This window comes from Saprospiraceae bacterium (genome assembly GCA_016713025.1).
GTDB lineage: Bacteria > Bacteroidota > Bacteroidia > Chitinophagales > Saprospiraceae > OLB9.
The window spans coordinates 1,038,087-1,153,429 of the sequence record JADJPZ010000004.1; the positions used below are offsets into that span (position 1 = coordinate 1,038,087).

Consider the following 115,343-nt stretch of genomic DNA (forward strand, 5'->3'; position numbering starts at 1 on the left):
AAAACTAATGACCTTACATATTATGGTCAAGATCTTTTTCATCCTTCGGAAAAAGGAAGTCAAGTAGCTTCAGAAGTGATTTATAATAGTCTTTTTCCTTAGTTCAAACGATAAAAATGATGGAATCAAAAAAATTCTTAAAATTTACAGCTATATGTGGTTTTCTTAGCGTGATCACTACATCAGGTATACATCTGGTCTTTCCGGACGTACCGACAGATTTTGAAGAAAGAGCGGCAGTGTTTCAAAATGGTACGTATATTATTAACCGTTGGTGGATTATCATTCATTGCCTATTGGTTTTAGTTGCAATGTGGGGATTTTTCTTAACTCAATTCCGAAAGTCGTTAGGTTTTTCGGGAATGGGCTTCTTATTTTTTGTAGTATTTGCAGTAGTAGAAATTATAAGACAAATGTTCGTTTTATTTTACCTAAATGGATTAAGGGCAAAATATCTGGCTGAACCGGATATGGCTGTTAAAGCTTTATACAAATACGATCTGACTACTTTTCTATGTTCAGCAATTCGTTTTTTGGCATGTTTATTTTAGCATTTGGGTTGGCCAATCTGTTTTACGGACTCAGTCTGTATAAGGACAAAGGTTTTGGAAAAATATTAAGCTGGATGTTGATCATTTGGGCATTGTTTAATTTCATGGCATTGGCTAATGAATTTATGGCATATGAACCTATTTCAAATTTCCTAGGCTTATATAATTATACTTATCAACCATTTATACGTGGGCTGATGGCTTGGTGGGTTTGGAAAAAAGCAATTAGTTAAAATTTTTATACCATGATAAACAAGACCATTTTCTTTTCTCATTTTGATCCTTTTGTTTTCTTGCGGTAGCCCAAAGGTTGAACAAAAAGATGATACCGAAGCCAATGAAGCAATAGTCAGACAAAATTTTGATTACTTTAACCAACATGATTGGGTGAAAATGGCGGAGATGTATGCGGACAGTGCTACCTTTAAAGACCCAACTTTTGGGAATGCCACCGTGATACAAACCAAAGGTGAAATAATCAAAAAAATACAGTGAATTAGCACAAATGATTCCTGACGTTAAGGATGAAGTTAAAGCTATTTATCACGCGGGTGACCATGTGATTGTGGAGTTTATTTCTTCAGGAACCGCTCCTGACAAAAAATCTTTTGAGCTTCCTATTTGTACAATATTTAAAATTGAAAATGGAAAAATTACACAAGACTTCACCTATTATGACAATACAAATGACTAAGATATTTCTAAAAATATTCATTTTGCTATTTGTTTCCTTCTCTACTTTTGCACAGACTGATAAGCAAATGGTAGAAGAAGCTATGATGAATTATTTGGACGCTCTTTATGATGCCAAACCAGAATTAATTCGGGAAAGCGTTCATCCTAAACTCAATAAATTTGGATTTTATCGACCTGCAAAAGATAAACCGTTTGGCCAAATGGGTCAAATGTCATTTGAACGTTTGGAAAAATTGGCTGGCGAATGGAATGCTCAAAAAAAGCCTATTGATATACCTCGAAAAGCCGAAGTAATAGCTGTTCACGAACAAATTGCCATAGGCAAGGTATCTGCCGAATGGGGTTTTGATTTTATGCAATTGGTGAAAGAAAATGGTAAGTGGTTGATAATAAATATAGTATGGCAAAGTCCAGAATAGATAGTAATTTTTTTTTTAAATTTTAAATTTTAATAATATGGTAGGTAAATTAACATGGTATGAAATAGCCGTGACAGATTTAGAGAGAGCTAAAACATTTTATGAAAAGTGTTAGGAATGGATTTCGAATACATCGAGATGCCGGGCACAAAAATGTATATGCAAAATGTAGATCATGCAAAAGGTGAAATAGGCGGTGCATTAGTACTGGCCGATGATAACACACCTGCTTCAAATGGCACCATTATTTATTTTAACAGCGATGATTGTGATAATGAAGTTCCGCTTATTGAGCCGGCAGGTGGCAAACTTCTTTTTCCAAAAACATCTATTGGAGAATTTGGAAATATTATTCAATTCATTGATACCGAAGGTAATAGAATCGGTATTCATTCGACGAAGTAAGTAAGTAGTTTATGTCCGGACTTTTCTAAACAGAGAGTCCGGGCAAAATATAAACTCGCAAGGACAGGCTTCAGTTTCAATTCCAAGATGGTGCGATTATAAGTTGAACTGTGTAGTAAACTCATCCCTATCCACATCATCGTTTCAATTCCAAGATGGTGCGATTATAAGCTAATTTTGGTTATGCTTTTGCAAGTTTGGTACAATATTTCAATTCCAAGATGGTGCGATTATAAGTATTGTTGGATTTGTTAAACTTGTTGGTGTCACTATTATTTCAATTCCAAGATGGTGCGATTATAAGCAGCATGTCGATCCTTCTTGAAGTTCGTTTTTTAACATTTCAATTCCAAGATGGTGCGATTATAAGCACAAATGAGATGAGTGCACTATACCTGTTGTCACATTTCAATTCCAAGATGGTGCGATTATAAGACACGTGTTCACGGGGATGCATTGTACCTGAATCGTTTCAATTCCAATATGGTGCGATTATAAGCTTCCTGTACTTTGACTGGCTGCTCTCCTATGAAGTTTCAATTCCAATATGGTGCGATTATAAGGTTTATTGGAAACAAGTACATAAAGAGCATAATTCCGTTTCAATTCCAATATGGTGCGATTATAAGCGTGAGTTTTTGTTAGGTGCGGCCACATTAGTAGGGTTTCAATTCCAATATGGTGCGATTATAAGATGTTCAGAAGGCCCAATCCATATATGACTGCCTAGTTTCAATTCCAATATGGTGCGATTATAAGTACCAGGATGTATGAGATCGCCAGACAGGTAAAAAAGTTTCAATTCCAATATGGTGCGATTATAAGATACATCTTGAACGCCTTTGTCTGTTCCGTACTGTTGTTTCAATTCCAATATGGTGCGATTATAAGCATGTATGGCAACTCCATATCTGTGTACATCAGACTGGTTTCAATTCCAATATGGTGCGATTATAAGACTTCGCTCACACGCATACCAGTAGAGTAGGCCAGGTTTCAATTCCAATATGGTGCGATTATAAGCAAACAGCTATGGAGATGTAGTCACACTATCTCTGTTTCAATTCCAATATGGTGCGATTATAAGCCACGTGCATAGGCATCCGGTGTACTGTCCAATATCGTTTCAATTCCAATATGGTGCGATTATAAGTACCATAAGGCAAATCGCAAATAATGGCATCAATGTTTCAATTCCAATATGGTGCGATTATAAGACAGTATATATAAGGTGTCGCATGGCATCCTTTGCCAGTTTCAATTCCAATATGGTGCGATTATAAGTATAAAGGCGAAGTAGGAAACGAATTTATTTGCTAGTTTCAATTCCAATATGGTGCGATTATAAGATAGATGCTGTGCCTTTGATGTCTGTGCCTGCATGTTTCAATTCCAATATGGTGCGATTATAAGCCAATCTATAAGCTTTTGTTCTGTAAATACAATTCCGTTTCAATTCCAATATGGTGCGATTATAAGCAAACGTCGTAGACAAAATAGAAATAAGAAGGAAGTTTCAATTCCAATATGGTGCGATTATAAGCAGACAGGCACAACTCAAAATGCACGAAGATAAGAGTTTCAATTCCAATATGGTGCGATTATAAGAGTTAATCCCCATCCTGCACGCATACGCACAACACCGTTTCAATTCCAATATGGTGCGATTATAAGTTAATGTGCCTGTAAGTCCATTGATTGTATCATCTGGTTTCAATTCCAATATGGTGCGATTATAAGTGGCCTTATTGTACTCGTTCCATATCTTTTCGTCTGGTTTCAATTCCAATATGGTGCGATTATAAGCCCACTGTCCTACCATAAGCCTGCTGAAATCTCCCAGTTTCAATTCCAATATGGTGCGATTATAAGGACCAATCTCTCTCAGGCAGATCACATCAGTATGAGTTTCAATTCCAATATGGTGCGATTATAAGAGTACCATCTGCAAATGAACCTATCACTATTTCATTGTTTCAATTCCAATATGGTGCGATTATAAGCGTTTTCATGATATTTGTTTTTTATTGTTATTTAAGTTTCAATTCCAATATGGTGCGATTATAAGTTTTCATTGTGAAAGAAAACTATGAACAAGGAGTTAAGTTTCAATTCCAATATGGTGCGATTATAAGGCTGTTTACCCAATACCAGACCGCGCTAAAGTCGAGTTTCAATTCCAATATGGTGCGATTATAAGAGATAGCGACAGTGATAGTGATGACAATACTATTTCGTTTCAATTCCAATATGGTGCGATTATAAGCCGAATGCCATTTATAATGTAGCTGCCTATCCTTGTTTCAATTCCAATATGGTGCGATTATAAGTGATGGAAAAGACTTTAACGAATTAGTGGAAAATCGTTTCAATTCCAATATGGTGCGATTATAAGTTGGTGGTTGGTTAGAACGTGCTGAAGGTGTAATATTGTTTCAATTCCAATATGGTGCGATTATAAGTGAGGACACAACTAAAAGACAAATGTTCTTAATAATGTTTCAATTCCAATATGGTGCGATTATAAGTCACGAGTTCATTGGCATTGTACCTGTCATAGTATAGTTTCAATTCCAATATGGTGCGATTATAAGAGTGCAACTCGTCTCCTTCGCACTCATACTCTACACGTTTCAATTCCAATATGGTGCGATTATAAGCCTGTTTATGTACCACTTGTACATCTACAAAAGAGTGTTTCAATTCCAATATGGTGCGATTATAAGCTACAAACGTCGTAGACAGAATAGAAACAAGAAGGAAGTTTCAATTCCAATATGGTGCGATTATAAGCACTGCACCTAACAAAGTATTGCCGACAATAGCGGCGTTTCAATTCCAATATGGTGCGATTATAAGATATGGGGCGTATATATCGACAATAATAGATATCAGTTTCAATTCCAATATGGTGCGATTATAAGGCTCCGTCCATGTGGACGATGCTTTGGTCAGTAACGTTTCAATTCCAATATGGTGCGATTATAAGAGCCGTTCGACGACAGCACAAAGGTATCTCATTTTCCATTACTTATATATACATATTTATCTTATTTGGCAAAAAAAAATCGTCTGTTATCAATAATACGTTTTACACTTTGTTTCGACGATTTTCAAAACTCATTGATATCCAATGCGTTAATTATTTTTTAATATCGCATAACGGTCCAAGTCAAAGCAATGTCACTATTATCTCAAGTGGATCGACAACATATACCTTTTGACGTTTTATACTTTCCAATGATGTCAAAGAACGGTAACAGTCTCAAATTTATAAAAAATTATCCAGATTGTTTTTCTCTTTACCAATCACTTGCTTATCCATCCACTTTTGCTCCCGACTGCTGAATATGATAAAACTATCTTCTTCGGCCTTCATGATTTCCTTGGCCTTATATTTTAATTCCTTCAGCTGTACTTCGGTCAGTTCACCTTCGAATACTGAGTTTTGTATCCAATTGAGATATTGCCTGCAGAGTTTCAGCATTTTTACTACTCTCTTTTCACCTACATCATATACTGCGATTACATACATATTTACTACATTTTAAACCTTTTAGGTTTCCAAAACCTATAAGGTTTATTACCACCAAATTTTAAATGGTTTATACTCAGGCTCATCCTTCAGGATATATTTTGCCAATTTATAACATTCCAGTTTCACCAAGTGTTTGTAACTCACATTTTTATTGAGTGATCGGTGTTTTATAGTCTCCGATAGACGTTCCTCCCATGCGCGCATATATGTTTTTTTGCCGGTTTCGTTGAGGAAGCAACCATTCAATTTTCGGTCAAAATGTTTTTCTTGTATCTCTTTCTTGTTCAATACTCTGAATATCGTCCTATCGACCAGTATGGGTTTGAAAACTTCAGAAATGTCCAAAGCCAATGAATATCTCCGATAACCTGGTTCGTGCAGGAAGCTAATTGTAGGATTGAGTTGGGTGTGATATATCATATCCAATGTCAAAGTATAACACACCATATTCCCAAAAGAGATCAACGCATTGATCTCATTGTCAGGTGGTTGTTTTGTCCTATTGCTCATTGTGAATTCCGGAATGATGGCTTCAAAAGCACTATAATATACCTGCCGGGAGTTGCCTTCTATGCCCATCAATGTGGGAATATCTGTAGCGGCGGAGATACTATCTCGCAATGTCTCTAATTGCAATATTTTTTCTGATGTATCTTTCCCACGATTATCGTAGTACTTCATATTTTTGAGCATATTGTACGTAGCACCATCTATCAGCTTTGTAGCAATGTGCATCCTGCGATCTTTTTTGATATACGCCTTGGTTTGTTCTATTTGCATTTTGCCTGCAAGGAGATAATCCTTCGCCATAAATGATCCTGTGTAATGTTCGTAATAATCAAAAAAATGCATACTGATATGCCGCTGACCCAAATAATTGAGCAGCGCAGCATTGACATCCAATGCGCCAAAAACGTACATCGTATCGATTGTTTCGATAGGGATGTACTTGGCAGGTTGTTCACGTCCATCTTTGTCTCGTGCTATGAAACACAAGGTATTGTCTTTACGGCTCATCCGACCGTCGTTGAATAAGTAGTAAGTACGCTTCATCATTAAAACCTTATAGGTTTCCAAAACCTATAAGGTTTGATGCTAGATAAATTCGAGTTCATCTCCTGATATGTTTGGTTTCCCGTTATGAAATTTTATAAATTGCTGTTTCCTTCAAAATTTTCAAGTACTACTTCTCTATTTAGTTTGCTTGGTTTGATTTTTATATGAGCATGATAGGACGTCCAGTACCAGTCGTCTATACTTTGACACAATCCATGATGGACTGCATTATAATGTATGTAATGGATACAATGCTTTAAGTAATCAGTGGTATCAATAGGACTTCTCTTTAGATAATCCAAAAATAGCGCTCCGCGACGCTCAAATCTTTTGTTGTAAGCTTTAGCGTAGGCATTGAAAAAATTACTAAATTGTTGCATTTCATATTTTGGCCAATCCATATCGGGTTCTGCTACTTTATCTTTTTGAAATTTGAAGTGATCAGCAAGTGCGTGTTCAGGTTTGATTCTGATTAAAAAATGAAAGTGATTGGGAAGCAAATTATAGGTATAAAAATCAGCTATAGGCACGACATGTTTTATGGCCAATTCCAGAAAATAGGAATAGTTATCTGCTTCTCTAAATAGGTTTTCGGCGCCTACAGCATGATTAAATACATGGTAGATATGATCAGGAAGAAGCGGGCAATGGTATTTCATATCTTCATTTATTTTAAACCTTATAGGTTTTCGAAACCTATAAGGTTTGAATTAACAATAACAAAACTCAAAATAACTACATCTCTTACACACCGGCTTATCGATCACACCAGGCATCTCTTCTCTAGAGATAATTTCAGAAATATCTGCTTCCCATCGTTGTATAACTATCACATCTTCATCCGTCAGAATTATCTGTGATGTATGCCTTAGGGTAGGGTACTCCAGTATGCCGGTAGCACCTTCTACGCCATGTTGCTTGAGTTTATACAGGTAATATTTGACTTGTGCTTCGTGGGCAGCCTCCATTTTATCACTCTTTTTGATCTCATGTACTACCTTATTTCGTGCGTCATAATAATCTATTTTGATACCATCGAGTTGCAGCTCTGTATATTTAGCAGCACGATCAGTATAGGTGTTTTCGCCTATGAGTTTGCCTTCGGTGACGGTGTCGGAGGTGTGTTCCATCCGGATTTCATTGGCATGGAGCCAGAGTTCACGTTTGCAAACGTGGTAGAGATTAATTAATGTGGCGGTAATATGTTTCATAAAATTACTTTAGATTCAAGTAATACTATTCTGTACATTATAATGAATGTAATGTTTATTATGATGTTTTAAATGGTATTTTTAGTTAGAGAAATTGGGTTTCGTTGCTTTTAAATCTTTTATCGTCCATACCTGATGATTCTTCAAAAAATTCAAACCATCTATCTACATATTTGTATCCATATTCACTTTTTACTTCATCAGAATAATGTATAATCTGCAATTTAATTTTTTCTGTTGCAAACAGTGAAAAAATGAATTTTGACATAACTCCTTGAAGTGTTTTTTCTCCAATTTTTTGAGTGGTATATTCTCTTTTATTTTGAATGAAATCCAGGTAAATATCAAATACCTGACTACCTGCTATTTTGTTATCTTGAGTTGGAAAAACATTGTTTTGAGCTAAAAATGCCAATTCATTTTTATTGAATATCTCATCATAAGAGCCACTTTTGATTCCATCAACTCTTACGGGTATCTCCATTGGAATAAAACAAGATAGATTTTCTTTTTCAATCAATTTAAATTCTGTGTGAGTTGATTGAAATTTCAACTTTTCAATATTTATTTGATAATGTTTTAAAAGACCTTTGTTGTTTTGCCTGTCAAACTGACTATTTTCGTTCCAGTATTGAAGATTTGCTAATACCTTATTATATAAAAAATCAAAATCCTTATTATTCAAAATACGTGCATACTCTTCAGGGGATAGTTTTTTAGTTTCTTCATGCCGTTTATCTTGCCCGTAAATGATCGCATCTTTATTAAAATTGAAAAGATATAGAGTACATTCTTGTTTATTGACATTTCTATTGATCCTACCCGCCAACTGCTCTTCACTGTCTATAAGAGACCTATCTTTAAAACCTAAATCCATATCAATATCGACACCAGCTTCCACGACTTGGGTGGTAATAAGTAAAATTCGTTTTTTTCTGTTGTCAGGATTTTTTAGGAAATTGATAATGTATTTTCTCCTGTGTTCTAATATGGTTCCGGAAAGTATAAATATTTCATCAAAAAAACCATCATTGATTTTATCTATTTCGATATAAAACTCTGTTGCAGTTTTCTTGAAAATGAACTCAATGATTGTGTAAATACTGTTTTTAGGTTTAGCAGTGCCAAAATCTTTAATGCTGTAGTCTATTGATTTTGAAAGAAGCAATGTTGCAATTTCATCTAATTGTAAATCTTTTCGTTCAAAATAGTCAAAATTGAAGTTGACTCTATGTTTAAAATTAGGATTAAGAAAATAATCTTGTTTGGCATTTGGCAATAAATAAACAATGTCTTTTGCTTCTTCTTTGATGATTTCTAAGTCACCTAACTTGGGCAAAGTGGCAGACATCAGGATTAACTTTATGTTGAAATGTTTTGAAAAGTGACGAATCAAATACATCATTTTATCCCAATGACTGGGATTGTAAGATTGGAGCTCGTCAATTACTACAATAGAATTTGCCAATCTGTGCAACATATAATTGGCTTCTTTTTCATTGCTTTTAAGTAAGTCAAAGAACTTGACATGAGAAAGCAGACAAAATGGATAATTCACAAATAAATTTTCAATAAAATTTTGTTTCTCGTCACTATACAATCCATCGTGTTCCTCTTCTTTATTCTTATATCCTGCCTTTGAGTGCAATTGGGTTATTTCATTTTCTTCCAATCCCAGCGTGTCAATGATGGCACTGTATGTCTGCGTGATCAATGTTGTAAATGGAAACACATAAAACACCTTGTTTAGCGTCCCATCCGCTGCTTTCAATAATTCTATTGTGGCCAACATAGACAAATTGGTCTTACCTCCACCTGTTGGAGCTTCTATGTAAAACAAATTTTTATCGCTGTGTATTCGTATATTCTGGATTACCTCCAAAGCCATTTCCTGACGTAATAAATTAAGATTATCACCACTTTGTTGTTTCGGATTCAGTAATTTGAAATCTGAATGCAATTTTTGGTAAGTGCTTTTGTTGTAATTGGGCTTTCCATTTTTCAGTTTATCAGTCTCACTGACAAATTCAAATAACTTAAGAATACGTTCTTTATTTAAAATCCCAAAATCTTTTAATGGCTCTTTATTCCCACTCATATATTGGCTTGAAGCCAAATAATCAGATGCTGTCAGCATGGAGAAACTCAAGCGAATAAGCACATAAAATTCAAAGGAAAAGGAATGTTTTTGATATTCTTCAAATTGTTCAAAAGCCTTTTTAGTATTTTCTTGGAGTACAAATCGTTCTGAAAATATAGAATTAATATCATATTGATAATTCGTTATGTACTCTTTCATACAGTTGACTTGTGCTTCAGTAAATCCTATGGTATTTTGGTATTCATCCTTCAATCTACTTGCGTGATGTTTAAAAATTGGATACGAAAATACCAAAACACAATGTGATAACAGTCCTCTTTTGTTGGGATCAAAAGAAGATACATCTTGTAAATGTTTCACAATAAATAAGTAAGCTCCCAGCGCTGAATGATGTGTGGAAATTACTGATTGGAATCGCTCTTTTCCTTTGAAATTTGGATTGTTCATTTTTTCAGAACTGGCTTGAAAGTTTTCATTTATTTTGCCAAAATCATGAAAAACAATAGTGTTGACAAACAATGTTTTAACATAATTTGCAGTTTTTAAATCGCTTTCAAAACTATACTTATTGAGAAAATGAAAAATTAAACTATCAAGAACATTGTCAATACAATGTACTTTAGAGAGTAATTCAAACTTTTCTTGCACCAATTCTATGTGTTGTTCTAATGTTTCAGGCTCTAAATGAACAGTGCTATGTCTTGGCGAAATGTGAGCATAATAAGTTTCTGAGTTGATCAAAAACTTATTCAGTGGTTGGGTTGCTATTAAAATTTCAGAAACTGAGCTATAAGAGTTGAACATAGCAATTCTCATTTTTTAAGTAATGCAGCCCTTTTAAGCCGATACTATTTTTTAATCGAAATGTTGTAAAAACGCAGTCTGAAATATTATATTGATACAATGTTTCATCAAAATCTTTAGGTAAACGCTCAAAATACATAAATGGTAACTCTTCATCCATAAATGAAAACATATCAAACATATTATCTGCTTTATGTTCTTTCACAATGTTTTCTTTGATAAAGAGCGTTTTCAAAAAAATGCTATCGTTTATTTTATCCCTTTGCTCATACTCATATTCCTTAAAACTCTCTTTCTCCCACCAGGCATAGTGCTCATTTTTGCCAAAATAGGGTATGTATTCTGAATAACCGTTCTGTAGATATTCATAAAGTTTTTGTTCGGACTCATTGTTTATATCAAGTAAAGCATAAACTCGATATGACGGCTTGATCAATGTGGCTTCTTCAGTCAGGTAATTTGAACCTTTATTGGCGTATCCGATTGTATTAGAATACTTAATGACTGTTTTCTGGAAATTTCCTTTCTCATGACCTAAAGGAGCAATACCAATGCCAATATAACTAAGTTTGTCATAATATTCTGGCATTTTACCTTTTTCTTGATAACCTTCCATTCCTATGATAGCCCCAAATATACCTAGGATAGCAGGTTTGTGTACAATATTGTAGGAAAGATTTACCGTATTATTGGCATCAGGCTTACGGAAAAAACCAAAATCAGCTTTTAAATCTATAGATATTAACTTTTGCATAGTCTATCCTTGTTTTTGACCTTCTAAATCATATTTCTCGATCGAGTTTGGCAAATTGATTACATCAGTTATACCTTGATTGTAAAATACTTCTATTTTTTCTATTTCGTTTTTGATATGTTCTTTTCCTAAAATTGCAGTCAATTTTGAGAAATCAATCTTTCTGTCCAATGATATATCAATTAACTCCACGAATGAAGGTAACACAATCTTTGAGTCAGCTTTGAGTTGTACCCAAAAGAGAACTTCATTCTCAGTACCTGCTTTGGCAGAAGAATCATAATAGGAGACTCCTTTACGTAATCCTTCTTTTAGTTTTGATATATCATCATCTGTCAGATCTACAGAATCTACACGATTTGCATCTGCTTCAATATTCTTAGGGTTTACAGAAAAATGGTGAACATAGTGACCTTCTTTCAATTTTGATTGGGTTCCCAACGTTGTCATGGTACTATCAGCATTTTTTTCGCTTGGATTCCTAAATGGCGACATAATTTGCTCTGAATAAATGATGTTTTCTGGAAATCTGTTGACACCATGCGTTATTTGACATGTTCCATGAATGGAGATATTTGTTTTTCCAGCATAGGTGCCGCCAAACACTCGAACATCTATACAGTTCAAAATACTTTTTAGTACTTTAAGTCTTAAATTATTTTTGTTGGCATCTTCAATTTTGCCAAAGAGTTTTTCTAAAGTCTCATCTAAAGTTCTTGGAGACATTTCTTCGGTTAAACTTTTAAAATAAAAAACTTTTTCGTTTGATACTTTATCCCAATAGTTTCTGATACTGTATTTTAATGCTTTATCAGTGGCATATACAGTGCCGTCAGGTAAAGTTCTAGGTTGGTGTGAAAAGTCCGCATTATAATTGGAATTAATAGATTTGATGATCGCACATCCAAATACTCTGTTTTTAAATTTGTTTGACATGGTATAAAATTTTATGATTTATTAATTTAATTTTCTTTTTTCTCGTACTGACTTGTAAAAAATTCATTTTTGGCAAAAACACCCGCCAATATCTCAGGCAGAAGTTCTTTAAGGTTACGACCAGTTTCATAGGTTTGTACAAAAGCACACACATTTTTGAAGCGTGTTTCGTTATCATTAATTGCATGTTTGTATCGAGCTATGTCATTGGCCAATGCTCTTTTAAATTCAGTGCACTTTGCTTGTTGCAGATAAGGCTCGAGCAATTGATAACTCTTATTATCTGTTTTACTTTTTTGAATGACGTATTCGATTACCTGCCCTGCTGTAAATGCAAAATGGGTGTCTTCTGCTTTGTCTAAATCAGCCTGTCCGACTGCCAATTTAGATACAAAGTCTTGATAATCTTTTAATTTACTTGCCATGGTTACATTATTATTTTTATTGTGATCAAAATATTCATACAAACTAAACCATATATTCAATTTGTCTTTTATACTATACTCATTATTATTTTTTATATCATCTTTGATGTGGCTGAATACCATATCTGTAAAAATGCGGGCGTCTATGCCTTGCCTTTTGGATTTATAAACAAAATCATAAACCGCTTTTCGGTATTTGGCATAGGCTTGGAAAGTATTACTTAAACTTTCATAATCGTCTGTTTTAAGATCTGAAAAGTAATCTAATTTCAAATATTTACTTTGTAAAAGAGATTTAAACACAACTTTTTCAAACTCAAAAATGGTATATATTTTTGGATAATACAGAAGTTTAGTATCATTTCCTTTGCTTCCTTTCTCCCTGATACTGAATAAATTGAAAATTTCTGACTCAAATTTATATTCAAATTGACTCACAAAATCAAAATCTTGAAAAACAATACCGTCTTTAGTATTCTGCCAATACAGAAAATAATAATTTTTGAAATCATCATTATATCTGTCCCAGAGACTTTCAACCATTTCTACGAATCCCATTTTATAGCCACTCTCCTTGAAAAGTGTGATTATTTCTTGCTGTAATTCATCTTTGTATATGAAAAGTGGTAAAGGTTTTGGTAATGTACCTCTCCTCAGAATATCATCGAAATTATATAAAGCTTTAGCATCTGTATTAGAAATTCGACCAGTGATCTCGAAACTTGCTGTTTGGTGTGACAAAAATGGCATATTTGAGTTAAAGCTATTCATGTAATTGCTTGTACCGAACACAATTCCTTCTTCATTTGGCTTGGTATTAAATTTTTCAGTATTAAATAGTTTTTCCCTTAAATATTTACCATGAACATTTTTGTATTCTTCTATATCTTTTTCTAAATAAAAAACAATATAATCGCTATCATCCAAAGGTTTGAATTCAAGCATGTTTTCTTCAATATTAATGATTGACAGTTTAATATTTTCTTTTTCATCTTTTTCTTTCGCGTTCCTAAGGTTTTCTTTTTCAATTTCTAAACGCTCCTTCAGCGCATTACTCTTGGCTTGCTTATGATATTCTATTTCATTTAAAATTGATTCGTAAATTCTATGCGTAAAGAAAAATTGGAATATTTGATTACTAAATTTTTCCTCTTCTGTATAAAATAATGCATTCGCTTTTTCAAAATAAGAGTTAAACCGCTCTGTTATTTGAGCTTTATTTTTCTTTTGATTTTCAGTGTATTTCTCACCTCCCTCAATATTCTCTCGTTTGAATGCAACCATATAAGGAGAGCAAGAATGTATTGCCTTAATAGGCAGGTCAAAGCATTTATTAGTATCAATACACCAAGCATTTTGTGAAAGAAATTTACATTTTGTTATAAATGGCGTTTCTTCTTTCATCTTTTTTGAATATATTTCATATTGATAATTTTCAGTATCAATACTTAACTGTCCTTCTTCGTTTTTTATCCTTAAAAGAATATGCAACCCTTCTTTGGGTTTCACTCCTTCAAGCTTAAAGTCCTCACTCAGATTATTCACAAAATTTACTATCTCCTTTATCATATTTCTAAATTTAATACTTATTTACAACAAAAACTTCCAACACTAAAACCAAACTTACTATTGCAATAAAATAACAAATCATAATATGAGTTAAAAGATAACTCAATGTCTTGCGTTTCACATTGCAATATATAAGTGAACACATCTGATTTTGTTATCAAAACTTTACATTCGTTTTCATTTTGATCCATAACATCGTTCCAACAGTGTTCGCCAACTTTTTCAGGTATATTCATATTTATTAAATTTATTGCAAAAGTATGAATAAATTTTAAAATGAAATCATAGTAAATAAAATGATTATTTATCTTTGCCACTATTTTTTTTATTTCTAAAATATTTACTATATTTGTACCTCCTAATAATGGAATTGAAAATAGTAAATAAATTGATTTACAACATGTTATATAATCGCACCAATTAGGAATTTGATTTAATGTTAAACGTTTGTTAATATCTTGATTTTGAACAAGAATTGCATAGACATTTGTGCATTTACGAAAATCATGATATGTAAAGGTCTCGTTTACTACAAATGCTGTCCAGACCTTAGGGTTTTTCAACCCTGATATCTGTATTGTAAGTTGAAACACCATACTTTATTTACTCCTTCACCTTAATAAACATTTCATACATGGAGTCCCAAAATTTGTCTGCAATGGACTGGTATTTGTCATACACGATAGGCCCAAGACTTTCCAAAGTAAAAACTATCACTTCTTCATAAGCCTTTTCGCTGCAATCCGCAATAAATTTCGTACCCATTTTTTTGCCTTCTATATAGATAGGTAATCCTCTGCTATTTAATATTTTGGTCATTAAATATTTGAACCTTAAATCTCCATTCGACCCCAAAATGTAAATGGTTAGGAAGCCCAATGTGTCCTTCTTTTTTGAGTCTCTCAATCCTTTGGTCCAACTCTTTGAAGAAGTCAACTTTTTCTGATTCTATTTCTTTAATTTTCTCTTCGATAAATCCCATTTTTAAGATATTTAGTTATTTATTATTTTTTTGTCCTGCCTATTTTCTTAAGCATTTTATTATGTTTTTCCATATCAAAATGGTGTATATCAAATCCTTCTGCGTTTATTGCTGTAAACCAATCGTAATACTCTTTTTTGCTCATTTTACCGTCAAGGTATTTTTTCATACGTTCGTAACCGTGGATACCGCCACAATCTTCTGGAGGACACGCACCTTCACCGTCAGTGATTTCTGCATGTTTTATAGGCGTTAGGTCATAATCAATAACGGAAATTTCGTGTTCCCACTGGTCACCAAAATCATATATGTAGTAAAGTTTATCCACTTGATTTATTACGTCCATATTCAAGGACATTTGATAAGCATTATAATATCCCCATAAAATTGATTCGATGGTTATTTTTGAAGCATCTATTCCTGGTAAATCGTCAAATGGTGGACGCATAATGTGAAAATATCTGCTTTTTAAGGATTCTTGGAAAGAATATAAATGATAATTTTGCCATCCCATACAAGCTTGTAAAATTTCATGAAATTGATCAAATGTTATCGCCATGGGAACCCACATTTCGCGCCATACTTTTGGTTTTTTTGCGTCCAATAACTCAATTCTAATCTTTGATCCCATTTTTATTTTTATAGTTATTTTTAATTTTATCTTTCAAATCATTCAGATTGCTCAGTAAGTTCACCGTTCGAATTGTTCTATCTCCACCCATCCCATACCCAAACTACACTCCTCACCAGCACCCGCATAATAAAGCGTCCTATGTATCTCCGCAGGCGCATTAAGCTCGAAGCCAAACTTGTAGCCTTTCATCTTTATTAGATTGCCATCTTTAGGTACGGTGAACATTTGCGTTTTTACAGGGTCAAATATTTGCATCCCGATGGTATATTCTTGTGTCGGTTCACCTTTATGTAGTAAGGATGACCGGTGTTTATTGACTAAGTTTTGGATGAAAAGAAAGTCATAATTTTCATCATCAGGTCCTTTATATTGTGGATGCTCATGGCCTTCTTCTCCTACGGATATTCTGGCACCTGTGATGATTTTATAAGTGGCTAGTCCATCGCTAAAAATCGGTTCAGGTAAGATTTCTATTTGAGAAGTCACCACTGGTATCGTTATATTTCCTTTGAAGTAAAAAGTGTGCTTTTGGTCTTGAAACAATCCTGAGACAAATGTGGATAGTACAGAAGGTAGCACGAAAGAGATTTCCAAAAATGACTTTGATGTTCTGAATCTCATCCCCACATCTTTAATCTTGTCATATGGATAGCAACTCCAAGGGCCGAAGGAGAATAATTTGAAAGACTTACCTTCATAGCCATATCCATGATCATGCAACATAGTAGCCAAAGTGTCATCAGCCTTGGATATCGTCTGATATATCCATTGCTGTATGGCATATTGATAGTCCCATGGTACGATGATACTTGCATCATGTTCTAAAGTTATTTTCAATCTCATCTATTTTTCATTTTCAATTTACTAATGCAAAGAAAAAGTTTGATAGTCTCTATTTTGGAGAATCGAATATCATTATTCTAATAAAAGTGTCGATTCATTCATTTTATTTTTGAGATATGCTTTAAATCCATCATCTCCCGTTACCTTGATTTCTGTCATCAAACCCAATACAAATCTTCCCACACCTTCGTAGCCACAGACTTTTGATGTAATGCAATATGGAAATTGTCCATCATCGTACTCAGTTATCAAGTGACTGCTCATATGAAATTCCTCAGACAGTAAAGCTGACGCTCTTTGGGTGAGTAAAAGGCTTATTTCATAATCCATATCTCCGGCATATCCGAAGGAGTCTACCATCGGACAGGTTTGCTGGTTTACATTTTCAGGTGATGTGAGAATGGGTGAAATATCTTTGATCCTTGCTACCTTAAAGATCTGGCATTTTTGTTTTTCGAGGTCATATGCTGTGATCGACATCCTCATGTCGTCGAAGTGGAGAGGTAACACCTGGCGGTCTCTGATCTTGGAGCCAGCAGTTGTAGATTGATAGTCATGCAGCACTAATCTTTGGTTTTGGGTGATCGCATCGACTATTTTTTTGATGATATGTATCTGTTTTGCTATGGCCTGATCAGATAGTGTGAATGAAAATGATCTGATTTTGTGTTGTATGCTAGTGATATCATTTTTTGACAGACCTGCCTGAGAGATGGCCCCTATGATCATTTTTTTTTCATTTTCGTTGAGGTGATATTCAGATGTGAATCCATATTTTATACGATATCTGTGATTGGTGTCTTTTTCCATTTCGTATCCCAAGGATTCCAGCAGAATGATGTCTTTATATATCGTTTTAATGCTTACGCCTATCATTTGGGCCAGTTTATCCACAGATTTTGCAGGAAACGCTGATAGATATTCCAGTAGTTTAAAGACTCTGACTATTCTCACAGGTACATCATTTTTCATAGACGATGATTTTAATATTGGTTTTACGCAGTAAAAAGTTGTTAGTTTATTTACAAAGGCTAATATACTACATTTAATTTGATTTTATGCACTTTCAGATGTACATTTTCAAAATTTTTATTATTCACATTCCATAAATTCTTCTTGAGCACGTGAAAAGCCTTTTTAGGTGTTCAAAGTAGGTTGAAATGTATCCAAAAAAGCTTGTTAAGAACCTGAATATGCTTGTTAAGCTCTCTCTTAGGGATAATGATAAACATGAAGTCTTTGATGGTATCCCGATTTAGTAAAATGATAACCTAATAAAGCCTGTTGACTATTTGATGAAAGATATTGAGTACTTCACTTAGAAATGAAAGGACTTTGAAATGGAATTTGAATATACATTGAATTATTTGGGTTACTTCTGTAGGATACTTGACATGGTTGTCTTACAAGATTGTATTTGTAACTACTGATTTTTTTCATGTTTGATTTGTTCATTGGTACTGACTTTGAAAGGTGTTTTTTGGACAATTGACAAAATGATACCACGATTTTTGCCTATCATAAAACATTGAAAAACAATAATATAAACTAATGTTAAAAAATATTTTATTTTCTGCTTCAAATCTTCTTGTATTTAATATTGGATACTTTTATCTTTGCATAGATTATTGAAAAGTCAGTGATTAAATATATTACTTTTTAAACAATACTCCGATAACAAATTTAAGCTGCGACTTTCCCAAAATCTAATATTTTGCGTTTTAATTCATTATTTTTTTGCAACTCTGGTTCAATACCATAGTTGATAAATATTCTTTCCAGCAGAAATTGATTAAATAACTCTGTTTTGATATCTTGAATGGAGCAACTGCAGGGCTGATCTTTTTCTATGCCTTGCCGTATGATTGCTTTAGCTACATTGACTGCCGTCATGGCATAATTTACATGATTATGGATTTTCTCCACTGACCTTGCCTGACAGTTGTCCAATCCGGTAAACTGTTTGCCGTCTCTGAATATAAATTCCATTTGAAATCTGGCTTTGTAATATCTGACTATGTCGATGGAATCCCTAGACGTGTTGGTGCTAAAATAAAGAATGGTGTTTGTAACTTCACCTTTCTCATTTAAATATTCTGTATAGGCCACTTTGATATTTATCTTTAGACTTATGGAATACACCACTGCTTCGTATATAACCTTGCTCCCATCATCAACTGTCTTTTTGAATACACTCTTATCTATATTTTTGAGATCTACTTTGCATGAGTATTTCTTAGGGCGACCTCTTCCTTCCATCTTCGGACCATTGTAAAGATACTTTAAGTTTGCATCGGGGCGTAATCTACAGATCACTTCTAACCCCAATTTGGTCATTGATCCTACAAATTTTTGTTTGTTAAACCAACCATCTACTACTAGGATTTCACTATGTTTCTTTATTGTATTAATCCTTTCGACAAATATCTTACAATAGTGTTTGATCAGACCAGTTTCTGCATCTTCTTTCTTCACCGGTGGTGTCTGTACGGCATCAAGATGATAGGCTGTATTTTGCTTGACATCTATGATGGCCAAGCATCCAAATTCCATACCTCGCTTGATCATGCCTGCTACACCAGAGTAAAAATAGCCTACATTAGGTGTATGTTTCCCACTCTTTGAAAGATATGAAGGATCAAACCCCACTATCAATTCATCGCCACATTGTTGGGTGATAAATAAAGAATTGATTGATACAAAATCAAATGCCTTCTTGAACATGTTGCGAAACCTCACTTCAGGCGACGAACTATATCTTCCCATCTGAGTAAAATTGATTTTTCCTTTGATGGTAAGAAATAACATGGTTACTTCCATAAAAAATACTTTCTGCCATTTGTTGATGCCAACCATTTTATCTAATATTGTACCTATAAGGCTTTTGCCGGAAGTAAATGCGTCTTGTGTAATCATTTTTGTGAGAGATTGTGATTACAGGTTGGCTCAAGGGCCAATTTACGCATTTACTTTTTATATATATTTTTTATCCTAATGTATTTTAAAAGTTATCGGAGTATTGTTAAATATAGATGTTTAATATAGCAATAAATATTGATACGAACATTAGAGTTTTATTTTATTTTTTAATTATTTTAATTTTTTTTATTATGAATTCTAATGTTAGAAGAAAGTCCACAGCTTTGGATGTGGCAAGATCCAGATGTCAGGGTTTGTCAAGTCAGGACCCTCAAATGGATCTCGGAAACGGACTGGGTGTCCAGTCGTATCAGTCTTCAATTGCTGCTGTGGAGGTACAGTTGTTGAAAGTCAACAACAAAGCGGCTGACCTCCAGGCTGAACGAGCTCTTTTGCGAGAAATGGAAAAGGAGTTGAGAGATCTCAACGATCGATTCATGAAAGCAACAGCGGCAAAGTTTGGAACAAGCAGCTATGAGTACATGGCCATTGGTGGTGTACGAAAAATGGACAGAAAAAGGCGTACATCATTTGTACCACCTTCTCCTGTTTCAAATCATGACACTCAATAGGCAGTCGCCAAACTTTTTCTATTGAGTTGTCAATGCATCTAAGGCCTCTTCTTCTAGGAGAGGCCTTTTTATTTTTGTCAAACAACAAGTGGTATACCAAAACTGATATACATTGTTATTTAGTTAAAATAGATCTATTATTCGAGTTGATGTTGCATGGTTTCAGGTATGCATGAAATTCTTTAGGATCCTTAAGTTGAGTTGTTTGTCATTACACATTGTGAAATGATGGAACAAATTTAGATAATATAAATATTAAATATTTATATTTTATGAAAAAAAATTCATGTTTTGAGATTTATTTGTTGATGAAGTATAAAATTTACATTTGATGGACGTTTTTCGATCCGATATCTATTTTTTTGAAAATTAAGGCTTTTTATGAGGATAAGAAGCCTGCCTTATCAATCTTTGATAGTAACTTTGGATGATTTTGTTTAAATCGAACCAGTTCATATTGTAAATAAAGCCTTGGCCAAAGTACTTTCTTGACATCGCTGAAGGTCGTTGTTACATTTTTAATGTCAAATCTTTCTTTTTAGATAGATATTATTGCCAAAAGAAGAATCTACGTTCTAAAAAAGAGTGAATTATATTTTTTTGGGTCAGCCCTATCTTCCCTATGTCGCTTGACCTTAATGAATTGTAGTTTCCCGTTGTTTGAAAATTCAATCCACAGGTATTTTTTTCGCAGTTCGTTATGTATAACTTCATGAATTTCACACTGATTTAAACTGCTAAATCGACGACCATTGATACTCAATATTTCTGCACCTGAATATAGTCCTTTTCTTGCCACAGGTGTGTTTTCCCACACGACAGATGCCATGAGTTTATTATTTTCTGAGATCAACTCAAATCAAAAAAAGCTTTAGGTGTAAATGTAACCAATGGATATTTTACAAAACTGTACATTGAGTTGATATAATCAATTGTCAAGACTCCATAATTAAGAACTTCTCTCCCAAGTCTGGACTTTGCCTGAGTACTTTCAATTATAACCTGAGATATTGGCGTATTTGAGATGGTAATAGAACTATTGATACGCAAGAGATCTTCTACTATTCCTGTACCAAAAATACCTTGTCCGGCAGATCCCTTTCCATAAGAATAAGAATGATTCTGCCTTTTGATTAGCTTTTTAGCTGTTCCATAATTCATGTCATAAAAACTGTTTTTACCTGAATCAAAATGAACGGTATCTTTAAAATTATCGCCAAAATCTACTTCAAAAAAAGCATTGCTTTGATAGTCAAGGAAGACTGGTTTGGGATAAACCATGCCGATTTGGTTGATCATGTCACGATCATTGGTAAGGCTTACACTTTTATGTTTAATATCAAATTTCACTACAAAAAAGCGTGCTACATTACTACCTATAATGCCTTCTATGCCCAGACAACCTATAGGTGAATTTTTAAAATCAATCACTAAAGCGGGTATCTTGACAATCTTAATTTGTCCTAAGGTGAAAGTGTCCAATTCTACTATTATTACAGTATCTTTTCTGTCAGTAGCGTCGAAAATCGGAACCTTGTGAATAATTTTATAATTGTTTTTTGCCTGAATTTCTTTTGAGATTGAAAGTGGTGCACCGGTATCAAAAATGAATTTGTACACATCATTTTTTAACAGCACATTATCATCAATTTCTTTTTCTGTATCAGCATACTTAATTTTATGAGTAATATTTTGAGAAAGCAACTTTCCCTGATTAATAATACTTTCCTGTGAGTACAACTTATTAACAGAAAATAAGATAATGATCAATCCGTATTTTAAACGCATCATAGATTAGATTATATGTTTTTATAATTAAACTTACTACTTAACTCATTGAAGCTCTATCTCTCTCTAAACGTGCTACATATTCCAAAGGAGTACATTGAAAATACTGTCTGAATGTTTTATAAAAAGTCACCTTATTGTTAAATCCTGATTCAAAACCTATCTGGGAAATGGTTTTAGGGCACTTTGGTATGGACAATAGATCCGCAGCATGATAAATTCTGTACCTGTTGACCCATTCAAAAAAGTTTAGGTTATAATTTTCATTGATCACCTGAGAAACCTGATTTCTATGTAAACCGACCTGGTCAGCAACATCTTGCAACCTCAACTCCTCGCGTTGATATAGCTGATGTTCTGTCATTAATTTTTCAAGCTTTAATTTGATTGAGTTGGCAGCGGATGTTGTCAAAGTGGAAGTTTTATATTTTATAAAAGCCGGGTCAGGCTCCTCATTATGTAAAATATCCGTTAATTGATCGTTTTTGGGGATCATGTTTGAAAGGACTGATTTGAAAGGGTGAGCAAAAGACAGATATTTTGATTCTAAAAACCCCATAGTGGAGACCCCTATGATACCCATGGCCATTATGGCACTTATTGCATAGTCCCAATCCCTGTTAAATCCATCCGAAAATGTGCAAATATAATACACTACATTAGCCAGAATAAAAACACCAAAAAATCCAAAAAGGTACTGCATCCAGATTTTTACATTTTGATCTACCATCCAGTCACCGTTGATTATGATTGCAGAAAGTGTAAAATACAAGCCTAAACTTATTAGTTTTAAAGGCATGTTTTGAAAAATGGATACCAGAAATCCGGAACCATTTCCACTATATGCCAACTGAAAAAACAGTCCGTTCAACGCAAAGATTACTGTGCAAAAGATAAAGGGAAAAAAGTGCAGAATAATATTTCCAATAGAGATGTTGAATCCTGTAATGTTTTTTATATAAAAATAAAAAATGGGCCCAATCAAAAAATAAAGTGGGTGCCACCATTCATTCAAATAAGGAAATGTCCAGTGAAATTTTGTCCAATACAATACATAAGACGTCATGATAATAGAAAAATTAAGTACAAAAAAGCTCAACCATTTCAATTGTGTCCATCGAATGCTCTTAATCAAAAATAATATTCCCACAAAATACCCCAGAAAACAAATCACTGAAATGATAAAAGTAAAATAATCAAAAGATGGTCTGGAGTTGTGATACATCGCCATGGCTTCAGTATTTCTCATTCTCAATTCCCTGATTTCAGCTACCTCCATTACATTAAAAAGCTCGATTTTCTTAGAAATGGCTTTTAGAATATTCACCGCTTTTTGATCTTCCCGGAGTATAGCATGTGATCTCACTTTCAGTATATTGATTACAATTGGATATTCATAACCTTTTACTTGAGCCATTTTGATGTAATTCAAAGCCAAACTTCCATCTTTTAGCTTCAGTGCACATCTGCACGCTTCGATAAATGTTTGCGCAGTTGCAGAAGTATCAATGTAAGCTATTTTTTCTTTAATTTCTGTACAACCTAGCTTTTGGTGATATGCCCAGTCAATAGTATCTATAGGTGACTGACATATGATCTCTCTGAAAGTCGAAAAAAGGACAATTAACAAAATTATTTTAGATACAAACGGTTTTTTCATTTTAAGATGATCACTTTTTGAGTCAATTTTATATTGTTTGGCAGAATGGTATATGCTAAATAGAGTCCGCTATTCAGTCCTGACAGATCTAGCATGTCATGGTGCGTAAAATCGTGAGTTTTAACCAAAATTCCACTGTAATCAAAAATATTGACAACTGATACTTTATCAACCTTTGACGATACAATATAATTATTTTCTTTTACAAATTGTAAAAAATCGATAAAAGTTCTTTCGGTACTATCGTTGATATTTAATATTATTGATTCTCTGAAAACCACAGCATTAGGATTCAGCAAATTATTGCTTCCAGCTTCCACAAGAGTTTTTTTGAAAATACCGTTTTTATCGTACATTTTTACTCCTGAAACGTAGCCAACGATTATACAGCCGTCATTGTTAATTTGGATACCTTCACATTGTGCTAAACCGGTTATCAGCGTTTTAACCAAAGTGCCGTTTTGATCGTATATCAATACTCTTCCACTATTGTAATCAAGTACTATTAATTGGCCTGTTCCATTAAATTGAATATTAGTAGGGCCAAATAGACCTGAACTTATAAATTTACCTTTGCTTTTTCCATCCTTATCAAATTTTTCGATATATCTGCCACTGAAGGAAGATACATATAATTCTCCGTTTTTATCCCAATCAAAGCCAATACTTCTTGGTACTCCTGTCTGAGTAGCATCTCCTGCAAAGTTTCCATCAAGGTCAAATTTTTTAACCTTGCCGTCCCCAAACCATTGCAGCACAAATATAAATCCATCTTTACTTATGCGCATGCGTGTGGGTCCTTCTATGCCTGAAGCAAATCTACGGATATGTCCTCCTGTTTTTGCATCAAAAGCTTCAATTGAATTTGATGATAAATTTGAAACTAATACCTGATTTTTGTTGGGAAGGAACAAAATATCCTGTGGCCAACTCAATTGATCTTTAATAAATACCTCACCAACATCTGAATTATCTGTAAAACGCATAATCTGATAAGGTCCTTGCTGAAAATTGCCGGCATCGCTGACATAAAATACATTTTGTCCCAATGAGTTGAGATTTGCAGTCATTATGACTATCGTAAAGACTAACATTTTCATATTCATAATTTTAATATTTAATTTTCATACAAAGATTAGGCATTGATAAATTAAGAAGGTAAATAGGTGTAATGATTTACTTGATTTGATCATGTACCTTATCAAAGTGAAAATTTATGGGTGTATTTCATTTTTTCATTCAATTGCTGTTGAATTCATTTTGTCCCTGCCAATTAGGCATGGGTTGAGGTAAATTAAGAATCTTTTTTGCAACATAATGATCTTTATTGGTTAGTTATAAAATTTGCAGAATTTGGCAATCTAAACTTGTCTTATGACAATAAATATATTCAATTTTAACATTTTGATAATTTCAATTTGAAATCTTGGAAATGCAATCCATATAAGAGTTCTGGTTGCATATTAAGATTTGTAAGATCTGTTATAAATTACATAAAAGATATATAATCTATCTATTAAATATATAAATATATTTTATACATAGGCAAATCTTTGATTTTACATCGTTATTTGTGTTGTAGAATACTACCATTTTTATTCATTATTTTTGATTTTCTCTAAGAAAGTTGTCATTTGGCAATAAAATATTTTTAAAGCAGCTTTTTATAGTTAAATGAAGTTAAGCATTCGATAGCAATAGGTAGACATTATTTCCTAATGCAATTTTTTTAATCAATGTTTAATTTTTTATTATGAAACAACGTTTATTAATTTTTTTGTTGTTTTTCTTCTTCATTGGATGGGTGCATGGTCAGAAAGTGATTTCCGGCAGAGTGACCGATCTTGGAGGAATCCCGCTTATTGGAGCTAATATTACCGTAAAACAATCTTCTGGTATTGGCACCATCAGCGATGTAGATGGCAACTACTCTTTGTCAGTTCCATCTGAAGGCTCAGTTTTGATTTTCAGTTACACCGGCTATGAAACAAAAGAGGTACTAGTGGGTTCCATGACTACTCTAAACGTTTCACTGAATGAAGGAAAATTGTTAGAAGAAGTGGTAGTGACTGCTTTGGGCATAGCAAGAAAAGACAAAGCCCTGGGCTATTCCGTTTCTCAGGTAGAATCAGCTGCTCTCAAGGAGAAGGCGGAGCCTGATCTTCTTAAAACACTTCAAGGTCGTGTACCAGGTGTAGATATCCGAACGTCTCAGGGTGCGCCAGGAGCGGCTACCAGAATTCAAATCAGAGGAAATTCATCATTTGGACTTGAAACACAACCGCTATTTGTGGTGGATGGTATTCCATACAGCAATGTTCAGGTAACCACATCATCTCAGACTTCAGGAGGTGCGGCATATGGCTCAGGGATATCCGGTCTGGACCCAAATGATATTGAGAGTTTTAATGTACTGAAAGGCGCTGCTGCTGCTGCCATTTATGGATCCCGAGGCTCTCGCGGAGTGATACTCATCACAACAAAGAGTGGAAGTTCCAAAAAAAGGGAAGGATTTAAAGTAAATCACAGGACATCTATCGGTACTGAAAACATTAATAATCTGCCTGATTATCAAAACTCATATGGTGCTGGTGTCAACTTTGCATATGCCAATGCAAACGGAACCTGGGGCCCAAAATTCGGAACAATCGATTCTATACCTGCCTGGCCTGAATATCTTGCGGCCTATCCTCAATTGTTTTCAAGTACCGGACAAACACCATTCAGGGCATATCCGGACAATGTAAAAGAACTCTTCAGGACAGGATATGTCAGAGAGAATTCAGTCAGCATCGAAGGAGGCACTGGTGCTACATCATTCAGCCTTACTGCGAGTAATCTTAATCACAGTGGATATATTGAAAATAGTCATTACAAGAGAAATAATATTGGGGTAGGGGGTACCACCACTTTGTGGAAAGGTGTCACCTTGGGAGGTAATCTTAGTTTTATGAAAGGTGAGCAATTAGGTGGATTTTATGGTGAAAATCAGGTTGGAGGTGCATCCAGTCAGTTTGCAAGGTCTCTCTTTTTGGCCAGAAACTGGGATTTATCCCTTCCTTACCAGGATGCAGCCGGCAGACCTCTGATCCCAAATGGTGGTGCGCAATTTGACAACCCACATTGGGCAGCTTATAATAATATAGCAACCAGTATTGATGAGCGGGTCATATCTGTCGGTCGACTAAAAATCGACATACTTAAAAATCTGGTATTTAACTATAACCTTGGTAATAATGTGTACAGGCTCAACAGAACGGAACGAACTCAGGAATTTTCAAGAGCTGCTGACGGTCTGGGTCGAATTATTGATCATAAGTACAGTATCCAGGAACTAGAGTCAACGGCTACACTTTCTTACAACTCAAAACTGACCGATGATTTTGACATTTCGGCTAGTGTAGGACAAAACATGAATACCAGAAATATTACAGATGCACAAAATACCGGCCTGGATTTTATAGTACCGGGAATTTACAATCTAAAAAATACCGCTTCACAATCTTTTGATACAGATGATAGAATAAAAAGAAGCTTAATCGGAGTTTTCGGTGAATTACAATTAGGATATAGAAACTTAGCTTACTTAAATCTCGGTGGAAGAAATGATTGGTCTTCCACATTGCCGATAGAAAACAGGTCTTATTTTTATCCTACTGTGTCAGGAAGTTTAATCATATCTGAATTAATTCCATCTAACTTTTTAAGTTATGCTAAAGTAAGAGCAGGGTGGGCCAAAGTTGGAAATGATGCACCACCTTATCGAACACAAGATGTTTTTGTGCTGGATCAGAACTTTAAGGGAGCGCCAAGAATTACGAGATCACTCAATACCAATGACCCGAATTTGTCTCCTGAATTTACCACAGAACTTGAACTCGGTGCTGATATAAAATTTTGGAAAGACAGATTTTCCATCGATTTTACATGGTATGACAAAAAAACTACAGATTTAATATACAATATTTCAGTACCTAATTCTACTGGGTTTAATACATTTACAACAAATGTAGGAGAAATAAGCAATAAAGGAGTAGAGATAGGGGTTAATGCAACTCCTTTGCTGACAAAGGATTTGGAATGGAATATTGGGGTAACCTTTACTAAAAACAAAAACCTGGTTGTATCTTTGGTAGAAGGGGTAGATCGGGTTCAGCTGAGTGGAGTGTTAACAGGAATTTCTCCTTATCTGGAACCAGGACTTCCTTTTGGCTATCTCAGAGGAACTAAAGTGGTGCGCGATGCAGAGGGTATACCTTTGATCCATCCTAACACGGGTGGTATGATTGTTTCGCCTACTCAAAGTATGGTAGGTGATCCCAACCCTGATTTTAAAATGGGAGTGTCCACAGAAATAAAGTTTAAAAACTTTTTCCTAAATGGACTATTTGATATGACAAAGGGTGGAGATATTTATTCTGTGACTATATCAAGTCTTTTGGGTAGGGGTGTTACCAAAGATACTGAAGACAGAGAGCATGGTGTCATCCTGCCGGGAAATTATGCCAACCCTGCTAGTTTGCAATCAGGATTACCTTTATTAGTTGATGGAAAACCGGTTGCCAATCAAATTCCTATCACCATGAATGATTTATATTTTTCACCAAATACAAATTTTGGAGCTACTTATGCCATCAATACTGCAACAGAATTGAATATATTTGATGGTACGGTGTACAGATTGAGAGAAGTCACATTAGGATACAATATTCCGGCTTCTATTTTTGGAATGAAATATTTTAAGGGCGGGACTCTTTCAGTTTCCGGCAGGAACTTATTTTTTATTGCACCGAATTTTCCTAAACATACCAATTTTGACCCGGAAGTCAACTCATTTGGAGCTACAACCACTCAAGGTATTGAATTATCGGCAGCACCTTCTACAAAGAGATATGCTGTCAATTTAAGTATTAACTTTTAAATCATATTTAGATGAAAAATATATTTTTTATAATAGCATACATTACAGTTTTCGCATCATGCAGCGATTTTTTGGATGTAAACCAGAATCCTAATGATCCTACAAAAGCACCACTATCAAGTTTACTAACTTCAAGTGAAAAAAATATTGCAGATGGTTTGTGTATCGGTTCAGGTAATAATGGTGGCATCGGTACAGAACTGGCAACATATGTCCACCAGCAAACAGCACGAGCCAATTCTGATCAGTATAATGTGGATGGTAATAGCTTTTGGATAAATGCCTTATGGGTAGAGTACTTTCAGGAAGGATTGGCCGATCTTGATGTTATGATCAATCAAGGAAATGAAGTAAAAGCATTGACATATGCAGGAGTGGGAAAGATATTAAAAGCATATGCTTTCAGCCAGTTGGTAGATGTCTTTGGAGATGTACCGTTCTCTGAATTCAACAATTTTAAAGTCACCGCATCACCAAAATTTGATGATGATGCTGAAATTTACCCTAAATTGCTGAAATTACTTGACGATGGTATTGCAGACATTGACAATGATAAATCGGCGGCAACACTTAAGCCTGGTAAGGATGATCTGATCTATGGAGGAAACGCTATAAGGTGGAAAAAAGCTGCGAATACGATCAAGCTTAAATTGCTGAATCAAATGCGAAAGGTAAAAGATGTAAAAAATGATGTTTCACTACTTTTGTCAAAACCTGAGAGTCTTATCAATAGTGAAGCAGAGAGTTTTCTGATGCCTTATGGAAATCTAGCAGCAACAGACGACAGGCATCCAGGTTTTGGAGACTACACAGCGACCCAAAGAGGGAATCATGTGAGTCCCTGGTTTTATGAAATCCTCAAAGGATACAACAAATTTGTTTACACAGGAATTGTCGATCCAAGGTTGCCTTATTATGTGTATAACCAAATGACTCCAACCAGCGCCACGCCCAACCCTCCTGAATACCGGGATGGAGCTTTCCTGTCCATATTTTTTGGTTCAGTAGGTAAGGATCGTGATCACAATCAGCAAAATGCAATCAGCTTGTTTGGGATATACCCCGTAGGCGGAAGATATGATGATGGTGCGGGTGGTACAGCTAATGCGGGTAGCGGCACAGGAGCTGCTCCTTACAGGTTTATTACATATGCAGACAGGCTATATATTGAGGCTGAGCTCGTACAGGAAGGTGTTTTTGCAGGCGATGTCAATGATTTGTTTAAAAAAGCTGTCACTGCTTCTATTGCCCAGGTGGATTACGTGGTGACTACTTTTGTAAAACCTACTCAAACTGTTCCAAAGCTTGTGGGAACAGCCAATGCAACCACATATATTACTAAGGTAACAGATCTGTTTCAGAGTGCACCTTCAGCCAAAAAACTGGAGTATATCATGACGCAAAAATGGCTTTCAAATGTAGGAAGTACTGTTGATCAGTTCACGGATATAAGACGTACAGGGTTTCCGGTATTGTTTGATCCAAAGAACACTGAGATGGCACCTGGCGGTATAGTAAAAAGCAATGTTCCAAATTCTACCATAGCCATTGCTGTCCAGCTTAATAATACATATCCTGTTTCTTTACCATGGCCAACCAATGAGCTCGATCGCAATAGAAATGCCCCGACTCAAAAAAGCCCTTCAACTTTTAAAGTCTTTTGGCAAAAATAATATTAATTTCAAAATTTAATAAAAATGAAAAGTATTCAAATATTAGTTTTAACGCTCTTAATAATATCATTTTCCTGTACAAAAGAAACCAATGGCAACCTGCCTGATGGCATCAGAGAAATAAATATACCATTGATACTTAAAGAAGCAGGAAGTACTCAAAACATTGATTTCACTAATGCAGGTAACTTTGTGGGGAAATTGACCGCGGACCTTTATTTTAAAGATGGTCCAAAGCCTGAAAAAGCTGACATCGTTGCCATAAAGAACGGGGTAAAAACAGCCGTAAAAGTTCTGCAGGCAAATGTCACTAGTTTTCCGACATCGGTGAGCTTAAATAAATCATTGTTGGAAACAAGTTTTGGTCAGCCACTAAAGTTGGGCGATTCATATTCTATCGGTATGGACATATATCATAACGGCATTAAATATGAAGCGTTTCCAGTGACTGGTATAGCTTATGGAACAAATATTCTTAACCTGACAGGGTCTAGTACAGTACTAAAGTATGATGTAGTATGCCCGTTTAATATTGACAACTTTGTTGGAGACTTTGAAGTGACTACTGACGATTGGGAAGATTACCCCGTAGGTACTGTCATCAAAGTAGCGAAAGTAAGTGCCACTTCAGTTTCATTCAATTATAATTGCGGAAGTAGTGCTAAACCTATAGTATTGACTATCAACGGTACTACGGGTGCAGTCAGCGGACCCAATACGCAATATTGCAGCTATAATATTCCTCCAGTCCTCAAGTTTTTTGGTGATGTAGTTGAAGGCGCAAAAAGCTATGTCGATAATTGTACAAAAACAATCTATGTACGTATCCTTCACACTGATGAACTCAATAGAAATTTTGGAGAAGGGAATCTTGTTTTGAAGAAAAAATGATGATGTGAGCAATATTACGTGATGAGTCTGTGATATCAGTTTATTGCTTCCAACCATTTTTGGAAATCTATCATTATCATAAAAATTCTTCGATTTATTATGGGTAGCAAAATATGACTTTTGCTACCCATTTTTAAGTTTAAGCTGATTCGTTTATATGGAAAAATGGAATAGCAGATAATTTTTTCAGGTTTGATCCTATAACAATTCTGAATTTTATTATCGATCTAAACAATAAGTCGCTAAAAAACCCTGGAACAAGGATGAATATTGGTACTAATTTTAACCATACTAAGGAGCAAGGTGAAATAATATATTGATTGTGTTAAAATTATTGATTTGGAATTAGACTCGAAATTTCAAATCTGAAGTTATCCTTTTTAATAAAATTTTAACTTATCAATACGCTTTAATTGTCATAAGACAATACAATACCAATATACAAAGTATTACCTTTGTTATGTTTCATAGCGTGTAAGATTTTTTGAAAATCTTCACCTAAAATTAGTTTTGTTAGAGTCTTGTCATTCCGGATGCAATTAAGAAAAAGTTCAGTATTTGCCGGATTGACAAGATATTTCAATTTAGGAACAAATATATTTGAATTTCTTTACCTACAAAACATTTTGGTTGTTATGTGCAGCTTTTTTAACATATTTTTGTCTTTATATTATGTTTGTTTAATTTTATCGACGCAAACGGACGTTATGTAGAATTTAGTATTTTTTTAACTGTTCGAACTACAATAAATTTCATATTTATTGCTTACTTTGATAAAATTTAGTTAAAAACAGTTAAATCTCACAAAGGTTAGTCTTGATGCAGCAAAACCATTTTCTTTTTACAATTTTTAGCTTGATAGGAGCATCACATTGTTTATTTCTGATAGCATTTTTAGGGAGAGATTATAAAAATCTTACGCTTTCAAATAAAATATTTTTAGGGATCTTATTTGTTTATGCAGTCCGTATGACAAAATGGATAGGTTTATATTTACCATCTTCTCTATTTATCCCTTATAATAACTTTTGCTATAGTTTGCAGGCCATACTTGGTCCATTGATTTATTTTTATACGCTCTCTTTTACAAATGAATCATTTGCTTTTAGGCGAAAACACGTAATTTATTTAGCTCCTTTATTGATCTTGCAGTTTTTAGCTGTAAATGAAGAATATGCTAAATGGATGCAAGTAATGGAAGCTGTAGTTCCTTGCATCGCTTTGTATTGGATTATCTTTATTGGCCTTGCCATAAGGATGGTTCTCAAAAATAAATTATGGCTTGAAACTGCTGACAATTTTGACAAAACTGGATAGGGTCATTTTTACTTGGAAATTTCTTTTTGGCTATATCATACATAATCTACTTGCAATTTGAAGAAAATGGACAGAACCTTTTTGCAATCGCTTTTATGATTGTCAGTATTTTATCGAGTTTACTGTATTTACATTTTCAATATGACAAACCTAAAACGATAGTTCGGAATAAAAAATTTAATCCAGATATTGCAGTTAGATTGGCTCGTGATATTGATGATTTGATAGATCAGAAAGTCTTTTTGGATCCAGAGTTGACAATGCCAAAAATGGCAGAAATGCTTAATATTTCTACACACATGTTATCACAGAATATTAATAATTATTATGGACAAAATTTTTCTGATTTTATTAATTCTCACAGGCTCAAATACGCTGCCCGGAAGCTTGAAAATTCATCAGAACTGCATGTGAAGATTGCTGTCATAGCATATGAGTCGGGGTTTAATTCTCTTTCTTCTTTTAATTCTATCTTTAAGAAAACCTATAAAATAACTCCCAGCCAATATAGGGCTGAAGCTAAGAGTAATATTCACTTATCTTAAGGATTTTTTAACAACCAAACTTATAAAATAGGTATACCAAAATTATAATGGTGGTAGCTACCCACCATTTAATGCCGCATTTTTGTTATTCAGAATTAGATGATTTAAGTATAGAACATCTTGTAAATCATTATAATCCTTTACCGTGATATGCATTTACTCTTTTAATTTTACCTTAAATTTTAAATTATACCCTTATGATGTTATCAAAAATTGAATTGATAAGAAAAACGTATGACCCACTAAGCACGAATGAGTTATTGATGTATCATTTGCTTAAATCGCATACTGTTGTATCTTTTAAAAAGAATGATATCATTTTGAAAAAAAACCAAATCATGGATGCCTATTATATCATTGAATCCGGATACATGAGAAGTACAGTTGAAAATTTTGATAACGAAGAGGTTACAATTGAATTTTTCAAATCTGATGATATTGCCTTTGATGTTGTGTCCTTGTTCCAAAATACTCCAAGTCAAATTACTTTGGAAGCAATCACTGATGTAAGGTGTTTAAAACTTTCATTTAATGAGTTTTTAAACTTTTATCAGCAATATCCGGACTTTAGTGAGTGGGGACGAAATTGGATGACATCAGCATATTTAAAACTGAGAAAGCGAACTATAAGTATGGCCACACATACAGCCATGTATAGATATCTTGAATTCATTACAGAAATGCCTGAAATTCACAAGGATGTTCCATTAAAACATATTGCATCATTTCTAGGTGTCACTGATACTTCCTTAAGTAGATTGAGAAGAAGTAAAATGTTATATTCCGGAAACAGACAAAACCAGTTTTAAAAATTTAAATTTATTAGAAATATGTTCTATTTGATGTCAGGGCTAACGCTCCTCTTTATTTTTCATAAATGGATCTACGAATATTTCAGGACTAGGGGCTGTGTTAACAACTCATGCCAATCCCAGATATCTTCGTAGGGAAATAATTCAACATGCCGGTGTTGGGGCGTAGCTCTCACATCTTTTCTAAGCCTTACAAACTCACATTACGGAAACTGAAATCTTACTTTTGTCCAAAGTTATAATCACTTTTCTTTATATCAAAAGCTTTTTCTGAAACCTTCAAAGTCGTCCATGTTGTTTTTTTATCTTCTTCACGTCGTGAATTTTCATATTCCAGCATGATTCCGTTTTCAATTTTGAAGTATTTTCAGCATATGATGGGGGCGCAAACTTAGATGTATATTGAGTATAATGCTTTTGCCAGTTCACAGGAAAATCAGTAGACACATACATCACAAATTCTTCTTCATTTGTACTTCCTTTGTATTCTGCTGATTGGAAACCAGCAATTTTCTTCTTTTGCCTGTTTTTTCGATTTTAATATCCTGTTCCTTTCCATCTTTATCTGTTTTGACAGATCCGGCCAGTGCGGATGTCATCTTCATTACTGAAGGCACTACCTGACCTGTTTTTTCCCCCTTTTTGTCTGTTGTATATATGATCATTGCATCACGTGATATATCCATGACAATCAACTGCATTGCATCTTTTTGTTCCAAATATTCAATACCTATAATTGCATCACTCTTTGAATAATGCATTCTGATTTTATTGGATTTATTACTGTAATCTACAATTTCTACTTCCTGCGTTACATCAAATGTATATTTTTCGGGCAAATCCACAGCTTTATTCATACCGGCAAGAAATGCAGCATAAGACTCACCTGCTTTTTCCCAATCTACCGGCTTACCACCATTGATAGAATCCTGATACTTTTCTCTCATAAAAGAGTCGATCGCTTCGTCTATAGGCTTAAAGGCCCTTCTCGCGAGTTCTTCAGAGACGGCTTCTATAATCTTATTTTCTATTTTTCTTTCTAATTTCCTCTTGGCTTCATTCATGATGCCACCAAGAATCTGACCTTGTATTTGAAAATTCAGAAAAATAAATAAGCTTAAAATAATTAACCTTTTCATAATATGTGGTGTTAAATTGTTAAAATAGTTGATTAATATTTACCTTTGACGCCTTTCAAAATGACCGGATATTATATCAAAAGTGGTGAAAATTCGAAAAGTTTTGTTTTTATTTAACGGCATTGTTGGAAGTAAAAACCAAAATACAATTATTTAAATTTACATATAAATATAAATAGAATTTCGAATTCATTTGTTTAGAATAGCGTTGATTTATTTGGACTGCAAATTGATGAAAATATAGTGATGATGGTAGAATTACATATTGATGAAAAGGTACTGAAACAAAAGATTGAGGTATTGATGGAATACAGGCTTTTTCCATTATTATTTGATGAGAGTACATTGCCAAAAGAAGAAAAAAGAAAATTTTATGATAGACTAATTGATCTGCAATCTGCAATATATCTGCTTGATGCTCACCTTGAAGCAAACTGGGAAGTGGACGAACAGGTTTTGCAAAGTCATTGGTCCAATATTACAGATAAATTGTGTCAACTTGGTATAAAACAGGAAAATGCCGGAGCATATTTATCTCATATCAAAAAATATGAAAAGCATGAGTTGGAATTACGGAAAGGAAAGTCGCCTCTGCGTTTTGACCTTGAATATTTTTACTTCTACAAATCATGTGATGTAAAACTACTCAGAAGGCTGATATTTGAAAAGATGCATTTGGAGAAAACTTGCGGTGCTTTGGCAGATTGGAGATATTATGATTTGATCACAGAAGTGAATGATGATGTGGAGGACTTGATCGAAGACCTGCAATTTATCAACGGCAATAGATTTTTAATATCTTTGTTAAAATCGGGAAAGGAAAAAACTTATGAGGAGTATGCAGCATTTATGAACCAAATCATAGTAAAGGCCGAAACAAAATTGGACCATTCTCATTACAAACTGAAAAATGTGATATTCGAGGGCACAAATCAGCAGGTAATTGAGACACTCAAGCTTATGATCCAAACCATCGAAAATGTGGATGAAAAATTGTTGGATCAATCAAAACTTTTTTCACACTTACAAGAACAAAAAGTATGAATTACAATCAGGAAATAGAATCACTAAAGGAAGCCATAGAAAAATCTCCGGATAATTTGCCTCTACGCACGATGCTTGCTAATAAATACCTTCATTTTGGCAGACTTGAAGAATCTGAAACTGAATTTCAGATAGTATTGAACTATGATAGCAATCATGTTAAGGCCAAGGAAGGTCTTGCAGAAATTTATTTCAGAAGGGGAAAATACTCCGCTGTCATCGTCATATGTGAAGAGTTGATAGCACGCAATATGGCAAGTGAAAGAATCATGACCCTTTGTGCAAAGGCACTTGTGAGGGAAAACTCCATCGATCAGGCCCAGGATGTGTACGAAAAAATTTTAAATGCAAATCCTGAATTTGAAGACAAAGAACTGGATGAAAATCTTAGAATGCCAGCGTTTTCACTGGATAATGACGATTACGATCTCGATGAAATGTTTGGTGATGGGTTTGAAGGAATTCCGGAAGACAAAGATTTCTTTCTCGAAAAACCTGACATCTCATTTAAAGATGTAGGTGGTATGGATAGACTGAAGCAAGAGATAGACTTAAAAATCATCAAACCTTTGGAGCATGCTGATCTGTATGCTGCGTATGGCAAAAAAGTTGGGGGTGGACTACTGATGTATGGACCTCCTGGTTGCGGAAAAACATATATTGCAAAAGCGACTGCCGGAGAGATCAATGCCAATTTTATATCTGTGGGGATCAGTCAGATTTTGGATATGTGGCATGGTCGGAGCGAAAAAAATATGAACTACATCTTTGAAGTAGCAAGACGAAATACTCCATGTGTGTTGTTTTTTGATGAGGTAGATGTGCTTGGGGAAAGAAGATCAGATATGAAAGGGTCGTCAGGGCGACATGTCATTAATCAAATTTGGTCATAGCTGGATGGAGCTGATGCCAACAATGACGGTATTCTCGTGATTGGAGCAACCAATGCTCCGTGGCATCTCGATGCGGCATTCAGAAGGCCGGGAAGGTTTGACAGGATCATATTTGTTCCGCCACCTGATGATCTGAGTAAACAAAAAATTCTTGAAATTATTCTACAAAATAAACCCAAAGAGAGTATTGATTTTAAAAAAGTAATTGAATATACCAAAGGGTTTTCAGGTGCAGATCTCAATGCTTTGGTAGATATTGCCATAGAGCAAATCCTCATAGGAGCTATGAAAACTGGTTTTCCAACTCCGATCACAACACAAGATTTGATTTCAGCAGCAAAAAAACATCATGCAAGCACAAGGGATTGGTTCAATACGGCAAAAAACTATGCATTATTTGCCAATGAATCAGGTTTGTATGATGAAGTATTGAAATATATAAAATAAATGGATAATCTGGAATATCTAAAACAGGCATCCAATGCCGAATTGCTCATAGCGCAAGGAAAATATGATCATGCTGAATCTATCCTGACAAGGTTGATGACAGTAGAAATGAATGATTTTGATATATTGAGAATGATGACTGTAGTCAAAATCTCTCTTAAAAAATATAAAGAGGCTGAAGATCTTTGCAAAATCATGATATCAACCTTTCCGGACGAATCGTTTCCATTCTATTTATTAGCAAATGTATATTCCGTAGACAGAAAATTCAATCAAAGTCTGGAGTTGCTTGACACAGCTATTCGAATCGATCCGGACGGTACACATTACCATACTTTGAAAGCCCACATCTATATCCAACAAAATGAATTTATCAAAGCATTGGAATGTGCCAACAATGCTTTATCAATGGATGCTGAAGATAGTGATGCCTTAAATGCAAGAGCAACGGCGCTCGTAGGTCTCAACAGGAAGGATGAGGCATTTGAAACTATTGATAAAGCGCTTGAAACTGACCCTAATAATGCCGATACTCATGCTAATTTGGGATGGGGCCTGCTTCATAAAGGACATATCGAAAATGCTCTCAACCACTTCAAAATATCCTTGAGCATCAATCCTAATAATCTGTATGCTCAATCCGGAATGCAGGAGGCCATGAAAGCGAAATTCCCTGTTTATAAGTATTTCCTTATGATCATGTTGAGGATCAGTAATCTTACTGAAAACTATAAGTGGGGTTTTATAATCGGTGGATATCTTTTGTATAGATTCCTGATAAATATCGCTGAGAAAAACCCACAGCTGCAAGCATATGTAATTCCTGTTATTGTTCTTTTAGTTTTATTTTTTATATCCTCATGGATTTTTTCACCTCTGATGAATCTGTACCTGCTTACAAATCCATTTGGAAAATATACCCTTACGGATCATAAAAAATTCTCCGCCAGATTGGTGGGTGTCACGTTAGCGATTTGTTTGTTGTTTTTATTGGTGTATTTTATTGCACTGCCCAATGAAAGTGTTCTTTATGCTGCTTTGATTTCTTTTGTGTTGATGATACCCCTTGGGTCTATGTTCAATCCTTATCTCGAAGCAAACAGGAAAAAACTTACAACCTTTTCCATAGTGCTGGTTTCTGTAGCAGTAATAGACATCATGATGAGTCTTAGTAATGGAGTTTTTGGTAGCAGTATTTCGTTTTTGACAGCATTACTGTTTATAGGTTATCAGTTTTATGCAAATTATGTAATGATCAAAGAGTAGATCACCTCATCAATTGATTGACTGTGCGAATCCCTTTCTGGTGCAATCGATGTAACAGCTTTAAAAGAATAAGTCCTGTTATCAATGCATCCCCATCCGCAGTATGTCTTGCTTTTGGAACAACATGATACCTTTGACAGAGCTTGTCCAATGTGTAATCTTTTCTATCCAGACTGTCGGGATCAGTAGGTTTATCCAACCTACGGGCCAGAAATGATGTATCCAAGGTAGGATTTTTTAAGGATCCACCACCGCAGCTTATTGAGAGGTTATTTATCATCACCCGGTCAAAAGCCACATGATGTCCTACCAAAATATCCGAGCCAATAAATTGCATAAACTTTTGAATAGCTTCTGCTGGAGTAATGCCAAAGTCTTTGGTATTGACCAATCCATGAATGACAGCAGCTTTTGGGTTCTGAATACCATCGTGCATTATGATAATGGATAAGCTGTCAGATATATTAATACACTGATGACACACCCTTACTGCACCTATTGATAATATATGATCTTTTGCCGGGTCCAGTCCGGTCGTTTCAGTATCAAATACTACAAAAGACTGATTGTTGATGAGTGTCGACGGATCATGCTTTTCAAAAGCTTTTAAGTAATTTTTATAAAAATCTGCATCATAATGATCTACTTTGCCGCCCAGTCCCAGTGTTTGTTTTATTTTTTTCCAGATCATATGATACCACCTAGTTGAAACTTTATCTTAATAAGTTTTTGTATTTCATCAATAGGCTGGAAAGCATTTCTTAATTGCAGACGTTGCATTTTGTCCATCATTTCGGGTTGGATGTATCGCCCGGAATCATGAGATTGAAACCCTTGAGAAGTCCTGATGCGAATCAGGATTTCATAAGCATCAGCTGCCATTTGGTATAATTCAGCATTGTTTGGGTCTGATTCTGCCAATGCCAAAAATCTCTTGGATGTATTATTAACTCCTTTGATTTGCCTCGAGAGTATAAGTAGTCTGGCTGCATCCACTAGCGGCATCATTGCCCTGAGTTTAATATCAAAACTATCTTTATGCTCACCATTTTTTTCTACAATGAAGTTTCGGAAAAACGATAGCGGCGGTGGATTTTCCAATGCATTTTTGGCCAGAAGCTGTAGAAAGACCTCTTGTTGATCTAACAATCCGGATATGTGGTCGGTAAGATTTTCAACAAGTGACAGGTCACCATATACAGGTCTGTAATCAAAAAATATAGTACACATCATGATTTCTTTTTCTCCGGGGTTATGGATCCATTTTGAAAAGGTGTCCTTCCATTCAGCAATACTTTGACACCATGCAGGATTAGATGCCATCATGTCAGCCGGACAATATTCATACCCCACATCATTCAACATTAAAGTGACTTCTTTTGCCAGGCTGAGGCAGGTTTCTTTGATATTGGGCATATTTGGATCATGCTGATATATCAATGCATTGTCCTGATCTGTACGAAGTAACTGTTCTTGTCTTCCTTCACTGCCTAATGAGATCCAACAATAATTAATGTCCTTAAATTTTTCTTTACCGATTTTTACTTCAGCAATTTGTATACACCGTAGAATGATATCATCATTGATTTCCGAAACTATCTGTGTAATGTAAGGTATGGAAACTTCTTTATCAATGTATTTTTTGATCAGATTTTCTGTTTTATCCCTTATGACTTTGAGTTGCGTTGATGATGTACATTTTCTGATTTCTTTTATGAGTATGGAAGGATTGTCAGCTTGCTGAACCACAAGATCATGGTCCGATATAACTCCCATAAGTCTGGAATCGACTGTACCGTCTTCAGTAACGGCCAAGTGATTGATTCTATTTTTGAGCATTAAAATTTGCAACTCGGCTATACTGAGTGATGGTTGGACGCATATAACTGGAGATGACATGATTTGCACCACATTTTCTTTTTTGCGGACATCTCCTGCAACTACTTTTATGCGTAGATCTTTGTCGGTGATGATTCCAATGGGTTTTTGTCCTTCATCGCATATGATGATAGATCCGATTTTGTGATCAGCCATCATAATAGCAGCTTCTTGAATGGTATGATGCAGTTGGCAATAAACTGGGGCTTTCTCCATATCAGTTTTGAATATCTCTGCATGTAAGGGTGCAGCTACTCCTTCCATATGATGTTTTTTGTAAAACATATTGCCCGTTCCTACAGCAAAGTTTGCCGCTAAAAATGATGATACTTTGGGAAATTGTTCCAGAAAAGGTAGAAATGTTTCTGTTTTGATGGCATATATTATGGATTCTTCTTCAGTCTTTGCTGATAAAAGGTAGGGCGATTGAGCAAGAAGAGGTCTGATGCCAAAAATATCTCCTTCATCACATTGATCTACCATAGTACCATCTTCCTGATACAGATGGATAGCACCTTCATTGACTATATAAAACTGTGGAGGAGGCACATCTCCTATTTCAAACAATACCGAATTTGGAGGCAAATACTTTACGGTGACCTTTCCGGCTATTGACATAATAACATCCTTTGGAAGCATTGAAAATGGAGGAAACTCCTTGATAAAATCATAGACCCTATGGATAATTTCGTTTTTCATGCTGATAGTTTATTTTTGTTTTCCTACAACACTTTTATGTTTGTTGAATGATAATGTTTGAATTTACTATGTAAAAGTAAGATAAAATAAAAAAAAATCAAAATAACTGTAAACAAAAAAAGCATATAAGTATTTAAATATATACACATTTGAATATAATCACTGTTTCTTTGTTTGATTACAATAGCACACTTGTTCCCCGGATTTAAAAAACTTAAACACACACCAAAATAGTGAATGGCAATGAATACTAGTTTTGACATAGATTTTCTGGAAGATGTTACTGAAAAACTTAAAGCAGTAGCACATCCTGTACGTTTTGTGATGGTGGATTTATTGTACAAAGAAAATCAATTGTCTGTCACGGAAATACATGAAAAACTTGATATAGAGCAAGCTGTGGCCAGTCATCATTTGAGGATTTTAAAAAATCAGGATATAGTCAAAGTGAACCGTGATGGAAAAAACTCCTATTATTCGCTGGCAAAGGAAAATTTTCATCAGATAGTAACAGCTATGTTGCATTAATCTATTTGAGTAAACTAATCCAAATAATTCTTTCGCCAATATCAAAAGCGATGTTTTACATGTCTTTGTTTTTATTATGACCATAAATGGTCATGACGATATAATGTCCGGATTATAAATCACTCTAAGGACAAGTTTCGTGTTACCGCTTTAGGGATACATAAACTTCGTCCTCGCTTAAAATGAATAAAATAGAAAAGGAATTTTTCGCAAACCAATTAAGAGGGGTGTTTAAAATTTTGTTCTCTTAAAATCAATGTATTATGATCCGGACTTCAAAATAATGACTTTATTTAGTTCACCAACTGCCCGCCTATTTTCATAGCTGTCAGGCATGCTAAATGCGTTGATCATTTTATTGCCAGAAATATAATCCTTTTATTTACAACTATGAAAAATTTTAAACATGCTCTTATTTTGAGTATAACTTTGTACATTTTCGTTCAAGAAAAAAATTAATCATTCTCTGACCACTTTAATATATAATAAATATAATAATTTATTTTTTTTAAAAAAAACAATAAACAACTACATAAATATCTATATATCTATATATGTTTGCATTTATATATGAGCATGTGAATATTAGATATTACATTATTAATACTTAAAGTCAAATAGGAAATGAAATTCAACCCGACAAAATTTATTTGTAGTCTGATGATTGTTTTTACAAGTATTGCTTCGTTCAAAGCACAGGATGTAGCAGCTGAAGACCACACATACAAACCACTAACTTTAAAGCTAAATGAGAGTGGATCGAAATACATACGCTTTATCACATGGCATCAGTTCTGGGTTACAGCTACACAAAACAATCCCGGCACACGCGATGTAAATGGGCTACCTATAGACGGCACTAACAACTCAAGTCAATGGTCTACGGATATTGCGCTAAGGAGATCAAGGTTTTTGGCAGTTGCCCAGATTTCGCCCAGATTTTTGATATTGTCACACTGGGGTATCAATAATCAATCTTTTATCAATGGTGCTACGGCACCTAATGGACCAAATCCTACTACCACACCAAGTAATCAAGGCAAAAAGCCTGCTTTCTTTTTACATGATGCCTGGACAGAGTACAGAATTATACCCACTAAGTTATATGTGGGTGTTGGACTCCATTACTGGAATGGTGTAAGTCGTATGTCAAGTCACTCCACCCTTAATTTTATGCCTGTCGACGCTCCGATATTCAACTGGTCAAATATAGAAGCCACCGATCAGTTTGCCAGACAATTTGGTATCTATGCCAAGGGTCAATTAGGAAAGTTGGATTATCGGGTGGCACTCAACAAACCCTTTGTCAATGGCACTGTACCATCTGCTGTGTTGAAAAATGGTATTGCTGTCAATGTGACAAATGAAAACTATGCAACGGCAGGATATTTTAGTTTTATGTTGAAGGATAAAGAATCCAATGTGTTGCCTTTTTATGCAGGCTCGTACTATGGTGGCAAAGATATATTTAATATTGGCCTTGGATTTTACAATCATAAAGGAGCATCCCTTGTAAAAACAAATACAGATTCTACTTTTCAAAACCATTTGGCTTTAGGTGCTGATGTATTTATTGATAAACCGATAGATAAGGCAAAGGGTACAGCAATATCCATCATGGGAACCTTGTATTACATCAATTATGGCGACAATTATCTTAGAAATATTGGAATACTTAATGAACATGTCAATGCAGTACCCACCACTATGAGTTTTGCAGGCAGTGGAAATACTCAACCTACTATTGGATCAGGCTTTATAGGGTATCTTCAAGCTGGATACATGCTACCAAAAATGAAAGATGGAACATCCTTTATGCCATATGTTACAGCAACTTACAAAGATTTTGAAAGGCTAAAAGACCCAAGTTTTCAATGGGCTGCGGGCCTCAATTACATTATTAGTGGTCATAATGCAAAATTGACCCTTGAATACGCAACCCGACCAATATATATATCCGATGCTGCCAACGAAGTGGTAAGAAACGGAACAAAAGGTCAGCTTATATTGCAATCAGTCATTTTCTTATAATATTTTTAAATCACCAAATTATTAAATTATGTCAAATAAAAATCTCAACGATTACTGGAATCGTAATCTCACCTACCTTGTGATACTGCTAAGTATCTGGTTTCTTTGCTCCTATGGTGCTGGTATCCTTTTTAAAGATTCGCTCAATGAAATCAGAGTAGGCGGATATAAACTGGGTTTCTGGTTTGCACAGCAGGGATCGATGTACATCTTCTGCATCCTGATATTTATTTACGTCTGGCTTATGAATAAGCTTGATAAAGAATATGATGTAGACGAAAAATAATTTAAAAAACAATTTCATTAATCAAATAAAATTAAAAATCATGGACGTTAAAATGTGGACCTACATCATTGTAGGATTGAGTTTTGCACTATATATCGGTATTGCTATCTGGTCAAGAGCCGGATCAACCAAAGAATTTTACGTAGCTGGTGGAGGAGTATCCCCATTGGCCAATGGTATGGCTACAGCTGCCGACTGGATGTCTGCTGCATCATTTATCTCTATGGCAGGTCTTATTTCCTTTATGGGATATGATGGTGCTGTATATCTCATGGGTTGGACTGGTGGATATGTATTATTGGCACTGCTTCTAGCACCTTATCTTAGGAAATTTGGTAAATTTACAGTTCCAGACTTTATTGGGGATAGATATTATTCCAATACAGCTCGTACAGTCGCTGTAATCTGTGCCTTGATCGTTTCATTTACCTATGTCGCTGGCCAGATGCGTGGAGTAGGTGTAGTCTTTTCAAGATTTCTTGAAGTCAGTATAGAGATGGGTGTAGTGATAGGTATGATCATCGTATTGTTTTATGCAGTATTGGGTGGCATGAAAGGGATCACTTATACTCAAGTAGCACAGTATTGTGTCTTGATATTTGCATATATGGTACCTGCTATCTTTATATCCTTAGCATTGACTGGCAACGCTATCCCACAATTGGGTTTTGGTGCTCAGCTTGCTGATGGCTCAGGCTATTTATTGGATAAATTGGATGGGCTCAATCAGGAATTGGGATTCGCTGCATATACCGATGGCACTAAATCAGTAATGGATGTATTTGCCATAACCTTTGCTTTGATGGTGGGAACAGCGGGACTTCCGCATGTCATCGTAAGATTTTTTACAGTACCTAAAGTGAAAGATGCCCGCCAATCTGCAGGATATGCATTATTATTCATCGCTATACTTTATACTACAGCGCCTGCTGTTGCAGCTTTCGCCAGAACCAATATGATCAACACCGTTAGTAATAAAGAATACAGTGCTATGCCAGAATGGTTTAAAAAATGGGAAACAACCAAACTTATCAAATTTGAAGATAAAAATGGTGACGGCAAAATCCAATATGTCAAGGATAAGGAAAAGAATGAGCTCACTGTAGATAATGATATCATGGTACTGGCCAATCCTGAAATCGCGGGACTTCCCAACTGGGTGATCGCACTGGTGGCAGCAGGTGGTTTAGCAGCTGCACTTTCTACAGCAGCAGGTTTATTGTTGGTTATATCTACTTCTATTTCTCATGATTTATTGAAAAAACAATTGAATCCAAATATCTCAGAAAAAAATGAGTTGCTTGCGGCGAGATTGTCAGCAGCAGCAGCTGTAATTGTAGCGGGATATTTTGGTATCAATCCTCCGGGATTTGTGGCAGCGGTTGTTGCCTTAGCTTTTGGGCTCGCAGCCGCATCCTTCTTCCCGGCCATCATCATGGGTATTTTCTATAAGCGTATGAACATGCAAGGTGCAGTCGCTGGTATGATTGTCGGTATCACTCTAATGATTTTTTACATGCTGAAATTCAAATTCGGAATGTTTGATGGTGGTAAAGATGCAGTAGATGGATTGAAGAGTGCATGGTGGTTTGGTATATCTCCTGAAGGATTTGGGACTGTAGCCATGCTGGCCAACTTCATAGTATCAATCGCAGTCAGTGCTATGACTCCAGCTCCTCCAGCCCAAGTACAACAAATAGTTGAAGATATCAGGATACCTAGAGGTGCAGGTTCGGCTCATGCGCATTAAGATTTGTTAATTTTCATATTCGGCCGGGGCTAGTTTACATTTATATTGTTTTGATTGTTTTTTTCCCAAAGTGCTCTGTCAAGATAAATAGTTAAATTACAATGTGAGCTATTTATTTTTAAGATCAAGGCAAAAATCGCAGGCATAGCAGTAGCTATGACGAGAATTTTTAACGCAGAGATTAGGAAAAAGAGCCACATTTCATTAAGTAATTTATCTAGTCAGAGCACTATAATAGTTCCGGTTGCTTTTTTCAAAACTCAAATATAGTCGTCAGATCATTTTTCTGGCGACTATTTTTTATTCAAATAAATTTTATATTTTTGCATGTTAGTATTTCGATAAGCAATGAATTTATTCCTTTAACCCGAAATATGCGTGAGAACTTTTATCATTATAAAAAAGAATACACTCTCACAATTCAACAAATTTATCAAATCAACAATTTTTAAAAATGAACACAACTCTTTCAAATATTTTTGTCATCGTATATGCAGCATTGACCCTTTTTGTTCGCATCTTGCTAGAGCCACAGTTGCAAGGCCAATTTCTTATCTCGATAGGAATGGGTGCCTTTGCTTTATTGTTTTTATGGGCACTCATCCGAAGTGGCTTTTTGAGACCTACGATTTTGGGATTGGATAAGTATGGGCCAAAAAAGTGATGGAGCAGGTATTTAATAATTAGGTAAACTAAGTCATGTGTCAAAATTAAAAGATACTCACGGTATTACTGACCTTTTTCGAGAAATACTGAATTTATCAGATTCTCAAATAAATGTAATAAACAATCTTGAATATGATACATATAAAGCGCACTTCTGGAGCAATAGAAGTGAACAGGCATTAAAATTTGGGTTTTTAAGAAGTCTTTTTAGCTTGTTAGATATTAAGCAAATCACTGCACTTAAATCATACAAAAATGATATAATCTACCAAAAAAAATTGAACAAAGATAAAGATCTCAAAAACTTAATAGAAAGAGAAAGCAATAGATTAAAGGATTTAAATCTTACTGAAGAACAACTCTTTAAATATTCGTTGGCTAAAATGAACTTGCCCAAATTAGCAAAAGAAAAAATGATGGAAAGGGCTAAAAACGGAATCAATAAAATATCATACAGCAGTGACCGTAATGAATTAGAAAAAGAACTTATCCTGCCCATATTCACTCATGAACAAATTACTATCTATTCAAAAATAGTCAAAAAAGAAAAGCTGCTTGAATTAGAATGGCATTACAAATTTACAAAAGATCGTTTTGAGAATGATTATGATGTTAGAATCGCTGACCATATAGTTCCATTGATTTATGAAATAGAAGATCAAGATAATGTTTATGATGATTACGATAACATTAAGTCAGAATTTGAGCAAGAAGAAGAAAAAATGGAAAAATATAGAAAGATACTCAATCCTGACCAATTTCATAATTATCTAAAAAAATATAACCAACGTATAACGCAAATAAAACAAAATCTAAATGAGATAAATCAAAACCACTTTAAACAATTGGAAAGTTCAAAAGCAACTTTTAATTACTATGTAAAAAATGTGTTGCCCGAAAAAGTAAAAGCAAGGAAACTACTTGAGAAAGAATTGACACCAAATGAAAAGTCAATCATTGATAAACTTAGAATCTTGTATCTTCAAAAGTTAGAAGTCAACAAAGCTAATGCTTTAAAACAACATCAAAAATATCATCAGGACCATGTACCAAATGAATGGAAAGATTATTTGATACATCACAATTTTAATATACTAAAACCCAATGGTTATCTTTTGAGTAAAAATGAGCTGGCTTTGGATTTATTGTCTGAAGAAATAATAAAAAAAATAAAAACATTTCAATCCAATCTTACAGCTATAAATAAAGAGTTTAAAGAATTTCAGATAAACCTTTATGAAAGTACAGGTGGTAATTATGGTGGTAATATTATAAAAATACAACCTTCACTTGAACAAACCAAGTTAGAATATCTTTCATTTTTACTTTTAGAACCCAACCTTGAATCAATATTGAGTAAACTATCTTCATTTAACACAATCACTTGATTAACACCAACCACCATGCTCCAAAAAAGAAGGGAATCCAGATGGGCTATATTCATCATCGGTATTGTACTTATCAATTTCCCGATACTCTCTGTGTTTAATAAAAGTGAGTTTATCTTTGGCGTCCCGTTGACATATTTTTATTTATTTTCACTTTGGTTGATTATGATTATCTTTACTTACATGATGACCATAAAACAAAAATAAAATGGGTGCAGGATGGGTGATATTGTTTTCGTTACTATATTTGGTGCTATTGTTTTTGATAGCACTCTTTGGTCATCGGTTGGCCAAAGCTGGAAAAAGTATTGTCAATAATCCTTATGTATACGCATTGTCTCTGACAGTGTACTGTACGGTATGGACATTTTATGGCAGTGTTGGCAGAGCTACTCAGACGGGTTTGGGCTTTGCAGCTGTGTATTTAGGTCCCGCATTGCTGGCACCTGTATGGTACATGGTGATGAGAAAAATCATCTTGATATCCAAACAGCTTAGGATAACATCTATAGCTGACTTTATATCATCCCGATATGGTAAAAGTACATTTTTAGGCATGTTGACCACGGTGATATTGATTTTTGGCATCATACCTTATATCAGTATCCAACTCAAAGCGATAGGTATCAGTTTTGATCTCATCACGCAATCCGATATCAAAGATTCGTTTTGGGACTCATCTGCATTCTACAGAGATAAAGTCAACTATTTTACTATCTTGTTAGCTGTATTTACGATACTTTTTGGTACTCGAAGCCTTGATCCCAACGAAAGACATGAAGGTCTCATAGCTGCTATCGCTTTTGAATCGATCATAAAGTTAATTGCATTTCTGGCAGCTGGTATTTTTGTTGTATATTTTGTTTTTGATGGTATGTCAGATATTTTCACAAAAGCATCTGCCGATGACAACACGGCTAAACTACTGACTTTAAATACGTCTGAGACTGCAAAAACAAATTGGTTTTGGGTGCTGATTTTGTCCGCTGTTTCAGTGATGTTTCTACCTAGACAATTTCACGTATCGGTTGTTGAAAATACCAATATTTCTTATGTCAGACAAGCTTCGTGGCTTTTTCCTTTATATCTTTTCTTGATTTGTATTTTTGTTTTGCCTATTGCTATTGGTGGTTTGTTGGTTTTGCCAGAGTCATCAGATCCTGATATGTTTGTCTTAAGTCTGCCTATGCATTTTGGGCAAGGATGGTTAGCACTTTTAGTCTATATTGGTGGGTTTTCAGCAGCTGCCAGTATGGTTGTCGTATCCGTCATCTCTCTGAGTATCATGGTATCCAATAATCTTTTGATGCCGTTACTTCTAAAAACCAGAACTGCCTCAGTAGATGGTTTTGCATTATTGTCTGTACGCTTGCTATATATCAGGCGAGTTGTAATTGTGGTTATTATGTTTCTGGCATTTGGTTTTTACAAATCAGTAAGTAGTAGCTTTCCATTGGTGTCTATCGGATTGATTTCTTTTGCAGCTATATTACAATTGGCCCCAGCTATTATAGGGGGACTTTTTTGGTCCAGAGCCAATGAAAAAGGTGCTACCGCAGGTCTTATGGCTGGTTTTTTTATATGGTTTATTTGTCTACCACTTCCTACCTTGGCGGAAGCGGGAATTTTAAACCAATCATTGATCTCAGAAGGATACTTCGGAATAGCTTCATTCAAACCATACGCACTTTTTGGCTTGGAAAATGTTGATTCTATATCCAATGCTTGTATATGGAGTATGATTTTCAATATTGGGATATTTGTTGTCATTTCTTTAATGACCACTCAGGAAGTCGTCGAATTAGCTCAAGCAGATATGTATGTCAATATAGAAAAGTATTCTACATTACCAGATATAGAAGTCCTTAAAAAAGAAGCATCTGTCCAGAAACTAAAGCAGCTTTTGGTGAGGTATTTAGGGGCTAATAAAGCAAGGGCTCATCTACAAAATTTTCAGGGAAAGTTATCATCATCACAAGATGATCAGGCCAGCCAGGAATTCATCCAATATATCGAAAAAATATTGACAGGAGCATTTGGAGCTGCTTCTGCTAAGTTATTGCTAAGTGCAGATATCCGTCAGCAAAATATTTCCTTAACACAACTAAATGAAATCATCAATCAGACCAAAGAAATTCTTGAATATAGTCATGCATTGGAAGAAAAAACGGAAGAACTAACTCAAACGACCAATGAACTGGCAGCTTTAAATAGCCGATTGAAGGAGTTAGATGTCATGAAAGCTGAATTTATTTCTACAGTCACACACGAACTTAGAACGCCTGTCACAACGATCCGTTCTTTTTCCCAAATTTTACAAACTAAGGAAAATATTGACCCTAGGCAAAAGTCTGAGTTTTTGTCTATCATCCTTAAAGAATGTGACCGTATTGCCAGACTGATTAATCAGGTACTCGAAGTGGAAAAATTAGAGTCAGTCAGTGTTTCTGATGAAGGCAATGCCAATTTTCATACCATCGCAACTTTAGCAATAAAAAGGTTACAACCCATCGCAGATGAAAAAGGTGCTTCTTTGATTTACGAAAATATACATCAAGAGATTGATATTCCTTTGAGTGAAGATATACTCTTACAGGTATTACTTAATCTGCTCTCCAATGCTATAAAATTTTGTGCTCCAGAAAGTGGGATCGTAAAATTATCAGTCCAATGTTTTGGTGAACACCACCAAAACATCATCAGTGTTTACAATAATGGACAGCATATTCCTGATGGATTCAAAAATAGAATTTTCGAAAAATTCACCCAAGTAAAAGATGGTAATCTGGCAAAACCTGATGGAAGCGGACTAGGTTTATACATCACTAAAAAATTTATCGAGCAAGGTGGTGGAAAGATAAATTTCATTTCAAATGATCAGCATGGTACCACTTTTACTATACAGTTCGAATAATAACTGTGTTTGCACTTTTATGTTTCGAATAATTAAGTAATTTTACTCCGTATTAAAAGCATAAAACATTGTAGCCATGTCCCTTAAAAAAGTATTAATTGTAGATGATGAACCCAACATCGTATTGGCACTGAGGGTGCTTTTGGAAGGTCAGGGTTATGATATTGAATATTGTTTTGATGGAACATCTGCTATAGAAACACTTGAAGGCTTTATTCCAGATTTGGTTCTTCTAGATGTGATGATGCCGGGTGTTGATGGTTTTACTGTGGCCAAATTCATTCGCAATAATGTTGAATTAATACATACCAACATTATATTTCTTACGGCAAAGGGTACTAAGGATGATAAAATGGAAGGCTATAAGTCTGGAGCCGAATACTATATAGTCAAACCATTTGATAATGATAATATTTTGGAGAAAGTGAAGGAATTGCTGTCTTAGATTTGTTTTTTGTAGATCCAAAAAGGTCTTATAACAAATGCCGCGTTACTTTAATTAGATTAAAAAGAGAAATAATTCCCCCATTTAAAAAATTACAAATGAATCAGTCCGGGACATTTCGATTACCAATATTTATATTTTTAAAAAAAAGTAGACTTTATTATATCTATTAATCTATATATTTATATATTTGCAGAATCATTAAATAATTAAGCCATGACATTACAAATAAAAAGTGTAGAGCAATATCAAGAAGCGTACAAAAAGAGTGTTGAGAATCCTGAAGGCTTCTGGGCAGAACAAGCCGAAACATTTACCTGGTTTGAAAAGTGGCATACGGTGCTTCACCACGACTTTGTAACTCCTGATGTAAGATGGTTTGAAGGAGGTAAACTCAATATCACGGTCAACTGTCTCGACAGACATATCGAAACCAAAGGTGACCAGACTGCCATCATCTGGGAAGCCAATGAAGCATTTGAACCATCAAAAAGATACACATATAAACAGCTGTTGGCAGAAGTAAATAAATGTGCTAATACGCTAAAAGCTCAGGGAGTCAGGAAAGGAGACAGGATATGTTTTTATATGCCTATGATTCCTGAAGTGGCCATTGCCATGTTGGCTTGTGCACGTATCGGAGCTATACATTCAGTTGTATTTGCAGGATTTTCTGCCAATGCATTGGCGGACAGAATCAAGGATGCTGAGTGTAAAATGGTCATTTGCTCCGATTATAATAGACGTGGGCCTAAAAATATTCCTGTAAAAGATGTTGTGGATGAAGCGATCACTATGGGTTGTGATTCTGTAGAAAAAGTATTAGTCTATAAAACGACTGGCGGAAAAGTCAATTGGAATAATGACATCGATTTGTGGTGGCATGAAACGGTAGATCATATGAGCGATATATGCGAACCAGAAGTGATGGATGCTGAGGATATGTTATTCATCCTATATACATCCGGCTCTACAGGCAAACCCAAAGGTGTCGTACATACTTGTGGAGGATACATGGTGTACACTTGCTATTCCTTCAAAAATGTATTTCAGTATCAGGAAGGCGACATATATTGGTGTACAGCAGATGTAGGCTGGATTACCGGTCATTCCTATATCCTTTATGGACCTTTGTTAGCAGGAGCTACTACCATTATGTTTGAAGGTGTACCTGGACACCCCGATGCAGGTAGATTCTGGCATGTTTGTGAAAAACACAGAGTGAATCAATTTTATACAGCTCCTACTGCGATCAGAGCATTGATGGCGGCAGGATGGCATGAACCAGAAAAATATGACTTGAGTTATCTTAAAGTCATAGGTTCAGTTGGTGAACCTATCAATGAAGAAGCCTGGCATTGGTACGATGAAAAAGTAGGTCGTGGTCATGCTCCAATTGTAGATACCTGGTGGCAGACTGAGACGGGCGGTATTCTGATTACACCACTACCAGGCATAACAGATGCTAAGCCTTGTTTTGCGTCCTACCCTTTACCCGGTGTACAACCTGTATTACTGGATGCCAATGGAGTAGAGTTGGAAGGCAACAACGTGGAAGGTTTGTTGTGTATTAAGTTTCCATGGCCATCCATTTTGAGAACCACTTATGGAGATCATGAAAGATGCAGGACGAACTACTTTGCAGCTTTTAAAGATTATTATTTCACCGGCGACGGTGCCAAACGGGATGAAGATGGCAGATATAGGATCATCGGAAGGGTTGATGATGTGATCAATGTATCCGGTCACAGAATAGGAACTGCTGAGGTAGAAGATGCCATTGATCAGCATTCAGGTGTGGTGGAATCAGCAGTAGTTGGATACCCGCATGACATCAAGGGTCAAGGTATCTATGCATATGTCAAGCCTCATCATGAGGTAGTAGATGCTGAGCATTTCAGAAAAGAAATTCTTGCCGTCGTGACCAAACATATAGGACCGATCGCAAAACCAGACAAAATTCAAATAGTCACTCAATTACCAAAGACGAGATCCGGAAAGATCATGAGGCGCATACTAAGAAAAATAGCAGAAGGCCAAACCGATCAATTGGGTGACACATCCACTTTACTCAATCCTGAATGTGTAGAAGAGTTGAAAGCCGGTGCTTTAGAATAAAACAGCCTTTCTGCTGAGATGGAATAAAGGCAGCTGATTTGTGGTGATCGAGTGATGTGGAATAAGATCGGCATTTTTCAAAGTTAAGTTTTTCGTATCGTTCAGCATTATAATTAAAGTAAATTTGTTTGCTCAAATTTAGAATTTTAATTGACACATTTTCAATGAATTAAAATCAAAATATTATTGCCAATCAAATTTATTTTAACTATAAGTGGTTCGCTTGTATCATATTTGGATTTTTCAAATCATTCAATATTCTTCATTCCTAATTCCTAATTTATTTTTAAACATGTCTTACCCAATCAAATACGACCAAAGTATCTCTGAAAAAGAAGATTTCTGGTTGAAAGAAGCTCAGAAAATAGATTGGTTTACCTTTCCTGAAACTATCTTGAGCACCAACGAAGACAATCTATATCATTGGTATAAAGGCGGAAAGTTAAATACATGCTACCTGGCATTGGACAAACATGTTGATTCAGGTCGAGGCCAACAAACAGCTTTGATATATGACTCACCTGTGACGGGCACCAAAAAACAATTTACTTATGATCAACTTTTACAGGAAGTGCGTCTTTTTGCAGGTGTCTTGAAAGGTAAGGGAGTTCAAAAAGGGGATACTATTGTCATTTACATGCCCATGGTACCGGAAGCAGTGATAGCTATGTTGGCGTGTGCACGTATTGGAGCTGTTCATTCTGTAGTTTTTGGTGGTTTTGCAGCTCATGAGCTCGCTATCAGAATCAATGATGCCAGACCAAAATATATACTGATGGCAAGTGGAGGAAAGGAAATCGACAAAATAATACCCTATAAACCAATAGTCGAAGCGGCCTTACACGAAGCTTATTTCAAGCCTGATGGATGTATCGTTTTACAAAGAGATTTTGTTCCTTGTGAGATGAAGTCCGGATATGATCATGACTGGCAGGAGCTTATGAGGTCAGCACAGCCGGAAGATTATGTCATCATGGATGCTACTGATCCACTATATATATTATACACGTCAGGTACCACAGGCGCACCTAAAGGTATAGTAAGAGACAATGGAGGCCATGCCGTGGCATTAAATAGTAGTATGGAGTATGTGTATAATGCATCACAGGAAGACGTGTATTGGGCTGCCTCAGATATAGGATGGGTAGTCGGACATTCATATATCGTTTACGCTCCTTTGATAAGAGGATGTACCACCATAGTTTTTGAAGGAAAACCTATCAAGACACCCGATGCAGGTACTTTTTGGAGAGTTATTGAAGAATATAAAGTCAATATTTTTTTTACTGCACCTACTGCAATCAGGGCCGTAAAGAAAGAAGATTTTGATGCAGAATTATTTAAAAAATATGATCTGTCATCATTAAAATATCTTTTTTTGGCTGGTGAACGTACAGATGTGGCAACTTATGACTGGGTGTCAAATCTATTGAAACGTCCGGTTATTGACCATTGGTGGCAAACAGAATCAGGGTACCCAATGCTGGCAAATTTGGCAGGTGTTGGACTTATACCTGTCAAGCCTGGCTCGGCCGGAAAACCTTACTTTGGTTTTGATATCCGAATCATTTCGCAGGACCACGATTTCATGCCACCCAATCAGGAAGGAGCCGTGGTCATCAGACTGCCTTTACCTCCTGGATGTTTGCCGGGATTATGGAATGATAATGAAAGATATGTAAAATCATACCTGACTGAATATCCGGGATATTATTTCTCAGGCGATGGCGGATATCGAGATGATGATGGTTATATCTTTATTACAGGAAGGATTGATGATGTTATCAATGTGGCAGGACACCGACTATCCACAAGTGAGATGGAAGAGATTGTTGCAGGTCATTATGCGGTTGCCGAATGCGCAGTTGTAGGCTGCTATGATGAGATGAAAGGTCAGTTGCCTGTAGGTTTTGTGGTACTAAAGCACAGTTTTGATAAGGATGGAGATCAGATTAAGTCAGAACTGGTAGCTAAAGTTAGGGACACAATTGGCGCTGTTGCAGCATTCAAAACAGTCCACTTTGTAGAGCGTTTACCCAAAACGCGGTCAGGCAAAATCCTTAGAAAAATAATTCGTGCTATAGCAGATGGGGTGCCATATCAGGTACCTTCGACTATAGAAGACATCACAGTTTTGGAGGAGATCAAATGGGAGCTGACCAACAAGTAGCGGTTTATACTTAACGGAAAATTGATTGCGAAAATTTTTAATCATAATTATTTAGTTTACAATACATTATGATTTAATTTTTTTCACAAAATATTTTCTGTTCTCTATAAATACATTTGGCACCAGATGTTCCCATCACCTCTCTTTATTCCATAAGATGCTCTTTTAAAATTTATGTGGTTTTAGCATGTGTTCCGGATTCAGGATTTCATCCAGTTTTTCTTTAGAAAGTAGCTTATATTCCAATACAAGGTTGTAAACACTTTTACCTGACTCCAAAGCTTCTTTTGCGATTTTTGAAGAGTTTTTATACCCGATATATGGATTTAGGGCAGTGACGATTCCAATACTGTTTCTTACCATTTCAAGGCAGACTTCTTTGTTAGCTGTAATGCCGTCGATGCATTTATCCCTTAAGGTATCCATGGCATTGCATAGAAACTGGATATTTTCCATGATGGCATGTGAAAGCACAGGCTCCATTACGTTGAGTTGCAATTGGCCGGCTTCTGCAGCAAATGTGACAGTGAGATCATTTCCTATTACCTTGTAACACACCTGATTTACTACTTCCGGAATGACAGGATTTACTTTGCCAGGCATGATTGAACTACCCGGTTGCATGGGAGGAAGATTAATTTCATAAAAACCTGCTCTTGGCCCTGAAGACAGCAATCTCAAGTCATTGCAGATTTTTGAAAGTTTGACAGCAAGCCGCTTTGTAGCGGATGAGTAAATAACATATGCGCCGGTATCTGATGTTGCTTCTACCAGATTTGGGGAAGAAACGATAGGAAAACCTGATATATCAGCTAAATTCTTTGCACACAAGACTGCATATCCCACGGGAGCATTCAACCCTGTTCCTATGGCAGTGGCACCCATATTTACTTCTACAAAAAGTTTAGCATTATTATTTAGTTTGTCTATATCCTCTTCCAAATTAGCAGCAAAAGCTTCAAATTCCTGACCTAATGTCATAGGGACAGCATCCTGCAATTGTGTGCGCCCCATTTTGATGACATCTTTGAATTCTACTCCTTTGTTTCTAAAAGACCCAACTATTGAAATTAACTTATTTACCAACTTCTGATTCATCATTAATAAACCAAGCTTTATCGCTGTAGGATAAGCATCATTGGTAGATTGAGACAAATTGATGTGATCATTTGGAGAACAAAACTGATAATCTCCCTTGGCTTTTCCTAATTTTTCCAATACCATGTTTGCAATGACTTCGTTAGCATTCATATTTACTGAGGTACCTGCTCCGCCTTGTATCATGTCTATTGGGAATTGTTCATGAAATTTTCCTGCTATAATTTCATCGCAGGAATCTGATATACAATTATAAAGATTTTTAGGTAAAAGCTCTAATTCAAAGTTGGTTTTAGCAGCAGCTTTTTTTACAAAGGCCAGTCCGGTGATGAACTCAGGATAAGAAGACAATAACTGACCCGAAATCTTAAAATTATTAATAGCTCTCTGTGTTTGAACACCGTAATAAGCATCTTTGGGAACATCTAATTCACCTAATAAGTCACTTTCTTTTCTGAAATTTTGCATAAGAAATATTTTGGTGAAGATAAGGATATTTATGATTTTGTGAAGAACTAATTTCATCTTTTAAAGTAAGAAATTCTCTTTATTTGCGTCTAGTAATTGCAATATATTTGTTTTACTAACTCTTGTATTGATAGTTTTGGATACAACTCAATTGAGTTTTAATACTTATCAGGTTTTATTTTGATTTGTATTTGAAGGAAAAAGAGTCTAAACTTAAAATATTACAGGTAAATTTGATATCTTAAGGTGGACAACATTGTTGAAAAACAGTCATATAGGCCCTGTTTATTCACAGAAAATTATTCGAATACGTTTTCTGAATTTTTTACAAGTGTTAAGTTAATTGTTGAATGATGGATCAACGATAAGTAGATTTTACTTTTGATGAAGTCGAGGGTTCCCCGAACTTAGCCGCAGCTAAGGAAAGGCTTCATAAACGAACAGTAAATGGAAAGATACAATAAGTCATCCGTCAATTTAACCATATCATAACATTAGTTTAGCGAATGATTATTGTTTTAATTACACTGTGGCTGGTAGTCTTCAATTTTATGTAATATGGACCTGGTGATAGTTTTTCAGCTATGACAGTATCTTCAAAGGCAGTTTTTGATAGATGTATTTTACCATTAATTTCGATAATTTGGATTTCGGTTTCTTCATTTATGCCCTTAATGTGGATATGCTCAAAACTTGGGTTTGGGAATATAGTATATTTCTCATGCTGAATATCATTGACGGAATTGCTTAATTGGTAGGGCAAACCTTTTTTGTTGCCATAAATATACTCCACCAAGTCAGGCAAATCTATAAATGGGTTTCTGTTTTTCTGCCAATCAAAAACTACGTTGTTTCTATTCGCTTCAAAATCATCAGGAAGATCACTCCTATGCCATGCCAACAATGTATCCAAATCGCCAAACTTTCCTATTTGTCCTTCCGGATATCCTTTGACGACTTCAAGTCCATTATACCTGACTCCAAGAAAAAAAATGCACCTTGCCACATCACCTTTAAATTTTCCTTTGGTCCCTGTGGGTCCGGAATATTGACCAAAATATTTATTCCCACGATTACTGTTTTCTACCCCATCTACAGCGCGTATGCCGTGGGCATCAGAATTGGCGTGTCTTATAGAATCAGGGCCTGTAGGCCAAAATATATTTTTCCCATTTATCTGGTCATCTTCATCAATACTGTTGAAGCCTCCTCTGGATCTTGGCCAGACGTGTTCTCTGTTCCAGGAGTTATTATTATCTGAACTGGTTTGAAAATCAAGCTTCGAACGCCCTTTTTCTAAATAAACCATCCAAATCTGATTGCTGTTTTCGGGATTCTGATCAGCTTCTTTCAATATATCTATCAGATCATTGTAGGTTTGTGCCCTTACCAGTAATGGGTTGGCTATAATGGATTGCAAGGTCAATTTTAGATCATTTCCTGATTTTCCATGGAGATTGTTGTAATAGTCATTATCATACTGAGCTTTTACTCGGCCATATGTAGGTTTTAAAGGTGTTCCAAAATCGGCAATTCTGAAATCATTATCCTCAACACGAATTTTAACATTATTATTGATACTGAAATATTTTTCAGGTAATGGCGCCAGTTTGAAAACTAAGTCTTCATCACCTTCGTCGTCTTTATCATCCAAAATGACCAAAGAAGACGTAGTACTATTTTGGTTTTTTTGCAAAGTAATTTTCAAGTCACCCTTAATATCAGTCAGATTGAATGTACCATTGTTAACAGAAAATTCAATGATCAGATCACTATCAATGATTTGATCACTTTGAAAAGTAATCAGGATAGTGTCCCCTTCTGTATATAAAGGTTTATTGAAATTTAATTTAATGCCAGTTAAAACAACTCCTGAGCCATCATTGAGCTTACGTGGAGTAGGGGTGCCCACATTATACGTACCATCATTTTTTCTTTGTATAGAGTTGGTATTGTTGGCACTGCCTTCATTGATTTGTCGAATATTTGGGTCAAAGGCCTTGAAAATTTGAATCATTGAAACTGCATCAGGATCACTGGTACCATAGATCAGTACGTCAATCAGCCTGGTGTCAAAAAATGCCACTTTCCCAATAGGGAAATCAGTTTCATCCCCTTTGTAAATAGCCACTGCATCTTCTCCGTTTTGTATAGTATTTTCAGGAATAATATAATGCGGAAAAGGAATTAAAGTGGAAGGACCTATCAAAAAAATCCCATTGACATCTGTTTGGTATCCGTCAAGATCAATGGCCAGGTAGCAGGAGTTTCCACCACTTGATGATCCATTAAAAAAAACCAAAATAAAACCATCTAAAGGGAAATTGGGTTTAATTGAACGCAGTTCGATAAATTCCTGCGTATCTAATCCAGGAGTGTCGCAATCCAGTTCATTGATTACCAGTTCCTTCTGTGCATTCAAACAGAATGCCCAGAAGAGAACTATTACAATTAATATTCTATTTTTCAATATTCATTTTTCAATCTAAAATAATTCACTTTATCTCAATCTGTCCATAGATCTGACAGTATTTTCATCCTTCTTAATATATCTGGCAGCAAGTACAGAGAACACTAATCCTATAAAAGGTAAAAATATTCCAAATTCGTCATTTATATTGTTTGCTTGACTGGTGATGGTTCCTTCATTGTAAATTAGAAGCATTGCCAGCAGAGGCAATAAAATACTTACTACTGTAACTACATAACTGAGTCGCATCTGAAGTATCCGGTTGTTAAATAAAAAAATAGCTATGATACTTACCAGACCACCCAGGACAGTAAGACCAATAAGTATAGGACTATCCTGGATATCATAGGTCATATCACTGAGCAAATTTGGAATGGCGACACTACTGGAAGCAAATGGTATTCCAAAAAGACCAAAAAATGAACCGCCGCAAACTAATAAAAAAATAGACTGAATACGTTGTAGCATAAAATTACTAATTTTGTTCCGTTAAAGGGCACAATATAATGAATTATAGCTTTTGGGAAAAAAAATTTATACAAACACCAATGGATTTAACAATTATTGGTTCAGGTATTGTAGGGTTGAGTACAGCCATTTCCATCAAAGAAAAACAACCTTGGCTTACCGTAAAAATTCTTGAACGAGGAAGTCTGCCATATGGTGCGAGTACAAAAAATGCAGGATTTTCATGTTTTGGATCAGTTTCTGAAATACTTGATGACATACAGCAGATAGGAGAGGAGCAGACCATGGAGATAGTAAAAATGAGATATCAGGGTTTGAAAATACTTAAATCTCGAGTCCAGCCTCAAGTCATGGAGTACCAGCATCACGGTGGAACTGAGCTCTTTCGAAAATCAGATAATATACTTAAAGAACAATGTATCGACAGCATCGCATATTGTAACCAATTAATGCATTCTCACCTGGATATTTCCCATTGTTATTCACTGGTCAAAAATCGCAAATTGACTACCTATGATACAGATGCTATTTATAATGCATCCGAAGGTATCATCAATCCGGTGGCCATGATGAATGCTCTAAGTCGAAAGGCTGTTGATCTTGGTATTTCTGTTGTGTATGGGATAAATATTACAGAAGTGGATAGACAAAATAAAGTGATAAAAACGGACCAGCACCTGATCATCGAATATAAGAGACTTATTGTGTGTACTAATGGATTTGCTGCTGCTTTGTTTCCCGAATTAGAAGTTGTGCCTGCAAGAAATCAAGTATTAATTACTGAAAAACTGGACAACAATCCTTTGGATTCAGGATACCACGTGGATAAAGGCTATGTATATTTTCGAAATTATGAGGGCAGGATCCTCCTTGGTGGTGGCAGAAATCTGGATCATGCAGGCGAGTCAACGGATCAGTTCGGACATACAGCATTGTTACAGCGATATTTGAAAAAGATATTGGAGGAACTGTATCCGGGTGCTTCTTCAAAAATTTATCATTGGTGGAGCGGTATATTAGGCATAGGTCCATCGAAATACCCGATTTGTAAATGGGTTGATGAAGATATTATTGCCGGTGTAAGACTGGGTGGGATGGGAGTGGCCATTGGTTCCTACTTGGGTGAAAAGCTCGCCTGTGAAGTCATAAAGTCCTAATTCGACTTTGTCACCTTCAAAAATCTTAGTCAATTACTTTCATCAGAATGTAATTCATCGGAAACATGATATTTTTGTGTGCATTTCATTTTTTCGCACTATGCTCGATTTCTTATCAAGTTTCGTTTGTTCGTTGTAGCTTTTAACTACGATGCAATATATTAAGACATCTTGCCTGAATCGCTAAAAAAAATGATGATTTTAATGTGAGACTAAAAAATGAAATACACCCTTCTATTATCTCTAATCTTTATGTCCGAGATTAATAAAGGGACGTAGTCCTGCGATCTTTGTAGCAAAAATATCCACACACCATCATGTAGGGGCGTAGCCCTGTGATCTTAAAAGATCTGGTAAATACAAGATATCAGGGCTACGCCCCTTACGTTTCAGGTGCTAATGTTTTTTACAAAGACGACAGAGCTACGCTCCTGCCCCGATAGGCGGGAGTAATTTATCTTCAGGATCATGTCTCTAAAGCATCGTTTGTTCGTCTTAGCATTTTACTACGGTGCAATATATTAAGACATCTTGCCTGAATCGCAAACATAATTGATGATTTTTAATGTGAGGCGAAAAAATGAAATACACCTATATTTTTTCATAGTTAAAGATAAATGTATGGGTGAATTAGGTCACAACTCTTGGGTTAACCCAACAGTTTCCAATGAATCGGAAAGTCCGGATAATTAGACAAAGTAGTCATATATTTAAAAATCAAACTTTCCGTTGTTGATCTTTAATATTTTTTCTTTTGCGGGATAATCAGGAATGATATTTTCAACGATGCTCCAGAAGCGGTCTGAATGATTCATTTCTACGAGATGTGCGAGTTCGTGCACGACAACATAATCTATGACGTCATCCGGAGCAAAAAACAACCTCACTGAAAAATTTAAGTTTTTCCCGGTCGAGCAACTGCCCCAATTAGATTTATTATATTTCAAACGAACGCCATTGATGGGCTTATTGAAGTATTTCAGGTTGAAGTGGTTAACTTTTTTTATAATATCGGGAAGAAAATAATTTTGAGAAAATTTTATCAACAAATCTTTTATAAGCTTTTGTCTGTCATATTGACCTGTTGCCGGAAGTTCCAACATCAGGGAATCATCCTTTTGAAGCTTAATAAGTCCACTTTGTCTTTGTGATTCTGTAATGTGTAATATGAAAATTTTTCCACCAATGTGAAATTTCTGAAGATGCATATACTCTTTTTCAAAGTGTATCTTTCAAAAACAGACGGTTTTTTTGATTTTAAATCTGTGAGCCATGAAGTCGCCCAATCAATATGCTTTTCAATATTGGTTTTAAACAAAATAGCTTTGGGTATACGCAATATCACATGAGTACCACCTAAAGCCACTCGTGTACTCATTCTCTTTTCTATGATGATTTTGACCGGTATTCTCAATCCGTCAATATCAATATAGTATTGCTTATCAGCCATTTAACTTCTCAAAATCCTTCATGACATCAATCAAAACATTGACTCCTTCCAACGTCATAGCATTGTATATAGATGCCCTGAAACCTCCCACTGATCTATGTCCTTCCAGACCTGCACAACCTGCAATTTTACATTCATCAAGGAATTGTTTTTCTTTTTCTTTGTTATGCAAAAGGAAACACACATTCATATTTGACCTATCCTCAAGAGCTGTTGGTGTATAAAACAATGAATTTCTTTTTATTTCATTGTATAGTGCATCAGCTTTCTCCTCATTTTTCTTTTGAATGGCAGATACACCACCATTTTTTTTCATCCATCTTAGTGTCAGCATAGAGACAAATACCGGAAATACAGGTGGAGTGTTATACATTGATCCTGCTTCTATATGATTCAGATAGTCCATCATCGCAGGTATTGGTCTGTTTACCTTACCGAGAGCTGATTTTTTTACAATAACCAGAGTGGTGCCAGCTGGTCCCATATTTTTCTGAGCACCGGCGTATATCAAATCAAACTGAGATACGTCAATGGTTCGACTGAAAATATCAGAAGACATATCACTAACCAGAGGGACATCTGTCGCAGGAAAACTCTTGTATTGGGTTCCGAAAATGGTGTTGTTACTGGTCACGTGAAGGTATCTGTATGAAGGATCTATTTCATAACCCTTCGGAATATAGGAGTAGTTTCCATCTTTTGAAGAAGCGATCACATCAACTTTACCATACAATTTACCATCTTTTATGGCTTTGCTGGCCCAGGTTCCTGTGTCGGTGTAAGCAGCTTTCATACTTTCGTCCAATAAATTCATAGGGGCCATGGCAAATTGTAAACTTGCTCCACCACCAAGAAATAATACTTCATAGTCGTCCGGCACATGCAACAGCTCTTTGACCAAAGCAACGGCTTCGTCCATAACGGCAATAAATTCTTTAGACCTGTGCGAAATTTCAAGTAATGAAAATCCCATTCCTTTAAATTCAATTACTGCTTCTGCAGCTTCCTTCATGACTTCTTTAGGAAGTATAGCTGGACCGGCATAAAAATTATATTTCATTATTTTATTTTTTTTAAGCAATTATTACAAAATAATAACAAATTTCCCGCAAATATAACACATAATTTGGTAGTATGGTTTTAACATAGCATCATTTTTGTCTAAATAAAATTTCGCTTTTATCAATTCATTTACCCTATCCAATGCTCATTTTTCAAGTGCCGTCACAGCACAAGCTTCTGCGTGTATCGTAGTGGTGTCAAATAATCTATAGGGAACATCTGTGCTTTTGACCAGCATACCTATTTCCGTACATCCCAGAATAATACCTTGAGCACCACTTTCTATCAGTTGGTCCATTATTTCGATATACCTGAGTCGTGATTCATTCCTGAGTTCTCCTTTCACCAATTCTTCATATATTATCCTATGTATATCGTTCCTTTGGTTTTCATCCGGTATGATGATGGTAGCGAGGCTCTCTTTTTCTAATTCATCTTTAAGAAAGTTTTGTTCCATGGTAAATTTTGTACCTAAAAGTGCAGCGGTGTTGATGTGGTTATCTACGAGCACTTTGGCCGTGGCAGTGCCGATATGAAAAAAAGGCACATTTATGCTGGACTGAATGTCCGGTGCAAGTTTATGCATCGTATTGGTACAAAGGGCTATAAAATCCGCACCAGCATTTTCTAAGTTTACAGCAGCATCGATGAGTATATCTGATAACTTGTTCCATTCACCTTGGTGCTGTAAATGTGCTATGACACTGAAATCCAGCGAGTAAAGAATACATTTTGCTGAGTGATGACCACCCAGAATGAATTTAATTTTTTGATTGATCAATTGATAGTACAAAGCGGATGATTCCCATGACATTCCGCCTATGAGGCCTATGGTTTTCATTGAGGTAATTATATTATTCTCCTAACTTTATACTTGCCCAACATTTATCCACTTGGCTTTTACCGGAGGCTGATATGTTTTCATTTTATCCAGCAAATCTGGTATTTCCTGACTTACCAATACCATATCCCTGTTGCTTTGTCTCAATAGATTTTGTTTGACCATGTTATTAAAAAAAGCTATCAGAAGATCATAAAAACCACCAACATTCAAAATTCCGACTGGTTTTGCATGTAATCCAAGCTGCCCCCATGTCAGCAGTTCAAACATTTCATCCAGGGTGCCAAAGCCACCTGGCAATATGATGGCACCATCTGATTGATCAAACATAGTCATTTTGCGTTCGTGCATTGATTTCACTTCGATGAGTTTTGTCAGATTTTCATGAGCAATTTCTTTGTGTTTGATAAAGGTAGGAATCACACCAATCACTTCACCGCCCGCATTCAATGCAGCATCGGCTATTGCACCCATCAACCCGACTCTTGCCCCACCATAGATGATCGCTATTTCCTGTTGGGCCAGATACACTCCCAAGTTTTGAGCTTCTTTGCAGTATTGCTCATCCTTTCCCACTGACGAACCACAAAAAATAGCTATAGATTTTATATTTGTTTCCACATTAAATATTTTATAATGTTCACTTCAAATTTCATTAAGTTAACGTCTGTCTTAAGTTTAAAGTCAAAAATTTCTATAGGGTAAAATTACAAAATTGGTCAGTATATATATAATAAATTCAAAGTAAATTTGATAAGAATTCATTTAAATTAGCCAAGGTAGGTGCAGTCCTATTTCTTTCCACAACTTATAGGCTAAAATTATAGTATGGAGTAGGTGCCAGGTTTAAAAAATGATTAAAAATTTCTTCACTTTTACTTTCATATCCAAAAGCAATCATATTCTGAATGAAAATATGACTCATAAAGTATTTATTTTCAGAATTTTAGCTTATTGAGCTTAAAAATTGCTCAAAGGCACTTTATTGCAAAAATGAGATCAATACCCCTGCTGCTACTGCACTCCCTATCACCCCGGATATATTGCTGGACATGGCGTACTGGAGGATATGATTACTGGAATCATATTTGAGTGCAAGCTCATTGGCTACGCGGGACGACATAGGTACTGCACTTAAGCCTGTGGCTCCGATAAGTGGATTGATTTTCTTTTTTGAAAAGCGATTATATATTTTTACAGCATAAATTCCTCCCGCCACTGATAAGCAAAATGCCAAAAATCCGCCCACTATGATCATCAAGGTCTGAGGTTGCAAAAAGGTAGACGACGTCATAGTTGCCCCAACTGTAAGCCCTAAAAATATTGTAGCAGTATTCAAAATGGTCTCGGACGCTGCAGCAAAAAGCCTGTGCGTATCAGTGCCGATTTCTTTTACCAGATTTCCAAATAGTAACATACCTATAAGAGGAACTGATGACGGAATCAATAAAGATACCATAATACAAAGGACAATAGGGAAAATGATTTTTAATAGTTTCAGATTTTTAATCTGTAAGCTTGGTGGATACAACTTGTCCTGTTCTTTCATGTTGATGCAAAATTCTTTTTCGGTCATCGTAAACTTTGCAACCAACGGTATGATGACAGGAACCAATGCCATATAGGAATATGCGGCGATGGCGATAGGACCCAATAAATGTGGGGCAAGCTTTATAGCAGTATAAATAGCTGTAGGTCCGTCAGCTCCTCCGATGATACCCAGCGCAGAAGCTTCTTTGAGTGTAAAACCAAGATTTACACTTAATATCAGAATCAAAAATATACCTATCTGTGCAGCTGCCCCGAAATAGGCCAACCTAAGATTTCTCAACATCGGACCAAAATCGGTCAATGCTCCAACTCCCATAAATATCAAAGGGGGCAATAATCCGGTTTTGATCAGAAGATAGTAAAGCATATTCATTATGCCATGCTTTTCGGCTATTTCAAGGATAGTCATTTCAGAAATCCCATTCTCAATAGTAGCCGGGACTACGCCCATATTTCCACCCGGAAAATTTGCCAGGAGTACTCCAAAAGCTATCGGAACTAAAAGTAAGGGTTCGAATTTTTTACCGATACCAAGGTATAATAAACTAAGGGCAAGTACTATCATCAAAATGGACAAAGGATCTTCCAGAAAGGCACTGAAAGCTGTCATTTCGTATATTTTTTGAAGTATTTCCATGCTCAGATCAGTTTTATCAGGTTTTGGTCCTCTTCTACGTCTCTTCCTTTTGTCACCAATATCTCGGCCACAGTTCCTGACTGATCTGACGTGATGGCATTGATTACTTTCATCGCTTCTACATACGCTACCGTATCTCCTTTTCTAATTGAGTCACCAATTTTAATACCTACTTCTCCCGCATCTTTAGTGAGGAAGAACTTACCTTCAAGTGGTGAAGTAATGTAGTATGCCCCATTTTCATTTTGAACTTTTTCATTTGGTACTATATTACTTGTTGTAGATGCACCATCAGGATAGGATATTTTTACTTCATATTTTTCTCCTTTGACTTCGACATTTAAGATTTGGGGTAATATCTGAGATGTAGAAGCTGTAGGAATTGATGATATTGGTTTAATTCTTCTTATCATCAAGTCTGCTTCAAATTTTTCTTTAGCATCACCCGATTTATAAGCTTCATATTGTGTGGGATGCATAGCATATTCAAATAGCTCCTCATCATCTTGTCCGGGATCCCAGCCTTTATCTGTCATTTTTTGCCGGTACATATCCAGTTGATCAGGGTACAAATCCTGCGGATTGCCAGTAAAAAAAGTCTTTCTTTGACTTTTAGCCAATTCTATTATTTCTGTATCAAGTGGACCATATAGTTGTCCTTGCTGTCCCAGCAACATATTCCACGTATTTTCATCCAGCATCGACCAGCGGGATTTGCCTTTTTCCATTTGGATGACATTCATCAATGCTACGTTTTTTACATATTGACTGAAAGGTGTAACCAGTGGCGGATATCCCATTTTGGGCCACACATATTCTACTTCATCAAAAAGCTTTATGAGTAATTCGTCCTGGGTAAGTGGGGATTGATTATTTTTAATTTTCCAGGCATTAAGACTGTCCAGATTTTTGGTCAGGTCAGACATAAGACTACCCATCATGCCACCAGGCAGACCAGGGCCGATTAGAAGTGAATTCATTTCTCTGTTTTTGGGACTGATGTAGTATCCCAGAAAATCATCAATAAATTCCTGCGTGAGTGTGCGCACCTGCATATAAGCTTTCATATTGATATCTCTGACCGCAAAACCCGCATCTTTGAGCATTGCATGTATCGTAAGCAGATCGGCATGTCCGGTACCCCAGGATAGTGGTTCCATACCTGCATCAATGATATCAGCACCATTTCTGGCGGATTCCAGTGCAGAAGCCACGGAAAATCCAGGTGTTGAATGACCATGATATTGAATAATGATGTTGGGGTATTTCTCTCTGATTCCTTTGACGATTTTGCCAACTGATGCCGGCCTGGCAATGCCCGCCATATCTTTGAGACATATCTCTTCAGCTCCGAGTGCAATGAATTTGTCAGCAAGGTCTATAAAATATTCAATGGTATGCAGTGGAGATACTGTCATACTCAGGGCACCCTGAGCAATCATGCCTCCCTCTTTTGCGTACTGGAAAGACAGTGCCAGATTTTCAGGATTGTTTAAGCCATCAAATGATCTTGAAATGTCGGTTCCCTGGAGCTTCTTCAATTTGAACATAAGCCGCCGCACATCTTTAGGCACAGGGTTCATTCTCAAGCCATTCAGTCCTCTTTCAAGCATTTGAGTTTGAATCCCTGCATCGTTGAATGGTTGAGTCCATTTCCGTACCGCGACATTTGGGTTTTCACCATATAATAAATTGATTTGTTCAAAACCTCCGCCATTGGTTTCAACTCTTTCAAAACAACCCATTTGGATGATAGGTTCTGCAACTCTGACCAACTGATCCATTCGCGGCATATATTTTCCAGCAGATTGCCACATGTCCCGATACATCAGAGCCAGCTTGATTTCTCTTCTCATACGATTATTACTATTATTTCTGTTCGTGGGAACAATTATTTTTTCTTGATATATTCAATTTTTGCTTTTCCTTCCGTCAATTTTTTTATTGCTTCGACTATAGCAGTTTCGTTATTACTGGAAGTGGTCTCTGTTTTTAAAGATGTGAATGGTACTTCATGGATGTCAAGTTGTATTTTGTTTACCATTTTAATAAGGAAACCGCCACCTGATACTACTATTAATAAGATGAAAAATACCGATGACATTCCAATAATTAGTAGTAAAAAGGCGTTTGTGATTGTGTCTTCCATGATCAATAATAATAAGAATTTATGTTTTATAAACTTTGATTAAAATTTAATATTTCATTTAATAGGTGTTTTTTAAAATAAAATATGGAAATGTGATTCTTTGTTTGAGTTAAAAGAATTAAATTTCTCCATTATATAAAAGTTTATATTTTAAAACTAAAAAATCGAATAAAGGGAGCGAATGTAAGCTAATTTTTTAATTCTCGTTAACTTTGCGGTTGCTAAAAAAATCTTGAGTCAAATAATAAAATCATTTTTGGGGTTATGTCATTAAAAGTTTTTAAGTTTGGAGGGCTTCAGTCAAAGATGCTGATGGTTTTAAAAATGTCGGGAAAATTTTAACAAAATACAAAGACAATAAAATTGTTGTTGTCGTATCGGCAATGGGAAAAACCACGAACGCTCTAGAAGAAATTGTAAAGAGTTACTATGCCAGTGATGGTAATACCAGTACATTATTGCATCAGTTAAAAGCACATCATTTCAATTTGGTGAGTGAATTATTTGACGCAGGCAATGATGTACTGGATGATATCAATGATACTTTTGTAGAAATCGATTGGGTACTGGAAGAGCAACCTCACGAAGACTTCGACTACACCTATGATCAGATTGTGTCCATCGGAGAATTGTTGTCTTCAAAAATCCTGGCACATTACCTTAAGTCACTTCAACTAAAAAGTGACTGGCTGGATGTGCGTAGTGTCATACAAACTGACAACACATACCGGGATGCCCGAGTCATTTGGGATACTACTCAAAAAAATGCCACAAACAGGATTTTACCAACCTTAAAGGATGTTAATCATATAGTCACGCAAGGATTTATAGGGAGTACTTCAGAAAATTTTACCACAACTCTGGGGAGAGAAGGATCTGACTATACTGCTGCAATTTTATCATATTGTCTCGATGTAGAGAGTATGCATATCTGGAAAGATGTTCCCGGAGTATTGACTGGAGATCCCAGAATATTTGATGAGGTATTGAAACTTCCGAGACTATCTTACAAAGAAGCTATCGAGATGACATACTACGGTGCAAAAGTGATCCACCCCAAAACCATCAAACCTATCCAAAATAAACAGATACCGCTTTACGTAAGACCATTTCTTGACCCGTCAAGTGAAGGAACCGTCATAAGTGATGAAAAAGAATTGAGTTATCCGCCTGTGATCGTAATCGAGCATGATCAGGCCCTCCTTCATATTTCTACCAATGACTTTTCATTCGTAGCAGAACATCATCTTAGCATGATATTTTCACTATTGGCCAAATATCGATTGAAGGTCAATATGATGCGAAACACAGCTATCAGTTTTTCTGTTTGTATCAATAACATTCCCGATAGAGTCAAAAAATTTGAAAAGGAGCTTGGTGGCGAATTTAAACTGATTGCAGATAATGACCTTGAACTCATTACCATCAGACACTTTAACGAAGATATACTAAAGGATATGAAAAAGAACAAATTGATCCTGTTTGAAGAAAGGCTTCAGGATACGGTGCAGATGGTGGTCAAAAACTTACCGAAAATGAAGCGAAAAGATATTCAATCATAATGAGTGAAATGAAGTTTACTTACAAAAAATTATCTAATTTCCACTGATGGCTAATTTGAGAAGAAATCATGCCAGACAAGGACAAGGTCTGCAGACCACTTTCAGGCTTGTGATTTTTGTCTTTGTTGCTATAGGAGCTTTAGTGGGTGGCTACCTTTACCTAAAAAAGTATGGGAACGAATACTTCGAAACTGAAAAATTTGCTGAGTCTGATCATTTTGATAGAACATTTCTTCCTTCCGCCAGTGGTCAAGTGATTCATCACACCTATTACACGATGTCTTACAATGAGAAAAACGAACAAGCTCAATGGGTAGCATATATCATGGATCGAAAAATGCTCAATGTACCTAACCTTGCGCGGTATAATTATTTCGATCCTGACTATAAAGTGACCACAAGATCTGCTTTTCATCGGGATTACAACAGCTCCGGATACACCAGGGGTCATTTAGTTCCCGCTGGTGATATGGCTTTTGATACTTTGGCCATGCGTGAAACCTTCCTGATGAGCAATATTTCACCACAATTGAGAGCATTCAATAATGGTATATGGAAAGAACTTGAAGAAAATGTCAGAGACTGGACCTATAAGGCTGAAAGGCTTTACATTATTTCAGGGCCAGTTTTTTCTGGACCGCGCAAAACCATAGGGCGCGAAAACAAGATAACTGTACCTGATGCTTTTTTTAAAGTATTGCTGGATTATACTGACCCCGAAAGAAAAGCTATAGCTTTCATCATCCCACACGAAATGTCCGAAAAGAGACTTCAGGAATTTATGGTTTCGGTAGATGAAGTGGAAAGAGCAACAGGTATTGACTTTTTTAACGAAATGATCAATGATGTCGAAGAAGAAAAACTGGAATCTCAACTCGACAAAACCAAATGGAATGTAAGCGATAAGAGGTTCCAATTGCGCATCACAAAGTGGAATTATGAGTAATTTTTCAAAGGTTAAAAATGTAGTTTTTGATTTTGGTGGGGTCTTGCTAAATATAGATTATGACCTTACTTATTATGCATTGAGCAAAATCCTTCAAGTTGACTTCCATCCTGATAATCTTCCGGAAAATGTTGTAAAGATTTTTAACGAATTTGAAACAGGAGCAGTAAATAAAGAAACGTTCATATGGAATATCCAGCGTCTTGCAAATAAAGATGTACCGCAAGGCAAAGAAATTATTGATGCATGGAATGCTATGTTGATAGGCTGGGATTCTTCCATTTTTGACCTTTTGCTGGCTCTTAGAAAAAAATATAAAGTGTACCTACTGAGTAATACCAATGAGATTCACCTCGATTGGGTCTATTCTGATCTTGAAAAAAATCATGGTATTTCAGATTTTGATGTTCGTTTTTTTGACAAAACATTTTATTCGCATCTGATAGGATTCAGAAAACCTGATGTGGCAGTATATAATTACATCACCCATGATGCACCTATAAAACCCAAAGAGACAATTTTTATCGATGACATACTGCGAAATATTCAAGGTGCACAATCTGCAGGTTGGAGAGGATACCACCATCATCCTGATGACGATCTCGGTTTCGTATTAAGAGAAAAATTAAAACTGAATTTTTAGATACGTCTATCTACTCAATTGAATCTTAATCTTCAAAAAGATCATCTAATTTTCCTGTTTTTTTCAATTTTATAAAACATCGTGCGGCAGCTATAACATCAGCTCTTGCATTGCCTGCCGGTCCGTAAGTCTGGCCAAAACAAGTCCCATGCAATTCAGGAAGGGTAGGATACTTAAAACCACCTCCTTTTGAAGGTATTTTGCAATAATATGTTCCTTCTTCCATCAGGCAATATCTTTTTTTAGAAAACATATTGATACTTCTTTTTTCCCTGACATATTCTGCTCCCAAAATATTTTCATTATAATTCAGGTTGTGTGCAAAGATGAATTCAGCTTTCTCTGCACTTGCTGAAAAATTGTCAAGAATGGTTTGTAACTCAGCCTCCTTTTTTTTTATGTCTTCATCATCAATATGGGCTTTGGTTTTGGATTTTTCATCTATGGTGAACCCTTTGGCTATCGGGATACAATCAAAATCTTCTATAGGTTTATAGTCATCACCCAATAGTATCCAGCTGATATGTATCAACCTGGGCCACGATTGAATCTCCGTAAAATTGGCCTTATAGTTTGTATATGTAGCCATAGCAGAACAATCAAAAATTAAGTACATTGAATCTGAAATTTTTATTTTGGTAATAATGAATTCATAAGTTTAAGTCCTAATCCTTGAACAATGTTTTGAGAAAAACGAAATTTTGAAAGTGTATTAGCAAAAAAACCATGAATATGAAAATTATTTCTTGTGTCTTCATAGCAGTAAACACCAATTTTGTGATGAAACTCCTTTGCAGCTTCTTCTATCACCATTCTTTCATTGTTGACTATAGGAACCATTTCCCTGTTATGGATTTTGTTGAGAATTGTTCTTGTGACAAAGTCTTCTTTATGGCAAATATATGCCATCACTCCATGCCCGGGAGCAGGAATGAGTTCGGATGGATGGATTGAAATATATGACAGTGGTTGGCCATTGTCTTTGTATATCATATGGTAATCCAAGTTGGATATAACAATACCATCTATACCTTCAGAAAAAATGTTATTGATATCAGTATTTTGATTATATGTGTATAAAGTAAACGTACTATCTGGAAAAAGTGCGGTCATTTGCACACGCTGTCTCTCTGAAAAAACTGCAATTTTCCATCCTTTGTGAAGATCAGCTAAACTTGTCGGATGATGAGATTTTGATTTAAATAATACTCCTTCACCTGTATAAAATCTTTTAGAAATGGCAGAGATACAAAGACTGTCATGATGTTCAAATATAGGGCATTGATCCAAAGGATAACAAAAGGTATCAATTTTACCATCCCTTACAGCTTCTACCAATATGGAAAGTTGATCACCCTGAGATTCAATGCCAATGTTTTCTGTGGTACAGCTAATATTACAGTTTTTCAATTCAGATATAAAAAATTGATTAATACTTTTCAAATAGTTGTTTACTGTTCCGCCGATTTTCAGGATTTTGTCCAATGAGAAGGATTTATAATTTAGAGATGGGTCCCATTTATTTTGAAAAAGCAAATATAGTAGTTAAATGGAATTTGTTGGTATATAAATTTCAATTCTTCATAGAAATTTGACTCAATGAATCAAGTTTTCTTTTAACTTTGCACGATGGAGTATTCAGCAGTTCAAATTGCAAGTTGGGTTGATGGTGAGATTGAAGGAGATGCATCAGTTTCAATATTTAGCCCTTCCAAAATAGAAGATGCGAATAAGGGAACTATTACTTTTTTAGGAAATAAAAAGTATACTGAATATATCTACAATACTTCCGCTTCCATAGTACTCGTCGATAAAGCATTTGTGGCTGAAAAAACAATAAAACCTACATTGATAAGAGTTGATAATGTATATGCTTCACTTGCTATTTTGATGGAAAAATTTAATTCTTCCATGTCGATTCATAAGGGTATTTCCAATTTGGCGTCAATTGCTTCTGGTGCAATGATAGGAGAAGATACCTGTATTGATGACTTTGTAATAGTCAAGCCTTATGTTAAAATTGGAAAAAATACAAAGATTTTTGGCCAGGTTTTTATCGGAGATGGTGCGGAGATTGGTGATAATGTAGTATTGTATCCGGGTGTAAAGATATATCATAATTGTATTGTTGGAAATAACTGTATCATCCATGCCAATGTTGTAATAGGAAGTGATGGCTTTGGTTTTGCCAGAAATGATACCGGTGGATTTGAAAAAATTCCACAAACCGGCAATGTAATACTGGAAGACAATGTTGAAATTGGTAGCAATACAGTGATTGACCGCGCATCAATAGGTTCGACCATAATAAAAAAAGGGGCAAAACTAGATAATCTTATCCAGGTGGCACATAATGTGACAGTGGGTCATCATACGGTAATAGCTGCCCAGACAGGGATTTCTGGAAGTACACAGATAGGTGACGGATGTATGATAGGAGGCCAGGCGGGACTGGCCGGGCATATAAAAATTGCTGAAGGTACTTTGATCCAGGCTCAATCAGGAGTAGCATCATCCACTGAAAAAGGCGCAAAACTATATGGTTCTCCTGCCTTAGATTATCAAAACTATCTAAAATCATATGCTTATTTCAAAAGACTACCTGAAATAATTCAACAACTCAGAGAAATTCAAACTAAAGTTGATGTATTGACACAAAAAAACCAATGAGTATAATTTTTCGCAGGTTATGAGATACAAAAATATCCTTAAAAAAGCAATTAAATTTTCAGGCATAGGACTGCATACGGGAAAGCTTACAGATGTAACAGTATCTCCTTCAGATATTGGCACAGGCATCAGATTTATAAGAATAGATCTGGATGAACAGGTTGAGATAAGTGCCGATGTTGCTCACGTCAGCACCACCAACAGAGGTACAACATTAATATCAGGTCAAACCACAGTATCTACAATTGAACACTTACTGTCAGCACTGAGTGGTTGTGATATCGAAGATGCAACAATTGAAATTAATGGTCCTGAAGTCCCCATTCTTGATGGATCAGCTATTCAGTATATCAATGCATTAACACAAGAAGGTGTTTTAGAAAAGACTGAGAGTACCAAAGAAGTCTTTATCATAGATGAGTCTTTTACTTTTAAAGATGATGAAACAGGAGCAGAGTATGAAGTTTTCCCATCTGATGATTTGGAACTGACAGTCATACTGGATTTCGATGATGATACTTTAGGCCCTCTGGTAGCAAAACTTAAAGGAAAAAAGGAATTCCAAACTCAAATTGCAAATTCAAGAACTTTCGCCTTTTTGTCTGAAATAGAGCCGTTATTTGATGCAGGTCTCATCAAAGGTGGAGATATTGAAAATGCGCTGGTCATTATTGACAAAAATCTTACAGATAGTGAGATGAAATCATTACTGAAAAAACTTGATAAACCTGATGTTTCCATACAAAATGGTGTCATATCAAGTACTCCGATGCGTCATAAGAATGAACCAGCCAGACATAAACTGCTTGATTTACTGGGAGACCTTGCATTGGTGGGTCGAGATATTCAGGCAAAAATTATTGCAACAAAACCAGGGCACACGTCCAATGTAAAATTAGCCAGATTACTAAAATCCAAATATATAGAATATCGTAAAAATGCCGGCAGACCTATATATGATCCCAATAAAGAGCCGGTGATGGACACAGAGACAGTTAAGGGAATGCTGCCTCATCGGTACCCTTTTTTATTAGTGGACAAAGTCATAGAATTGTCTCAAAACCACATCGTAGGTTTGAAAAATGTTACTTTTAATGAGGGTTTCTTTCAAGGACATTTTCCGGGCAATCCTATATTTCCGGGTGTTCTGCAGATGGAAGCACTGGCTCAGACAGGAGGTTTGCTTGCTTTATCTCTGATGGAAGAAAAAGGAGTTTATGATACTTATTTTCTCAAAATGGATAATGTAAAATTTAAAGCAAAAGTAGTGCCCGGAGATACGCTGATCCTTAAAATGGAACTCATGGCACCTATGCGAAGAGGGATTGTCCAGATGATGGGGACGGCATACGTTGGTAAAAGATTGGTTTCAGAAGGAGAACTGACCGCTCAAATAATAAAAAGACATAATGATCAGTAATTTAAGTTATATTCACCCTTCTGCCAAGTTGGGCAAAAATGTTGAAGTAGAACCCTTTGCATTTATTGGTCCTAATGTGGAGATTGGCGAAGATACGTGGGTCGGCCCGCACAGCACAGTTTTTGAAGGTTCTTTCATTGGAAAAAATTGTAAGATTTTTCCAGGTGCAGTAGTGGGAGCGATACCGCAGGATTTAAAATTTCGCGGAGAAAACTCAACTTTAGTTATTGAAGACAATGTCACAGTAAGAGAATGCTGCACTCTCAACAGGGGGACAGAAGCTAGTATGTCTACCAGAATAGGGAAGGGCTCCCTACTGATGGCTTACGTCCATATTGCGCATGATTGTATAGTGGGCAAAAATTGTATTCTTGCTAATAACGTAAATCTTGCAGGTCATATTGAAATCGGGGATTTTGTAATAGTAGGAGGAGTGAGTGCTGTTCATCAGTTTGTAAAAATTGGTAATCATGCTATGATCGGAGGAGGATCTTTGGTAAGAAAAGATGTGCCACCATATGTGAAAGCTGCACGTGAACCACTTAGTTACGTTGGAGTCAACTCCATCGGACTAAAAAGAAGAGGTTTTACAACGGAACAGATCAATCATATTCAGGATATTTACAGAATTTTATTTGTAAAAGGACATAACGTCAAAAAAGCTATTGATATCATTGATGCTACGATTCCTGAAACAAATGAAAAAGAATATATATTGCAGTTTTTGGGGCAAGCCGATCGTGGGCTGATGAAAGGATTCAAACAATAATGGATAACATAACCGCTTCAAATGTATCCAAAAGATATGGTTTTCAGTGGATCATAAAGGATTTTAATGCAGTTTTTAATCAGGGTAAGGTTTATGGTATTGCAGGCAAAAATGGAAGTGGAAAATCTACACTCATAAAAATTCTTTCAGGATATCTTACGCCTTCCAAAGGAAATGTTTCATACCATATCAGTGATAAGAAAATAGTACAAGATCAGGCATATGTTCATATCACACTTGCTGCGCCTTACACTGATTTGATCAATGAATACACGTTGAAAGAGATGTTTTTATTCCATCAGAAATTTAAACCATTGAAAGAAAACTTTTCATTAGCAAGATTTGAAGAGGAAATCCAATTGTCCGGGCAAAAAGACAAATTGCTTGGTCATTTTTCTTCGGGAATGAAACAAAAAATACAGTTGGCATTGTCAGTGTTTTCTGATACATCAATACTATTACTGGATGAACCTACTTCTTTTCTTGATGCAAACGCAAAAAAATGGTTTCTGGAAATTTTAACCAAAAACAAAATGGATAGAATTGTTATCATCGCATCCAATGACCAGTATGACCTGAATTTATGCGACGAAATTATTGAGATCAATAACGAATAAAATTTGAAGGCATAGATTTACTCAGTTAATGCCTTTGAGTTATACATTATTTGACAAACTCGTACTCAAATTTAAGTATCTTTAATATACGCTGACCGGTTTTGGTGTTTATATTTTTTAAGTACAAATCAACATCTGTACTCTTCTCATTGCCTTCTTTTTTGGCACTATCAAAAATTACATTTATTGTGGCTTTTTTGCCCGGTAAAATTTTTCCGACAGGATAATCCAAAGTTGTACAATCACATCCCGAAACGATGTCGATTTCAATAATATCTGAACCTGTATTGGTGAAAACATAATCAAACTTCTTAATATCACCTTTTTTTAGCTTGCCGAGTTTTATATTTTCATTATCAAATGTCATATGCACTCCTTTTATTTGGATAGGTGCTTTAGTGCCTTGGGTGGTGGCAGTTTGTTTCTTGATAGCAGGTTTTGCAGTCTGCGCGGAACCAACGTAAGACATAAAAACTATAAGTGTAAAAAAGAAATATTTTATGGTTTTCATAATGCTATTTTATTTTAATTATTTTAATAGACGGTGCAAAAATGTGAAATGTTACTTATATATTGTCTTATAGTTTTGTTAAAATTTAATTTTACCCTTTTAAGAGTATACATAAACATATTCTTAGAGTATGTTTAAAATTTTTCTTAGTTGTAAATCAAGAGATTATGGTTCTGGCGATAAAATAATTAACGAATTTAGTGAGCTAAATGAGGCGATTATTTTGAAGTCAGGTTCATAAAATATTGATTTTAAGGCAATAAAAAATTTAAAGATACTCTTAATCGTAATACCCATTCATCTTTCTCCACCTCATTTTAAGTACTCCTTTGATGGCTTCAGACACAATATTGGCGTGCATTTTTGATTTTCCTTTCTCCCTGTCAATAAATGTAATTGGTACTTCTTTTAAAGTAAAGCCTTTGTTCCAGGAGTAAAACTTCATCTCTATCTGAAATGTATAACCTATAAATTTGATTTTGTCGAGATCAAGGCTTGCTAAAACATGATTTTTGTAACAGATAAAACCTGCAGTGGGATCATGCACGGGCATCCATGTCACAGACCTTACATACAAAGATGCAGCGTATGATAATGCTATTCGTTCTTTTGACCAGTTTTTGATATCCCCTCCTTTTACATATCGGCTTCCTATAGCTATATCAGCACCGGATTTGCAGCAATCCAACAGCCTGTTTAAGTCCTTTGGATTATGACTGAAATCAGCATCCATTTCAAATATATAATCAAAACCATGTGATAGTCCGTACCTGAATCCTGCTATGTAGGCGGTACCCAAACCAAGTTTGCCTTCCCTTTGAATTAAATGCACTCTTGGATTTTTATCTAACATGGATTTTACAACTTCTCCAGTTCCATCAGGGGAATTGTCATCTACAATTAAAACAGAAAAATCATCAGATTGACTCAATACAGCATCAATGACGGCATGAATATTTTCAATTTCATTATAAGTAGGGATGATAACCAGGCAACTTTCCAATTGTATAGAATTCAATGATTTTTATAATTCGTGCTACTCTTAATTACTTATACGAAAAAACACATAAAAAATTTTGCAAATATGATAATAAAGAATGATAAATTTACTTTTGACTTATTAAAAATAAAATAAGGCGAATAAAGGAGTTATTGCACTTTATTAATAGAATCACTATATATAATTGATATACAGTTTTTTAGTACATAGAATAAAATTATTTTACGGACGAACCTCCTGAATCATATCATGAATGATCTCTACAACATCTTCAGGATTTGGCTTTGAGAAGTAATCGCCATCGGTTCCATATGGTGTCCTGTGTGGCGCTGCTGTGATGGTTACTGGTTTTGAATCAAGATATTTATATCCGTTCCATTTTTCCAGAACTTCTCTCATCATAAATGCAGTAGCCCCACCTGGTATGTCTTCGTCTAAGAAAACCACCCGATTCGTTTTTTTGATAGAATCCAAAATAATTCCTTCCAGATCAAAAGGCATTAAGGTCTGTATATCAATTAGTTCCACTGAGATGTTTAATGTTTTGAGTATATCGATGGCTTTTTCAGCTACCCTGACGCAAGACCCATAAGTAACTAAGGTGATATCAGTGCCTTTTAGTAAGACTTCCGGTTTGCCTAAGGGTATTGTAAATTCAAGTAAATTTTCAGGCATTTTTTCTTTGAGTCTGTATCCGTTCAGGCATTCCACCACTATTCCGGGATCATCTGATTTCAAAAGTGTGTTATAAAATCCTACAGCTTGTACCATATTTCTCGGGACACATAGATAGATCCCTTGCATCGATGTCAGTATCATCCCCATAGGTGAACCGGCATGCCATATACCTTCCAATCTATGACCTCTGGTACGAACTATGGCAGGAGCTCTTTGTATTCCGGCCGTTCTGTATCTCAAAGTAGCCAGATCATCCGTCAAAACTGAAAATGCATATGCCATATAATCCACATACTGAATTTCTGCTATTGGCCGTAACCCACGCATAGCACCTCCCACAGCTTGCCCCATGATAGACCACTCTCTTATACCCGTATCAAACACTCTTTCGGTTCCATGTTTGTTTTGAAGACCTGCAAATCCCTGATTAACGTCCCCTATATGACCAACATCTTCTCCAAATGCTACGATATTGGGTTTGAATTCCAATAACTGATCAAAATATGAATTTAAAATCTGAAAACCATTAACTAATTTTGGTTCTATTCCAAATTTTGGAGATATCTGTGCTACTTCTAAAGCTGAATATTTGGTGTCACTGTACAAATGTGTGTTATATCTTTCAGCACCGATGGTTCTTCCCTTTGATACAAAATTGTCCAGCGATTCATTCCTGTAATTCCCAAATCTCTTTAACTGAAATTGCAGCTTTCTTCCATTGGCTACCAGATCAGAATAGGCAGGATATGACATATTTTTAATCTCATTTTCTAGAGTCTTTATAGATTCTGTTTTCAGATTTTCGGGAATAGATCTCCATATTTCAGAATAAAAATCATGTTGCAGTTTTAAATCTGTTGAATAGTTGTTCCATGCCGTTTCCTTTGATGTTTTGGCGTATTCAGCGGCCTGGATTTTCAATGCGGCTATTTCTTCTTCACTAGCAATACCATTTATTAGTATCCATTCTTCCATTTTTTTGATGCAATCATGTTCTTTTTCCCACATCAGCCTCGAAGGTGTTTTATATCTTTCGTGGGAACCACTGGTAGAGTGTCCTTGTGGCTGAGTCAGTTCCTGAACATGAATCAAAGCAGGCATATGTTTTTCTCTTACTTTCATGGCCACTTTTTCGAATACAGCACAAAGTTCGGCATAATCCCATCCTTTTACGGTGTAGATCATTATTCCATTCCCATTACCATCTGGCAGAAAACCCTCAAGGGCTTTCGATATGGAGCCTTTGGTAGTCTGCATCTCTACTGGTACACTGATACCATATCCATCATCCCACACAGCAACTAACAGAGGTACTCTCATGACGGCAGCAGCGTTCATAGTTTCCCAAAATATGCCTTCAGAAGTTGAGCTGTCTCCGATGGTGACAAAGCTTACTTCATTGCCATGATCGGAAAAATTTTTATGTGAAGGAATATCTAACTTTCTGTATTTCTTGGAAGCCATTGCGAGCCCTAAAGCTCTTGCCATCTGGCCGGCCGTACAGGAAATGTCGGAAGAAACATTATATGACTGGGTGTGATCAAGCCACTCTCCATCAGCATCGACCAATGGCGTGGAATAGTGATTGTTCATTTGTCTACCACCAGAAAAGGGATCTCTTTCTGTATCCGCATATAATTGTGCAAAGTATTGCTCCACAGTACTGATCCCCAAGGCAAACATAAATGTTTGATCTCTATAATAACCTGAGCGCCAATCACCTTTGCGGAAAGCTCTGGCCATTGCTACTTGAGGTACTTCCTTGCCGTCACCATAAATTCCAAACTTACCTCTACCATTCAACACTTCTTTTCTGCCTATCAGGCTGGCTTCGCGACTCACCTGACATAACCAGAAGTCATGCAAAACATTCTCTTTGAAAAATTCTTCATTTTGCAGAGTGCCCTGATCATTTGCTATTGATAAATTTTCATAAGGTTTCATATGTCTGTTGATAGATAAATGGTGATCAAATCATTGCAAAGGTAATTGTTTTTATTCACATTTCATTATAAAATATAATTTTGAATTGTGTTTTTTTTAAAGAAAATATAACACATTATTTGGGATTTCAGATTCATTCATAATATAATATTGATATTTTGATAATTTTATGATGCATCGTCATGTTTTTTTGATTAAGAATGAAAAACAATACCTATTACCCTAAACTAACTCAATGCATTCCAGTCTGATTACTACAATTATCCTTAGATTTGCATCATATTTTTACTTTTTCATCTTTATGGCATTTAATATAACGTCACACTATCAACCAACAGGAGATCAGCCTAAAGCTATCCAGCAACTTACTGAGGGCATCAGAAATGGTGAAAAATTTCAGGTTCTGTTGGGTGTAACAGGATCAGGTAAGACATTTACGATGGCTAATGTTATTGCAAATTTTGACAAACCCGTGTTGGTTTTGACACACAATAAGACTTTAACAGCCCAATTATATGCCGAACTGTGTGAATTTTTTCCTGATAATGCAGTCGAGTATTTTGTATCCTATTATGATTATTATCAGCCCGAGGCTTATTTGACGCATTCAGATACTTATATCGAAAAGGATTTACAAATCAATGATCAGATTGATAAATTGCGACTGAGAGCGACATCTTCATTATTATCCGGACGTAGAGATGTAATTATAGTGTCGTCAGTTTCCTGCATATATGGCATGGGTAATCCTGAAGACTATAAAACCGGGATCATCAGGATTGCAACCGGTCAAAAAATAAGCAGGAATGCTTTTTTATACAATTTAGTTCAAAGTCTATATTCAAGAACTGAAACAGAATTTAAAAGGGGAACATTCAGGGTGAAAGGGGATACTGTCGATATTCATCTGCCTTATGTTGATTATGGGTACAGAATCATTTTTTTTGGTGATGAAATAGAAGTTATTGAGCAATTGGAAATAGAAAGCGGGAAAAAGATTACTGCATTGAACCATGCTGCTATTTTTCCAGCTAATCTATACGTAGCACCCAAGGATAGATTGAATATGGTGATAAGAGATATTGAATATGAGCTTTACAATCATGAATTATTTTTCACAAATGAAGGTAGATATCTCGAAGCACAAAGAATAAAAGAAAGGGTTAATTTCGATCTTGAAATGATACGTGAATTAGGCTATTGTAACGGGATAGAAAATTATTCCCGATTTTTTGATGGGAGGAGGCAGGATACGAGGCCTTTCTGTCTTTTAGACTATTTTCCTGATGATTACCTTATGTTTATAGACGAAAGCCATCAAACGCTACCCCAGGTGAGAGGTATGTGGGGAGGCGACCGTGCACGAAAACTCAATTTAGTTAATTATGGATTCAGACTTCCTTCAGCATTGGACAACAGGCCTTTAAGTTTTGAAGAGTTTGAATCTGTCATCAGTCAGGTAGTTTATGTCAGCGCCACACCCGGTGATTTCGAACTGGAAAAGACAGAAGGTGTAGTAGTGGAACAAATTGTGCGACCTACCGGGCTATTGGATCCGCCAATAGAAGTAAGACCGAGCATCAACCAGATCGATGATTTGCTTGAGGAAATACATAAAAGAATTGAAGCTGATGAAAGAGTACTTGTCACAACACTTACTAAAAGAATGGCTGAAGAATTGACAAAATATCTCACTAAACTGAATATAAAAGTGAGATACGTTCATAGTGAGGTTGATACTATGGACAGAGTGGAAATTGTAAGGGACCTTAGGCTTGGCGAATTTGACGTCTTAGTAGGTGTAAATCTATTGAGAGAAGGCTTAGATCTTCCGGAGGTATCATTAGTTGCAGTTTTGGACGCTGACAAGGAAGGCTTTTTGAGAAATGCCCGCTCGCTTACCCAAACAGCAGGTAGAGCGGCCAGAAACAGTAATGGATTGGTGGTGTTTTATGCGGATAAAACCACTCAAAGTATGCAACTGACAATGGATGAAACAAACCGAAGGAGAGCCATACAGATTGCGTACAATCTCGAACATAATATTACACCTGCCACTATATTAAAAAGCAAAGAAGATATATTAAATCAAAAATCGATCCTGGATATAAGAGGTGTGAAGCCTAAGATTTATATCGAACCGGATGAGAAGTCAAATATTGCTGCAGATCCGGTGATCGCCTACATGAATAAAGATCAGCTTACAACATTGATTAATGAAACTGAATCAAGAATGAAAAAAGCTGCCAAAGACCTGGATTTTATCACCGCAGCACAACTCAGAGATGAGCTTCTGGCATTAAAAAAGAAATTGTAGGAAAGTATCTTGGCTGTAATACCAAGTCCATGTCATTCGAATAAATCGTATCTGTATAATAATCAATAACTTAAAATACTGTTAAAAAATATTTTACATTATTATTAAAAATTTCTTGCATATATTCATTCAGATATTGATCTTTGCAACTCGTATGATAAAAGTATAGATATGTATGATATTGTTTGACTTGTGACTATACAATTAATTATTACATATTATACTTTTTTGCATACGATAGCATTTTTATAAGGATGCATTTTATTTTTAGCATGAGAATCGGAATCCTATGAGCATTTTTGACAAACGTATCAATTACAAACCCTTCGAATACCCTGAAGTTTTAAAATTTACTTCAGCCATGAATAATACTTTTTGGGTACATTCAGAAGTTGATTTCACGGCAGATGTTCAGGATTTTCACTCACATCTTAATGATTCAGACAGACAAGCTGTTAAAAAAAGCCTGTTAGCTATAGCACAGATTGAAGTGGCTGTAAAGACATTTTGGGGCAACTTATACCTGCATTTCCCCAAACCGGAGTTTAATGGTTTAGGAAGCACTTTTGCTGAATGTGAATTCAGGCATTCGGAGGCATACTCCAGACTTTTGGAGGTCTTGGGTTATAATGATGAATTTGAAAAGCTCTTAGAAATACCAGTCATCAAAAAGAGAATTGATTATCTGTCATCTGTATTATCAAAAAGCAAGTCTGAAGACAGGAAAGAATATATATTATCTTTAGTGCTATTTACTATATTGATTGAAAATGTTTCTCTTTTCAGTCAGTTTGGTATCATTTTGTCATTTACAAGGTTCAGAGGAGCTTTAAAAAATGTAAGTAATATCATTGCCTGGACTTCAGTAGATGAACAATTGCATGCTAATGCGGGTATATATCTGATCAACGTCATCAGAGAGGAGCTTCCTGAAATATTTGATGAGGATACACAAAATAAAATATATCAGGTTGTTAAAGAGTCTATCGAAATTGAAGCAGAAATTTTAGATTGGATATTCTCTGATGGAGAAATTAAAAACATCAACAAAAAGGATTTGCTCAATTTTATGAAATTTAGGGTGGATGAAAGCCTTGAAAGAATAGGCATGAAAAAAGTATTCCACGTTTCAGATGAAGAGTATAAACCTATGATGTGGTTTGAAGAAGAAGTTTTTGCTAATAGCCTTGATGATTTTTTTGCAAAAGACCTGTTGAATACACCAAACACGATAAGAGTATAACCGCGGATGATCTTTTTTAGAGCTTCCAAATAGTCTAAAAAGGTAAATGGGGGTCATTACAAATGAATTTTATTCCTGTTCCGATTTTTTTATATTGAATAACATAAAACCTAAAAATCTAAAATGAATTTCCTATTCCAGACCAAAATTACTTCAAAATAAGGCTCTGCGTTCATTTTTGACTTCGCACCATAGCGATGCTATGATTTGTCGTCAAAAATGCTTTTTTTATTGTACTTTTGATCTTCATGACGGAACCCAATTTAGATATTTAGGTATAATTATCTCACTGCTAATACTTAATGTATATGGAAGACAGACTCTGGTGGGTAAATGACGAGAGCGAACAGGTATTGAATAGAGGGTATCTCCTCAAAGGAGAAACTATAGAAGGAGCTATAGACAGGATTACAACTGCCGCATCTCAAAGGCTTTACAAACCCGAATTGAAGCCCGCATTTACCGAAATGATAGAAAGAGGATGGATGAGTCTAAGTTCACCTATTTGGGCCAATATGGGCACTGAAAGAGGTTTGCCGATTTCATGCTTCAATGTACATGTCCCGGATTCTGTTGAAGGCATCACCCACAAGCTGGGCGAAGTGATCATGCAGACCAAGATTGGAGGAGGCACTTCAGGTTATTTCGGGGAGTTGCGCGAACGAGGCAGTGCGGTATCAGACAATGGTAAGAGTTCAGGAGCTGTCAGCTTTATGAGATTGTTTGATACGGCCATGGACACCATTTCTCAAGGTGGAGTTAGGCGAGGTGCATTTGCGGCCTATCTTGATATAGATCACCCGGATATCGAAGAGTTTTTGACAATAAAAAGTATCGGTAGTCCCATTCAAAATTTGTTTAATGGGGTCTGTGTTCCTGATTACTGGATGCAGGAAATGATAGATGGAGACAGGAAAAAAAGAGAAATTTGGGCAAAGCTCTTAGAAAGCAGACAGCAAAAAGGACTGCCCTACATATTCTTTTCAGATAATGTCAACAGGAATAAACCTCAGGTGTACAAAGACCTGGAAATGACAATTCACGCCAGTAACCTGTGCTCAGACATTGCCCTACCATCCAGCGAATCAGAATCATTTATATGTTGTCTTTCGTCCATGAATCTGGAACTTTATGATGATTGGAAAGATACTGAGGCTGTAAAAATGGCTATTTACTTCTTAGATGCTGTTTTACAGGAATTTATAGCAAAAACAGAAGGTAATCACTATCTTGAAGCAGCCAATCGATTTGCAAAAAGGCATAGAGCATTAGGTCTTGGAGTGTTGGGTTGGCATTCATATCTTCAGAAAAATATGATACCTTTTGAAGGCTTGCAGGCTAAATTACTCACTACTACCATTTTTAAAGATATTCAGGAGAAAGCAGAGAAGGCATCGGCTGAGTTGGCCCGGATCTATGGAGAGCCTGAACTTCTGAAGGGTTATGGAAAAAGAAATACAACGCTTTTGGCCATAGCGCCGACTACCTCATCTTCATCTATATTGGGTCAAACATCGCCTGGCATAGAGCCATTCAGCAGCAACTACTATAAAGCAGGATTATCGAAAGGTAATTTTATGAGAAAGAATAAATATCTGAAACGATTACTTGCTGAAAAGGGTATCGATAATGAGGATACCTGGCGGGATATTATGCTCAATCATGGAAGTATTATGCATCTGCATGAGTTGACAGAAGAAGAAAAATCGGTTTTCAAAACTTTCAAAGAAATCAGCCAGTTGGAAATCATCCAGCAAGCCGGAATAAGACAGAAATACATTGATCAGGCCCAAAGTTTGAATCTTAATATACCTGCGAGTCTTCCCGTCAAGAGTGTCAATCAGCTCATTATTGATGCATGGAAGTTGGGTGTCAAAACCCTTTATTACCAGCGAAGTCAGAGTGTATCAAAAGAGTTAGTGGCCAATCTGGTCAATTGTGCCAGTTGTGAGTCGTAAGGGGTAATAGCTTCAAAAACGAAGCCTTCTATGTCTAAGCAGAGATTTCACAAAAAAATTAATCACTGTTGAAAATTATTTCAGGTACATTTGTAAGCAAAATAGTGCCCGGAACAATTTATAGCATTGCATAAAAAGTGAGACATCCGGGCACCGGCGTCCATGGGAATTTGGATCACTTAGCTGCTTTCATGGGGGTGATAGCAGAGAGATTACATAACGATACTATGTTGGATTGATAAGTATCTGCAATCGTCAGAAGTGATCTGCTTTGAAAAATTCAAAAAGTATGCCAATTCATATTATTGCCATCCAGGAATTTTAAAATAACCACAATTGCCAAAAAATGACCCAATCAAATTTGGTAATCAATTTAATCAATTACCATTTTTTAATTAAAATTGATCATTCTTGAATAAGAGTATGTTTAAAATTTTTCTTAGTTGTAAATCAAGAGATTATGGTTCTGGCTATAAAATAATCAACGCATTTAGCGAACTAAATAAGGCGATTATTTTGAAGCCAGGTTCATAATGCATTGATTTTAAGGCAATAAAAATTCAAACATACTCTAAGGTAAAAATATAAAAGAGGAAGATGTAGAACAGATTATTGCCATTTCTATTATAATTCATTATTTTTGCAAAGTTTTTTTATAAAATTGACAAAAAGAAATCAAAAATGCCAAGGATATTAACATTGAGGGACGCACTGGGAGAAGCCATGTCCGAAGAGATGAGGAGAGATGAAAATGTCTTTCTGATGGGCGAAGAAGTTGCCGAATATAATGGAGCTTACAAGGTCAGTAAGGGCATGCTTGAGGAGTTCGGAGCAAAAAGAGTGATAGATACTCCTATTGCAGAATTAGGATTTGCAGGGATCGGTGTAGGAGCAGCGATGAATGGCCTGCGACCCATTATTGAATTTATGACGTGGAATTTTGCCGTATTGGCATTCGATCAGATAGTCAATAATGCAGCCAAAACACTTTCACAATCTGCAGGACAATTCAAATGCCCCATCGTATTCAGAGGACCTTCCGGGTCGGCTGGACAGCTTGCTCAGCAGCATTCTCAGACATTTGAAAGCTGGATGGCAAATATACCGGGCGTTAAGGTTATCTCTTGTATTGACCCCGCTGATGCCAAAGGTTTGTTAAAATCAGCTATTCGTGATGATGATCCGGTATGTGTGATGGAGTCAGAATCATTTTATGGGTTGAAAGGTGAAGTTCCTGATGGCGACTATCTGGTACCAATAGGAAAGGCTGCTGTGAGAAGGGAAGGCACAGATGTTACTATAGTATCTTACAATAAAATGATGGAAGTAGTCAAAGATGCTGCCATCGAACTTGAAAAGCAGGGAATCTCTGCCGAAGTTATCGATTTACGTACCATCAGACCACTGGATCATAAAACTATTGTCGGGTCAGTCAAAAAAACCAACAGGCTTGTAGTGGTCGATGAAGCCTGGCCTTTTGCCGGAGTTTCTGCCGAAATAGCTTATGAAATTCAGAAGTACGCTTTTGACTACCTTGATGCACCTGTGACAAGAGTGAATTCTGCAGACACTTCTTTGCCTTATGCACCGACATTTCTGGATGAATACCTACCTACACCTGCCAAAGTGATCAGGGCAGTGAAGGAAGTGATGTACGTCAGAGGTTAATCAATAGTAAAAGTTCTCCATATTGCGAGGGATGGCGGATCGGCCTTAATGACAATCTTTTCATTTTTTACCGGGTGTATAAATGACATTTTGTAGCAATGCAATGCTATGGACTTATCATGCAGTGGATACTCTGCTCCATATTTTAAATCTCCAATGATAGGACTGCCAATTTTGCTCAGTTGTGTCCTTATCTGATGTGGTCTTCCTGTGATAGGATGCACTTCCAGGAGCACCTTGGCATCCAGTTCACCAACAAGGTGATATTCCAGTATGGCTTCTTTAGTTCCTGTCTTTTTTGATGCGTACGCTCGGGTGATATTTTTCTGTTCATCCTTTATCAAGTGATGTACCAGTGTGCCTGAAAATTCTTCAGGCCTAACTGCAACTATTGCCAGATAAGTCTTTTCCATGGTGTGTTCTCTGAGCATTTTGTTCATTCTCTCCAGAGCTTTGGATGTTCTGGCAAATATGACTACTCCACTTACAGGTCTGTCCAACCTGTGTATCACACCAAGAAATACATCTCCGGGTTTGCCATATCGGATTTTTATATACTCTTTGACTAAATCAGATAGGGTAGTGTCTCCTGTTTCGTCACCATGCACGAGTGCTCCGGCAGGTTTGTTGATGGCTATAAGATGGTTGTCTTCGTATATGACTGATAAGCCGTTGAGCTGAAATTTTTGTCTGTTCATAGTGCAAAGGTAAGTTTAAAGCGTATTATTTTGTATGATTTAATGATTTTAAAAGCAATGTCGTTTAGTTGATGTGTTTTTACTTGTTTTTACCCATCCCTGCATCAAAGAATAGAAATGAAGTATTCAGGATTCTGTATTGGTAAATGCATTTCAGTTCAAGTCACTATTTCCTATTTTCATAATAAAAACTAATAAAAACCAAAAAAAAGAAAACTCTGGACAGAAAAGGAAGCCCTTAATGGATGTTAATCTGCCTTCTGCTTAGCTTTGTCTAATAAATTTACATTAGATAAGGTCAGTTGTCTTATCTTTGTTGAAAGTATTTTATCAAATTGACTTTAATGGTGCCCATTATAAAGCAGGAAATAGTCAAATGGTCCAAAAAGAAGGCCTTTTACCACGTGGTCTTCTGGGTATCTCTATTTGTGGTCAATCTTGTGGCCAGTATCCCACAGATGGGTTTTGCACTTGCATTTTTGACTGACATTGTCAATGTAGGTTTTTTTGCTGTCATAGTATATTTCAACCTTTTGTATCTTTTCCCCTGGTACCTGAAACACAAAAATCTTTGGTATCATTTTTTATCACTGGCTTTAGCATCATTGTTATTGATGCCGATCAAGACTGTATTGTTTTTAGGGGCTACTACAGGATATCCGGTGGCGCAGTATTCATACTATTCCAATCAATTTTTTATCTTTGTATCTACATTTTTTGCAGGAGCCAGCGCCACTATTTATCAGATTACCAATGAATGGTTGGTGCAGCAAAGAGATAAAAAACACCTTTAAAGTCAGAATCTTCAGTCTGAACTAAGGTTTCTTAAATCTCAGATCAATCCGCATTTTCTTTTTAATACGCTTAACAGCTTGTATGCATTGACACTTAAAAAATCGGATCTGGCACCTGAGATCGTCCTAAAATTGTCTGAAATGATGAGGTATATGCTGTATGAATGCAATGAAAAAGAGGTGCCATTGAGTAAAGAGATCAACTATATGCAAAACTATCTCGAGCTTGAAAAGTTACGGCACGGAAATAAAATGCTGATAGACTTAAAGATAAATGGTGAAATCGAAGATCAAAAAATTGCTCCACTCATGCTGATTCCTTTTATCGAAAACTCTTTTAAACATGGATTGAGTACTCAGGTGTCTCAGGGATTTGTGAATCTTGAGATGATGGTGCAGCACAGTGATCTGCATATGACACTTGAAAATAGTAAAGCACCGTCAATGCCTAAAATCAACGGTAAAAGATCCGGCGGAATCGGTCTTGCCAATGTCAAAAGGCGTATGATGATCCTGTATCCTGAAAAACATTCGCTTTCCATCAGCGAAAGCCCGAATACCTATAAAATCGAATTAGATTTGCAACTTACAAATTAACCATCTAAATTTTATTAAAAAGTAAAAATGATCAAAGCAATTATCGTAGATGACGAGCCTCTGGCTCTCGAAGTACTAGAGACATACATTTCAAGGATTCCGGAAATCCAATTGGTACAAAAGTGTGAAAATGCATTTGAAGCAAATGAAGCACTAAAAAATCATCAGATAGACTTGATGTTTCTTGATATCCAGATGCCCCAGTTGTCAGGGATAGAATTTCTAAAAACTCTGGCTAATCCACCTTGCGTTATTTTCACCACAGCTTATCCGGACTATGCTGTAGAAGGATTTGAGCTCAATGCTACAGATTATCTGCTCAAGCCTATCTCTCTTGAGAGATTCATGAAAGCGGTAAATAAAGTGTCCGAAAGATTGGGTGCAAAAAGAGGAGAATTTGATAATAATCATCACCAGGAAGGAGCAGAAGATTTCTTCTTTGTCAAAGCGGATAAAAAATTAGTTAAAATCAATTTTGATGACATCCTCTATATTGAAGGTCTCAAGGACTATGTAATCATAAGGCAGGAAACAGGAAGGGTGATCACTTTACAAACCATGAAGAGTCTTGAAGATCGATTGCCTGATGCTAAGTTCAAAAGAGTGCACAGGTCATTTATAGTCAATATCAAAAAGATCACCGCCATACTTGGTAATATGGTAGAACTCATAGAAGGTGGTAAAGTCAAACAACTTCCCATCGGCAAAAATTATAGGGATGAGCTTCTTGATATGATCAATGAAAATAAGCTGTAAGCTTAATTAATTGAATTCACTCCGAAAATTTTTTAATGAACAGATTTAAATGATTTCTACTACATTGATAATCAAACGTTTCCCTTTAGGGGAAGGGTAAAAAACGTTTGATTATCATAAAATATTTGTTTTCGGAGTAGACTCATCCAAATGCGATTGTCAAAACTCAAAACAGCCTAAATCCGGAGTGGATTTGCGGGCTTTATTCAGGATGTCAACCGGTACCTGAGAAAGAAATTTTCCTTTACTCAGTGCAACAGACATTGTATCCAGACGGTAGTCTCCTGTATTTCTTTTGAGAAAGAGTTTGTCGGTATTTTTTAAATTTACGCACGAAAGACAATTATCAAAAAAATCAGGATGATTTTTGGGAAGCAGCAATTCATCAACTTTTACGGCACAATTTGAAAATTTGTATTTAAACTGATTTTTGGGACCTACCCGAACGAGACCAATTTCGTCCCTGTCTGAACCGGCAAATATACAATTGGTAAAGTCAGCATTCAGTCTGTAGACTCTTGCACCCTCCGTGCATAGAGGATCAGAGCAGTAAAAATCAGTTAGGACTACCGATTCATTCTGACCTTCATAACTTCCTACTGAACAATAGTTGAAAGTATAGTTGCCGCCATAAGTCAGCTGGATACTGTAATTACTATTGTCATACATGAGACAATTTTCACCATATATGCTGGCGTGCCTGCCTATGACTGCCGGGCCGCCTGTATTGTAGATCCTGCAGGAGTGTAGAGATACATCCGACATCGAATCAGCTCTGATTCCAATGATGGAATTCTTGATTATGGTATGTGTGAGTTTGTTATTTCTGCTATGATACCAAAATAGTAATCCTACCCATTGAGATTTGACATCTTCATATTCTTTTTCCAATCTTGCTCCCTGGATGATGACTGGCCGGTCAACAGTACCTTTAGATTCGAGTTTACCATTTTGATTGAATACAATGAGTCCGTCATTATATGCTGACGAAGAATCCCGCACTATGCCACCATGTACATAAATACGACATCCCGGCGGCAGCACCAGTGTACAGCTATCAACTATTAGTATGCCATAAATCACATAAGGTTTCGGGTCATTCCATACCCTTTGACCGAAATTGCATGAAAGTAAAGCACCCTTACCTCTTCCGCTTGTTGAAGGAACGTAGTTGGCATTCTGACCCCACGCTTCGAGATATAGTTTTTGGGTATTGCCATTGACGCTGATGTCCAGATAGTCTTCTATGACAAACGGAGAGATGCTGAGTGGTTGATTGGGGTCTATGGTGGTCTCGACAAAGATGTAGATACTGTCCCGGCTTCCGATTTCAATGTTTTTTACGACGGGGCCTTTTATACCATCTGCATTGATCCTGAAAAACCTGTTATTTTGATTTTTTAAAGTCACATCCACCTTGATAGGTTGGTCTTTGGGATTATATACTTTTACGGATCTTGTGGCAGATCCCAGACTTGTAAATACCGTATCAAATCGCAAGGTATCGACCGAAAACCGCAGTTTTACATCATTGTTTTCATAATAGTCATCTTTTCGGCAAGCCGTAATGCTGAAAATAACACCAAATAAAATAATACCTAACAGTTTATTGATATTCACAATATACAAAGTTTCTACATTTACAGAAAGGAGTATGGTTCAATTTTTTTCACTTGAGGCAAATTGAAACATTTTAAACATACTTTAAACGCAGGATTATCAATTTTATTCCTGTTTAGGAAAAAAAAATGTTTTGCTTTAAAACTGATAGATGTGATGAGTCAACTCACGGTTTCTTCTTCCTTGTCTTCAAAACCCTGTCCGGTATCTAATGAAATCAAAGTAAGGTTTGATACTATAACAAAGAAATAAATTTTTGGATGTCACTTTATAAAGGTTAACGTTATAGCGAATAGAAAATTTTTTGTAATAATTTTAAATCATAATTTATTGTAAATTAAATAATTATGATTTTGAATTTTTGCAATCAATTTTCTTTTTGGTATAGTTAAACTCATTTTTCTATTTTTGCAGGATTATAGTGCTTATTTTATCAGGAAGGTAATATATGTTTGCATTTTAAGGAAAAAAAAACAATGTTATGTCCGCTGAGGATATCATTAAAGATTTAAAATCCGGAGTCATAAGTCCTATGTATTTATTGCATGGTGAGGAATGGTACTATATAGATATAGTGGTAAATTATGTAGAAGATCACTTACTATCTGATATGGAAAAAGCTTTTAATCAAGTGGTAATATATGGAAAAGATGCCAACGTAACAGCAATCATAGATGAAGCCAGACAATATCCCATGATGTCCACAAAAAGGGTCATCCTGCTAAAGGAGGCTCAACAAATGAAGGGAATTTCAGAGTTGCTTCCTTATGCTGAGAAGCCAGTAGGCACTACTGTGTTGGTCATTTGTTATAAATACGGGAAACTCGATAAAAGAACAAAATTTTATAAAGCACTTGAAAGTAATGGCGTAATATTTGAATCAAAAAAAATATACGATAATCAGGTAGCATCGTGGGTTCGTGACTTTTTAAAAGCAGGTGGATATACAGCTGCTGACGGTGTACACGAACTTGTTGCCGAATACCTTGGCTCTGATTTGTCCAAAGTGAGTAATGAACTGACCAAGCTGATGCTGAATGTACCCAAGTCAAGGCAAATTACCATGGATGATGTGCGGGATGTGATCGGTATAAGCAAAGAATTTGACGTGTTCGAATTGCAAAAGATGCTTGGAGAAAGGAATTTTGCTAAAGCAACTCAAATTATAAAATATCTTTCTGACAATCAAGGTCCCAATCCTGCTGTGGTCATCATAACCAATTTATTTGGATATTTCAATAAAGTCATGATCACTCATCAGCATGGAGCAAAAAGTGATCAGGAACTATCAAAACTGACAGGAATAAACCCATTTTTTCTCAAAGAGTATCGGCAGGCAGCAAAAAACTATTCAAAAAATCAGCTGGTTTCAATTTTTAAAGCTTTAAAAAATGCAGATAAAGCATCAAAAGGTATTGGCAATAGAAGGAATGATGTGTCTTCTATTTACAAAGATTTTTTGATATCCTGCATGACAGCATAAAAAAAAGGAGTCGATGACTCCTTTTGATTTTTACATTTTTAGATTATTATCTTTGAGATTATCCCAACATTTATATTAAGTAAAAGATTGAATTACATCAGTATAAGACTGGATTTCAGCTTCTCATTACAAAGTTATAATGTAAAATGAAGATTATACTCCTATGTTTTGTGCTTCCGCTATGATTCTCTTTGCAAGATTCATAATTTTATCATCATCAAGATGCACAATGCCACCTTCAGGCCCGGGTTCGATATGGCATCCTACTACCTGTCCATTCTGATATTTTTTTGCCCCAAAATAATTACGTACAGTTTGCTCTTCTATACTTAGTTCTGATGCAATCCTGCTTACACTACCTGTAGGCAAGGCGTGCTTGATTCTTCTTAGTTCTTCAAATGTGATATTCATGTCTGAAAGAATTTTGTGTTATTAAATAAAATATTATGAATCCGAAAAATACAAATTTGTTTGAGACTTTATATTTTTAGTTAACAAAAAATTTACAAATTTGTTAAAAGTTATCCTTTTTCCGTTGATTCAAAAAATGAAATATGGTTTGAAAATCCAGCTCTCATTCATAACCATAAGATAATTCAGAAAAAAACTTATATTTTCTTGAAAGAAGCGAGTGCGTTTTTAATACGAGAAACTGCTTCAATCAAGTCCGCATCTGATGCTGCATATGATAATCTGATACATTGATCATTACCAAAAGCAGCACCTGAAACTGTACCTACATGGGCTTCAGTAAGCATAGCTTCCGAAAAATCATCCGCATCTTTGATAGTTACTGTGCCATTTGTGGTTCCGAAATAGTGACTTATATCAGGAAACACATAAAATGCACCTTGAGGTTGATTTACTTTAAGCCCGGGGACTTCCTTAAGTTTGCTTATGATCAGGTCTCTTCTTCTTAAAAATGCTTCTTTCATGGCTAATGCCTCAGATTTTTCTGTTCTCAAGGCAACTGCGGCAGCTTCTTGACTAAATGAAGCAGCACCCGATGTTACCTGACCTTGTACTTTGTTGCAGGCATCGGCGAGCCATTTCGGCCCACCCATATATCCCAATCTCCATCCTGTCATTGAAAACCCTTTTGAAAATCCATTGACCGTAGCTGTCAGGTCTTTTGTCTTATCAAATGCTCCTATACTTGCGTGTTTGCCGGTGAAGTTGATATATTCATAAATTTCATCGGCTATGATCAAAATGTTTCCGTTTTCACTGATAACATCAGCAATCTCTGCCAGTTCATCATAGGTGTATACAGAACCGGTAGGGTTGCATGGAGAAGAAAAAATAAGTAGTTTTGTTTTTTCTGTGATAGCATCCCTGATCTGTGCTGCTTTAACTTTAAAGTCATCTTCTATCCCTGCACTGACCACTACAGGAACGCCTCCGGCAAATTTTACAATTTCGACATATGAAACCCAATAAGGAGCCAATATGATCGCTTCATCCCCTTCATCGAGGGTGGCTAAGCATATATTGGCTATACTTTGCTTTGCTCCATTAGAAACAACAATTTGCGCAGGTTCAAAGTGCAGGTTATTTTCAGTTTTAAATTTATCACATATGGCTTTTCTGAGCTCCATTGTACCTGGTACAGGGGTATATTTAGTATTTCCTTTTTTCAGTGCCTGATATGCTGCTTCTTTGATAAATTCCGGAGTGTCAAAATCCGGCTCTCCAAGGCTAAGGCTTATGACACTTACTCCTTTGGCAGCGAGATCTCTTGCTTTTTGTGCCATTCTGATGGTAGCAGATTCTTCCATTGCCTGAACCTTATCAGACAACATTTTTAATGGATTAATGCTCATTTTGTTTAAAATTCTATTTGTTTACTAAAGAGTATGTTTAAACTTTTATCATTTGGCTCCAAGTGGCAAATTTAATTTTATCCAGCGTTATATTTTTCGCAGTAGCTTCCGGCTACGACTGCAAAATATGCCTTGTCCAAAATTAAATTTTATCACTTTCGCTCAAACATAAAAATTTAAACATACTCTAATCAGGACAAAGGTAAACAAAATATTATTTGTTAAAACTTAAATTGTCGTTTTTGTATGATTAACGAATTACGCCTATTAGCTAAAGCTCTTCATTCTCTTAATAGCCTGTCATGCAATAGTTTTAAACGATCCATACAAATTCTTCTATCTTTAAGGACCTGAATACATTGTTATCAAATGATTCGATCAAATGTCTCTTCAGTATTTACTTCAAATAACTGTTTCAGAGTTGCCAATCTGTTTTCTGCCATTTGATCAAAAATGATTCTAATGCTCCTGATGGTATCTGTCGTGCAAAACTTTCTGGCCATATCAGGATTGGAAATCCCGGAACCATCCCTGAATTTATATACCTGTTCTAATAGATTTTTTTCAAATTTGATGCTTATTTTTTCATTCATTTTAAATACTGTGACCTTTATCTCATCAGCATTAAATTCATCAATTATCCTCACTATAATGGTATTTTTTAATAATATTTTCTGAAAAGAAGCAATACAACTTATACAAATCAGGATGCTTTTCTAATTTAATAAGATGTCTCATTATGGTTTGATTGTCATTTCTGACGGCAGGGCCTGTTTGATTATTCTCAGGAATATCGATAGTAAGTTTTTCAGCAGTTTCTTTGATCAGTGGTATCAATAAGTCAAACCTTATATCTTCTTGCTTACAATAGTCATATGTGAGCCTGAAGAGATGATTGGCAAAATTATTGACCAAAACAGCTGCCAGGTGCAATTTTTCCTTTCTTTCATCATCAATCCAGGTAAAATCATTGGAAATCTGATCGGCAAGTTCGAGCAACCAAAGTTTGACATATTCATTTGACGCGGTTATCACAAAAGGTATTTCATTGGTTACTACCTGGGACTCTCTTTTTAAAGATTGAAGTGGCCACAAGCAACCGTAATTGGCGGAGTAAGGACTAAGTATGGACGATGGGGTTGCACCGGAAGTGTGGGTAAGTATTTGACTGTCCCTGAGCTGAAATGGTATCGAATCTGCCACTTCAAGTATAGCATCATCATTTACGCACAACAAGTACAAATCAGCATGCGGATCTAATTGTTTTATATCAGAAATATATGCTCCAATATCCAGATGACTATAATAGGTCTTATCATTTGCATTTCTGCCATAAACCTGTTTCAAATTGTAACCAGCGAATACTATGCATTCTGCAAGGTGCCAGGCTACATTACCAGAACCGATGATGACGATGTTGTCCAACATAGATTAGTTATAGTGTTTTTTGTTTGAACCTATACCATGCCGCCATAAATAATCCTATCATCATAAAAATACTGCCTGCCCAAAACAAATTTATGCCCGGGAAAATGGTAGCTTGCAAAATCAGGTAATCGGTACGGGGAACATCAGTGGCTATATCCAGGATAGCGTTGGAAACACTGCGATTATCTTTAGCGATTTTAAATGTAAATTCTTCTGCTGCAGGATTGATATTGCTGAAACGAATATGAAGACCTGATTGATTATCATAGTGTTTTATACTCATCGGTACATTCTTTTTGATGACATACAGTGGTCTTGCTTCTGAAATGTAATCCTGTCCTTGAATTGATAGAATGGCCGCAATGGCTATATCTTTTTCTTCGGGTTGATAGTTGGGGTGTTGAGGGTTTTTATCAAATCCGTTTAAGGATATAGTATATCCATTTGTTTGAATTGCTCCTCCGGATTTGATGGTATACTCCTTGTAGTTGAGCAAATCATCTGAAGTAAATCCGTTATCAAACATTTTTTCATTGAGTTTTATTTTGATACCAGCTTCCGGAAATGATGCTGGATAGTTATACATGAGGGCTCCATCCATACCTAAAGCTGCCTGTCCTACATACATAGAATCAGTTTCTTGGTCATGAATTCTGAGATTTACTGCTATTCCGGCATCATGACGGTGTTTTTTGTATTCATCCTGGTCAGGAGAAAAAGTGATACTCTCGGCTTTGATAGAATACCCTTTCAGTTGGATAGTGTCCCTTAAAGGGATAGTGTGTAAAACAAATTTCAACGAATCTTCTATCTTCTTAGCTTCTTCTGAGCTTTGTAATGATGGAGGAAGACCCACTACACATGTGAAAATATCTTTGTGCAAATAGTGTTTGGTACTTGGGTTGAAAGCCGCCACTTTGCTGAAATCATTGGAATACTGAGCATTGGGATAAAGATTTATTTCATCGATGATCTCCAGGCTGTCATTCAGCTTCTTAAAATTTATAGTATATTTTCTTTCTCTACCTATCAATGTGTCTGAAACATATGTCATGAAGTATCCCTGTGAAAAAAGAGGACGTCCTTTGATGAGCTGCACATATTTTTCAAGGTCTTCATCTGCAAACATGCCTTTAAACACAAAGGGATTGGATGAAATAAATTTTTGATTTAACCCACTTGCCAGGATGCCTATCAGCATCATTCCGAAACCAAAATGCGCTATACCTGACCATGCCAATTTCAAATTGCCTTTAACCACATTAATGATGTAATCAGCGTTGGCGATAATAGCAAACAGCCCTGAAAAACACAATACAAAGTACTGCCAGCTATACAATTTTATCCATAAAGTAATCATCCACGTAAGAATGGCTGAGATACCGGCAATAATTACAAGCCTGGTGAAAACTCTCTTTTCTATATTGGCCCAATTGTTGGCATTATATCTTAAAAACATTGCAATGGACGAAAGTACCGCCACAAATACCCCAATCCACATCTGATATTTATTGTAATGACCTATGGCATCCTTGATGACCTTACCTTCATAAGCCGGATTGAAGTAAGTCATGATTTTGTTGAAAACAGGAAGTGATGTCGAAGATGAAATTAAAATAGCACTGAATAATAGAACTAATGAACCAATAAACATCCAAAACTCCCTCGAAGATAATTCTTCTTCATTTTCGGGATTTTTTATTTTTTTGTAATTGGTCAGCAGTAATGTAAACCCAGGTATGGCAAAAACAGCCATAATACCGATCAACTGCCACTCCAGTCCCATCTCAGTAAAAGCATGTGCTGATGTGTCACCTAATACTCCGCTGCGCGTCAGAAATGTAGAATACAATATAAGTATAAAAGTAATGATATAGAAAAAATACACCGACCTCCCGGCATATCCTGTATTTTTGTTGATTAAATGCACATGAATACCTGCTATTAATGTGATCCATGGCACCAGAGATGCATTTTCTACAGGATCCCATGCCCAGTATCCTCCAAATGAAAGTGCTACATACGCCCAAAGACTTCCCATCAATAATCCTGTACCATGGATTCCGGCAGAAAACAATGCCCAAGGTAAGGCTGGCTTCAACCATTCCTTATGATCCTTGGTCCAAAGACCGGCAAATGCAAACGCAAACGGAACAATAGTAGATGCAAAACCTAAAAACACAGTCGGCGGATGTATAGTCATCCAGTAATTCTGCAATAGTGGGTTCATACCTCTTCCTTTGATCAGGCTGAGGTAGTCAGCATTGGCAAATATCGGGGCGTCATTCATGTGACGAAGCAGGGTAGTGGGGTTGCTACCTATTTTTATTGCCTCGTCGCCCCAGGGGATTTGTATGCCCAACAACATTGACATAAGAATCGCTTCTGCCAAAGCTATAGTAAATAACACTGGTCCTTCTAATTTCCCTGCGAACCGTATAAGTAGAAAACCGAGTATGACATGCCAGAACATCCATAACATGAAACTGCCTTCCTGACCTTCCCAAAAAGCAGAAAGTATATATTTTAATGGCAAATCTTCTGAGACGTGATCAAATACATACGAATACTCATACATATGATGATACATCGCATAAAATATTGTCCCCATTAATACAAATAATGAAACACCATGCGTAATAAAAGCATAGCGTCCTATTTTGTCCCAACTATTCTGATGATGTGTATTTTTTACACCTGAAAAATAGGCAATTGCCGACAATAATGCAGATGTAAAAGAAAGGATAATAAGAAAGTGGCCTAGTTTTCCCACCCACAAATGTTCACCTATATACTGGACTTCATTCATAAATTACATGTTGATCTCTGGTTATTTAGTTGAAGAATTTAGAGAAATCGAAATTCTTCATAGCGTATGGGGTGTTTACTGGCCCTTAATGGCTATCTCTTCATCTTTGTACTTGGAAGGACATTTCATTAGTATTTCATGAGCTTCGAATACATCATCTTTCATTTTGCCGGTAACGACTATCTGTTCTGACATTTCAAAGTCCTGAGGTTTAGGTTTATTTAAAACAACCTGTTTGAGCTGGCCTTCGCTGTCTTTCATAAAAAATGAAAATTCATTGGGTTTGTTTTGGGGATCATATACCATAGGTTTGTCTTTGGCAAGTTGGCCTACGATTTTAGAAGACTGTCCGGACTTTGCCGCTATACTAAAACTGGCATAAGTACTTACATCTTTTGATACACTGGTGAATACTATGATTCCTAATACAATAAATGCAAGGGCGATGATTATATTTTTATTCATTATGATAAGCTTGAAAAGAAATGCAAATTTACATATTAAATGACAAACCTATGTACTGGGTTCATTTTTTTAACTATAAAGTAGTGAATAGCTTGTTAAAGTTACTTTCCTTTTCATACTTGGTCTATTCCAAAGTTCTGAATAGGTAGTTGTAAAGGAAATAACTCAAAAATCCTGTCAAAGTTTTAGCTATCAAATCCTAAATATCAAAAGTCCCAGTAAAAAATTGACAGTTTTGTACCTTGAAAATTTTTAGTTATTTATTTCACTCATGAAGTCAGATATAATCATCACTAATCAATGAATGATCCAAAATAATGTATGGTTTTACCATTAAAGTCGAAATTCTTTTAAGGAAAAATACACTCATTTTTCAAACAAAAAAGAATAATGCAAGCATTACTACCTGACTTTAATTCTTACTCCTTCACTATGACTTTTGAATTCAGGTGCATACATAGACTCAATAGTGGTAATACCAGCTGAAAAATCTCCTTTGTGCACACATATCACCGGGTATTCAAATACAAAAGTTCCTTTTGGGAGGTAGTTGAAGTAAAAATGCGACGCCATATCTTTAGTTGTTTCATAATAACCTAACTGGCCCTGGTATTTGTATTGAGAAATAATATTTTCCGGCTCAAATCCACTGGCTCTCATATCCTTCATATGCACATATTCCATATCCCTGTCTACTCTTAATTCAATGCGGACTTTTATTCTGTCACCTGGCTGAAGGCCGGTAGCGGAGGTGATTTCTTCAATTTTATCCCCTTTTGATGTTTTTATGACTTTGTAAAGCTTTTTGTTTAGTTTTAAAGGAGTGTCTGAAAAAGATTTTATCTTATCTGCTTGTTCAAAATACTGATAGTACGCCGCTCCCCAGGCAATAGATTTATTCTGGTTGCTAACTTTTATTGTTGCCAAATCTTTTGTGATATTTTCAGGTGTATAGGTTTTTTTAAGATAACCTGTTCCTGCTTCAACACTTGATACTTCAGCTTTTAGATTGTCTTTTCCTACCGAGAGTTGTGGAGTATTGTTTTCAGTGATCCAGGTTGAAATTCCCGCTTTTTCTCCTTTAACCAATAAAGCATAAATGGCTGATGCTGTGGACTTTGATGTTTTCCAATGGTTGGTTTGTTTATTTTTAAGCAACCATATTTTCATCTGATCCACTTCATTCCCATCAGTAGACGCTTCGGAAAACAATTCGATCAACAATGCGTGACGCTCAATAGGAAGCTGGTGCCAATAGAAACCATTGCCTTCATTCCAGTACATGCCCAATTCATCGTTTTTAAATGATTTTTCTCGAAGCGACTTTATAATGTTTGAAACCGAATTGTCATCATTTCTATGCAATATAAGGCCAATCATAGCCTGAATATATAGACTTCTTTTGGTCCAGTACTTTTTGGCCTGTCCAAAATAATAATCTCGGGCTTCTGAAGTACCTGGACTAACCTTCACGTGAGGGAAAAATGTTTTTACATACAGATAGTGCACCGATAACTCATCCAAATGGTCATCGTCGATATTGCCTTTAGTCCTTGCCATCTCTGCTTTGAGTTTGGTGTATCTTTCAGCAAGCATTACATCCATATACAGCAGCGCTGTGGATATGATGTTGTCCATTTCAGGGTTTTTGGAATCCAATACTCCAAGAAATCTTAGATGTCCTAGATTTTCCATGACGTTTTGAGTCGTATATATATCATCTCTGCCTCCGGGGAACCAAGGGAAGCCCCCGTTGGAAAGTTGTCTTTCAGCAAGCTTTTTAATGGTATTTTGTCTTTCCTCAGCCATTTTATTGATATCAAAAAGGATGGCAATATTTCTTTTCTGCTCTGACTCAGACATGGCCTGATTTACCCAAGGTGTTTCCTCCAATAAAGCATTTTTTAATTCCTGATTTTTTGAAAGATTGCTTATCAATGCATCTTTATCTTTCATCTGCCACTGATCCATGATTGATTTAATTCTTGGATGTGCGTTGGCAATCCCGGAAGACAATGCATTGGCATAATATCTGTCTATGAGGGCCTGAGTGCCGGAATGGTTGTTACTGGATAAATAAGGAAGTGCCTGAATGGCATACCAAACGGGATTGGAAGTATATTCAAATGTATATCTGAAATCTTTTTTGGTTGAACTGTTATTGTTTTTAAAAGCATTGAAGCTAAATACTCTTGTTTCTTTGCCTTTGACCCAGATGGGCATAGATTCTGTGACGAGCACATTGTTTGTGATCACAGGCAACGTATTTTCTTCACCATCACTGTGACCGTCAGCTTCTGCAGTGATCCTGTATGTGATGGCCTGATATTGATTTTCAGGTATGATAAGATCCCATGACAAGCCACTTGATAGCCCCTTGGTTATTGTGAATTTTTGATCTGGAGGGGTTTTTACAAGTTCTGAAGTGATATCTTTCATGCTGATAGCATCAAGAATACGAAGGGTGGCTTTTCCGCTCAAAGTACCTTCCGTCATATTAGTAACTTTGGCAGAAAATGATATCTTGTCTCCGTCTCTCATAAATCTTGGTGCGTTAGGGAAGACCATAAGATTTTTTTGAGTACGCACGAATCTTTCATCGTATCCGAATTTGAAATCTTTGGTGTGCGCAAATGTCATCAACTTCCACTTAGTAAGTGCTTCATTTATGGTGAAAGCGAGGATAATGTTTCCTTCTGCATCAGTCTTTAATTCTGGAAAGAAAAAAACTGTCTCTTTCAGATTTTGTCTTAGCAAGATGGTCTCTGCAGGATATTTGTCTGGTGATGATGTTTGGTCTGGATTACCAGTCTTGGCGGCATTCTCCTGGTCTGCAGGTGCCGGAGCGGAGTCAGCTGCTTGTTCCAACATCATATCTGCACTTTCGGGTACTCCTGCAGTACGCATTGCCTTGGACATCAATATGTCTCCTCTGCCACCATAAGCATCCATCAAAGGCAACAATTCGGGGTACTTCCAATCTGTGATTTGAGCTGTACCTGATGGATTGTAACTGTAGTACCGTCCATTGACCATGTGAAATCCGGGTACTTCCATATGTACAGCCGCGTAGGATTGGGGATAATAGGTAGTACGCCATGTATGAGAAATGAACTGGTCCAATGAAGCATCATACATACCGGCGACAAGTTCGGCTGCAACTTTATCTTTGTTTTTACCGGAAATTTTGATTCGATATTCTTCCTTACTACCCGGCAATGTTTTATCTCTGAATGTTTCGTATGTGATATCCAACTGCTTGTTGGTCCATGGTACATTTATGAAATAAGACTGAGTAAACGTCCGATTGCTCATAATATACACCAATTTTACATTAACGCCGCCTCGGTACGCTTCCATGACGGGTAGAGTTATTTCAGACTTTTCATCCACTTTCAGAGTGTTTTCAGCAATCAACCTGCTATCTTTTTCTATAATGTAGTGAATAAAAACCGGTTTTTCAGAAGCTCCCGCGCTGATCGATATTTTTTGACCTGGTTCTGCAGTGGTTTGATTGAGTTTGTAGAATACATAATCGGAGGTAGGGAAGATTCCCTTTTCAAAATTTGTTACTACAATGTATTGTTCAGAAGCTACTTTTTGTTGATTTTTGTCCTGACTTTCCATTTCAATCTTATATACCCCGGGAGATAAAACTTTACTCAAGTCTAAGGAATCCTGAGTGCTAAAACCAGAAGAAAGCACTTGTTTGGCTACAGGCCAGGTTGAAAAATCTGCTTCAGGACTTGATGGGAATTGAGGGAAAAGTTTTTCAGCAACGTTACGAGAAAGAGGGAAATCTACTTTTCCTTCCCAGTATTTATTTATCTTGACTGTTTTAGGAGCTTGCAGGAGGGATACTTTGATAGTGCCTTTGACATTAATGGATTGGTCATTGTGATTGATTGCTTTGACTTTATATGGTTTTAGTTCATCGATATCAATGTTTTTTCCGGCATTGATTGATAATGAAAAAGCGGTGTATCCTGCCGACACCATAGATTGTATAGTTCTCGTTTCTCCTCGTTGGTCTGTCACATCCACATCGATCCGGTAGCTAAATACAGGGTTTGTTTTTCTGTCTACTTTTTTGTCAGGTATGGCTTCAAATTCAAAAATAAAACTGCCATCATCTTTACTCTGGGTTTCGCCTTGAGATACAATAAAATCTTCGGAGGGATAGGGTAGTCTCCACCACCAACCCCAACTTGGATACCTTACAGATTTGACTACTTTATATTTCACTAATCCTCCGTCTACATTACTTCCTGCCAGGGTTTGGGCTTTTCCTGTTACTTTGATTTTATCCATTAGATTGTATTCTCCAGTGAGTGGATCTATAGTGACTTCAAAAGTAGGTCTTTTATATTCTTCCACATTGACTGCTTTTTGACCATGAATACCATCGGGAGTTTGTATAGTTATAGAGTACATACCGTTGAGCCTGCCGGCAGGAATGGTAAAGCTGCCGTTCAGAGAGCCAAACTCATTGGATGTCAATCGCTGTTTTGATATTTCCTGATAGTTCGCATCCCGAAATATGACTTCGATGGCTGTGTTTGGAATGATGTTCGGAACCTGATTTTTATCATTTTTAAGCAGGATAGCTTTGAAATAAATAATCTGCCCAGGTCTGTAAATGGATCTGTCAGTGAAAAATTCAGCAAATTTATTTTCATTGTTGTCCTGTCTCATATAGTTATAATGATACTGATTGAGATCCAGGATGTCGGATTTATGCGATAAGACAAATTTTATATTTTGATCATTTTGTTCATTGATGTTTACTCTGCCGTCTTTGTTGGAAATATATTCATTGGACCTGATAAACTCAAATCGACGGTTGCCGGGGTTGTAATTTTGAGTAAGGATAGACACTTTCACACCTTTAATTGGAGCTCCGTCTGTTCTGTCAGTGACTATTAATACTCTTTTATTGTCTACCCGATATGTCGTATATGCTAAATCAGATACCTGATATATGATGTATTGAAATGATTGGTTTCCTTTATCCTGATTGTCATATACCACTAAGGCATAGGTTCCATACTTTTGTGGCTCGATGTAAAGTTCAGTTTTTTCTTTGATCAACTCAGGATTCAATTTGAAAGTATGATTTGCAGCACTTAGTTTTTTTGCTTTGAGCAGAAATTCTTTAATTTGCTGTTGATCTTTGTTATTGAATTTTTCATCAAAATCACTTCCAAGTTTTACTGTTTCTATCCTGACATTCTTGATGTTTTTATGTTCAATGGCATACAGGATAGGCTTTTTCGATGGATATATATTTTCTCCGTATAACTGTAGATAAGGAGATTTGATTTCGGCAATGATATTTTGACATTTTGCTGCGCCCTTTGATGCAGGAAATTTTTTAATGGCGTTTTCACAGAGTTTCAGGATATCGGTATTTTTGACATTAAACTCTTTTTCCAAAATCAAAAAATTGGCTAATACGGATACCACATCAGGGTACATTTCATCATCTTTTATCGCTTCGGCAAGATTTTCAAGCGATTTTTTATAAAGTGCTTTTTTATTTTCCAGGGTTGAATTTCTGTAAACATACTCAAGGCGACTTAAATCATAATCTGTAAGTGCCGATTTATTATTGTTCTGAATTTGAGTTTTCAGTATATCCTGAGATAGACTTAAAACTTTAAACATTCTGGAATACTTGTCGTTGCTTTCTATTGATTTTTTTGAAAACACTTCATTATCAGCAAAATACCACTCCTGATCTATCTGAAAGCTTTCACTGTTTTCACTGACGTAATTATCATATGAATTGAAAAATGCAAATGCTCTGTCTGCAAGCAATTCATACAGCGTTGGTCTGAATTTTACGGCGTCTCTGTCAAATTTATTCAGAACAGCCTTAAATTGATCTACAGGTATATTGATGGCTTTTTTATTTTCAATCGAAAAGAGATACCATTTTTCGATCGTGGTTAAAAATTGCTGAGTAGTCCATGTGCGAAAATCGGTGGCTTTATCTCCCACTATATCAGATCTTTGTGAGATTTCCCATCTGTAATTGTCAAAATACCTTTGGTACAACTCAGCTAAGTATGAAGCAGCAATATATTTTACCGGCCTGTCTATGGTTTTGATGATTTCTTCCAGTCGATCGATGGACTTTTCTATGCCTTTTTCATCCGTCTGTATAGAAAGACGGGCAATATAGATGATACTTTTGGCAAACTGGGGATCATTCTTTTCCTCAGTAGCTACTTTTAATATTTCCTCCACTTTGGTCAGTGCAGATTTAGGAAGCCCATCATTGATAGACTTTTCAACTTCCTTCCATGCTCTATCGTAATCATAGTCTTTGAGATTTGGTTGGTTGGATTGAAGTGCCATAAGTATTGTAAAAATTAAGGATATGGTTTTCATTGATCAGATATAGTTAATGATGAAGATAAAACGTTTTTTTTTGGCAATTGATGTGTTGCAGGATAAGATATTTCAGAACTTATACATAAAAGATGATTTGTTTGATATTTTAGTATGGATTCTCATAGTTAAATTATTCATAAATAGTGAAAGCAATTTTTTGGTAATGAAATGACATCAATTAATCAGTTTATTATCAATACATTACAAATATTGTACAAAATGAAGTTCTCTAAAGTTGTTAAAGCCTGAAGATATTTACTACATTTGCACTTCATTCGGGACGTAGCGCAGCCTGGTAGCGCACTAGCATGGGGTGCTAGGGGTCGCTGGTTCGAATCCAGTCGTCCCGACTCTATTAATTCTGTACAATTTTCCTACACCACATTGACAATTGCTGACAAAATACTTCATTTTCTTGCAAGAGTGGAATATGACGGTGCATTACCGGATGGGATTCGCATCATGAATCCTTATAGAGAGAATGAAGATATTCGGAATATTTGCTTGTCGTTTTACATGAAATTTTATAATGATAATCAGCCTCGCGCACTGATTTTGGGTATCAATCCCGGAAGGTTGGGAGCAGGAGCGACTGGCATTCCTTTTACCGATACCAAACGGCTCTTTGATGGATGTGGTATCCATCATGATAAATTTTCAACACATGAACCTTCTTCGGTTTTTATCTATGAAATGATCAAAGCCTATGGAGGTGCTGAAAAATTTTATCGGCGATTTTACATTAATTCTGTCTGTCCATTAGGATTTGTTAAAGTAAATGCCGGAAAACCAATAAATTACAACTACTATGATTCGAAAGAACTTGAATCAGCCGTGAGGGATTTTATTATCAATAATATAAGAACTCAAATTTCCATTGCGGAGAAATCTGATATTTGCTATTGTCTCGGAACAGGCAAAAATTACCATTATTTAAACAAGCTGAACAGTCAGTTCCATTTTTTCAAAGAAATAATACCGCTTGAACATCCTAGATACATCATGCAATATCGGAGCAAACATAAGGATAATTATATTGATGATTACATCAGGAAGTTTCAGGTGTAAACCGATATCCAATCCCTCTTACCGAATGAAAATATACAGGGCATTTAGGGTCGGGTTCAAAATACTTGCGAAAGGACAAGATAAAATTATCAATTGTTCTAGTAGAAGGGAAAACATCATAACCCCAAACAGTCTGTAGGATCTGCTGTCTGGATACTACTTCATTTTTTCTTTCAATGAGTAATTTTAAAAGTAGGGCTTCCTTTTTTGTCATTGTCACAGTATGATTGATCCCTGATGCCTGATAGGTTATAAAATCTATTTTATTGCCATGCCAACTATACGATCGGGCTTCCTTTGCATTTTCGCTCGATTTCCTTTTGATGATTTTGTCTACCCTCAGCAATAACTCTTCAAGATTAAATGGTTTAGTCAGGTAATCATCAGCACCGAGTTTCAATCCTGTAATTCTGTCCGTAGATGTATCTTTAGCTGAAACGATAACAATGCCGACTTCAGGATTTCTCAACCTGACTTGTTCGCAAATCTGGAAACCATTGACTTCAGGCAGCATGACATCTAATATAAGAAGTTCAAAGTGTTGATTTTCAATTATTTCAAGTGCTTTTCTTCCATTATCGGTCGCAATGACTTCATAACCTTCTATCTCCAGATTGACCTTGATCACTTTTCTGATGTGCTCTTCGTCTTCGACTAATAATATTCTCATGGGTTTTGATTTATTGGAAGTAGGATAGAGATGGACGTCCCATGTGGTACATTATCTTTTATGACGATGCTTCCTTTATGTCCATCCACTATTTTTTTTACGATATATAAACCCAGTCCGGTACCATTTGTTTTTCTGGTATCTTCATTTCCTATTCTGTAAAACTGTTGCAAAACTTTAGTTTTTTCGTTTTCAGGAATACCCGATCCCTGATCTGAAAAAATAATTTCAACCTGTGTTTTATAATTTTTTATGTCAATCTGAATAATGGCGGGTGATTCAGAATACTTTATACTATTTTGTATGATATTGGAGAAAACGGAAATGATAGATTCTGCATCACATTCGATTTCTTGAATTTCTTCCTTTTGGTTTAAATCAATCCGGACTTCAGGAAATGTAATTGAAATGGTTTGTTTTATTTTTTCAAGAAGCCCTGAAGGTGATACTTTTTCGAAATTGAAATTATAATTATTGTCTAATTGTGTAGCCATCAACAAATTAGATACTAATGTTTCAAGTCTTTTGTTCTCAATATTGATACTTTCCAGCATGTGGGCCTGCGCATCCGGATTTAACTTTCTTCTGATCAGCGTTTCAGAAATGAGTCCTATGGATGTGATGGGTGTTTTCAGTTCATGGGTGATAGAAAGTAGAAAGTTTTTTTGCTTTTTATTGTTTTCAATCTCTTTATTATAAGCCTTCTGAATCAACCACATCCCGATGATCAATGAGATACCAAAAACTAGTCCTTCTCCGAAAATCATGTGTTTTTTTGTCTGATACTCATCCTTTATCCTGTTATAAGTGACCTTATCCTGATCAGAAAGTCCCGCTATATCTAGTATTTGAATATTTTGAACTTCCAAATTTCTATTGAAAAGCAATTCATTGTTTTTTGATAGGAGTACTGTCCACCATATCAAGGCTAAAAGCATGTAAATCATCACACCATATGATAAATATTTCATTATGATCTATTTAGAGAGCATTCCATTTTTTCCGAAATTAATATAGAAGCATAAACAAATGGACATAGAAAAGGATTATAATTGACTTTGTTTCTTTATACTTGAATATTTGTAAACAAAAATTGTAATAATTTTCGCAAACCTATCTACTTTTTGTTAACATTCTTGGATTTGGCACAATTATTTCTATATCTTAATGTTAGTTTAGCACTATTGCATGCAAAATAGAGTTTATTCAAGATATATTTACCAGATGCTCATGGAACATGGCAGTGTAGCTGTGCGGGAGATTGGTACGTTTTATCTCAGGAAAATTTCAGCTAAATTCAATGAAAACCGACAAGTTTTATATGCACCTTCTACAGGTGTCTATTTTTCACCCAATGTAGACAAAGATGTTGAATTTGCATCATTGTTAATAGAAAGTGGTTTGAATAAAGAAGAAGCTGCGTTACTTGAAAAACTAATTTCTGATGACTATAAAATCGCTGTTCAAAAAAATGAAGCTTTCGAACTTGATCAATTGGGTACTATTTCCAATCAAACATTTACTGAAAGGGATGATCAGGCCTTCAATAGATATGTAGGATTGAAAGACATGAATGTCAATGTATTCTCCGGACAAAAAATCACTCATGACGAGAATTTCGAATATTATTTGCAGCAAAAAATCTCTGATAAAAAGGATAATTGGCAACACTTTATCGGACCTGTGATCATAGCCCTTCTTACGGCATTGTGTATCTTATTATGGTTCTTATCTGATTCCAAACCACAGAAGACCGAGTCTGTCAGCAATATTACAATTGATTCTCCAAAATTATCAGTAACTGACTCTATTTACCAGGAAATAGACAATGTATTGATGGAAAATGAGCTGAAATCTGAAAAGTCTGAGCCATCAGAATATAAAGAACCAAAAAGCTTAGTTACACCGCATCCAAGTAACAAAAAGGTCGAATCATCTGATGCAAAGGAGTGTATCGTTATAGTAGGTGCATTTATTGAAAAGAACAATGCCAAAAGGATGGTCAAGAGGATAAGATCAAAAGGTTACACACCTTATCAGTCAGAACATGATGGCAAGATAAGGGTAGGCGTAAAATACAACTGTGCTACCCATCAGCCTGATGATTATAAAGAAAAAATTAAAAAGATATTCAATCCGGAAGCCTGGCATCTGCATGATACCATATAGATATTTTTACTAACCATCTTGAAAAAGACCACTCAAGTAGCCTTCATATACCTCCACAATTTTATCTTTGCGTCTAAATAATTCACACCGAATGCAAGATAATGTGCTTTTAATTGAAAAGAAAGATCAGTTTTATATTTTGACGATCAACAGACCCGATGCTCTCAATGCATTAAACAAGGATGTGTTTGATGCATTGGACACATTTTTTACAAGATATAATAAAGACTATACCATCAAAGGAATAGTGATTACAGGTTCAGGTAGTAAAGCTTTTGTGGCCGGAGCAGATATCAAAGAGTTTGCGTCTTTAGATCAGACTCAGGGAAGAATGTTGTCAAAAAAAGGACAGGATATTTTATTTAAAATTGAAAGATTCCATGTCCCTGTGATCGCAGCTGTCAATGGTTTTGCCTTGGGAGGTGGTTGCGAACTTGCGATGGCATGTCACATCAGGGTTGCCGGAAATCATGCAAAATTTGGACAACCGGAGGTTAATTTGGGTTTGGTACCTGGCTATGGCGGTTCACAGCGACTCATTCAGTTGATAGGCAAAGGTAAAGCGCTCGAGTTGTTACTTACTGCTGATATGGTAGATGCTGTGACTGCTCACCATTTAAGCCTTGTAAATCATATTGTTGAGTCAGGACAAGAAGTACATAAATCTCTTGAAATTCTAAGTAAAATATCCACAAAAGGTCCACTTGCAGTCACTCAGTGTATCAGCTTAGTCAATGCATATTATGACAAGGGTGTCGATGGCTTCGAACAGGAATATAATGATTTTGGGTCAACCCTTAGTTCAGACGATGCTAAAGAAGGCGCAAGGGCTTTTGTTGAAAAACGGAAACCAGAATTTAAGGCTCAATAAATATAACTATTTATGTTTGAATTTCACAGTGATAAGAGTCGATATTTCGAAATGCAACGGGTTGTTACCCATGACGACATCATTCCTTTTATCGAGCGGAACACAGGAGCTTGCAGCGGTAAAAGGGTTTTGGAGATAGGTTGTGCAGAAGCAGGAGTATTGAAGGCCTTTATAGATAAAGGAAATATTGGAACCGGAGTGGAATTAGCATCTTACCGATATGAAAGTGCAAAATTATTTTTGAAAAATGAACTTGAAGATGGAAGATTTTTTATCATCAATAAGAATATTTATGATATAAATGACCCTGCAGCAGAATTTGGAAGTCTGTTTGACATCATTGTCCTCAAGGATGTTATCGAACATATACCAGATCAACCTAAATTTATAAACCGGCTAAAACTATTTCTAAAGCCACAGGGAGTCATTTTTTTTGCCTATCCGCCATGGTGGATGCCTTTCGGTGGTCATCAGCAATTGTGTGTCACAAAATTACTGGAAAAACTACCTTGGTTTCATTTGTTCCCTAGTTTTTTTTATAAGTTTATACTCAAGTCTTTTGGAGAATCAGAAGCGACTATCAATGAACTTTTAAGTATCAAGTCTACCGGAATCATCATTGAAACACTTCATAGTATATTAAAAAATGAAAAGTTTGAAGTTATTGATGAACAATTTTGGTTTATAAATCCTATCTACCGGATGAAATTTGGCTTAAAAAGCAGATTAGTGCCGTCTTTGTTGGCTTACATTCCTTATCTGCGCAATTTTTATACAACCACACATTACATCCTTTTTAAGATGAAGTAAATCTTATTCCGACGAGAATTTATTTTTCTAAATAAGATGATACACATGTCTTTATTATAAATTAATTCTATCGCCTTTATACTCAAAATGAATACAATTGTAGATGAATTTTTTGCAAACCAATTTATTTTGAGTATATAAATCCAGGCATATTTTTGAGAAGGATCGTCCAAAAGACAAAATTCCACTCTATCCCATGACACCTTTGATTACCTGAGTCACTTTTGTACTCTCCGTTAGAAAACCGTCATGACCCAGATCTGAGTGAATTACATCAAGTCTTGCATTTGGGATAAATCTATACAGGAATTGTTGCTCTTCAAGAGGAAACAGGATATCAGTTTCGATGCCAAGTATTGTGGTTTTGGCTTTTATGGATGATAAGGCTGATTCGATGCCACCTCTGTTTCTTCCTATATTGTGACTGTCCATTGCTTTTGAAAGCGTCCAGTAAGAAAAAGCATCGAATCTGTTGACCAATTTCTGGCCCTGATATCTTTGATAGGAGTTTACCCTGAAACCATCTAACTTATCTTCGTCATCAACCTGAGTTTTGTTATAGCCTTGGGATGACCTGTAACTTAATAAGGCAATTGATCTTGCTGCCAGGAGACCTTTTAATCCCGCATCCGGTCTGTCTTCAAGCCAAGTCTGATCGGCTTCGATGGCCAGTCTTTGACTTTCATTGAATGCTATACCCCAGGGCGAATGTTTTGCGTTAGTAGCTATTAAAAGACAATATTCAAAAGCATTTGGTGACATCACAGTCCACTCTAATGCTTGTTGGCCGCCCATAGAGGCACCCGTGAGTAGTCTTATTTTTTCAATACCAAGGTGCAGCCTCAACAATTCATGGCATTTTGCTATATCTCTGATAGTCACCATAGGAAAACTATGAAAATATGGGTTTCCTGTGGCAGGATTTTCAGATAATGCATTGGTAGAGCCGTAAGGTGAGCCCAGACAATTGGCACAAATGATAAAGTGTCTTTCAGGGTCGATGACACAACCTTTCCCTACCACTCCCGGCCACCACTCCATTGGATTGCTATTGGCTGTAAGAGCATGTACTACCCACACTACATTATCCCTTTGCTCATTGATACTGCCAAAGGTATGGTATGCCAATGTAATTTCGGGGAGGATCTCACCTGACTCCAGCAAGAATTTGTTTTTATAATGAAAATAATTGATAGGATTACTTTCTAATGCCGCATCTTGACTTTCACTTTCAGACTTATGGTTTCCTTTAGTTTCCACATAAAGAGATTTTAATTTTTATACGAAAGTTTAAAATTTGGTAATACTTCGATTATTGATTTTAGTTGATTAAATGGTCAATAGAACCTAAAATTTTAATATCTATATCGCATAAGCCAGACAGGTTTGAAATTTTCCTGTCTGGCTCTTGTTTACTATAATATCAATTGGCCAAAACATTTTCTTTGGCTTTTCTTGTTTCCTGATTTGTTTTGACTGCCTTAAATGCATCGATAAAGTCGTTTTTAATATCATCAATGTGTTCAATTCCTACTGATACTCGCAATAAATTTGGTTGAACGCCGGCGGACAATTGCTCTATATCCGACAATTGCTGATGCGTAGTTGCTGATGGCTGTATGATGAGGGTTTTAGCATCACCTACATTGGCAAGGTGGCTCACAAGGGTGAGACTATTGATAAACTCCTCGGCATCTGCTTTGTCACCTTTTAAATTGAAGCTCAGCACTCCGCCAAATCCATTTTTCAGATATTTTTTTGCGAGTTTGTGGTATTTGCTGTCTTCAAGTCCTGGATAATTCACATTTTCGACTTGTGGGTGGATAGATAGCCAATGTGCCAACTCAAACGCATTGTCTAAGGTTCGTTGAACTCTCAAAGACAGCGTTTCAAGTCCTTGGA

91 protein-coding genes, 1 tRNA gene, 5 pseudogenes and 1 CRISPR repeat array (2 of these 98 cut by a window edge) are annotated in these 115,343 nt (G+C 35.9%); of the genes and pseudogenes, 47 read left to right on the forward strand and 50 right to left on the reverse strand.

What is annotated here, in order from left to right; genetic code table 11:
• The 6 genes and pseudogenes from IPK35_10850 to IPK35_10875 form a co-directional block, all read left to right on the forward strand.
• Positions 1-102: the end of a hypothetical protein gene (locus tag IPK35_10850; protein MBK8053741.1), read on the forward strand. 324 nt of this gene lie to the left of the window's left edge; 102 of the gene's 426 nt are visible here — the last part of the coding sequence; the start codon falls outside the window, past its left edge; its stop codon occupies positions 100-102.
• 14 nt (positions 103-116) lie between these two features.
• Positions 117-551 (forward strand): hypothetical protein, encoded by a 435-nt coding sequence (locus tag IPK35_10855; protein ID MBK8053742.1) that lies wholly within the window; start codon positions 117-119, stop codon positions 549-551.
• Positions 539-784, forward strand: coding sequence for a hypothetical protein (locus IPK35_10860; protein MBK8053743.1), 246 nt, complete (start codon positions 539-541; stop codon positions 782-784). The genes IPK35_10855 and IPK35_10860 overlap by 13 nt, the downstream gene beginning before the upstream one ends.
• Before the next feature lie 160 nt (positions 785-944).
• A pseudogene (locus tag IPK35_10865) lies at positions 945-1,245 on the forward strand (nuclear transport factor 2 family protein).
• Entirely contained in the window at positions 1,196-1,666 is a 471-nt protein-coding gene (locus IPK35_10870) for a nuclear transport factor 2 family protein (protein MBK8053744.1), read from the forward strand. Before IPK35_10865 ends, IPK35_10870 begins: the two are co-directional and overlap by 50 nt.
• 37 nt (positions 1,667-1,703) lie before the next feature.
• Positions 1,704-2,071, forward strand: a pseudogene (locus IPK35_10875) (VOC family protein).
• Between the two features lie 73 nt (positions 2,072-2,144).
• Positions 2,145-5,060: a CRISPR direct-repeat array (repeat unit 30 nt; unit sequence GTTTCAATTCCAATATGGTGCGATTATAAG).
• A gap of 282 nt (positions 5,061-5,342) precedes the next feature.
• On the opposite strand, the gene cas2 reads toward IPK35_10875, so the two are convergent.
• The 14 genes from cas2 to IPK35_10945 all read right to left on the reverse strand — a co-directional run bounded on the left by cas2 (position 5,343) and on the right by IPK35_10945 (position 19,840).
• A complete protein-coding gene (gene cas2 / locus IPK35_10880) occupies positions 5,343-5,606 on the reverse strand; it encodes a CRISPR-associated endonuclease Cas2 (protein ID MBK8053745.1) in 264 nt (87 codons plus the stop codon).
• 48 nt (positions 5,607-5,654) lie between these two features.
• The gene (gene cas1b / locus IPK35_10885) at positions 5,655-6,662 is read right to left on the reverse strand and encodes a type I-B CRISPR-associated endonuclease Cas1 (protein ID MBK8053746.1); all 1,008 of its coding nucleotides are present in this window, start codon (positions 6,660-6,662) and stop codon (positions 5,655-5,657) included.
• A gap of 95 nt (positions 6,663-6,757) precedes the next feature.
• Entirely contained in the window at positions 6,758-7,324 is a 567-nt protein-coding gene (locus IPK35_10890) for a hypothetical protein (GenBank protein ID MBK8053747.1), read from the reverse strand.
• Between the two features lie 51 nt (positions 7,325-7,375).
• Entirely contained in the window at positions 7,376-7,876 is a 501-nt protein-coding gene (locus IPK35_10895) for a CRISPR-associated protein Cas4 (GenBank protein ID MBK8053748.1), read from the reverse strand.
• Between the two features lie 85 nt (positions 7,877-7,961).
• Positions 7,962-10,793: a CRISPR-associated helicase Cas3' gene (gene cas3 / locus IPK35_10900; protein ID MBK8053749.1), complete on the reverse strand. Its 2,832-nt coding sequence runs from the start codon at positions 10,791-10,793 to the stop codon at positions 7,962-7,964.
• Entirely contained in the window at positions 10,765-11,535 is a 771-nt protein-coding gene (gene cas5b / locus IPK35_10905) for a type I-B CRISPR-associated protein Cas5 (protein ID MBK8053750.1), read from the reverse strand. Before cas5b ends, cas3 begins: the two co-directional genes overlap by 29 nt.
• A 3-nt stretch (positions 11,536-11,538) precedes the next feature.
• The gene (locus tag IPK35_10910) at positions 11,539-12,471 is read right to left on the reverse strand and encodes a type I CRISPR-associated protein Cas7 (protein ID MBK8053751.1); all 933 of its coding nucleotides are present in this window, start codon (positions 12,469-12,471) and stop codon (positions 11,539-11,541) included.
• A gap of 26 nt (positions 12,472-12,497) precedes the next feature.
• Positions 12,498-14,465: a hypothetical protein gene (locus IPK35_10915; GenBank protein MBK8053752.1), complete on the reverse strand. Its 1,968-nt coding sequence runs from the start codon at positions 14,463-14,465 to the stop codon at positions 12,498-12,500.
• A gap of 603 nt (positions 14,466-15,068) precedes the next feature.
• The gene (locus IPK35_10920; GenBank protein MBK8053753.1) at positions 15,069-15,284 is read right to left on the reverse strand and encodes a hypothetical protein; all 216 of its coding nucleotides are present in this window, start codon (positions 15,282-15,284) and stop codon (positions 15,069-15,071) included.
• Positions 15,265-15,447 carry a hypothetical protein gene (locus tag IPK35_10925; GenBank protein ID MBK8053754.1) on the reverse strand — a complete coding sequence of 61 codons (183 nt, stop codon included), beginning with the start codon at positions 15,445-15,447 and terminating at the stop codon, positions 15,265-15,267. The genes IPK35_10920 and IPK35_10925 overlap by 20 nt, the downstream gene beginning before the upstream one ends.
• A 22-nt stretch (positions 15,448-15,469) precedes the next feature.
• Positions 15,470-16,078, reverse strand: a complete 609-nt coding sequence (locus tag IPK35_10930) for a plasmid pRiA4b ORF-3 family protein (protein ID MBK8053755.1) — start codon at positions 16,076-16,078, stop codon at positions 15,470-15,472.
• Positions 16,079-16,138: 60 nt separating this feature from the next.
• A complete protein-coding gene (locus IPK35_10935; GenBank protein ID MBK8053756.1) occupies positions 16,139-16,924 on the reverse strand; it encodes a hypothetical protein in 786 nt (261 codons plus the stop codon).
• Positions 16,925-16,996: 72 nt separating this feature from the next.
• Entirely contained in the window at positions 16,997-17,896 is a 900-nt protein-coding gene (locus tag IPK35_10940) for a WYL domain-containing protein (GenBank protein ID MBK8053757.1), read from the reverse strand.
• Positions 17,897-18,607: 711 nt separating this feature from the next.
• Complete coding sequence (locus IPK35_10945; protein MBK8053758.1) at positions 18,608-19,840, reverse strand: transposase; 1,233 nt, start codon at positions 19,838-19,840, stop codon at positions 18,608-18,610.
• 194 nt (positions 19,841-20,034) lie between these two features.
• On the opposite strand from IPK35_10945, the gene IPK35_10950 reads away from it, so the two are divergent.
• Entirely contained in the window at positions 20,035-20,415 is a 381-nt protein-coding gene (locus IPK35_10950) for a hypothetical protein (GenBank protein MBK8053759.1), read from the forward strand.
• A 568-nt stretch (positions 20,416-20,983) separates the two neighbouring features.
• Here the strand turns inward: IPK35_10950 and IPK35_10955 are convergent.
• The 4 genes from IPK35_10955 to IPK35_10970 are packed head-to-tail and all read right to left on the reverse strand — an operon-like array spanning position 20,984 to position 24,963.
• Positions 20,984-21,244, reverse strand: a complete 261-nt coding sequence (locus IPK35_10955; GenBank protein ID MBK8053760.1) for a hypothetical protein — start codon at positions 21,242-21,244, stop codon at positions 20,984-20,986.
• A 20-nt stretch (positions 21,245-21,264) separates the two neighbouring features.
• A complete protein-coding gene (locus IPK35_10960) occupies positions 21,265-22,206 on the reverse strand; it encodes an aspartyl protease family protein (protein MBK8053761.1) in 942 nt (313 codons plus the stop codon).
• Between the two features lie 37 nt (positions 22,207-22,243).
• Positions 22,244-23,863 carry a helix-turn-helix domain-containing protein gene (locus IPK35_10965; protein MBK8053762.1) on the reverse strand — a complete coding sequence of 540 codons (1,620 nt, stop codon included), beginning with the start codon at positions 23,861-23,863 and terminating at the stop codon, positions 22,244-22,246.
• Positions 23,860-24,963 carry a hypothetical protein gene (locus IPK35_10970; GenBank protein MBK8053763.1) on the reverse strand — a complete coding sequence of 368 codons (1,104 nt, stop codon included), beginning with the start codon at positions 24,961-24,963 and terminating at the stop codon, positions 23,860-23,862. Before IPK35_10970 ends, IPK35_10965 begins: the two co-directional genes overlap by 4 nt.
• 653 nt (positions 24,964-25,616) lie before the next feature.
• Between IPK35_10970 and IPK35_10975 the strand changes: the two genes are divergently transcribed.
• The 6 genes from IPK35_10975 (at position 25,617) to IPK35_11000 (ending at position 34,019) form a co-directional block, all read left to right on the forward strand.
• Positions 25,617-28,784, forward strand: a complete 3,168-nt coding sequence (locus IPK35_10975; GenBank protein ID MBK8053764.1) for a SusC/RagA family TonB-linked outer membrane protein — start codon at positions 25,617-25,619, stop codon at positions 28,782-28,784.
• 11 nt (positions 28,785-28,795) lie between these two features.
• Entirely contained in the window at positions 28,796-30,457 is a 1,662-nt protein-coding gene (locus IPK35_10980) for a SusD/RagB family nutrient-binding outer membrane lipoprotein (GenBank protein ID MBK8053765.1), read from the forward strand.
• Between the two features lie 24 nt (positions 30,458-30,481).
• A complete protein-coding gene (locus IPK35_10985) occupies positions 30,482-31,348 on the forward strand; it encodes a hypothetical protein (protein ID MBK8053766.1) in 867 nt (288 codons plus the stop codon).
• Positions 31,349-32,164: 816 nt separating this feature from the next.
• Positions 32,165-32,665 carry a hypothetical protein gene (locus IPK35_10990; GenBank protein MBK8053767.1) on the forward strand — a complete coding sequence of 167 codons (501 nt, stop codon included), beginning with the start codon at positions 32,165-32,167 and terminating at the stop codon, positions 32,663-32,665.
• 50 nt (positions 32,666-32,715) lie between these two features.
• Complete coding sequence (locus IPK35_10995) at positions 32,716-33,210, forward strand: AraC family transcriptional regulator (GenBank protein MBK8053768.1); 495 nt, start codon at positions 32,716-32,718, stop codon at positions 33,208-33,210.
• Between the two features lie 197 nt (positions 33,211-33,407).
• Positions 33,408-34,019: a Crp/Fnr family transcriptional regulator gene (locus IPK35_11000; GenBank protein ID MBK8053769.1), complete on the forward strand. Its 612-nt coding sequence runs from the start codon at positions 33,408-33,410 to the stop codon at positions 34,017-34,019.
• Positions 34,020-34,474: 455 nt separating this feature from the next.
• Here IPK35_11000 and IPK35_11005 read toward each other — a convergent pair whose 3' ends face one another.
• A complete protein-coding gene (locus IPK35_11005; GenBank protein ID MBK8053770.1) occupies positions 34,475-35,161 on the reverse strand; it encodes a hypothetical protein in 687 nt (228 codons plus the stop codon).
• 246 nt (positions 35,162-35,407) lie between these two features.
• On the opposite strand from IPK35_11005, the gene IPK35_11010 reads away from it, so the two are divergent.
• The 3 genes and pseudogenes from IPK35_11010 (at position 35,408) to IPK35_11020 (ending at position 38,811) form a co-directional block, all read left to right on the forward strand.
• A complete protein-coding gene (locus IPK35_11010) occupies positions 35,408-36,205 on the forward strand; it encodes a hypothetical protein (protein MBK8053771.1) in 798 nt (265 codons plus the stop codon).
• Positions 36,202-37,545, forward strand: a pseudogene (locus IPK35_11015) (AAA family ATPase). Before IPK35_11010 ends, IPK35_11015 begins: the two are co-directional and overlap by 4 nt.
• Positions 37,546-38,811 carry a tetratricopeptide repeat protein gene (locus IPK35_11020; GenBank protein ID MBK8053772.1) on the forward strand — a complete coding sequence of 422 codons (1,266 nt, stop codon included), beginning with the start codon at positions 37,546-37,548 and terminating at the stop codon, positions 38,809-38,811. It begins immediately after the preceding pseudogene.
• 1 nt (position 38,812) lies between these two features.
• On the opposite strand, the gene IPK35_11025 is transcribed toward IPK35_11020, so the two are convergent.
• Both IPK35_11025 and IPK35_11030 read right to left on the reverse strand, forming a co-directional pair.
• Positions 38,813-39,502, reverse strand: a complete 690-nt coding sequence (locus IPK35_11025) for a 3'-5' exonuclease (GenBank protein ID MBK8053773.1) — start codon at positions 39,500-39,502, stop codon at positions 38,813-38,815.
• Positions 39,499-41,388 carry a CBS domain-containing protein gene (locus IPK35_11030; GenBank protein ID MBK8053774.1) on the reverse strand — a complete coding sequence of 630 codons (1,890 nt, stop codon included), beginning with the start codon at positions 41,386-41,388 and terminating at the stop codon, positions 39,499-39,501. The genes IPK35_11025 and IPK35_11030 overlap by 4 nt, the downstream gene beginning before the upstream one ends.
• 243 nt (positions 41,389-41,631) lie before the next feature.
• Between IPK35_11030 and IPK35_11035 the strand changes: the two genes are divergently transcribed.
• From IPK35_11035 to IPK35_11080, 10 genes are all read left to right on the forward strand, one after another.
• On the forward strand, positions 41,632-41,916 hold the full coding sequence (locus IPK35_11035) for a helix-turn-helix transcriptional regulator (protein MBK8053775.1): 285 nt from the start codon (positions 41,632-41,634) through the stop codon (positions 41,914-41,916).
• Positions 41,917-42,540: 624 nt separating this feature from the next.
• Positions 42,541-43,947 carry a porin gene (locus tag IPK35_11040; GenBank protein MBK8053776.1) on the forward strand — a complete coding sequence of 469 codons (1,407 nt, stop codon included), beginning with the start codon at positions 42,541-42,543 and terminating at the stop codon, positions 43,945-43,947.
• Between the two features lie 28 nt (positions 43,948-43,975).
• A complete protein-coding gene (locus IPK35_11045; protein MBK8053777.1) occupies positions 43,976-44,233 on the forward strand; it encodes a DUF4212 domain-containing protein in 258 nt (85 codons plus the stop codon).
• 40 nt (positions 44,234-44,273) lie between these two features.
• Positions 44,274-45,983, forward strand: a complete 1,710-nt coding sequence (locus IPK35_11050; GenBank protein ID MBK8053778.1) for a cation acetate symporter — start codon at positions 44,274-44,276, stop codon at positions 45,981-45,983.
• 454 nt (positions 45,984-46,437) lie between these two features.
• Entirely contained in the window at positions 46,438-46,647 is a 210-nt protein-coding gene (locus tag IPK35_11055) for a hypothetical protein (GenBank protein MBK8053779.1), read from the forward strand.
• 37 nt (positions 46,648-46,684) lie between these two features.
• Complete coding sequence (locus IPK35_11060) at positions 46,685-48,037, forward strand: hypothetical protein (GenBank protein MBK8053780.1); 1,353 nt, start codon at positions 46,685-46,687, stop codon at positions 48,035-48,037.
• 208 nt (positions 48,038-48,245) lie between these two features.
• Positions 48,246-50,951 (forward strand): histidine kinase, encoded by a 2,706-nt coding sequence (locus tag IPK35_11065; protein MBK8053781.1) that lies wholly within the window; start codon positions 48,246-48,248, stop codon positions 50,949-50,951.
• Positions 50,952-51,027: 76 nt separating this feature from the next.
• A complete protein-coding gene (locus IPK35_11070; protein ID MBK8053782.1) occupies positions 51,028-51,396 on the forward strand; it encodes a response regulator in 369 nt (122 codons plus the stop codon).
• Between the two features lie 216 nt (positions 51,397-51,612).
• Positions 51,613-53,514 carry an acetate--CoA ligase gene (acs, locus tag IPK35_11075; GenBank protein ID MBK8053783.1) on the forward strand — a complete coding sequence of 634 codons (1,902 nt, stop codon included), beginning with the start codon at positions 51,613-51,615 and terminating at the stop codon, positions 53,512-53,514.
• A 292-nt stretch (positions 53,515-53,806) separates the two neighbouring features.
• On the forward strand, positions 53,807-55,684 hold the full coding sequence (locus tag IPK35_11080) for an acetate--CoA ligase (protein MBK8053784.1): 1,878 nt from the start codon (positions 53,807-53,809) through the stop codon (positions 55,682-55,684).
• A gap of 165 nt (positions 55,685-55,849) precedes the next feature.
• On the opposite strand, the gene aspA is transcribed toward IPK35_11080, so the two are convergent.
• The 3 genes from aspA to IPK35_11095 form a co-directional block, all read right to left on the reverse strand.
• Positions 55,850-57,250, reverse strand: coding sequence for an aspartate ammonia-lyase (gene aspA / locus IPK35_11085; GenBank protein ID MBK8053785.1), 1,401 nt, complete (start codon positions 57,248-57,250; stop codon positions 55,850-55,852).
• Between the two features lie 499 nt (positions 57,251-57,749).
• On the reverse strand, positions 57,750-59,708 hold the full coding sequence (locus IPK35_11090) for an endonuclease (GenBank protein MBK8053786.1): 1,959 nt from the start codon (positions 59,706-59,708) through the stop codon (positions 57,750-57,752).
• A 42-nt stretch (positions 59,709-59,750) separates the two neighbouring features.
• Positions 59,751-60,188, reverse strand: coding sequence for a DUF4293 domain-containing protein (locus tag IPK35_11095; protein ID MBK8053787.1), 438 nt, complete (start codon positions 60,186-60,188; stop codon positions 59,751-59,753).
• 80 nt (positions 60,189-60,268) lie between these two features.
• On the opposite strand from IPK35_11095, the gene IPK35_11100 reads away from it, so the two are divergent.
• Entirely contained in the window at positions 60,269-61,345 is a 1,077-nt protein-coding gene (locus tag IPK35_11100) for an FAD-binding oxidoreductase (protein ID MBK8053788.1), read from the forward strand.
• Between the two features lie 710 nt (positions 61,346-62,055).
• Here IPK35_11100 and IPK35_11105 read toward each other — a convergent pair.
• The 8 genes from IPK35_11105 to IPK35_11140 all read right to left on the reverse strand — a co-directional run bounded on the left by IPK35_11105 (position 62,056) and on the right by IPK35_11140 (position 68,990).
• Complete coding sequence (locus IPK35_11105; GenBank protein MBK8053789.1) at positions 62,056-62,553, reverse strand: M48 family metallopeptidase; 498 nt, start codon at positions 62,551-62,553, stop codon at positions 62,056-62,058.
• Positions 62,448-62,795, reverse strand: coding sequence for a hypothetical protein (locus tag IPK35_11110; protein MBK8053790.1), 348 nt, complete (start codon positions 62,793-62,795; stop codon positions 62,448-62,450). The genes IPK35_11105 and IPK35_11110 overlap by 106 nt, the downstream gene beginning before the upstream one ends.
• Positions 62,788-63,855, reverse strand: coding sequence for a 3-phosphoserine/phosphohydroxythreonine transaminase (serC, locus tag IPK35_11115; GenBank protein MBK8053791.1), 1,068 nt, complete (start codon positions 63,853-63,855; stop codon positions 62,788-62,790). Before serC ends, IPK35_11110 begins: the two co-directional genes overlap by 8 nt.
• Before the next feature lie 147 nt (positions 63,856-64,002).
• On the reverse strand, positions 64,003-64,698 hold the full coding sequence (locus tag IPK35_11120; protein ID MBK8053792.1) for an aspartate/glutamate racemase family protein: 696 nt from the start codon (positions 64,696-64,698) through the stop codon (positions 64,003-64,005).
• Between the two features lie 27 nt (positions 64,699-64,725).
• The gene (locus tag IPK35_11125; protein ID MBK8053793.1) at positions 64,726-65,307 is read right to left on the reverse strand and encodes a TIGR00730 family Rossman fold protein; all 582 of its coding nucleotides are present in this window, start codon (positions 65,305-65,307) and stop codon (positions 64,726-64,728) included.
• Between the two features lie 373 nt (positions 65,308-65,680).
• Entirely contained in the window at positions 65,681-66,886 is a 1,206-nt protein-coding gene (locus tag IPK35_11130; GenBank protein ID MBK8053794.1) for a sodium ion-translocating decarboxylase subunit beta, read from the reverse strand.
• Between the two features lie 2 nt (positions 66,887-66,888).
• Positions 66,889-68,742 (reverse strand): oxaloacetate decarboxylase, encoded by a 1,854-nt coding sequence (locus IPK35_11135; GenBank protein ID MBK8053795.1) that lies wholly within the window; start codon positions 68,740-68,742, stop codon positions 66,889-66,891.
• Positions 68,743-68,777: 35 nt separating this feature from the next.
• Complete coding sequence (locus tag IPK35_11140; protein MBK8053796.1) at positions 68,778-68,990, reverse strand: hypothetical protein; 213 nt, start codon at positions 68,988-68,990, stop codon at positions 68,778-68,780.
• A 309-nt stretch (positions 68,991-69,299) separates the two neighbouring features.
• On the opposite strand from IPK35_11140, the pseudogene IPK35_11145 reads away from it, so the two are divergent.
• The 3 genes and pseudogenes from IPK35_11145 (at position 69,300) to IPK35_11155 (ending at position 72,186) form a co-directional block, all read left to right on the forward strand.
• Positions 69,300-70,597, forward strand: a pseudogene (locus tag IPK35_11145) (aspartate kinase).
• Between the two features lie 46 nt (positions 70,598-70,643).
• Positions 70,644-71,543: a DNA/RNA non-specific endonuclease gene (locus IPK35_11150; GenBank protein MBK8053797.1), complete on the forward strand. Its 900-nt coding sequence runs from the start codon at positions 70,644-70,646 to the stop codon at positions 71,541-71,543.
• Complete coding sequence (locus IPK35_11155) at positions 71,536-72,186, forward strand: HAD family phosphatase (protein ID MBK8053798.1); 651 nt, start codon at positions 71,536-71,538, stop codon at positions 72,184-72,186. The genes IPK35_11150 and IPK35_11155 overlap by 8 nt, the downstream gene beginning before the upstream one ends.
• A 25-nt stretch (positions 72,187-72,211) precedes the next feature.
• On the opposite strand, the gene IPK35_11160 is transcribed toward IPK35_11155, so the two are convergent.
• Positions 72,212-72,802: a hypothetical protein gene (locus tag IPK35_11160; GenBank protein ID MBK8053799.1), complete on the reverse strand. Its 591-nt coding sequence runs from the start codon at positions 72,800-72,802 to the stop codon at positions 72,212-72,214.
• Positions 72,803-72,816: 14 nt separating this feature from the next.
• Entirely contained in the window at positions 72,817-73,671 is an 855-nt protein-coding gene (locus IPK35_11165) for a hypothetical protein (protein ID MBK8053800.1), read from the reverse strand.
• A 144-nt stretch (positions 73,672-73,815) separates the two neighbouring features.
• Between IPK35_11165 and lpxD the strand changes: the two genes are divergently transcribed.
• The 4 genes from lpxD to IPK35_11185 are packed head-to-tail and all read left to right on the forward strand — an operon-like array spanning position 73,816 to position 77,662.
• Positions 73,816-74,856: a UDP-3-O-(3-hydroxymyristoyl)glucosamine N-acyltransferase gene (gene lpxD / locus IPK35_11170; protein MBK8053801.1), complete on the forward strand. Its 1,041-nt coding sequence runs from the start codon at positions 73,816-73,818 to the stop codon at positions 74,854-74,856.
• Positions 74,857-74,875: 19 nt separating this feature from the next.
• Positions 74,876-76,276 (forward strand): bifunctional UDP-3-O-[3-hydroxymyristoyl] N-acetylglucosamine deacetylase/3-hydroxyacyl-ACP dehydratase, encoded by a 1,401-nt coding sequence (locus IPK35_11175; protein MBK8053802.1) that lies wholly within the window; start codon positions 74,876-74,878, stop codon positions 76,274-76,276.
• Positions 76,266-77,045, forward strand: a complete 780-nt coding sequence (lpxA, locus tag IPK35_11180) for an acyl-ACP--UDP-N-acetylglucosamine O-acyltransferase (GenBank protein MBK8053803.1) — start codon at positions 76,266-76,268, stop codon at positions 77,043-77,045. Before IPK35_11175 ends, lpxA begins: the two co-directional genes overlap by 11 nt.
• A complete protein-coding gene (locus tag IPK35_11185) occupies positions 77,045-77,662 on the forward strand; it encodes an ABC transporter ATP-binding protein (protein ID MBK8053804.1) in 618 nt (205 codons plus the stop codon). Before lpxA ends, IPK35_11185 begins: the two co-directional genes overlap by 1 nt.
• Before the next feature lie 46 nt (positions 77,663-77,708).
• Here IPK35_11185 and IPK35_11190 read toward each other — a convergent pair whose 3' ends face one another.
• The 3 genes from IPK35_11190 to IPK35_11200 form a co-directional block, all read right to left on the reverse strand.
• Positions 77,709-78,173 carry a DUF1573 domain-containing protein gene (locus IPK35_11190; protein ID MBK8053805.1) on the reverse strand — a complete coding sequence of 155 codons (465 nt, stop codon included), beginning with the start codon at positions 78,171-78,173 and terminating at the stop codon, positions 77,709-77,711.
• A 280-nt stretch (positions 78,174-78,453) separates the two neighbouring features.
• Positions 78,454-79,176, reverse strand: coding sequence for a polyprenol monophosphomannose synthase (locus tag IPK35_11195; protein ID MBK8053806.1), 723 nt, complete (start codon positions 79,174-79,176; stop codon positions 78,454-78,456).
• Positions 79,177-79,395: 219 nt separating this feature from the next.
• Entirely contained in the window at positions 79,396-81,795 is a 2,400-nt protein-coding gene (locus IPK35_11200; protein MBK8053807.1) for a transketolase, read from the reverse strand.
• 295 nt (positions 81,796-82,090) lie between these two features.
• On the opposite strand from IPK35_11200, the gene uvrB reads away from it, so the two are divergent.
• The 4 genes and pseudogenes from uvrB to IPK35_11220 all read left to right on the forward strand — a co-directional run bounded on the left by uvrB (position 82,091) and on the right by IPK35_11220 (position 88,981).
• On the forward strand, positions 82,091-84,112 hold the full coding sequence (gene uvrB, locus IPK35_11205; protein ID MBK8053808.1) for an excinuclease ABC subunit UvrB: 2,022 nt from the start codon (positions 82,091-82,093) through the stop codon (positions 84,110-84,112).
• 289 nt (positions 84,113-84,401) lie between these two features.
• A pseudogene (locus tag IPK35_11210) lies at positions 84,402-85,375 on the forward strand (ribonucleotide-diphosphate reductase subunit beta).
• A gap of 282 nt (positions 85,376-85,657) precedes the next feature.
• A complete protein-coding gene (locus tag IPK35_11215; GenBank protein MBK8053809.1) occupies positions 85,658-87,313 on the forward strand; it encodes a ribonucleoside-diphosphate reductase subunit alpha in 1,656 nt (551 codons plus the stop codon).
• Positions 87,314-87,994: 681 nt separating this feature from the next.
• On the forward strand, positions 87,995-88,981 hold the full coding sequence (locus IPK35_11220; GenBank protein MBK8053810.1) for a pyruvate dehydrogenase complex E1 component subunit beta: 987 nt from the start codon (positions 87,995-87,997) through the stop codon (positions 88,979-88,981).
• Here the strand turns inward: IPK35_11220 and IPK35_11225 are convergent.
• Positions 88,978-89,679 carry an RluA family pseudouridine synthase gene (locus IPK35_11225; GenBank protein ID MBK8053811.1) on the reverse strand — a complete coding sequence of 234 codons (702 nt, stop codon included), beginning with the start codon at positions 89,677-89,679 and terminating at the stop codon, positions 88,978-88,980. The genes IPK35_11220 and IPK35_11225 overlap by 4 nt on opposite strands.
• 344 nt (positions 89,680-90,023) lie before the next feature.
• Here IPK35_11225 and IPK35_11230 point away from each other — a divergent pair, with 344 nt between their 5' ends.
• From IPK35_11230 to IPK35_11240, 3 genes are read left to right on the forward strand one after another with little or no spacing between them, the layout of a single operon-like run.
• Positions 90,024-90,473 (forward strand): hypothetical protein, encoded by a 450-nt coding sequence (locus IPK35_11230; GenBank protein MBK8053812.1) that lies wholly within the window; start codon positions 90,024-90,026, stop codon positions 90,471-90,473.
• A 42-nt stretch (positions 90,474-90,515) separates the two neighbouring features.
• Positions 90,516-91,070, forward strand: a complete 555-nt coding sequence (locus IPK35_11235) for a histidine kinase (protein ID MBK8053813.1) — start codon at positions 90,516-90,518, stop codon at positions 91,068-91,070.
• 27 nt (positions 91,071-91,097) lie between these two features.
• Positions 91,098-91,826 (forward strand): response regulator transcription factor, encoded by a 729-nt coding sequence (locus IPK35_11240; protein ID MBK8053814.1) that lies wholly within the window; start codon positions 91,098-91,100, stop codon positions 91,824-91,826.
• Between the two features lie 159 nt (positions 91,827-91,985).
• Here IPK35_11240 and IPK35_11245 read toward each other — a convergent pair whose 3' ends face one another.
• Positions 91,986-93,446 carry a hypothetical protein gene (locus IPK35_11245; protein MBK8053815.1) on the reverse strand — a complete coding sequence of 487 codons (1,461 nt, stop codon included), beginning with the start codon at positions 93,444-93,446 and terminating at the stop codon, positions 91,986-91,988.
• Between the two features lie 481 nt (positions 93,447-93,927).
• Here IPK35_11245 and holA point away from each other — a divergent pair, with 481 nt between their 5' ends.
• Complete coding sequence (gene holA / locus IPK35_11250; GenBank protein MBK8053816.1) at positions 93,928-94,929, forward strand: DNA polymerase III subunit delta; 1,002 nt, start codon at positions 93,928-93,930, stop codon at positions 94,927-94,929.
• Positions 94,930-95,082: 153 nt separating this feature from the next.
• Here the strand turns inward: holA and IPK35_11255 are convergent, their stop codons facing one another.
• The 7 genes from IPK35_11255 to IPK35_11285 form a co-directional block, all read right to left on the reverse strand.
• Positions 95,083-95,340, reverse strand: a complete 258-nt coding sequence (locus IPK35_11255; protein MBK8053817.1) for a DNA-binding protein — start codon at positions 95,338-95,340, stop codon at positions 95,083-95,085.
• Between the two features lie 197 nt (positions 95,341-95,537).
• Positions 95,538-96,752, reverse strand: a complete 1,215-nt coding sequence (locus IPK35_11260; protein MBK8053818.1) for a pyridoxal phosphate-dependent aminotransferase — start codon at positions 96,750-96,752, stop codon at positions 95,538-95,540.
• A gap of 365 nt (positions 96,753-97,117) precedes the next feature.
• On the reverse strand, positions 97,118-97,399 hold the full coding sequence (locus tag IPK35_11265; protein MBK8053819.1) for a hypothetical protein: 282 nt from the start codon (positions 97,397-97,399) through the stop codon (positions 97,118-97,120).
• Complete coding sequence (locus IPK35_11270) at positions 97,386-98,180, reverse strand: DUF2520 domain-containing protein (protein ID MBK8053820.1); 795 nt, start codon at positions 98,178-98,180, stop codon at positions 97,386-97,388. The genes IPK35_11265 and IPK35_11270 overlap by 14 nt, the downstream gene beginning before the upstream one ends.
• A 7-nt stretch (positions 98,181-98,187) precedes the next feature.
• The gene (ccsA, locus tag IPK35_11275) at positions 98,188-100,989 is read right to left on the reverse strand and encodes a cytochrome c biogenesis protein CcsA (protein MBK8053821.1); all 2,802 of its coding nucleotides are present in this window, start codon (positions 100,987-100,989) and stop codon (positions 98,188-98,190) included.
• A gap of 75 nt (positions 100,990-101,064) precedes the next feature.
• On the reverse strand, positions 101,065-101,454 hold the full coding sequence (locus IPK35_11280) for a cytochrome c maturation protein CcmE (GenBank protein MBK8053822.1): 390 nt from the start codon (positions 101,452-101,454) through the stop codon (positions 101,065-101,067).
• A gap of 402 nt (positions 101,455-101,856) precedes the next feature.
• Positions 101,857-107,850, reverse strand: a complete 5,994-nt coding sequence (locus IPK35_11285; GenBank protein ID MBK8053823.1) for a hypothetical protein — start codon at positions 107,848-107,850, stop codon at positions 101,857-101,859.
• Positions 107,851-108,129: 279 nt separating this feature from the next.
• Between IPK35_11285 and IPK35_11290 the strand changes: the two genes are divergently transcribed.
• Positions 108,130-108,203: transfer RNA gene (locus tag IPK35_11290), tRNA-Pro, on the forward strand.
• A 34-nt stretch (positions 108,204-108,237) separates the two neighbouring features.
• Entirely contained in the window at positions 108,238-108,921 is a 684-nt protein-coding gene (locus tag IPK35_11295; GenBank protein ID MBK8053824.1) for a DUF4918 family protein, read from the forward strand.
• Here the strand turns inward: IPK35_11295 and IPK35_11300 are convergent.
• Complete coding sequence (locus IPK35_11300) at positions 108,902-109,591, reverse strand: response regulator transcription factor (GenBank protein ID MBK8053825.1); 690 nt, start codon at positions 109,589-109,591, stop codon at positions 108,902-108,904. The two genes, IPK35_11295 and IPK35_11300, sit on opposite strands and share 20 nt — an antisense overlap.
• Positions 109,588-110,562 carry a HAMP domain-containing histidine kinase gene (locus IPK35_11305; protein MBK8053826.1) on the reverse strand — a complete coding sequence of 325 codons (975 nt, stop codon included), beginning with the start codon at positions 110,560-110,562 and terminating at the stop codon, positions 109,588-109,590. Before IPK35_11305 ends, IPK35_11300 begins: the two co-directional genes overlap by 4 nt.
• Before the next feature lie 217 nt (positions 110,563-110,779).
• Here IPK35_11305 and IPK35_11310 point away from each other — a divergent pair, with 217 nt between their 5' ends.
• The 3 genes from IPK35_11310 to IPK35_11320 all read left to right on the forward strand — a co-directional run bounded on the left by IPK35_11310 (position 110,780) and on the right by IPK35_11320 (position 113,441).
• Entirely contained in the window at positions 110,780-111,760 is a 981-nt protein-coding gene (locus IPK35_11310; protein ID MBK8053827.1) for a hypothetical protein, read from the forward strand.
• 91 nt (positions 111,761-111,851) lie between these two features.
• Positions 111,852-112,631 carry an enoyl-CoA hydratase/isomerase family protein gene (locus tag IPK35_11315; protein MBK8053828.1) on the forward strand — a complete coding sequence of 260 codons (780 nt, stop codon included), beginning with the start codon at positions 111,852-111,854 and terminating at the stop codon, positions 112,629-112,631.
• 12 nt (positions 112,632-112,643) lie between these two features.
• Entirely contained in the window at positions 112,644-113,441 is a 798-nt protein-coding gene (locus IPK35_11320) for a class I SAM-dependent methyltransferase (protein MBK8053829.1), read from the forward strand.
• A gap of 189 nt (positions 113,442-113,630) precedes the next feature.
• Here IPK35_11320 and metX read toward each other — a convergent pair whose 3' ends face one another.
• Together metX and IPK35_11330 are read right to left on the reverse strand one after the other, a co-directional pair.
• Positions 113,631-114,635 carry a homoserine O-acetyltransferase gene (metX, locus tag IPK35_11325; GenBank protein ID MBK8053830.1) on the reverse strand — a complete coding sequence of 335 codons (1,005 nt, stop codon included), beginning with the start codon at positions 114,633-114,635 and terminating at the stop codon, positions 113,631-113,633.
• 229 nt (positions 114,636-114,864) lie between these two features.
• Positions 114,865-115,343, reverse strand: partial view of an O-acetylhomoserine aminocarboxypropyltransferase/cysteine synthase gene (locus IPK35_11330; GenBank protein MBK8053831.1) — the end only. Its footprint extends 880 nt past the window's final position; 479 of the gene's 1,359 nt are visible here — the last part of the coding sequence; its start codon lies beyond the right edge, outside the window; the stop codon is at positions 114,865-114,867.

What these genes read in the sequence shown, in the direction of transcription:
- IPK35_11155 (MBK8053798.1), top strand. Translation starts at nt 71,536, where the DNA reads ATGAGTAATTTTTCAAAGGTTAAAAATGTAGTTTTTGATTTTGGTGGG.
- cas5b (MBK8053750.1), bottom strand. Translation starts at nt 11,535, where the DNA reads ATGCAAAAGTTAATATCTATAGATTTAAAAGCTGATTTTGGTTTTTTC.
- holA (MBK8053816.1), top strand. Translation starts at nt 93,928, where the DNA reads ATGTCCGCTGAGGATATCATTAAAGATTTAAAATCCGGAGTCATAAGT.
- IPK35_10945 (MBK8053758.1), bottom strand. Translation starts at nt 19,840, where the DNA reads ATGATTACACAAGACGCATTTACTTCCGGCAAAAGCCTTATAGGTACA.
- IPK35_11065 (MBK8053781.1), top strand. Translation starts at nt 48,246, where the DNA reads ATGGGTGCAGGATGGGTGATATTGTTTTCGTTACTATATTTGGTGCTA.
- serC (MBK8053791.1), bottom strand. Translation starts at nt 63,855, where the DNA reads ATGAAATATAATTTTTATGCCGGTCCAGCTATACTTCCTAAAGAAGTC.
- IPK35_11045 (MBK8053777.1), top strand. Translation starts at nt 43,976, where the DNA reads ATGTCAAATAAAAATCTCAACGATTACTGGAATCGTAATCTCACCTAC.
- IPK35_11135 (MBK8053795.1), bottom strand. Translation starts at nt 68,742, where the DNA reads ATGAGAAGAGAAATCAAGCTGGCTCTGATGTATCGGGACATGTGGCAA.
- IPK35_11160 (MBK8053799.1), bottom strand. Translation starts at nt 72,802, where the DNA reads ATGTACTTAATTTTTGATTGTTCTGCTATGGCTACATATACAAACTAT.
- ccsA (MBK8053821.1), bottom strand. Translation starts at nt 100,989, where the DNA reads ATGAATGAAGTCCAGTATATAGGTGAACATTTGTGGGTGGGAAAACTA.
- IPK35_11025 (MBK8053773.1), bottom strand. Translation starts at nt 39,502, where the DNA reads ATGATCTGGAAAAAAATAAAACAAACACTGGGACTGGGCGGCAAAGTA.
- IPK35_10980 (MBK8053765.1), top strand. Translation starts at nt 28,796, where the DNA reads ATGAAAAATATATTTTTTATAATAGCATACATTACAGTTTTCGCATCA.
- IPK35_10965 (MBK8053762.1), bottom strand. Translation starts at nt 23,863, where the DNA reads ATGAAAAAACCGTTTGTATCTAAAATAATTTTGTTAATTGTCCTTTTT.
- IPK35_11270 (MBK8053820.1), bottom strand. Translation starts at nt 98,180, where the DNA reads ATGTTGGACAACATCGTCATCATCGGTTCTGGTAATGTAGCCTGGCAC.
- IPK35_11010 (MBK8053771.1), top strand. Translation starts at nt 35,408, where the DNA reads ATGATGGTAGAATTACATATTGATGAAAAGGTACTGAAACAAAAGATT.
- IPK35_11200 (MBK8053807.1), bottom strand. Translation starts at nt 81,795, where the DNA reads ATGAAACCTTATGAAAATTTATCAATAGCAAATGATCAGGGCACTCTG.
- IPK35_10985 (MBK8053766.1), top strand. Translation starts at nt 30,482, where the DNA reads ATGAAAAGTATTCAAATATTAGTTTTAACGCTCTTAATAATATCATTT.
- IPK35_11280 (MBK8053822.1), bottom strand. Translation starts at nt 101,454, where the DNA reads ATGAATAAAAATATAATCATCGCCCTTGCATTTATTGTATTAGGAATC.
- IPK35_10890 (MBK8053747.1), bottom strand. Translation starts at nt 7,324, where the DNA reads ATGAAATACCATTGCCCGCTTCTTCCTGATCATATCTACCATGTATTT.
- IPK35_11055 (MBK8053779.1), top strand. Translation starts at nt 46,438, where the DNA reads ATGAACACAACTCTTTCAAATATTTTTGTCATCGTATATGCAGCATTG.
- IPK35_10955 (MBK8053760.1), bottom strand. Translation starts at nt 21,244, where the DNA reads ATGGCATCTGTCGTGTGGGAAAACACACCTGTGGCAAGAAAAGGACTA.
- IPK35_10940 (MBK8053757.1), bottom strand. Translation starts at nt 17,896, where the DNA reads ATGAAAAATGATGTACCTGTGAGAATAGTCAGAGTCTTTAAACTACTG.
- IPK35_10930 (MBK8053755.1), bottom strand. Translation starts at nt 16,078, where the DNA reads ATGGGATCAAAGATTAGAATTGAGTTATTGGACGCAAAAAAACCAAAA.
- IPK35_11315 (MBK8053828.1), top strand. Translation starts at nt 111,852, where the DNA reads ATGCAAGATAATGTGCTTTTAATTGAAAAGAAAGATCAGTTTTATATT.
- IPK35_10935 (MBK8053756.1), bottom strand. Translation starts at nt 16,924, where the DNA reads ATGAGATTGAAAATAACTTTAGAACATGATGCAAGTATCATCGTACCA.
- IPK35_10950 (MBK8053759.1), top strand. Translation starts at nt 20,035, where the DNA reads ATGAATTCTAATGTTAGAAGAAAGTCCACAGCTTTGGATGTGGCAAGA.
- IPK35_11260 (MBK8053818.1), bottom strand. Translation starts at nt 96,752, where the DNA reads ATGAGCATTAATCCATTAAAAATGTTGTCTGATAAGGTTCAGGCAATG.
- IPK35_10960 (MBK8053761.1), bottom strand. Translation starts at nt 22,206, where the DNA reads ATGATGCGTTTAAAATACGGATTGATCATTATCTTATTTTCTGTTAAT.
- IPK35_10870 (MBK8053744.1), top strand. Translation starts at nt 1,196, where the DNA reads ATGGAAAAATTACACAAGACTTCACCTATTATGACAATACAAATGACT.
- IPK35_10920 (MBK8053753.1), bottom strand. Translation starts at nt 15,284, where the DNA reads ATGACCAAAATATTAAATAGCAGAGGATTACCTATCTATATAGAAGGC.
- IPK35_10895 (MBK8053748.1), bottom strand. Translation starts at nt 7,876, where the DNA reads ATGAAACATATTACCGCCACATTAATTAATCTCTACCACGTTTGCAAA.
- IPK35_10975 (MBK8053764.1), top strand. Translation starts at nt 25,617, where the DNA reads ATGAAACAACGTTTATTAATTTTTTTGTTGTTTTTCTTCTTCATTGGA.
- IPK35_11175 (MBK8053802.1), top strand. Translation starts at nt 74,876, where the DNA reads ATGAGATACAAAAATATCCTTAAAAAAGCAATTAAATTTTCAGGCATA.
- IPK35_11095 (MBK8053787.1), bottom strand. Translation starts at nt 60,188, where the DNA reads ATGCTACAACGTATTCAGTCTATTTTTTTATTAGTTTGCGGCGGTTCA.
- IPK35_11285 (MBK8053823.1), bottom strand. Translation starts at nt 107,850, where the DNA reads ATGAAAACCATATCCTTAATTTTTACAATACTTATGGCACTTCAATCC.
- IPK35_10970 (MBK8053763.1), bottom strand. Translation starts at nt 24,963, where the DNA reads ATGAAAATGTTAGTCTTTACGATAGTCATAATGACTGCAAATCTCAAC.
- IPK35_11070 (MBK8053782.1), top strand. Translation starts at nt 51,028, where the DNA reads ATGTCCCTTAAAAAAGTATTAATTGTAGATGATGAACCCAACATCGTA.
- IPK35_11150 (MBK8053797.1), top strand. Translation starts at nt 70,644, where the DNA reads ATGGCTAATTTGAGAAGAAATCATGCCAGACAAGGACAAGGTCTGCAG.
- IPK35_11030 (MBK8053774.1), bottom strand. Translation starts at nt 41,388, where the DNA reads ATGAAAAACGAAATTATCCATAGGGTCTATGATTTTATCAAGGAGTTT.
- IPK35_11320 (MBK8053829.1), top strand. Translation starts at nt 112,644, where the DNA reads ATGTTTGAATTTCACAGTGATAAGAGTCGATATTTCGAAATGCAACGG.
- IPK35_11035 (MBK8053775.1), top strand. Translation starts at nt 41,632, where the DNA reads ATGAATACTAGTTTTGACATAGATTTTCTGGAAGATGTTACTGAAAAA.
- IPK35_11230 (MBK8053812.1), top strand. Translation starts at nt 90,024, where the DNA reads ATGGTGCCCATTATAAAGCAGGAAATAGTCAAATGGTCCAAAAAGAAG.
- IPK35_10915 (MBK8053752.1), bottom strand. Translation starts at nt 14,465, where the DNA reads ATGATAAAGGAGATAGTAAATTTTGTGAATAATCTGAGTGAGGACTTT.
- aspA (MBK8053785.1), bottom strand. Translation starts at nt 57,250, where the DNA reads ATGCAAAATTTCAGAAAAGAAAGTGACTTATTAGGTGAATTAGATGTT.
- IPK35_10910 (MBK8053751.1), bottom strand. Translation starts at nt 12,471, where the DNA reads ATGTCAAACAAATTTAAAAACAGAGTATTTGGATGTGCGATCATCAAA.
- IPK35_11050 (MBK8053778.1), top strand. Translation starts at nt 44,274, where the DNA reads ATGGACGTTAAAATGTGGACCTACATCATTGTAGGATTGAGTTTTGCA.
- IPK35_11020 (MBK8053772.1), top strand. Translation starts at nt 37,546, where the DNA reads ATGGATAATCTGGAATATCTAAAACAGGCATCCAATGCCGAATTGCTC.
- IPK35_11000 (MBK8053769.1), top strand. Translation starts at nt 33,408, where the DNA reads ATGATGTTATCAAAAATTGAATTGATAAGAAAAACGTATGACCCACTA.
- IPK35_11120 (MBK8053792.1), bottom strand. Translation starts at nt 64,698, where the DNA reads ATGAAAACCATAGGCCTCATAGGCGGAATGTCATGGGAATCATCCGCT.
- IPK35_11215 (MBK8053809.1), top strand. Translation starts at nt 85,658, where the DNA reads ATGTATATGGAAGACAGACTCTGGTGGGTAAATGACGAGAGCGAACAG.
- IPK35_11130 (MBK8053794.1), bottom strand. Translation starts at nt 66,886, where the DNA reads ATGGAAATACTTCAAAAAATATACGAAATGACAGCTTTCAGTGCCTTT.
- IPK35_11240 (MBK8053814.1), top strand. Translation starts at nt 91,098, where the DNA reads ATGATCAAAGCAATTATCGTAGATGACGAGCCTCTGGCTCTCGAAGTA.
- acs (MBK8053783.1), top strand. Translation starts at nt 51,613, where the DNA reads ATGACATTACAAATAAAAAGTGTAGAGCAATATCAAGAAGCGTACAAA.
- cas2 (MBK8053745.1), bottom strand. Translation starts at nt 5,606, where the DNA reads ATGTATGTAATCGCAGTATATGATGTAGGTGAAAAGAGAGTAGTAAAA.
- IPK35_11100 (MBK8053788.1), top strand. Translation starts at nt 60,269, where the DNA reads ATGGATTTAACAATTATTGGTTCAGGTATTGTAGGGTTGAGTACAGCC.
- cas3 (MBK8053749.1), bottom strand. Translation starts at nt 10,793, where the DNA reads ATGAGAATTGCTATGTTCAACTCTTATAGCTCAGTTTCTGAAATTTTA.
- IPK35_11110 (MBK8053790.1), bottom strand. Translation starts at nt 62,795, where the DNA reads ATGGCTGATAAGCAATACTATATTGATATTGACGGATTGAGAATACCG.
- IPK35_11185 (MBK8053804.1), top strand. Translation starts at nt 77,045, where the DNA reads ATGGATAACATAACCGCTTCAAATGTATCCAAAAGATATGGTTTTCAG.
- IPK35_11255 (MBK8053817.1), bottom strand. Translation starts at nt 95,340, where the DNA reads ATGAATATCACATTTGAAGAACTAAGAAGAATCAAGCACGCCTTGCCT.
- IPK35_11300 (MBK8053825.1), bottom strand. Translation starts at nt 109,591, where the DNA reads ATGAGAATATTATTAGTCGAAGACGAAGAGCACATCAGAAAAGTGATC.
- IPK35_11040 (MBK8053776.1), top strand. Translation starts at nt 42,541, where the DNA reads ATGAAATTCAACCCGACAAAATTTATTTGTAGTCTGATGATTGTTTTT.
- IPK35_11310 (MBK8053827.1), top strand. Translation starts at nt 110,780, where the DNA reads ATGCAAAATAGAGTTTATTCAAGATATATTTACCAGATGCTCATGGAA.
- cas1b (MBK8053746.1), bottom strand. Translation starts at nt 6,662, where the DNA reads ATGAAGCGTACTTACTACTTATTCAACGACGGTCGGATGAGCCGTAAA.
- lpxD (MBK8053801.1), top strand. Translation starts at nt 73,816, where the DNA reads ATGGAGTATTCAGCAGTTCAAATTGCAAGTTGGGTTGATGGTGAGATT.
- IPK35_10855 (MBK8053742.1), top strand. Translation starts at nt 117, where the DNA reads ATGATGGAATCAAAAAAATTCTTAAAATTTACAGCTATATGTGGTTTT.
- IPK35_11190 (MBK8053805.1), bottom strand. Translation starts at nt 78,173, where the DNA reads ATGAAAACCATAAAATATTTCTTTTTTACACTTATAGTTTTTATGTCT.
- IPK35_11225 (MBK8053811.1), bottom strand. Translation starts at nt 89,679, where the DNA reads ATGAACAGACAAAAATTTCAGCTCAACGGCTTATCAGTCATATACGAA.
- IPK35_11105 (MBK8053789.1), bottom strand. Translation starts at nt 62,553, where the DNA reads ATGCATCTTCAGAAATTTCACATTGGTGGAAAAATTTTCATATTACAC.
- IPK35_11080 (MBK8053784.1), top strand. Translation starts at nt 53,807, where the DNA reads ATGTCTTACCCAATCAAATACGACCAAAGTATCTCTGAAAAAGAAGAT.
- IPK35_10860 (MBK8053743.1), top strand. Translation starts at nt 539, where the DNA reads ATGTTTATTTTAGCATTTGGGTTGGCCAATCTGTTTTACGGACTCAGT.
- IPK35_11005 (MBK8053770.1), bottom strand. Translation starts at nt 35,161, where the DNA reads ATGAAAAGGTTAATTATTTTAAGCTTATTTATTTTTCTGAATTTTCAA.
- IPK35_11220 (MBK8053810.1), top strand. Translation starts at nt 87,995, where the DNA reads ATGCCAAGGATATTAACATTGAGGGACGCACTGGGAGAAGCCATGTCC.
- lpxA (MBK8053803.1), top strand. Translation starts at nt 76,266, where the DNA reads ATGATCAGTAATTTAAGTTATATTCACCCTTCTGCCAAGTTGGGCAAA.
- IPK35_11305 (MBK8053826.1), bottom strand. Translation starts at nt 110,562, where the DNA reads ATGAAATATTTATCATATGGTGTGATGATTTACATGCTTTTAGCCTTG.
- IPK35_10925 (MBK8053754.1), bottom strand. Translation starts at nt 15,447, where the DNA reads ATGGGATTTATCGAAGAGAAAATTAAAGAAATAGAATCAGAAAAAGTT.
- IPK35_11140 (MBK8053796.1), bottom strand. Translation starts at nt 68,990, where the DNA reads ATGTCATCGGTATTTTTCATCTTATTAATAGTAGTATCAGGTGGCGGT.